108 protein-coding genes and 1 tRNA gene (2 of these 109 only partly in view) are annotated in these 110,249 nt (G+C 64.9%); 55 read left to right on the forward strand and 54 right to left on the reverse strand.

The genetic code is table 11. The features are described from left to right. Positions 1-287: the end of an NAD(P)/FAD-dependent oxidoreductase gene (locus tag ACIPG5_RS09570; protein ID WP_401374548.1), read on the forward strand. Its footprint begins 1,000 nt before the window's first position; only the last 287 of its 1,287 coding nucleotides appear in the window; its start codon lies off the left edge, out of view; it ends in the stop codon at positions 285-287. A gap of 88 nt (positions 288-375) precedes the next feature. On the opposite strand, the gene ACIPG5_RS09575 is transcribed toward ACIPG5_RS09570, so the two are convergent. The 5 genes from ACIPG5_RS09575 to ACIPG5_RS09595 all read right to left on the reverse strand — a co-directional run bounded on the left by ACIPG5_RS09575 (position 376) and on the right by ACIPG5_RS09595 (position 4,538). Beyond that, positions 376-1,806 carry a mechanosensitive ion channel family protein gene (locus tag ACIPG5_RS09575; RefSeq protein WP_401374551.1) on the reverse strand — a complete coding sequence of 477 codons (1,431 nt, stop codon included), beginning with the start codon at positions 1,804-1,806 and terminating at the stop codon, positions 376-378. Positions 1,807-1,938: 132 nt separating this feature from the next. Further along, complete coding sequence (locus tag ACIPG5_RS09580; protein ID WP_236236889.1) at positions 1,939-2,439, reverse strand: outer membrane beta-barrel protein; 501 nt, start codon at positions 2,437-2,439, stop codon at positions 1,939-1,941. A 40-nt stretch (positions 2,440-2,479) separates the two neighbouring features. Next, positions 2,480-3,106, reverse strand: a complete 627-nt coding sequence (locus ACIPG5_RS09585) for a DUF3313 family protein (protein WP_401374553.1) — start codon at positions 3,104-3,106, stop codon at positions 2,480-2,482. 171 nt (positions 3,107-3,277) lie between these two features. Further along, entirely contained in the window at positions 3,278-3,754 is a 477-nt protein-coding gene (locus tag ACIPG5_RS09590) for a hypothetical protein (RefSeq protein ID WP_236193420.1), read from the reverse strand. Then, positions 3,747-4,538 carry a winged helix-turn-helix domain-containing protein gene (locus ACIPG5_RS09595; protein WP_236236892.1) on the reverse strand — a complete coding sequence of 264 codons (792 nt, stop codon included), beginning with the start codon at positions 4,536-4,538 and terminating at the stop codon, positions 3,747-3,749. The genes ACIPG5_RS09590 and ACIPG5_RS09595 overlap by 8 nt, the downstream gene beginning before the upstream one ends. Before the next feature lie 346 nt (positions 4,539-4,884). Here ACIPG5_RS09595 and ycaC point away from each other — a divergent pair, with 346 nt between their 5' ends. From ycaC to ACIPG5_RS09610, 3 genes are all read left to right on the forward strand, one after another. After that, positions 4,885-5,514, forward strand: coding sequence for an isochorismate family cysteine hydrolase YcaC (gene ycaC, locus ACIPG5_RS09600; protein WP_176511362.1), 630 nt, complete (start codon positions 4,885-4,887; stop codon positions 5,512-5,514). Positions 5,515-5,595: 81 nt separating this feature from the next. Then, positions 5,596-6,162 (forward strand): antibiotic biosynthesis monooxygenase, encoded by a 567-nt coding sequence (locus ACIPG5_RS09605; protein WP_176511363.1) that lies wholly within the window; start codon positions 5,596-5,598, stop codon positions 6,160-6,162. Between the two features lie 75 nt (positions 6,163-6,237). Next, the gene (locus ACIPG5_RS09610; protein ID WP_401374557.1) at positions 6,238-8,079 is read left to right on the forward strand and encodes an amidohydrolase; all 1,842 of its coding nucleotides are present in this window, start codon (positions 6,238-6,240) and stop codon (positions 8,077-8,079) included. Between the two features lie 58 nt (positions 8,080-8,137). Here ACIPG5_RS09610 and ACIPG5_RS09615 read toward each other — a convergent pair whose 3' ends face one another. Next, positions 8,138-9,049, reverse strand: a complete 912-nt coding sequence (locus ACIPG5_RS09615) for a LysR substrate-binding domain-containing protein (protein WP_401374560.1) — start codon at positions 9,047-9,049, stop codon at positions 8,138-8,140. 284 nt (positions 9,050-9,333) lie between these two features. Here ACIPG5_RS09615 and ACIPG5_RS09620 point away from each other — a divergent pair, with 284 nt between their 5' ends. Together ACIPG5_RS09620 and ACIPG5_RS09625 are read left to right on the forward strand one after the other, a co-directional pair. Next, on the forward strand, positions 9,334-9,612 hold the full coding sequence (locus ACIPG5_RS09620; protein ID WP_401374563.1) for a type II toxin-antitoxin system RelE/ParE family toxin: 279 nt from the start codon (positions 9,334-9,336) through the stop codon (positions 9,610-9,612). Between the two features lie 13 nt (positions 9,613-9,625). After that, positions 9,626-9,910 carry a HigA family addiction module antitoxin gene (locus tag ACIPG5_RS09625; RefSeq protein WP_176511367.1) on the forward strand — a complete coding sequence of 95 codons (285 nt, stop codon included), beginning with the start codon at positions 9,626-9,628 and terminating at the stop codon, positions 9,908-9,910. Positions 9,911-9,913: 3 nt separating this feature from the next. On the opposite strand, the gene ACIPG5_RS09630 is transcribed toward ACIPG5_RS09625, so the two are convergent. Further along, positions 9,914-11,701: a monovalent cation:proton antiporter-2 (CPA2) family protein gene (locus tag ACIPG5_RS09630; protein WP_286912098.1), complete on the reverse strand. Its 1,788-nt coding sequence runs from the start codon at positions 11,699-11,701 to the stop codon at positions 9,914-9,916. 123 nt (positions 11,702-11,824) lie between these two features. Beyond that, complete coding sequence (locus ACIPG5_RS09635) at positions 11,825-13,315, reverse strand: YifB family Mg chelatase-like AAA ATPase (protein ID WP_286912097.1); 1,491 nt, start codon at positions 13,313-13,315, stop codon at positions 11,825-11,827. Between the two features lie 255 nt (positions 13,316-13,570). Here ACIPG5_RS09635 and ACIPG5_RS09640 point away from each other — a divergent pair, with 255 nt between their 5' ends. After that, positions 13,571-15,595, forward strand: a complete 2,025-nt coding sequence (locus ACIPG5_RS09640) for a DUF4034 domain-containing protein (RefSeq protein ID WP_401374567.1) — start codon at positions 13,571-13,573, stop codon at positions 15,593-15,595. A gap of 12 nt (positions 15,596-15,607) precedes the next feature. On the opposite strand, the gene ACIPG5_RS09645 is transcribed toward ACIPG5_RS09640, so the two are convergent. Together ACIPG5_RS09645 and ACIPG5_RS09650 are read right to left on the reverse strand one after the other, a co-directional pair. Beyond that, complete coding sequence (locus ACIPG5_RS09645; protein WP_176511392.1) at positions 15,608-16,036, reverse strand: molybdopterin-binding protein; 429 nt, start codon at positions 16,034-16,036, stop codon at positions 15,608-15,610. A gap of 24 nt (positions 16,037-16,060) precedes the next feature. Continuing rightward, positions 16,061-16,324, reverse strand: coding sequence for an accessory factor UbiK family protein (locus ACIPG5_RS09650; protein ID WP_176511393.1), 264 nt, complete (start codon positions 16,322-16,324; stop codon positions 16,061-16,063). Between the two features lie 365 nt (positions 16,325-16,689). Here ACIPG5_RS09650 and glnK point away from each other — a divergent pair, with 365 nt between their 5' ends. The 3 genes from glnK to sutA all read left to right on the forward strand — a co-directional run bounded on the left by glnK (position 16,690) and on the right by sutA (position 19,165). After that, a complete protein-coding gene (gene glnK / locus ACIPG5_RS09655; protein ID WP_002555808.1) occupies positions 16,690-17,028 on the forward strand; it encodes a P-II family nitrogen regulator in 339 nt (112 codons plus the stop codon). A 47-nt stretch (positions 17,029-17,075) separates the two neighbouring features. Next, on the forward strand, positions 17,076-18,407 hold the full coding sequence (locus ACIPG5_RS09660; protein WP_176511394.1) for an ammonium transporter: 1,332 nt from the start codon (positions 17,076-17,078) through the stop codon (positions 18,405-18,407). Positions 18,408-18,835: 428 nt separating this feature from the next. Next, positions 18,836-19,165, forward strand: coding sequence for a transcriptional regulator SutA (gene sutA / locus ACIPG5_RS09665; RefSeq protein WP_286912093.1), 330 nt, complete (start codon positions 18,836-18,838; stop codon positions 19,163-19,165). A gap of 126 nt (positions 19,166-19,291) precedes the next feature. Here the strand turns inward: sutA and ACIPG5_RS09670 are convergent, their stop codons facing one another. From ACIPG5_RS09670 to ACIPG5_RS09695, 6 genes are read right to left on the reverse strand one after another with little or no spacing between them, the layout of a single operon-like run. Further along, a complete protein-coding gene (locus ACIPG5_RS09670; RefSeq protein WP_176511396.1) occupies positions 19,292-19,987 on the reverse strand; it encodes an HAD family hydrolase in 696 nt (231 codons plus the stop codon). Beyond that, complete coding sequence (gene xerC, locus ACIPG5_RS09675) at positions 19,984-20,883, reverse strand: tyrosine recombinase XerC (protein ID WP_176511397.1); 900 nt, start codon at positions 20,881-20,883, stop codon at positions 19,984-19,986. The genes ACIPG5_RS09670 and xerC overlap by 4 nt, the downstream gene beginning before the upstream one ends. Continuing rightward, on the reverse strand, positions 20,883-21,593 hold the full coding sequence (locus ACIPG5_RS09680; protein WP_176511398.1) for a DUF484 family protein: 711 nt from the start codon (positions 21,591-21,593) through the stop codon (positions 20,883-20,885). Before ACIPG5_RS09680 ends, xerC begins: the two co-directional genes overlap by 1 nt. Positions 21,594-21,606: 13 nt before the next feature. Further along, positions 21,607-22,437, reverse strand: a complete 831-nt coding sequence (gene dapF / locus ACIPG5_RS09685; protein ID WP_236236900.1) for a diaminopimelate epimerase — start codon at positions 22,435-22,437, stop codon at positions 21,607-21,609. A gap of 4 nt (positions 22,438-22,441) precedes the next feature. Next, positions 22,442-23,689, reverse strand: a complete 1,248-nt coding sequence (gene lysA, locus ACIPG5_RS09690) for a diaminopimelate decarboxylase (RefSeq protein ID WP_176511400.1) — start codon at positions 23,687-23,689, stop codon at positions 22,442-22,444. Between the two features lie 9 nt (positions 23,690-23,698). Next, entirely contained in the window at positions 23,699-23,902 is a 204-nt protein-coding gene (locus ACIPG5_RS09695) for a lipoprotein (RefSeq protein ID WP_176511401.1), read from the reverse strand. A 188-nt stretch (positions 23,903-24,090) separates the two neighbouring features. Between ACIPG5_RS09695 and cyaY the strand changes: the two genes are divergently transcribed. The 3 genes from cyaY (at position 24,091) to rnk (ending at position 25,180) form a co-directional block, all read left to right on the forward strand. Continuing rightward, on the forward strand, positions 24,091-24,423 hold the full coding sequence (cyaY, locus tag ACIPG5_RS09700; RefSeq protein ID WP_012312194.1) for an iron donor protein CyaY: 333 nt from the start codon (positions 24,091-24,093) through the stop codon (positions 24,421-24,423). 1 nt (position 24,424) lies between these two features. Then, complete coding sequence (locus ACIPG5_RS09705) at positions 24,425-24,637, forward strand: DUF1289 domain-containing protein (RefSeq protein ID WP_176511402.1); 213 nt, start codon at positions 24,425-24,427, stop codon at positions 24,635-24,637. 132 nt (positions 24,638-24,769) lie between these two features. Then, positions 24,770-25,180, forward strand: coding sequence for a nucleoside diphosphate kinase regulator (gene rnk / locus ACIPG5_RS09710; RefSeq protein ID WP_176511403.1), 411 nt, complete (start codon positions 24,770-24,772; stop codon positions 25,178-25,180). A 3-nt stretch (positions 25,181-25,183) separates the two neighbouring features. Here rnk and ACIPG5_RS09715 read toward each other — a convergent pair whose 3' ends face one another. The 3 genes from ACIPG5_RS09715 to ACIPG5_RS09725 form a co-directional block, all read right to left on the reverse strand. After that, entirely contained in the window at positions 25,184-28,048 is a 2,865-nt protein-coding gene (locus tag ACIPG5_RS09715) for a class I adenylate cyclase (RefSeq protein ID WP_401374578.1), read from the reverse strand. A 148-nt stretch (positions 28,049-28,196) separates the two neighbouring features. Then, positions 28,197-28,442 (reverse strand): TIGR02647 family protein, encoded by a 246-nt coding sequence (locus ACIPG5_RS09720; RefSeq protein ID WP_176511405.1) that lies wholly within the window; start codon positions 28,440-28,442, stop codon positions 28,197-28,199. Positions 28,443-28,511: 69 nt separating this feature from the next. Next, on the reverse strand, positions 28,512-28,811 hold the full coding sequence (locus ACIPG5_RS09725) for a hypothetical protein (protein ID WP_176511406.1): 300 nt from the start codon (positions 28,809-28,811) through the stop codon (positions 28,512-28,514). Positions 28,812-28,922: 111 nt separating this feature from the next. Between ACIPG5_RS09725 and ACIPG5_RS09730 the strand changes: the two genes are divergently transcribed. Beyond that, positions 28,923-29,585, forward strand: a complete 663-nt coding sequence (locus ACIPG5_RS09730) for a glutathione S-transferase (protein WP_176511407.1) — start codon at positions 28,923-28,925, stop codon at positions 29,583-29,585. A 120-nt stretch (positions 29,586-29,705) separates the two neighbouring features. Here ACIPG5_RS09730 and argH read toward each other — a convergent pair whose 3' ends face one another. Beyond that, on the reverse strand, positions 29,706-31,100 hold the full coding sequence (gene argH, locus ACIPG5_RS09735) for an argininosuccinate lyase (protein WP_176511408.1): 1,395 nt from the start codon (positions 31,098-31,100) through the stop codon (positions 29,706-29,708). 309 nt (positions 31,101-31,409) lie between these two features. Here argH and ACIPG5_RS09740 point away from each other — a divergent pair, with 309 nt between their 5' ends. The 7 genes from ACIPG5_RS09740 (at position 31,410) to rsd (ending at position 37,852) form a co-directional block, all read left to right on the forward strand. Continuing rightward, positions 31,410-32,153 (forward strand): LytTR family DNA-binding domain-containing protein, encoded by a 744-nt coding sequence (locus tag ACIPG5_RS09740; RefSeq protein ID WP_176511409.1) that lies wholly within the window; start codon positions 31,410-31,412, stop codon positions 32,151-32,153. A 188-nt stretch (positions 32,154-32,341) separates the two neighbouring features. After that, positions 32,342-33,283, forward strand: a complete 942-nt coding sequence (gene hemC / locus ACIPG5_RS09745) for a hydroxymethylbilane synthase (RefSeq protein ID WP_401374584.1) — start codon at positions 32,342-32,344, stop codon at positions 33,281-33,283. Then, positions 33,280-34,047 (forward strand): uroporphyrinogen-III synthase, encoded by a 768-nt coding sequence (locus ACIPG5_RS09750; RefSeq protein ID WP_176511411.1) that lies wholly within the window; start codon positions 33,280-33,282, stop codon positions 34,045-34,047. Before hemC ends, ACIPG5_RS09750 begins: the two co-directional genes overlap by 4 nt. Before the next feature lie 45 nt (positions 34,048-34,092). Beyond that, a complete protein-coding gene (locus ACIPG5_RS09755) occupies positions 34,093-35,193 on the forward strand; it encodes a uroporphyrinogen-III C-methyltransferase (RefSeq protein ID WP_236236908.1) in 1,101 nt (366 codons plus the stop codon). Beyond that, complete coding sequence (locus ACIPG5_RS09760) at positions 35,190-36,428, forward strand: heme biosynthesis protein HemY (RefSeq protein ID WP_176511413.1); 1,239 nt, start codon at positions 35,190-35,192, stop codon at positions 36,426-36,428. Before ACIPG5_RS09755 ends, ACIPG5_RS09760 begins: the two co-directional genes overlap by 4 nt. Positions 36,429-36,646: 218 nt before the next feature. Further along, on the forward strand, positions 36,647-37,150 hold the full coding sequence (locus tag ACIPG5_RS09765; protein WP_176511414.1) for a disulfide bond formation protein B: 504 nt from the start codon (positions 36,647-36,649) through the stop codon (positions 37,148-37,150). 231 nt (positions 37,151-37,381) lie between these two features. Next, on the forward strand, positions 37,382-37,852 hold the full coding sequence (gene rsd, locus ACIPG5_RS09770) for a sigma D regulator (RefSeq protein WP_176511415.1): 471 nt from the start codon (positions 37,382-37,384) through the stop codon (positions 37,850-37,852). An 8-nt stretch (positions 37,853-37,860) separates the two neighbouring features. Here rsd and ACIPG5_RS09775 read toward each other — a convergent pair whose 3' ends face one another. Beyond that, complete coding sequence (locus ACIPG5_RS09775) at positions 37,861-38,526, reverse strand: FKBP-type peptidyl-prolyl cis-trans isomerase (protein WP_176511416.1); 666 nt, start codon at positions 38,524-38,526, stop codon at positions 37,861-37,863. Between the two features lie 214 nt (positions 38,527-38,740). Between ACIPG5_RS09775 and ACIPG5_RS09780 the strand changes: the two genes are divergently transcribed. Then, positions 38,741-39,769, forward strand: coding sequence for an AlgP family protein (locus ACIPG5_RS09780; protein WP_176511417.1), 1,029 nt, complete (start codon positions 38,741-38,743; stop codon positions 39,767-39,769). Here the strand turns inward: ACIPG5_RS09780 and ACIPG5_RS09785 are convergent. Next, entirely contained in the window at positions 39,745-40,227 is a 483-nt protein-coding gene (locus ACIPG5_RS09785; protein WP_401374591.1) for a TIGR02444 family protein, read from the reverse strand. The genes ACIPG5_RS09780 and ACIPG5_RS09785 overlap by 25 nt on opposite strands. 50 nt (positions 40,228-40,277) lie before the next feature. Here ACIPG5_RS09785 and ACIPG5_RS09790 point away from each other — a divergent pair, with 50 nt between their 5' ends. Together ACIPG5_RS09790 and ACIPG5_RS09795 are read left to right on the forward strand one after the other, a co-directional pair. Further along, positions 40,278-42,188 carry an ATP-binding cassette domain-containing protein gene (locus ACIPG5_RS09790; RefSeq protein ID WP_176511419.1) on the forward strand — a complete coding sequence of 637 codons (1,911 nt, stop codon included), beginning with the start codon at positions 40,278-40,280 and terminating at the stop codon, positions 42,186-42,188. A 154-nt stretch (positions 42,189-42,342) separates the two neighbouring features. Next, complete coding sequence (locus tag ACIPG5_RS09795) at positions 42,343-42,975, forward strand: LysE family transporter (protein WP_176511420.1); 633 nt, start codon at positions 42,343-42,345, stop codon at positions 42,973-42,975. A 32-nt stretch (positions 42,976-43,007) separates the two neighbouring features. Here ACIPG5_RS09795 and ACIPG5_RS09800 read toward each other — a convergent pair whose 3' ends face one another. Further along, positions 43,008-43,760 (reverse strand): slipin family protein, encoded by a 753-nt coding sequence (locus ACIPG5_RS09800; RefSeq protein ID WP_176511421.1) that lies wholly within the window; start codon positions 43,758-43,760, stop codon positions 43,008-43,010. A 2-nt stretch (positions 43,761-43,762) separates the two neighbouring features. Beyond that, positions 43,763-45,109, reverse strand: coding sequence for a nodulation protein NfeD (locus ACIPG5_RS09805; protein WP_401374596.1), 1,347 nt, complete (start codon positions 45,107-45,109; stop codon positions 43,763-43,765). A 97-nt stretch (positions 45,110-45,206) separates the two neighbouring features. On the opposite strand from ACIPG5_RS09805, the gene ACIPG5_RS09810 reads away from it, so the two are divergent. From ACIPG5_RS09810 to ACIPG5_RS09820, 3 genes are all read left to right on the forward strand, one after another. Further along, positions 45,207-45,665, forward strand: coding sequence for an aminoacyl-tRNA deacylase (locus ACIPG5_RS09810; RefSeq protein ID WP_176511423.1), 459 nt, complete (start codon positions 45,207-45,209; stop codon positions 45,663-45,665). A 62-nt stretch (positions 45,666-45,727) separates the two neighbouring features. Beyond that, on the forward strand, positions 45,728-45,970 hold the full coding sequence (locus tag ACIPG5_RS09815) for a DUF2789 domain-containing protein (protein ID WP_176511424.1): 243 nt from the start codon (positions 45,728-45,730) through the stop codon (positions 45,968-45,970). Between the two features lie 71 nt (positions 45,971-46,041). Next, positions 46,042-46,680: an NADH:ubiquinone oxidoreductase subunit N gene (locus tag ACIPG5_RS09820; protein WP_236236917.1), complete on the forward strand. Its 639-nt coding sequence runs from the start codon at positions 46,042-46,044 to the stop codon at positions 46,678-46,680. Positions 46,681-46,686: 6 nt separating this feature from the next. Here ACIPG5_RS09820 and ACIPG5_RS09825 read toward each other — a convergent pair whose 3' ends face one another. From ACIPG5_RS09825 to ACIPG5_RS09845, 5 genes are all read right to left on the reverse strand, one after another. Further along, the gene (locus tag ACIPG5_RS09825) at positions 46,687-47,124 is read right to left on the reverse strand and encodes a CBS domain-containing protein (RefSeq protein ID WP_176511426.1); all 438 of its coding nucleotides are present in this window, start codon (positions 47,122-47,124) and stop codon (positions 46,687-46,689) included. 152 nt (positions 47,125-47,276) lie between these two features. Next, positions 47,277-47,741, reverse strand: coding sequence for a DUF805 domain-containing protein (locus ACIPG5_RS09830; protein WP_401374776.1), 465 nt, complete (start codon positions 47,739-47,741; stop codon positions 47,277-47,279). A 26-nt stretch (positions 47,742-47,767) separates the two neighbouring features. Beyond that, positions 47,768-48,124 carry an RING finger protein gene (locus ACIPG5_RS09835; RefSeq protein WP_401374601.1) on the reverse strand — a complete coding sequence of 119 codons (357 nt, stop codon included), beginning with the start codon at positions 48,122-48,124 and terminating at the stop codon, positions 47,768-47,770. Positions 48,125-48,281: 157 nt separating this feature from the next. Further along, positions 48,282-50,009, reverse strand: coding sequence for a dipeptidase (locus ACIPG5_RS09840; RefSeq protein ID WP_401374604.1), 1,728 nt, complete (start codon positions 50,007-50,009; stop codon positions 48,282-48,284). Positions 50,010-50,148: 139 nt separating this feature from the next. Beyond that, a tRNA-Arg gene (locus ACIPG5_RS09845) sits at positions 50,149-50,225 on the reverse strand. A gap of 196 nt (positions 50,226-50,421) precedes the next feature. On the opposite strand from ACIPG5_RS09845, the gene ACIPG5_RS09850 reads away from it, so the two are divergent. From ACIPG5_RS09850 to ACIPG5_RS09870, 5 genes are all read left to right on the forward strand, one after another. Beyond that, positions 50,422-51,171: a GntR family transcriptional regulator gene (locus ACIPG5_RS09850; RefSeq protein ID WP_176511429.1), complete on the forward strand. Its 750-nt coding sequence runs from the start codon at positions 50,422-50,424 to the stop codon at positions 51,169-51,171. Next, on the forward strand, positions 51,168-52,892 hold the full coding sequence (locus ACIPG5_RS09855; protein ID WP_401374608.1) for a fumarate reductase/succinate dehydrogenase flavoprotein subunit: 1,725 nt from the start codon (positions 51,168-51,170) through the stop codon (positions 52,890-52,892). The genes ACIPG5_RS09850 and ACIPG5_RS09855 overlap by 4 nt, the downstream gene beginning before the upstream one ends. Before the next feature lie 105 nt (positions 52,893-52,997). Continuing rightward, positions 52,998-53,243: a ferredoxin family protein gene (locus ACIPG5_RS09860; protein WP_176511431.1), complete on the forward strand. Its 246-nt coding sequence runs from the start codon at positions 52,998-53,000 to the stop codon at positions 53,241-53,243. Positions 53,244-53,268: 25 nt separating this feature from the next. After that, positions 53,269-54,234 carry a HEAT repeat domain-containing protein gene (locus tag ACIPG5_RS09865; RefSeq protein WP_176511432.1) on the forward strand — a complete coding sequence of 322 codons (966 nt, stop codon included), beginning with the start codon at positions 53,269-53,271 and terminating at the stop codon, positions 54,232-54,234. Beyond that, the gene (locus ACIPG5_RS09870; RefSeq protein ID WP_236193414.1) at positions 54,234-54,509 is read left to right on the forward strand and encodes a gamma-butyrobetaine hydroxylase-like domain-containing protein; all 276 of its coding nucleotides are present in this window, start codon (positions 54,234-54,236) and stop codon (positions 54,507-54,509) included. Before ACIPG5_RS09865 ends, ACIPG5_RS09870 begins: the two co-directional genes overlap by 1 nt. A 109-nt stretch (positions 54,510-54,618) precedes the next feature. Here the strand turns inward: ACIPG5_RS09870 and ACIPG5_RS09875 are convergent, their stop codons facing one another. Continuing rightward, positions 54,619-55,482 carry an ABC transporter ATP-binding protein gene (locus tag ACIPG5_RS09875; protein WP_176512006.1) on the reverse strand — a complete coding sequence of 288 codons (864 nt, stop codon included), beginning with the start codon at positions 55,480-55,482 and terminating at the stop codon, positions 54,619-54,621. Then, complete coding sequence (locus tag ACIPG5_RS09880) at positions 55,479-57,065, reverse strand: ABC transporter permease (RefSeq protein WP_236193413.1); 1,587 nt, start codon at positions 57,063-57,065, stop codon at positions 55,479-55,481. The genes ACIPG5_RS09875 and ACIPG5_RS09880 overlap by 4 nt, the downstream gene beginning before the upstream one ends. 297 nt (positions 57,066-57,362) lie before the next feature. Between ACIPG5_RS09880 and ACIPG5_RS09885 the strand changes: the two genes are divergently transcribed. Together ACIPG5_RS09885 and ACIPG5_RS09890 are read left to right on the forward strand one after the other, a co-directional pair. Continuing rightward, positions 57,363-58,406, forward strand: a complete 1,044-nt coding sequence (locus ACIPG5_RS09885) for an ABC transporter substrate-binding protein (protein ID WP_401374614.1) — start codon at positions 57,363-57,365, stop codon at positions 58,404-58,406. A gap of 37 nt (positions 58,407-58,443) precedes the next feature. Continuing rightward, positions 58,444-59,349: a TauD/TfdA dioxygenase family protein gene (locus tag ACIPG5_RS09890; protein ID WP_401374617.1), complete on the forward strand. Its 906-nt coding sequence runs from the start codon at positions 58,444-58,446 to the stop codon at positions 59,347-59,349. A gap of 114 nt (positions 59,350-59,463) precedes the next feature. On the opposite strand, the gene ACIPG5_RS09895 is transcribed toward ACIPG5_RS09890, so the two are convergent. Then, the gene (locus ACIPG5_RS09895) at positions 59,464-60,372 is read right to left on the reverse strand and encodes a LysR family transcriptional regulator (RefSeq protein ID WP_176512003.1); all 909 of its coding nucleotides are present in this window, start codon (positions 60,370-60,372) and stop codon (positions 59,464-59,466) included. Between the two features lie 193 nt (positions 60,373-60,565). On the opposite strand from ACIPG5_RS09895, the gene ACIPG5_RS09900 reads away from it, so the two are divergent. The 5 genes from ACIPG5_RS09900 (at position 60,566) to ACIPG5_RS09920 (ending at position 69,250) form a co-directional block, all read left to right on the forward strand. Beyond that, positions 60,566-62,905 carry a TonB-dependent receptor gene (locus ACIPG5_RS09900; protein ID WP_401374620.1) on the forward strand — a complete coding sequence of 780 codons (2,340 nt, stop codon included), beginning with the start codon at positions 60,566-60,568 and terminating at the stop codon, positions 62,903-62,905. Between the two features lie 18 nt (positions 62,906-62,923). Further along, the gene (locus ACIPG5_RS09905; protein WP_401374623.1) at positions 62,924-64,600 is read left to right on the forward strand and encodes an aryl-sulfate sulfotransferase; all 1,677 of its coding nucleotides are present in this window, start codon (positions 62,924-62,926) and stop codon (positions 64,598-64,600) included. A gap of 338 nt (positions 64,601-64,938) precedes the next feature. Beyond that, the gene (gene gabD / locus ACIPG5_RS09910) at positions 64,939-66,381 is read left to right on the forward strand and encodes an NADP-dependent succinate-semialdehyde dehydrogenase (protein WP_176512000.1); all 1,443 of its coding nucleotides are present in this window, start codon (positions 64,939-64,941) and stop codon (positions 66,379-66,381) included. A 177-nt stretch (positions 66,382-66,558) separates the two neighbouring features. Then, positions 66,559-67,836, forward strand: a complete 1,278-nt coding sequence (gabT, locus tag ACIPG5_RS09915; RefSeq protein WP_176511999.1) for a 4-aminobutyrate--2-oxoglutarate transaminase — start codon at positions 66,559-66,561, stop codon at positions 67,834-67,836. 136 nt (positions 67,837-67,972) lie between these two features. Then, positions 67,973-69,250: an HDOD domain-containing protein gene (locus ACIPG5_RS09920; protein ID WP_401374627.1), complete on the forward strand. Its 1,278-nt coding sequence runs from the start codon at positions 67,973-67,975 to the stop codon at positions 69,248-69,250. A 102-nt stretch (positions 69,251-69,352) separates the two neighbouring features. Here ACIPG5_RS09920 and ACIPG5_RS09925 read toward each other — a convergent pair whose 3' ends face one another. Beyond that, positions 69,353-70,339, reverse strand: a complete 987-nt coding sequence (locus ACIPG5_RS09925; RefSeq protein WP_176512009.1) for a sensor domain-containing diguanylate cyclase — start codon at positions 70,337-70,339, stop codon at positions 69,353-69,355. 141 nt (positions 70,340-70,480) lie between these two features. Continuing rightward, a complete protein-coding gene (desA, locus tag ACIPG5_RS09930) occupies positions 70,481-71,665 on the reverse strand; it encodes a delta-9 fatty acid desaturase DesA (RefSeq protein ID WP_236238239.1) in 1,185 nt (394 codons plus the stop codon). Positions 71,666-71,812: 147 nt separating this feature from the next. On the opposite strand from desA, the gene dibA reads away from it, so the two are divergent. Beyond that, on the forward strand, positions 71,813-73,708 hold the full coding sequence (dibA, locus tag ACIPG5_RS09935) for a phosphodiesterase DibA (protein WP_401374630.1): 1,896 nt from the start codon (positions 71,813-71,815) through the stop codon (positions 73,706-73,708). 63 nt (positions 73,709-73,771) lie between these two features. On the opposite strand, the gene ACIPG5_RS09940 is transcribed toward dibA, so the two are convergent. The 9 genes from ACIPG5_RS09940 to tcyJ form a co-directional block, all read right to left on the reverse strand. Next, positions 73,772-74,416, reverse strand: coding sequence for a methionine ABC transporter permease (locus ACIPG5_RS09940; protein ID WP_236237937.1), 645 nt, complete (start codon positions 74,414-74,416; stop codon positions 73,772-73,774). After that, positions 74,406-75,515 carry a methionine ABC transporter ATP-binding protein gene (locus ACIPG5_RS09945; protein WP_401374633.1) on the reverse strand — a complete coding sequence of 370 codons (1,110 nt, stop codon included), beginning with the start codon at positions 75,513-75,515 and terminating at the stop codon, positions 74,406-74,408. Before ACIPG5_RS09945 ends, ACIPG5_RS09940 begins: the two co-directional genes overlap by 11 nt. A 1-nt stretch (position 75,516) precedes the next feature. Further along, positions 75,517-76,317, reverse strand: coding sequence for a MetQ/NlpA family ABC transporter substrate-binding protein (locus tag ACIPG5_RS09950; RefSeq protein ID WP_176511992.1), 801 nt, complete (start codon positions 76,315-76,317; stop codon positions 75,517-75,519). Then, entirely contained in the window at positions 76,310-77,692 is a 1,383-nt protein-coding gene (locus tag ACIPG5_RS09955; RefSeq protein WP_314618101.1) for an LLM class flavin-dependent oxidoreductase, read from the reverse strand. The genes ACIPG5_RS09950 and ACIPG5_RS09955 overlap by 8 nt, the downstream gene beginning before the upstream one ends. Beyond that, on the reverse strand, positions 77,692-78,873 hold the full coding sequence (locus tag ACIPG5_RS09960; RefSeq protein ID WP_401374638.1) for an SfnB family sulfur acquisition oxidoreductase: 1,182 nt from the start codon (positions 78,871-78,873) through the stop codon (positions 77,692-77,694). The genes ACIPG5_RS09955 and ACIPG5_RS09960 overlap by 1 nt, the downstream gene beginning before the upstream one ends. Before the next feature lie 135 nt (positions 78,874-79,008). Continuing rightward, positions 79,009-80,250, reverse strand: coding sequence for an SfnB family sulfur acquisition oxidoreductase (locus ACIPG5_RS09965; protein ID WP_176511989.1), 1,242 nt, complete (start codon positions 80,248-80,250; stop codon positions 79,009-79,011). A 232-nt stretch (positions 80,251-80,482) separates the two neighbouring features. Then, a complete protein-coding gene (tcyN, locus tag ACIPG5_RS09970) occupies positions 80,483-81,241 on the reverse strand; it encodes an L-cystine ABC transporter ATP-binding protein TcyN (RefSeq protein WP_401374642.1) in 759 nt (252 codons plus the stop codon). Between the two features lies 1 nt (position 81,242). Further along, positions 81,243-81,911: a cystine ABC transporter permease gene (gene tcyL / locus ACIPG5_RS09975; protein WP_176511987.1), complete on the reverse strand. Its 669-nt coding sequence runs from the start codon at positions 81,909-81,911 to the stop codon at positions 81,243-81,245. After that, positions 81,908-82,702 (reverse strand): cystine ABC transporter substrate-binding protein, encoded by a 795-nt coding sequence (gene tcyJ, locus ACIPG5_RS09980; protein ID WP_176511986.1) that lies wholly within the window; start codon positions 82,700-82,702, stop codon positions 81,908-81,910. The genes tcyL and tcyJ overlap by 4 nt, the downstream gene beginning before the upstream one ends. A gap of 271 nt (positions 82,703-82,973) precedes the next feature. Here tcyJ and epsC point away from each other — a divergent pair, with 271 nt between their 5' ends. Next, positions 82,974-83,906, forward strand: coding sequence for a serine O-acetyltransferase EpsC (gene epsC, locus ACIPG5_RS09985; protein ID WP_176511985.1), 933 nt, complete (start codon positions 82,974-82,976; stop codon positions 83,904-83,906). A gap of 266 nt (positions 83,907-84,172) precedes the next feature. Then, the gene (gene betT / locus ACIPG5_RS09990; protein ID WP_176512007.1) at positions 84,173-86,134 is read left to right on the forward strand and encodes a choline transporter BetT; all 1,962 of its coding nucleotides are present in this window, start codon (positions 84,173-84,175) and stop codon (positions 86,132-86,134) included. Positions 86,135-86,252: 118 nt separating this feature from the next. Here betT and tauD read toward each other — a convergent pair whose 3' ends face one another. From tauD to tauA, 4 genes are read right to left on the reverse strand one after another with little or no spacing between them, the layout of a single operon-like run. Further along, positions 86,253-87,086 carry a taurine dioxygenase gene (gene tauD / locus ACIPG5_RS09995; protein ID WP_401374646.1) on the reverse strand — a complete coding sequence of 278 codons (834 nt, stop codon included), beginning with the start codon at positions 87,084-87,086 and terminating at the stop codon, positions 86,253-86,255. Positions 87,087-87,133: 47 nt separating this feature from the next. After that, on the reverse strand, positions 87,134-87,973 hold the full coding sequence (gene tauC, locus ACIPG5_RS10000) for a taurine ABC transporter permease TauC (protein WP_176511983.1): 840 nt from the start codon (positions 87,971-87,973) through the stop codon (positions 87,134-87,136). Then, complete coding sequence (tauB, locus tag ACIPG5_RS10005; RefSeq protein ID WP_314618110.1) at positions 87,970-88,758, reverse strand: taurine ABC transporter ATP-binding subunit; 789 nt, start codon at positions 88,756-88,758, stop codon at positions 87,970-87,972. Before tauB ends, tauC begins: the two co-directional genes overlap by 4 nt. 19 nt (positions 88,759-88,777) lie before the next feature. After that, positions 88,778-89,749, reverse strand: coding sequence for a taurine ABC transporter substrate-binding protein (tauA, locus tag ACIPG5_RS10010; protein ID WP_401374650.1), 972 nt, complete (start codon positions 89,747-89,749; stop codon positions 88,778-88,780). 500 nt (positions 89,750-90,249) lie between these two features. On the opposite strand from tauA, the gene ACIPG5_RS10015 reads away from it, so the two are divergent. The 7 genes from ACIPG5_RS10015 (at position 90,250) to ACIPG5_RS10045 (ending at position 96,709) form a co-directional block, all read left to right on the forward strand. Next, positions 90,250-91,593, forward strand: a complete 1,344-nt coding sequence (locus ACIPG5_RS10015) for an OprD family outer membrane porin (protein WP_176511980.1) — start codon at positions 90,250-90,252, stop codon at positions 91,591-91,593. Between the two features lie 165 nt (positions 91,594-91,758). Further along, the gene (locus ACIPG5_RS10020; protein WP_176511979.1) at positions 91,759-92,397 is read left to right on the forward strand and encodes a peroxiredoxin; all 639 of its coding nucleotides are present in this window, start codon (positions 91,759-91,761) and stop codon (positions 92,395-92,397) included. Positions 92,398-92,658: 261 nt separating this feature from the next. Further along, on the forward strand, positions 92,659-93,624 hold the full coding sequence (locus tag ACIPG5_RS10025; protein ID WP_236237927.1) for a sulfonate ABC transporter substrate-binding protein: 966 nt from the start codon (positions 92,659-92,661) through the stop codon (positions 93,622-93,624). Between the two features lie 60 nt (positions 93,625-93,684). Next, complete coding sequence (ssuD, locus tag ACIPG5_RS10030) at positions 93,685-94,833, forward strand: FMNH2-dependent alkanesulfonate monooxygenase (RefSeq protein ID WP_176511977.1); 1,149 nt, start codon at positions 93,685-93,687, stop codon at positions 94,831-94,833. Positions 94,834-94,843: 10 nt separating this feature from the next. Beyond that, positions 94,844-95,641 (forward strand): aliphatic sulfonate ABC transporter permease SsuC, encoded by a 798-nt coding sequence (gene ssuC, locus ACIPG5_RS10035; RefSeq protein ID WP_176511976.1) that lies wholly within the window; start codon positions 94,844-94,846, stop codon positions 95,639-95,641. After that, positions 95,638-96,450, forward strand: coding sequence for an aliphatic sulfonates ABC transporter ATP-binding protein (gene ssuB / locus ACIPG5_RS10040; protein WP_176511975.1), 813 nt, complete (start codon positions 95,638-95,640; stop codon positions 96,448-96,450). The genes ssuC and ssuB overlap by 4 nt, the downstream gene beginning before the upstream one ends. Before the next feature lie 43 nt (positions 96,451-96,493). Then, entirely contained in the window at positions 96,494-96,709 is a 216-nt protein-coding gene (locus tag ACIPG5_RS10045; RefSeq protein ID WP_008095172.1) for a molybdopterin-binding protein, read from the forward strand. A 116-nt stretch (positions 96,710-96,825) separates the two neighbouring features. On the opposite strand, the gene ACIPG5_RS10050 is transcribed toward ACIPG5_RS10045, so the two are convergent. From ACIPG5_RS10050 to ACIPG5_RS10065, 4 genes are all read right to left on the reverse strand, one after another. Further along, positions 96,826-97,452 carry a TetR/AcrR family transcriptional regulator gene (locus tag ACIPG5_RS10050; RefSeq protein WP_176511974.1) on the reverse strand — a complete coding sequence of 209 codons (627 nt, stop codon included), beginning with the start codon at positions 97,450-97,452 and terminating at the stop codon, positions 96,826-96,828. Beyond that, the gene (gene gshA, locus ACIPG5_RS10055) at positions 97,452-99,029 is read right to left on the reverse strand and encodes a glutamate--cysteine ligase (protein ID WP_401374656.1); all 1,578 of its coding nucleotides are present in this window, start codon (positions 99,027-99,029) and stop codon (positions 97,452-97,454) included. The genes ACIPG5_RS10050 and gshA overlap by 1 nt, the downstream gene beginning before the upstream one ends. A gap of 154 nt (positions 99,030-99,183) precedes the next feature. Beyond that, on the reverse strand, positions 99,184-99,567 hold the full coding sequence (locus tag ACIPG5_RS10060; protein WP_176511972.1) for a PaaI family thioesterase: 384 nt from the start codon (positions 99,565-99,567) through the stop codon (positions 99,184-99,186). Then, positions 99,567-101,891: a Tex family protein gene (locus ACIPG5_RS10065; RefSeq protein WP_401374659.1), complete on the reverse strand. Its 2,325-nt coding sequence runs from the start codon at positions 101,889-101,891 to the stop codon at positions 99,567-99,569. Before ACIPG5_RS10065 ends, ACIPG5_RS10060 begins: the two co-directional genes overlap by 1 nt. Before the next feature lie 183 nt (positions 101,892-102,074). On the opposite strand from ACIPG5_RS10065, the gene ompR reads away from it, so the two are divergent. Together ompR and ACIPG5_RS10075 are read left to right on the forward strand one after the other, a co-directional pair. After that, positions 102,075-102,815, forward strand: a complete 741-nt coding sequence (gene ompR, locus ACIPG5_RS10070; RefSeq protein WP_008099008.1) for a two-component system response regulator OmpR — start codon at positions 102,075-102,077, stop codon at positions 102,813-102,815. 13 nt (positions 102,816-102,828) lie between these two features. Next, positions 102,829-104,142 carry an ATP-binding protein gene (locus ACIPG5_RS10075; protein ID WP_176511970.1) on the forward strand — a complete coding sequence of 438 codons (1,314 nt, stop codon included), beginning with the start codon at positions 102,829-102,831 and terminating at the stop codon, positions 104,140-104,142. A gap of 117 nt (positions 104,143-104,259) precedes the next feature. Here the strand turns inward: ACIPG5_RS10075 and rimK are convergent, their stop codons facing one another. Further along, positions 104,260-105,165: a 30S ribosomal protein S6--L-glutamate ligase gene (gene rimK, locus ACIPG5_RS10080; protein WP_012316721.1), complete on the reverse strand. Its 906-nt coding sequence runs from the start codon at positions 105,163-105,165 to the stop codon at positions 104,260-104,262. Then, a complete protein-coding gene (locus tag ACIPG5_RS10085; RefSeq protein WP_176511969.1) occupies positions 105,162-105,644 on the reverse strand; it encodes an ATP-dependent zinc protease in 483 nt (160 codons plus the stop codon). Before ACIPG5_RS10085 ends, rimK begins: the two co-directional genes overlap by 4 nt. 109 nt (positions 105,645-105,753) lie before the next feature. On the opposite strand from ACIPG5_RS10085, the gene ACIPG5_RS10090 reads away from it, so the two are divergent. Next, positions 105,754-106,155 (forward strand): RNA-binding S4 domain-containing protein, encoded by a 402-nt coding sequence (locus tag ACIPG5_RS10090; protein WP_176511968.1) that lies wholly within the window; start codon positions 105,754-105,756, stop codon positions 106,153-106,155. Positions 106,156-106,227: 72 nt separating this feature from the next. On the opposite strand, the gene ACIPG5_RS10095 is transcribed toward ACIPG5_RS10090, so the two are convergent. After that, positions 106,228-107,022 (reverse strand): phosphatase PAP2 family protein, encoded by a 795-nt coding sequence (locus tag ACIPG5_RS10095; RefSeq protein WP_401374663.1) that lies wholly within the window; start codon positions 107,020-107,022, stop codon positions 106,228-106,230. A 120-nt stretch (positions 107,023-107,142) separates the two neighbouring features. Here ACIPG5_RS10095 and hslO point away from each other — a divergent pair, with 120 nt between their 5' ends. The 3 genes from hslO to ACIPG5_RS10110 form a co-directional block, all read left to right on the forward strand. Beyond that, on the forward strand, positions 107,143-108,042 hold the full coding sequence (gene hslO / locus ACIPG5_RS10100; RefSeq protein ID WP_176511966.1) for an Hsp33 family molecular chaperone HslO: 900 nt from the start codon (positions 107,143-107,145) through the stop codon (positions 108,040-108,042). A gap of 179 nt (positions 108,043-108,221) precedes the next feature. Continuing rightward, positions 108,222-109,763 (forward strand): phosphoenolpyruvate carboxykinase, encoded by a 1,542-nt coding sequence (locus tag ACIPG5_RS10105; RefSeq protein ID WP_176511965.1) that lies wholly within the window; start codon positions 108,222-108,224, stop codon positions 109,761-109,763. 186 nt (positions 109,764-109,949) lie between these two features. Continuing rightward, positions 109,950-110,249: the 5' portion of a thioesterase family protein gene (locus ACIPG5_RS10110; RefSeq protein ID WP_286912971.1), read on the forward strand. 141 nt of this gene lie beyond the right edge of the window; 300 of the gene's 441 nt are visible here — the first part of the coding sequence; its start codon is at positions 109,950-109,952; the stop codon falls past the right edge of the window.

Genomic DNA, 110,249 nt, shown 5'->3' on the forward strand with positions numbered 1-110,249 from the left:
AGATGCACTGGACCGGTTGCATCGACTTCACCCCCGACCACCTGATGCGCCTGTTCGAACCGGCGCCGGGGCTGGTGGCGGTGACCGGCTACAATGGCCGCGGCAATACCACCGGCACGGTGATTGGCCGGGCCTTTGCCGAGTTCCTGCTCAAGGGGGAGGCGGGCAGCCTGCCGATTCCGTTCTCGCCGATGACCGGGGTCAGTGCGCCTTCGTTGCGCACGGCGTTCTATGAGTCCGGGTTCTCGCTGTATCACGCGGGGCAATGCTTGAGAGTTGTGTTGTAGGCGCAGGCCCCATCGCCGGCAAGGCGGCTCCCATAGGGATGGGTGGTGAACCATTGTGGGAGCCGGCTTGCCGGCGATGAGGCCAGTGCTATTTGTGCAACCAGCTCAGGAAACCACCTTTCTTGATGACCGCCGGCTTCTGCTCCAGCAATGACTGGCTCGATTGCTGCCGGGTTCGCTGCAGCCTGGTCAACGCAGTCTTCACCTCCTGGCGCTCCTCCAGGCAACTGCGCACCTGCTCCTTGTCGATGCGAAACAGCAGGCAACTGGTCAGGCTGCGAAACTCGGCATTGGACTGGTCAGCATCGAGCAAGCCCTCGACGCCCAGCACCTCGCCGGGGCCCATGCGCCCGGCCTCGATCAGTTTGTCGCCGTCGCGGATGGCCGCCGAAACCACGCCGGTGCCGATCACCAGCAGGTAGTCCGAGGTGTCGCCCACGCCCAGGATCACCTGGTCTGCCAGGTACTCCACCGAGGTCATGCGCTGGCTCAGGCTGTCCTTCTCGTCGCTGCTCAACGCACGGAAGATCCGCACATCCTCGAGCAGCGCGCGTTGCCGGTTCCAGGCGCGTGCCGGCTGGGTGTCGGCATTCCAGATCACGCCGCTGGCCTCCAGGTGGCGGTGGGCGAGGTCGAACATGTGGTTACGCACCTCGAGCTTCTGGCCCATGCTGGCCACGAAACCGCTGGCCTCGTACTCCACCGACTCAAGGCTGGCGCTCTTGATCGCCACCTTGGGCGGCGGGTTGCTCAGCAGCGCGCGGGTGCCCTGCAGGGTCTTTTCCAGGGCATCGATGACGCGCCGTGGCCGCACGCTGGCGGGCACCACGATGCTGATCGATACCCCGTGCACATCATTGGGCTGGCTGAAATTGAGCAGCTTGGCCTTGGCCGCCACCGAGTTGGGGATCACCGCCAGGCTGCCATTGCCGGTGAGCAGGCGAGTCGCGCGCCAGTCGATGTCGATGACCTTGCCCTCGGTGCCATCGATGCTGATCGAGTCGCCGATCTGGTAGGGGCGGGTGGTGTTCAGCACGATGCCCGAGAACACATCGCTGAGGGTGCTCTGCAATGCCAGGCCGATGACGATCGCCATCACCCCGGAGGTGGCCAGCAGGCCTTTGACCGGCAGGTTGAGCACGTAGGCGGCGGCCGCCACGATGGCGACCAGGAAGGTCACCGCCCCCAGCACATCCTGCAGCAGCCGGCCGGTGTGGCTGCTGCGCGCCACCAGCAGCACGCCGGTGACCACTGTCACCACGCGCGCGGCGAACAGCCACCAGGCGATGCCCAGCACCGTGGCCAGCAGGTTGCGCGCCACATCCTCTACCCAGGGCGCCGGTTGCAATGGGCTGACGCCGGCACTGATCAGCACCCCGGTGAACAGCAGGAACAGGCCCACCCGCAGGCCGATGCGCAGCGCCCGCCGGCCAGCTGCGATCAGGTGCCAGAGCAGCATGTCGAGCGCGATCAGCACAAAGCCGATCAGCAAGGGGTAGTGCTGGATGAGTGCGAGCATGCGGGTCTCGTCGCAGAGGGCTGTTGCTAGTAAAGAGCAGGTTGGCTGCAATTACTACTGGCCAGGCGCGCGACGCGCAGCGGTTGCATGGGGAGGGTGCGGCTCGCTGCAAGCGCAGGAGCCGCAGGGGCATCAGAACATGAAGTAGACGCTGGCGCTGGTCTGGTCCAGGTCGATGTCGCCGACCTTCAGTACTTCCTGCTCCAGGCGCACGCCCAGGTTGCGCAGCACGTCCACCTCGACACCCAGGCCGTAGGTCATGTCCAGGTCGTTGCTGTCGCCGGCGATGTCGTGGTCGGCGTCCCAGGCATGCACGCCGAGGCTGCCGAACAGGCGCACACGCTGCCCGATCGGCATGCCCAGGTGAGCAGTGGCCTGCACCGAGTGGCCATCGAAGTTGCCGTGGTCGCCATCGAAATGCCCCAGGTCGACCCAGGCACCTTCGAACGCCAGGTAAGGGTTCACGCGGTAGCCGACGAAGGCCTTGTAGGCGGTGTCGTCGTCGCTGATCTGGTGCTCGTCGATTTCAACGCGAGTCAGGCCACCGCCGACATAAAGGCCGCGGTCATCGGCCAAGGCGTTGAAGGTGCTGAGCATGAACAGGGCAGCAGCAAGCGGTTTTGCGAATTTCATCAGTCATCCAAGGGCTTGAGTAGGGAGGAGGATGGCCAGGTCAGGCCGGTTTGTTCGGCTGGAACTCCCGGTCCAGGCGTTCCCGAATCTGCTGGGCGGCGCTATCCAGGGCGGGATAGAAGTCCTCGACCACCGGGGTCTTGGACTGGCCGATGTTCTTGCCGCTCACGCGGTCCAGGGCGCGGGCGAGCATTTCGCCGGTCTGGCTGTCGCTGACTTCACTTTTCAGGAACAGGTACAGGGTTTCATCGCGAACCCCGGTGGCATGCAGGGAAAGGCCGACCAGCATGCCGATGGGGATGTATTCGGTGACATTGGGATCACGCGGGGCACGTTCGATATCGGCAATCGAAACGTTGAGCGACAGGGACTTTGCCGTGGGCTTGTCGACCAGGCGGTAGCCTGCGTCGGTCAGCTGTTTTTCCAGCTGGCCTCGGAAGCGCTGGCGCAGCTTTTCGGCGTCGCCGTCGAACTTGGCAACCCGCGGGTCGCGGCTGTCGAGCGAGAAGGTTTTTGGCAGGTTGATGAACACGACCTTCTCATGCTGGGCAGAGAGCGGCGCGGCAGAGCGCTTCCAGGCCAGTGTCTTGTCATCGTGCTCGATGACCTGCAGATCCGTGTTGGCTTGTTCCTTGGGCGTGACTTCGGTGTCGATGCTGGGCGCCATCGAACAACCGAACAAGGTGAGCGTGCATAGAAAAATCGAAAGTTGCTTGAGCGGCATAGTGACTCCTGTTGACCTCACATCGAGGCGGCAAACCTCGGCGCAATCTGCGCGTTGGCTGAGGAAAACAGGAATCAAAAATCGTCATTTGTACCCGCCGCTTGCCACAGGTCATCAGTCGTTCATGCAGCGCAGCCGGTCCAGTTCGAGGATGTAGTAGCACAGCGCGTTGCCGCGGCTGGGCAGCATTGCCAGGTTGAGCATCGAGCCCAGGCGGAAGTACTGGCGGGAGAACAGCAGTTCGGAATGGCGGCTGACGTTGAACAACTGCTGCTCGCTGCTGGCCTGGATATCTTCGACCTTGAGCTTGATTCGCCAGCGCGAGGTTTGCACCACGGCCGCGCCCACGGCGATATGCCGTTCCTTGTCACCCAGGCGCTCGAGCAGGCTGATCACCGCACTGGGTTCGCTGATGGTCAGCCGCTCCTTGAAGTCCAGGGTGTCGTCGCCCATGAAGTGATGGCCTTCGGAGCGATAGGGCTGGCTGTTTTCGTAGGGCACGGACCAGGCGAAGCACAGCGCAGCCAGGCAGGCCGCGAAAACCGCCGCGATGATCAGTGCATGCCGCCAGGGCGCAGCGTCGTTATTCATCTTTAACCCCCAGGCACTGGTTGATCATGCTGATGAGCCGCTCCTCGCGATAGGAAAATTCCAGGTTGTAGGCGTCCCCGGATTTTTGAATGCAGGAAAGATTGGTGCGCGAGCCGGTACGGCTGATAAACAGTTCGCCTAATAGCGGCTGGGTAGTAATACCCGAACTCAAGATATCGGCCTTGAGTGCGTCGACATCCTGTTTGCTTTTGCCGACGGCGGTGATTGAGAGTTCACCTTCGGTCAGAATGGTTATCACATGCAGATCATGGGTGGGCTTGTAACCGCTATACAGTTGCCACAGGGTAAACAGCGCAAACAGTGCCACTGCCAGATAACCCAGGCGCAGCGGCTTGCTCAGGCGCCGCCTTTGAGCCGGCGGGGGTGTGCTCGCAGGGCCCTGGGCAGGCGTTGGCTCGCAGGCCGGCTCGGCGGCAGCGTCGTCGGGGCACAGCAGGTGATCGCTGTTGAAGCGATAGCCACGGCGCGGCACGGTGACCAGCAGGTCGTGGTCCTTGCTGTCGCCAAGGATGTTGCGCAGGGTGAAGATGGACTGGTTGAGGCTGCCGGCCGAGACCACCCGATCATCCCAGGCGAAGGCCATGATGGCCTCGCGCGAGCAGATTTCCCCGGGTTCGAGCAGCAGCAGTTCGAGTATTCGAGCGTCTGCGCGGGCCAGGGTTATTTCTTCTGGCGGGGTGTGTAGAGGTTTTATCGATAGCGTGTATTGATCAGGATCAAACTCCACAAGGGCGCTATTTTTTAATCGAAAATAGTGGCTCATGTATCACATCGCGCGTTGTGAAAATTGCCGGCCATTATAGGGGCGATAATTAACGGTGCAAGTCGACAGGGTGCACTTGTGACGGAAGGTTTAGGTGAATAAGCTATAGATGGTTAATTATTTCAATGTGGAAACAAAGTTGCGGAAGTTAAATATTTAACTTCCCTTGATGGTGTGGGGGCCCAGGCGGCTGTCTTTGAAAAGGGGTGCGAGGCATCGTTCACAAAATAGAACGCTAAGGCCGATTTTCGCAGTCTACCGCTGCAAAGGTGATGATTTTAATGTGTGTCCATCAACGCGAAACACCCAACACACACACTGAATCACCACCTCAAGGAGCACCGCCATGACCTCGTTCAAATACAACCGCCTGAACAAAGATGACGCCGCCGTGCTGCTGGTCGACCACCAGGCCGGCCTGCTGTCCCTGGTTCGCGACATCGAGCCGGACGCGTTCAAGAACAACGTGCTGGCCCTGGCCGACCTGGCCAAGTTCTTCAACCTGCCGACCATCCTTACCACCAGCTTCGAGCAAGGCCCCAACGGCCCGCTGATGCCCGAGCTCAAAGCGCTGTTCCCGGATGCCCCGTACATCGCTCGCCCAGGCCAGATCAATGCCTGGGACAACGAAGACTTCGTCAAGGCCGTGAAGGCCACCGGCAAGAAGCAGCTGATCATCGCCGGTGTCGTGACCGAGGTGTGCGTGGCGTTCCCGGCGCTGGCCGCGCTGGAAGAAGAGTTCGAAGTGTTCGTGGTCGCCGATGCCTCCGGCACCTTCAACGCCATGACCCGCGATGCGGCCCACAACCGCATGACCCAGGCCGGTGCGCAGATGATGACCTGGTTCGGCGTCGCCTGTGAACTGCACCGCGACTGGCGCAACGACATCGAAGGCCTGGCCGCGCTGTGCTCCAACCACATCCCGGACTACCGCAACCTGATCACCAGCTACAACGCCTTCAACGCCGGCAAGTAAGCGGCCCTGCCGGGCACCCGCAACGGTGCCCGGCACGCGCGGCAGCGCCCGCCAACCCCTCGCTCATCCCAAGGAACGCCGATGAACACTTCAGGCCAAGACAACCGCAACGTGGTGACGCTGGTGATCCAGCACAAAGTCCGCGCCCCGGCGCTGGCGAGCTATGAAGCCTGGCTCAAGCGCACCGTCAGCACCGCGCGGCAACAGCCGGGGCACCTGGACGTCAACGTGATCCGCCCGGATGGCGATGGGCTGCACTTCACCACCGTGGTGCGCTTCGCCGATGCCAGCCTGCTGCAGGCCTGGCTCAACTCGGCCGAGCGCCAGGCGCTGGTCAGCGAAGTGCTGCCGCTGCTCGAAGGCGGTGACAACCCCCAGGTGCATGAAGACCCGGAGTTCTGGTTCACCCCGCCGAGCACTCGGGCCCCGCAGCCGCCGCGCTGGAAGCAGGCGCTGCTGACCTACCTGGTGATCTGCCCGATGACCCTGATCGTGCCGCAACTGCTGGCGCCGCTGTTCGCGCGCTTCCCGCAGCTGGGCTGGGGGATCCTCGGCAACCTGATCGTCAACCTGTTCATCATTCTGCCCGTGGTGTTCTACATCATGCCCTGGGTCACCCGCCGCTGCGCCAACTGGCTGCGCGGCTGAGCCAGCCAGCACCAGCGCTGGCGGTTGCTAGGCTTGAACAACCCCAACCATCCTGCATCGCTCCAAGGAGGTTCCATGATTGCCGACCTGATCCTGTTCAATGGCAAACTGCACACGGTGGACCGTGAGCAGCCCACCGCCAGCGCTGTCGCCATCAAGGATGGCCGCTTCATTGCCGTGGGCGACGACGCCGTGGCCATGGCCCACAAGGGCGCTGGCACGCAGGTCATCGACCTCAAGCAGCGCACGGTGATCCCGGGCCTGAACGACTCGCACCTGCACCTGATCCGCGGCGGCCTGAACTACAACCTGGAGCTGCGCTGGGAAGGCGTGCCCTCGGTGGCCGATGCCATGCGCATGCTCAAGGACCAGGCGGCGCGCACGCCCTCCCCGCAATGGGTGCGTGTGGTGGGTGGCTGGAACGAATTCCAGTTCGCCGAAAAACGCATGCCGACCCTGGAAGAAATCAACCAGGCCGCCCCTGATACCCCGGTGTTCCTGCTGCACCTGTACGACCGCGCGCTGCTCAACCGCGCCGCGCTCAAGGCGGTGGGCTACGACAAGGCCACGCCCAACCCGCCGGGCGGGGAAATCCAGCGTGACAAGTTCGGCAACCCGACCGGCATGCTCATCGCACGGCCCAACGCGGCGATTCTCTACGCCACGCTGGCCAAGGGGCCGAAGCTGCCGCTGGAGTACCAGGTCAACTCGACCCGCCAGTTCATGCGCGAGCTCAACCGCCTGGGCCTGACCAGCGCCATCGATGCCGGCGGCGGTTACCAGAACTTCCCCGATGACTACCAGGTGATCCAGGAATTGGCCGACAACGGCCAGCTGACCGTGCGCATCGCCTACAACCTGTTCACGCAAAAACCCAAGGAAGAGCTGGACGACTTCCGCAAGTGGACCTCCAGCGTCAAGCTGCACAGCGGCACCGACTTCCTGCGCCACAACGGCGCCGGTGAAATGCTGGTGTTCTCCGCCGCCGACTTCGAGGACTTCCTCGAACCGCGCCCGGACCTGCCGCAAACCATGGAAGAAGAACTGGAGCCGGTGGTCCGCCACCTGGTCGAGCAGCGCTGGCCGTTCCGCCTGCACGCCACCTACAACGAATCGATCTCGCGCATGCTCGACGTGTTCGAGAAGGTCAACCGCGACATCCCGTTCAATGGCCTGCCGTGGTTCTTCGACCACGCCGAAACCATCACCCCGCAGAACATCGAACGTGTGCGGGCGCTGGGCGGCGGCATCGCGATCCAGGACCGCATGGCATTCCAGGGTGAGTACTTCGTCGATCGCTATGGCGCCAAGGCCGCCGAGCACACCCCGCCGATCAAGCGCATGCTCGAGATGGGCGTGCCGGTTGGCGCCGGTACCGACGCCACGCGGGTTTCCAGCTACAACCCGTGGACGTCGCTGTACTGGATGGTCAGTGGCAAGACCGTCGGCGGCATGGAGCTGTATCCGGAGGGCCTGGGCCGTGACACCGCGCTGCAGCTGTTCACCCAGGGCAGTGCGTGGTTCTCCAGCGAGCAGGGCAAGAAAGGCCAGCTCAAGGTTGGCCAGCTGGCGGACCTGGCGGCGCTGTCGCTGGACTTCTTCAGTGTCGAGGAAGAGGCGATCAAGGGCATCGAGTCGGTGCTGACCATCGTCGATGGCAAGGTGGTGTATGGCGCCGCCGAATTCGACAAGCTTGGCCCGGCGCCGATGCCGGTGCTGCCGGAGTGGTCGCCGGTGGCCAAGGTGCCGGGGCACTGGCGTGCGGGTGCGCCGTCACTGGCGGCGGCCGTGCACCAGTGCAGCGGGCCTTGCGGGGTGCATGCGCACAGCCATGACAAGGCGCGGCAGTCGAGTGTGCCGGTGAATGACTTCCAGGGGTTCTGGGGGGCGCTGGGGTGTTCGTGCTTCGCGTTTTGAAGTGAGGTGATCCTGCTGGCCCCATCGCTGGCTTGCCAGCGATGGGGCCATGGTGCATTCACGCCATGTCGCTGACCGCGAACTCCTCGGCCAGGTGATCGATCAGCGCGCGCACCGACGGCAGCAACCCGCGCCGCGACGGGAAGATCGCATGCACGATGCCGCAGCGCGGATGCCACTGCGGCAACAACTCCACCAGCCTGCCTTCGGCCAGGTCCTCGCGCACCGCCACGCGCGGCAAGTGCGCAATGCCAACCCCGGCCACCACGAAATGGCGCAGCGCGAACAGGTCATCGGTGACCATGCGCGGCGTATGCGGGATCACGATGCTGCTGCCGCTTCCCTCGCCCTGGAACAACTCCCACTGGTATTCACGCTGGGCGCTGCCCCAATGCACGCTGGGCAAGGTGCCAAGCAGTTGCGGGTCGAAGCCTGCCGGCAGTTGCTCGAGGTACTGCGGGTGGCCCACCAGGCACTGGGTGCTGTTGCTCAGCACCTTCATCACCATGTCGGTGTTCTCCAGCGGCGGGAAGCGCACCCGCAGCGCCAGGTCGAAGCCCTCGTGCAGCAGGTCGACCCGGCGGTTGGTGCTCTCGATGAACAGTTCCACCTGCGGGTACTTGAGCATGTAGCGGGTCATCATCGGCCCGACCCAGGCATTGAGCAGGGTGGTGGGGCAACTGATGCGCACCAGGCCGCGGGGTTCGCTGCGGTTGCGCTCGATGATCTCCGCCGCGCCCTCGGCTTCCACGCGCATGGCCAGGCAGCGGTTGTAGTAGGCCTGGCCGATCTCGGTCAGCGAGCAGTGCCGGCTGGTGCGATGCAGCAGGCGCACGCCGAGGCGCTCCTCGAGGTCGGCGATACGCCGGCTGAGCTTTGACTTCGGCATGTCCAGCGCCCGCCCGGCGGGGGCGAAGCCGCCATGTTCGACGACTTGGGTGAAGTAGTAGAGGGAGTTCAAATCTTCCACTGATCGTTCTCCGGACGGAACGCGAAAGGCAATTTTCGCAGTCTACCGCAGCAAAGGTGGTGATTTTAGTCTTTGCTCGAGGTGGCCGATTCACGGATTTCAGTGTGGCCTTTGAGCTGCACGAACTTTGAGAAAAATCCCACGGAGTTAGCGGACGACGTCACCGCGCACAATCAAATTCCTGAGAACAGACTGGTCAACCCGGAAATTTTTCAGGAGCAAGGTATGCGGCATTCATTAGCCCAGTTGCAGTGTGTAAGGCATGACCTTACACTCAGTCATCGATGATCAAGACTTTCAGGCACGAGGGCCTGAGGCTTCTTCATCAGCGAGGAGATGCATCTGGAGTGCGCGCGGATCATGTTGCCCGTTTGCGAAGGCTGCTCGCATCGCTAGAGGTGGCGCAAACGCCTTCAAACCTTGATCGTCCCGGATATCGGCTGCATTTGCTGCGGGGCAGGCTGGATGGATTCTGGGCAGTGAATGTTTCGGGCAATTGGCGTCTGGTGTTCCGCTTCGTGGGTACTGACGTGGAGCTTGTCGACTATCTGGACTACCACTAGGAAACTGAAAACCATGCCTATGTACAACCCTCCTCATCCCGGCGAGTCTTTGCGCGAAGATGTCTTGCCTGCTATCGGCATGAGTGTCTCGGGGCTGGCGCGTCACTTAGGTTACTCGCGAGGGCAGCTGTCCACTGTACTCAATGGGCGTGCCGCGATATCCGCTGATCTGGCTTATCGCCTTGAGCTGGCGGGCCTCGGCGAAGCTCGGCAGTACCTTGCCGAGCAGGCGGCGTACGATCTCTGGCAGGCCGCCCACCGTGAACATCCTCAGATCGTGCGGCTGGTGTTTGCCTGACACTCAATCCGCATCCGAATCGAACAACCGCTCCAACTCCAGCCGCGCTTCCTTCGCCGTCTGCATCACCTTGGCCCGGTCATTGCGCACCTGCCCCTGGGCCACCAGTACTTCCTCGTCATGCTGGGTAAAGCGCTCGATCCGGTCTGCCGCCTGCTCGCGGCTCAATCCCAAGCCCACCAGTGCCCGGCGGGTCATCTCCAGGCTCGAATAGAACGTCTCGCGGATCGGCTCGGCGCCCACGTCCACCAGCTTGTGCACATGCTGGCGGTTGCGTGCGCGGGCCAGCACTTTCAGGTGCGGGTACAGGCGCTTGACCCGCTCCGCCGTGCGCGTGGTGACTTCCGGGTCGTCGGTGGTGATCACGAAATACTCCGCCTCGCCGACCTTGGCCGCATGCAGCACTTCGGCGCGCAGCGGGTCGCCGTAGAACACCGGCGCCTGTTCGAACATGCGGGTCATCTCGATGGCATCCACCGAGGTTTCCAGGGCAATGAACGGGATCTTCTGCGCCCGCAGGATGCGCGACACGATCTGCCCCATGCGGCCCATGCCGACGATGACCACGCGCGGGGTGCCGGCGTCGATGGCCTTGTACTGCTCGGGCACTTCACGCGGCGGTTGCGGGCGCTTGAGGGCGCGGGCGCAGCCGAGCATCAGCAGCGGGGTGATGGCCATCGACAGGGTGATGGTCATCAACAGCAGGTCGTAGGTCTGGGTGTCGAACAAGCCCTGGTCCTTGCCCAGCTTGAACACCACGAAGGCAAATTCGCCACCGGCCGCCAGCACCATGCCCAGGCGCAGCGCACTGGCGCTGTTCAGCCCGCCGGCCAGGCGCCCGATACCGATCAGCAGCACCAGCTTGACCGCCACCAGCAGCAGGGTCAGGCCCAGCAATACCAGGGGCATTTCCAGCAACAGGCGCAAGTTGGCGCCCATGCCGACGCTGATGAAGAACAGCCCCAGCAGCAGGCCCTTGAACGGTTCGATCTGCGACTCCAGCTCATGCCGGTATTCCGAGTCGGCCAGCAACAGGCCGGCGAGAAACGCCCCCAGCGCCATCGAGACCCCGGCTTCTTCCATCAGCCATGCAGTACCGATCACCACCAGCAGCGCGGTGGCGGTGGACACCTCGGGCAAGCCGGTGCGGGCGACGATACGGAACACCGGGCGCAGCAGGTAGCGGCCGCCGACAATGACCACGGCAATGCTGGCGAATACCTTCAGGCCGTGCTGCAGGCTGTCGCCGTGGCTGGTGTCCGGGCCGTTCGCCGCCAGCAAAGGCACCAGGGCGATCAGCGGGATCGCGGCGATGTCCTGGAACAGCAGGATGGCGAAGGCCAGGCGGCCGTGGGGCGCGTTCAGCTGCTTGCTCTCGGCCAGGCTCTGCAGGCCCAGGGCGGTGGACGACAACGCCAGGCCCAGGCCCAGCACCACGGCGGCCGGCAGTGACTGGCCGAAGCCGAACCAGGCGATGGCGCCGATCACCGCGCCGGTCAGCAGCACCTGCGCGGTGCCGACGCCGAACACCGATCTGCGCATCAGCCACAGGCGCTTGGGCGACAGCTCCAGGCCGATGATGAACAGCAGCAGGACCACGCCCAGTTCGGAGATGTGCGCCACGCTCTCGGTGTCGCGGATAAGGCCCAGGGCCTGGGGGCCGATGGCCACGCCGGCGAGCAGGTAGCCGATCACGGCACCCAGTTGCAGGCGTTTGGCCAGGGGCACGGCGAGGACAGCGGCGAGCAGGAAGATCACCGCGGTTTGCAGAAGGCTGCCTTCGTGTGGCATTGGCTCGTACTCCATGAGCTGCCGGGGCAGCGTTAGAACAGTGTGGAGCACAATTCTGGGGAATGCGGCCGGCCCAGACAATCTGCCAGCCGGGAGACACATCGTCCTGTCACGGGTGACAGTTCAGGGGCTTGCAGGGCGGTATTGCAGCGCTTCGGCCAGATGCGGCCTGGCAATCGCTGGCGCCCCCTCGAGATCCGCAAGTGTGCGCGCCACCTTCAACAGCCGGTGCGCTGCGCGCAAGGACAGGCTCAAGCGCTCGCAGGCATTTTCCAGCCAGGCCTGGTCGGCGGTTTGCAGGGGGCAGTGACAGCGCAGCCCTTCAAGGTCGAGAAACGCGTTGGCACAGCCTTGGCGGCGTTGCTGCACTTCGCGCGCCGTGGCCACGCGGGCGGCCACGGCGGCGCTGGTTTCGCCGCTGGGCTGATGGTTGAGCGTGGTGCTTTCACGGGCCACGGTCAGGTGCAGGTCGATGCGGTCGAGCAAGGGGCCGGACAGCTTGTTGCGATAGCGCTGGATCTGCTCGGTGCTGCAGCGGCAACGCCCGGTAGGGTCGCCGAGGTAACCGCACGGGCAGGGGTTCATCGCCGCCACCAGCTGGAAGCGGGCGGGGAAGCGCACCTTGTCCCGCGCCCGGGCGATCACGATCTCGCCGGACTCCAGCGGTTCGCGCAGCACTTCCAGTACGCGCCGTTCGAACTCCGGCAATTCGTCCAGAAACAGCACGCCATGGTGCGCCAGGGTGATTTCACCGGGTTGCGGCCTGCTGCTGCCGCCCACCAGCGCGGGGCCCGACGCCGAGTGGTGCGGGTGGCGAAAGGGCCGCTGCGGCCAGCTGTTGAGCGGTGCCCGCCCACTGACCGACTGGATGGCCGCCACCTCCAGCGCTTCATGCTCATCCAGCGGCGGCAGCAGGCCCGGCAGGCGGCTGGCGAGCAGGGTCTTGCCGGTGCCCGGAGGGCCGGTAAACAGCAGGTTGTGTGCCCCGGCCGCAGCCAGAAGCAAGGCGCGCTTGGCGGCGATCTGCCCTTGTACTTCGCTCAGGTCCGGGTAGGGCTGGCTTTGCAGTATCAAGCCATTGGCGGCAAAGGGCGGCAGTGGTACCTGCCCGTTCAGGTGCGCCACCAGCTCCAGCAGGTGCCCGACCGCATACACCACCAGCCCGCCGGCCAGGCTTGCTTCCTCGGCATTCTCCCGGGGCACCACCAGCGCCCGGCCGGCTTCGCGTGCTGCCAACGCGGCGGGCAGCACACCTTGTACCGGGCGCAGCTTGCCGGACAGCGCCAGTTCGCCCAGGCATTCGAGGTCGACCAGTGCCGCCACCGGCACCTGTGCGTCGGCGGCAAGGATGCCCAGGGCGATGGCAAGGTCGTAGCGCCCGCCATCCTTGGGCAGGTCGGCGGGGGCGAGGTTCTGCGTTATGCGCCTTTGCGGGTAGTTCAGCCCGGAGTTGACGATGGCGCTGCGCACCCGGTCCTTGCTTTCCTTGACGGTGGTTTCCGGCAAGCCGACCAGGGTGAGGTGGGGCAGGCCGTTGGCCAGGTGGGTTTCGACGCTGACCGCCGGCGCCTGCACGCCTACCTGGGCGCGGCTGTGAACGAGGGCAAGGGACATGGACGCTCCGTTGTCGCGGATGAGGGCGCCGCTTCCTGCGGCCCTGGCAAGCATAGTGAGGCGCGGGGGCGGCAACGCAACAAGAATGCGTCGGGGTTTTTCAGGTCAGGGATTTTCCCTGCGCATTCATACAATCTGACAAATAATGGATCCAATTTCTTTGCGCAGCGCCGAACTATGGCTTAGTGTTCAAAGGTTATTGCCGTTGCCACCGGACGACAACGCGATCCAGAAAATGGACTTAAGGTACTGCCCGTGCAAACCCTCAATCACACCCGCCAGCAGATTCGCGAACGGGTGCAAGCCAATGAATTCGCCGAACTCAGCCGCTTCTTCGATAGCCTTCAGGTGCATTGGCAGCAGGCGCCGCCCGGTGCCTGCCCTGCCTACATGGAAGCGGTGCAGGGGCATATGCTGCTCGACTGGGACAGCCACGGCAGCAAGGCGCTGACCCAACTGCTCAGGGCGTGGATCGACGCCTGCCCCAAGGCTTATCACCCGCAAGTCGCGATGGGCTTCCATTGCCTCAACCGCGCCTGCCACATCCGTGGCAGCGCTGGCGCCAATGCCATTTCCCAAGCGCGCAGGCTGGCGGCCGAGCAGGCCTGCGAGATGGCTGCGGCGCACTTCCTGCGGGCCATGGAGCGCAACCCGCAACCGCTGGCGGCGGCCATCGGGATGCTGCAGATCAGCGGGCATTTCCATGAGCCGGGCTGGCTGGTCGAACTGTTTCTGGGCCAGGTGGCACGCTTTCGACCCAGCGCCCACGCCGATGTGGAAGTGCAAGAGGCGGCAGCGCCGCTGCTGGTCAAATATGGCCTGGCACCGCTGGTGGAGCTGCCGCAGTCATTGCCTGGCTGCCTTGAGGCGCGCCTGCCTGAAGGAGAGGGTGCCAAGGATTACTGGCTGCGCCATGCGCTGGCCTGGCAGCCCGGTTGCTTCGAGGCGATAGAAGCGTTTGCACGCTACCTGACGCCGCAATGGGGCGGCAGCTACCAAGCCATCGATGATCTTGCCAACGGCCCACTGTGCCAGCGCTGGGATGAGCGGCTGCGCAATGGCATCCGCTGGTTGGCCGTGGAAGACGCGTTCTGGCTTCCGGGCGCGGAGCAGTCGCCACACATCGAGGCCTGGCAGCACACCTTCGAGGCCTGGGCGAAGCGGGACCTCAGGGCCAAGGAGCGCGCCACCTTGCTGGCCTTGCGCGGGGCCCTGCGCTACGCATCGCTGCAGGATTACCCGGGTGCGCAGCAGGACTTCATCGACAGCGTCGAGCTTTACCCAGACCAGGGTTTCGTATCGACCATCGGCCAGCCGTTCTACAGCTTCGTCTGCCTGGTGCTGTTCCAGGGAAAGCCAGAGATCATCCCCGCTTTTCGTACCGCCATCGAGCGCCTCTGTGAAAGCCGCAGGCAGGCCGCAGCCTGCGCACTGCGGGCGGTGGGGCACCAGTTCGGCCTGTGGGGGTTTAAGCCATGCACCGAGCAGGCAAGCGCCTGGTTGCAGGCTGCGGTCAATCGCCAGTGCGGGCGCGAGGGCCTGGGTTTCGATGTGCTGGAAGTGCCTCGCCTGCTCTGGGCCGCCAGGCAGCACGAGGCGGCGTATTTCCTTTTCCAGCAGTGCGCCGAGCGCAAGCTGCCAGACGCCGCCGCCGCGCTGTATGCGTTGCACTGCGGGCACATGGCCGATACGCCCGAGCACTACCAGGATGCGGCGTCAGCGCAGCATTGGTTGTTGTGCGCGGCGCAGTCGGGCAGCCAGTTGGCCAAGTACGACCTGGCCTGCCAGCGCATGCGCGACAGCCAGGCGCTGCGCGAGCGTGGTGCGATGCTGGCGGTCAGGCGCTTGCTGCTCGACTGCCTGGGCAACGAGCAGCTCGATGCCCGGGCACGCTTGCAACTGGGCGTGCTGCAGCGATCATTCGGCGATGAGCGCGAGCATGCGGAAGGGGTCGCCTACCTGCTGGGGCTGGTCGAGTTTCCCGATGCGGCAGTCGCCGGGCGTGCCTGCGCGGAACTGGCGCTGGCGTGGATGCATGGCCAGGGCACCCGCAAGCAGAGCCGCTTTGCCGCCATCGAGTGGGCCAACCGGGCGCTGGCGCTGCAACCTGAAGATGTGGCCATCGAGCAGATACACGCGCAGATACTCAATTCGCACAGTGTGGTGAAGACGCTGATCACGGTGTGCGGCGCCACCTTGTTTCGTGGCGATCTGCATGCCCGGGAGCTGCCGCCGAAAGCCGGCGGCCCTGCAACGGACCGCCAGCGGGCGTCTGCTTGAGGCGCCGCCGCCTTACGGCTTGGCGCCAAGAATGATGTGCGACGCCTTGATCAGCGCGGTGGCCTTCACGCCAGGCGCCAGGCCCAGCTCCTGCACGGCCTCGCGGGTGACGATGGCGAACACTTCGGTACCACCGGCCAGCTTCAGCACCACTTCGGCGTTGACCGCGCCGTCGCCCACGCGCACCACTTCGCCTTCCAGGGCGTTGCGGGCGGAGAGCCGGTAGCCGGCGGCATCGGTCATCAGCACCACCCATGGCGCCTTGACCAGCGCCACCGCCTGCTTGCCGACGTTGATGTTGAGGTTGTGCAGGCTGGCCATGGTCACCACGGCCACCAGCTTCTCACCGCCGCCCAGGGTCAGTTCGACCTCGGCGTTGACCGCGCCGGGCTGAACGGCGCTGACGGTCCCTTCAAAGACATTGCGGGCACTGACTTTCATGGTGAGGCACTCCTTTAGCGGGTTTTATTCCTGCGGGGCTGGCGCCAGCCGGGCTTCCAGCTCGGCAACCTGCTTTTCCAGGGCTTCCAGGCGTGCGCGGGTGCGCGCCAGGACCACCATCTGGCTGTCGAATTCGTCGCGGCTGACCAGGTCCAGCTTGCTGAAGGCACCTTGCATCAGCACTTTGAACTGGCTTTCGAGTTCGGCGCGGGGCTGGGCGGTGTCGCTGCTGAAAAGGCGCGAGGCCTGGTCGCTCAGGGCGTCGAGAAGGGCTTTGGGCGCGAGCATGTGCGGCTGTCCACTGAATCTGAGAAATGGCCCGCAGTGTAGCACGGTGCAAATGGCCCTTCTGATTGCACGTTTTTCGAGCAGCCTGCCGCGCCTGCGCGCACCGAAGTTGTGCATCTTTTTCGTACTGGCGACTGGCCAATGCCCGCTGCTACATGCAAGGCACTGTTTTCCCGTGCATTAACGGAACTGGCAAGGATTCTGCAAAGACCTGACTGAGCCATGCACTGATGCAGTTCCTTGTGACCAGGCAGTGCGCACGCGGAGCCGGATGCCGACGACGCGTTACAAAGCCAAGCGCTGCGCTTAGACTTGAGACGGGTTTGTTTTCCTGGGGCAAGTCCACCAAATCGGGAGAGAGTTTCATGAAGCTAGTCACAGCCATCATCAAGCCGTTCAAGTTGGACGACGTGCGCGAGTCGCTGTCGGAAATCGGCGTGCAGGGCATTACCGTCACCGAAGTCAAAGGCTTCGGCCGGCAGAAGGGCCACACCGAGCTGTATCGCGGTGCGGAGTACGTGGTCGATTTCCTGCCCAAGGTGAAGATCGACGTGGCCATCGACGACAAGGACCTCGATCGCGTGATCGAAGCCATCACCAAGGCAGCCAACACCGGCAAGATCGGTGACGGCAAGATCTTCGTGGTGAATCTGGAGCAGGCGATCCGCATCCGTACCGGCGAAACCGATACCGACGCGATCTAAGCGCCGAACAACGCCTCACCAAACCCAACGCCCCAGGAGAAAACAACATGACTCTGCGTAAGATCGCAGGGCTAGGAGCCCTATTGTCCCTCGTAATGCCGGGCCTTGCCCTGGCAGAGGATGCTGCCCCGGTGCTGAACTCCGGCGACACCGCCTGGATGCTCACCTCCACGGCGCTGGTGCTGTTCATGACCATCCCGGGCCTGGCCCTGTTCTATGGCGGCATGGTGCGTTCCAAGAACGTGCTGTCGGTGATGATGCAGTGCTTCGCCATCACGGGCCTGATCAGCATTCTCTGGGTCGTGTACGGCTACAGCATGGCCTTCGATACCACCGGTATGGAAAAGGGCGTGCTCAACTTCAATTCCTTCGTCGGCGGCTTCTCCAAGGCGTTTCTCAGCGGCGTCACGCCGTCTGGGCTGACTTCCGCCACCGCGCTGTTCCCCGAAGCCGTCTTCATCACCTTCCAGATGACCTTCGCCATCATCACCCCGGCGCTGATCGTCGGTGCCTTCGCCGAACGCATGAAGTTCTCGGCGATGCTGGTGTTCATGGGCATCTGGTTCACCCTGGTCTACGCACCGATCGCGCACATGGTCTGGAGCGGTGACGGCGCGCTGCTGTGGGACTGGGGCGTGCTCGACTTCGCCGGCGGCACCGTGGTGCACATCAACGCCGGTATCGCCGGCCTGGTCTGCTGTTTGGTGCTGGGCAAGCGCAAAGGCTACCCGACCACGCCGATGGCCCCGCACAACCTGGGCTACACCCTGATGGGCGCAGCCATGCTGTGGGTCGGCTGGTTCGGCTTCAACGCAGGCTCCGCCGCCGCGGCCAACGGCACCGCCGGCATGGCCATGCTGGTGACCCAGATCGCCACTGCTGCTGCGGCATTGGGCTGGATGTTCGCCGAGTGGATCTTCCACGGCAAACCCAGCGCCCTGGGCATCGCCTCCGGCGTGGTGGCCGGCCTGGTGGCCATCACCCCGGCAGCGGGCACCGTGGGCCCGATGGGCGCCCTGGTGATCGGCCTGGCCTCTGGCGTGATCTGCTACTTCTGCGCCACCAGCCTCAAGCGCAAGCTGGGCTATGACGACTCGCTCGACGCCTTTGGCGTGCACGGCATCGGCGGCATCGTGGGGGCCATCCTCACCGGTGTGTTCGCGGCACCGGCCCTGGGCGGCTTCGGCGCGGTCACCGATATCGGGGCTCAGGTCTGGGTTCAGGCCAAGGGCGTGATCTTCACCGTGGCCTACACCGCCATCGTCACCTACGTGATCCTCAAGGTGCTGGATGTGGTGATGGGCCTGCGGGTCAACGAAGAAGAAGAGTCGGTCGGCCTCGACCTGGCTCAACACAACGAACGCGGCTACAACCTGTAACCGCGACGCTGGAAAACTTGCCCGGCTTGCCGGGCATTTTTTTGCCTGTTTTTTGTCATTTCCCGCAGGGCAAACGGTTTATCACTCACGTTCGCGACGTAGGGCGAAAACTTACAACGGGCAGGGCGTTTATGGAGCTTTGCTTTTTCCACGGGCGCGCTAGAATGCGCGCCGAGGGGTGTAAGACGAGATGTCCGCGCACCCGCTCAGCCTTTGCTAGGCTTGCCAATAGCGTGTGGCCAGCAGGGGCTCAAGGTTTTGTCAGGCCCTGCCAGGAGCAGGGTCTGCTGGGTGCCGACTCCCATCAGGAGCGCCGACCCAAGGGCAGTGGCCTAACCCACGGCCAGTTGAATTTTCACTGGTGGCTGCCGGTCTACGGCTGCACTGGTCTATAACTAACCTGCTTTTCGCAAGTCATGAGGTAGAACATGAGCGACGACGATCTGGAAAATGATGACCTCGAAGTAGGCGACGAAGACGAGGCGGATGACGGCCTCGAAGCGGCGGCCGACGATGGCGCTGAAGATGCTGGCGATGACGACAGCAGCCCGGCACCCACTGCCAAGGGCAAGTCCAAGGCGGCTGTCTCGGTAGACGAGATGCCGAGCATGGAAGCCAAGCAGAAGGAGCGTGATGCCCTGGCCAAGGCGATGGAAGAGTTCCTTTCTCGCGGTGGCAAGGTGCAGGAAGTCGAGGCCAACGTGGTCGCCGACCCGCCCAAGAAGCCGGACAACAAGTACGGCAGCCGCCCTATCTGAGTGGCTGAACACAAAAAAGCCCGCCGTCGCTGCGGGCTTTTTTGTGCCTGGTGGTTTCCCCACAAAGGTCGCTAATGCCCTCTGTGGGAGCCGGTTTGCCGGCGATGGGCTGCAAAGCAGCCCCTGTCAGCGCCAGCGCGCAATCACTTCAGGCAGCTGGGATAACCGCTGAATTTCTGCATCGGGCGCTTTATCGCCACTCCAGGCCTTGCCTTGCGGGTTGAACCACACCGCCCGCAGCCCGGCCCGCTGCGCCCCGCCAATGTCATCGCCAGGGTGGTCGCCCACATGCACCGCGGCGCCAGCCTCGACCTCGCCGCGCTTGAGCGCCTCCATGAATGGCGCCGGGTCCGGCTTGCCGATCCCCAGGTCTTCGGCACACAGGGCGAACGCGAAGTAATCCGAAAGCCCCAGGCGGCGCACATCGGCATTGCCGTTGGTGACCACGCCCAGGGTGTAGTGATGGCGCAGAATTTCCAGCACCGGCTGCACCTCGGGGAACACCTCGACCTGGTGCCGGGCATGCAAAAACACTTCGAACCCTTCGTTGGCCAACGCCTGTGCCTGCTTTTCGCTGTAACCGACCTCTTCCAGCGCGTGGCACAGCACGCGCCGGCGCAGGGCGCTGATGCGGTGCTTGAGGCCCGGTTCGGCCTGCACCAGGCGTTCACGGATGGCGAACAGGTGTTCAACCGGCACGCCGCCGAGCACCGGGGCGTTGGCCTGCAGCCAGTCGCGCAGCACGACTTCCGCGCTGGCGATCACGGGCGCGGTGTCCCACAGGGTGTCGTCGAGGTCGAAGGTGATCAGCTTGATGCTCATGAGTCTGTGCCTTTGCTGCGTTTGGCCCGAGGGTGGGCGCTGTCGTACACCGCGGCCAGGTGCTGGAAGTCCAGGTGGGTGTAGATCTGCGTGGTGCTGATGTCGGCGTGGCCGAGCATTTCCTGCACCGCGCGCAGGTCCTGGGACGATTCCAGCACATGGCTGGCGAAGGAATGGCGAAGCATGTGCGGGTGCAGGTGCTGGCCCAGTTCGCGCTCGCCGGCCGCCTTGACCCGCATCTGGATGGCCCGTGGGCTGAGCCGGTTGCCCTGGCGGGTGATGAACACGGCGCTGTCGCGTGGGCCGCCGATGCCGCGCAGCCTGAACCAGGCCTGCAACGCCTCGCGGGCCTTGCGCCCCACCGGCAGCACGCGCGCCTTGCCGCCCTTGCCGAGCACCTGGACCAGGCCGGCGCTGAGGTCGAGGTGTTCGAGGTCGAGCTGGGTCAGTTCGGACAGGCGCAGGCCAGAGGAGTAGAACAGCTCGAGGATGGCCTGGTCGCGGCGGGCGATGAAGTCGTCGTCGACGCCGCCATCGAGCAGCTGCAGCGCGCGGTCGGTGTCCAGCACCTTGGGCAGCCGGCGCTCGCCCTTGGGCGCGCTCAGGCCGCTGGCCGGGTCGTGATTGCACAGGCCTTCGCGGTTGAGGTAGCGATACAGGCCGCGCACGGCCGACAACAACCGCGCCAGGCTGCGCGAGGACTGGCCCTGGTGATGCTGGCGGGCGATGAGCTGGCGCAGTTGCTGGATCTGCAGGGCGCCCCAGCCGGCGATGCCCTGGGCGTTGCAGTATTCGATGACCTTGTCGAGGTCGCGCCGGTAGGCCAGCAGGGTGTGGTCCGACACCTGGCGCTCGTTGCGCAGGTGTGCGCAATAAGCCTCCAGCTGGCGTTCCATCAGCGCACCGGACGCAGGGTCTGGGTCACGCGGGGCACCACACGGCCGAGCACTTCGGCGATGTAACCGAGGAACAGCGTGCCGACGCTGCTCTTGTAGTGCTGCGGGTCACGGCTGCCGATCGCCAGCACGCCATGCAGCCCTTGATATTCCAGTGCGGCGACGGCGCTGGAGCCCACTTCCAGGCGCTGCTCCTCGCCGAACAGGAAGGCCAGCTCCTTCTCGCGCAGGTTGCCGCTGACCGTCTTGCCGCCACCGAGCAAGCCGCCGATAGCCTGCTGGGCCTCGGTGTTGCTGACCCAGCGCCCGACTGGCGCGGCGTTGTCGCCGAACAGGATCAGGCTGACGAAGGGCACCTGGAACTCCTGGCGCAGGCTGTCTTCGACGGCCATCACCACTTCTTCCAGGCTGCCCGCGTCGAGCAGGTCGAGGATCAGCCGGCGGGTCTTGTCGAACAGCCGGTCGTTGTCCCGGGCCACGTCCATCAATTGCGACAGGCGATGGCGCATTTCGATGTTGCGATCGCGCAGCAGCGTGAGCTGGCGCTCCACCAGCGACACGCTGTCGCCGCGCTGGTGGGGGATACGCTGTTCGACCAGCAGTTCGTCGTGCTCGGCGAAGAAGGTTGGGTGGGCGCGCAGGTAGGCGACCACCGCTTCGGCATCGAGCTCGTTGGACTGCTGGGGTACAACCTTGGGCTGATCGGTCATGGCGGTTACTCGCTTAGAGACGAACCTGTCCTTCGTAGACGCGCACGGCCGGGCCGGTCATCAGCACGGGCTTGCCGGGGCCGGCCCATTCGATGTGCAGGCGGCCACCGGGCAGGTCGAGAGATACCGGGGAGTCCATCCAGCCTTGGCTGATGGCGGCTACCGCAGCGGCGCAGGCGCCGGTGCCGCAGGCCTGGGTTTCACCCGCGCCGCGTTCCCAGACGCGCAGGTTGGCGCGATGGCGGTCGATGACCTGGATGAAACCGGCATTCACCCGCTGCGGGAAGCGTGGGTGGTGTTCGATTTTCGGGCCCAGGGTGTGTACCGGTGCGCTGCGCACGTCATCGACGCGCAGCACGGCATGCGGGTTGCCCATGGACACGGCGGCAATCGAATGGACCTGGCCGTCGACTTCCAGCGGGTAGCTCAGCGCCTGCTCGTCGGCCACGAACGGGATCTCGGCCGGCACGAAGCGCGGCGGGCCCATGTCGACACTGACCTGGCCATCGTTCTGCACGTCCAGCACGATGATGCCGCTCTTGGTTTCCACGCGGATGCGCTTCTTCGCGGTCAGGCGCTTGTCCAGCACGAAACGGGCGAAGCAGCGCGCGCCGTTGCCGCACTGCTCGACCTCGGAGCCGTCGGCGTTGAAGATGCGGTAGCGAAAGTCCACTTCCGGGTTGCTCGGCGCCTCGACGATCAGCAGCTGGTCGAAGCCGATGCCGGTGTGGCGGTCACCCCATTGCTTGGCGTGCTTGGGCTGGATGTGAGCGTGCTGGCTGACCAGGTCGAGGACCATGAAGTCGTTGCCCAGCCCATGCATCTTGGTAAAGCGCAGCAGCATGGGGTCACTCCGGCAGCAGGCTTTCGCCAGCGTACAGTTCGGCGATGGTCTCGCGACGGCGTACTTCGAAAGCCTGGTCGCCGTCGACCAGGATTTCCGCGCAACGGCCACGGGTGTTGTAGTTGGAGCTCATGACAAAACCATAGGCGCCTGCCGACTGCACGGCCAGCAGGTCACCTTCGGCCAGGTTCAGCTGGCGGTCCTTGGCCAGGAAGTCGCCGGTTTCGCAGATCGGCCCGACCAGGTCGTAGGCACGGCCTTCGCCTTCGCGTGGGGTGACCGCGCTGACGCCCATCCAGGCCTGGTACAGGGCCGGGCGGATCAGGTCGTTCATCGCCGCATCGATGATGGCGAAGTCCTTGTGTTCGGTGTGCTTGAGGTATTCCACGCGGGTCAGCAGGACGCCGGCGTTGGCCACGATGTAGCGGCCCGGCTCGAACACCAGGGCCAGGTCACGGTCGCCGACGCGCTCGCGGATGGCCTTGATGTAGTCGGCCAGCAGCGGCGGCTGCTCGTCGCGATAACGCACGCCGACACCGCCACCGAGGTCCAGGTGGCGCAGGTGGATGCCGCATTCGGCGAGGCGGTCGACCAGCACCAGCAGGCGGTCGAGGGCATCGAGGAACGGGTCGACGGTGGTCAGCTGCGAGCCGATGTGGCAGTCGACACCGACCACTTCCAGGTTCGGCAGCTGCGCGGCACGCACGTAGATGGCCTCGGCGTCGGCGATGGCGACGCCGAACTTGTTCTCTTTGAGGCCGGTGGAGATGTACGGGTGGGTGCCGGCGTCGACGTCCGGGTTGACCCGCAGCGAGATCGGCGCAACCTTGCCCATCTCGGCCGCCACGACCTGCAGGCGCTCGAGCTCGTCGGTGGACTCGACGTTGAAGCAGTGCACGCCGACTTCCAGGGCGCGGCGCATGTCTTCGCGGGTTTTGCCGACGCCGGAGAACACCACGCGATCGGCACGGCCGCCAGCGGCCAGCACACGCTCCAGCTCACCGCCGGAAACGATGTCGAAACCTGCACCCATGCGCGCCAGGATGTTCAGCACGCCGAGGTTGGAGTTGGCCTTGACCGCGAAGCAGACCAGGTGCTCGACGCCTTGCAGGGCATCGGTATAGCTGCGGTACTGGGCTTCGATGTGGGCGCGCGAGTAGACGTAGGTCGGGGTGCCGAAACGTTCGGCGATGGCCTGCAGGGCCACGCCTTCCGCGAACAGTTCACCGTCGCGGTAGTTGAAAGCGTTCATGAGATTTCCTTACTGCGCAGGCGACTGCTCGGGCTCGATGGGCTGCTCGTCCTGCGGCTGTACCGCCGGTGCGTGCTTGTGCTGATGCGACTTCTGGCTGCCTTTGCCATCCTTGCCGTCTTCGGGCAGGTACAGGGGGCCTTTCTGACCGCAGGCCGAAACGAGGCAGGCAACCGCGACCAGCGCCGCAAGTGAGGAAATCAGGCGCTTCATGGGTGAAATCCTTTGAAATATGCAGTATTGCGCCCGAGTATACCGAGCGACCGGCGGATTGCCTATGCAAGAGCCGGTCCGTCGGGCGGGCTATGCTTGTGGGCCAGCGGCTAACCTTTGCATTCGGCGCCAAGCGCCCGTATCTTGCCCGGCTTGCCTGTAATGCAGCCAATTTCGAGGTTCCTGCAATGAGTTTGAGCGAAGCGCGTTTCCATGATCTGGTCGACGCCACCCAACAGGCCCTGGAAGACCTGTTCGACGAGAGCGGCCTGGACCTGGACATGGAGAATTCCGCCGGCGTCCTCACCATCAAGTTCGACAACGGCAGCCAGCTGATCTTCAGCCGCCAGGAGCCGCTGCGCCAGCTGTGGCTGGCCGACCGCTCCGGTGGCTTCCACTTCGACTACGACGAAGAGAGCGGCAAGTGGGTGTGCGAGAAGAGCGAAGAGCTGCTTGGCGAAATGCTCGAGCGCATTGTCTGGGAGCGGGCCGGCGAGAAGCTGGACTTCGACGAGATCTGACATGACTGCCCAGGCGCGGCCAGCCAAGCCGCTGTACAGCAACGTCAGCCCCGCAGTGCCTTCGCCGTGCATCAGCGTGTGCCGGCTGGATGAGCACAAGGTGTGTACCGGTTGCCATCGCCACGTCGAGCATATTCGCGAATGGCGTGCGGCCGACGATGAACGGCGCCGGCAGATCTGCCGTGAAGCCGAGGCCCTGCGCGCACGGGCTTGAGTATTTGCCCGGCTGTGGTAGTGTCGAGGCATGCGTCGCTGACGCCGGAGCATTCACAAACCCCGCCCTTGGGCGGGGTTTTGCTTTATCTGCCCATCGAAAACCACCTGTTCAAAGGAGCCTGACTGGACCATGAGCACCAAGCCTTCCCTCATCCTCACCCGCTTGGACGTACAGCGTCTGGAGCGCCTGCTCGACAGCCTCGACGAAAGTACCCCGGGTGTGCTCGCCTTGCAGGACGAGCTGGACCGTGCCGACCAGGTGGTCGGCCATGAGGACGTGCCCGCCGGCGTGGTGACCATGAACTCGCGCGTGCACTGCCGCGAAGAGGCCAGTGGCAAGGACTATCACCTGACCCTGGTGTACCCGAAGGACGCAGGCCCCGAGGGCAACGTCTCGATCCTGGCACCTATCGGCTGCGCCTTGCTGGGCTTGTCGGTCGGCGACCAGATCGACTGGCCCGCCCCCGGCGGCAAGACCCTGAAGCTCAAGCTGCTGGCGGTCGAGTACCAGCCGGAAGCGGCGGGCGATTTCGACCTCTGAGCCTCAGGGCTCCAGGGTCGCCTGAAGCTGCGCCAGGCCATCGTTGAGCGCCTGCTCGAGCTCGCGCTTGTAGCGCAGGTACAGCAGGGTCGAACCCTGCTCATCCTCGAGCAGCTCCGACAAGTCCAGGTCAGTGATGTAGCAACGGTAGTGCCCGGCACTGCGGCGCTGGCCGAGGATCTGCCGGGCAACCACGGCATACAGCTCGTCGCCATGCTCCAGCTCGGAGAACTCCTGCTGGTCGCAGTACAACGTCACATGCACCTCATCCCCCGCGCCCGCCTGCACGATGGCCTGCACCTCGTAATACGGCAGGCCGTCGCCATCGACTGGCGCCGGGCGCGCCTCGCTGCTGCGCGCCTTGCCTGGCCCTGAGGGCAGCAGCTGCGCGTAGTGGATCTGCAGCGAGGCCTGTTGCACATAGTCCAACGGCAGCCGCGCATCGCGGCGCATCACCACCGAGCGCAGAAAACGCTGCAGCGGCAGCAACAGGTGGCTTTCATCGTGCAGCGGCAGGCGCTGCTGCCACAGGGCGTTGTATTCATCCAGCACATACAGGTCGGCCCAGCCGTCGAACAGGCGGTAGAACACCTGGATGCAGTCGGCGCGGCCTTGCTCCAGCACCAGCGGCAGGTCGTGGTCCTGCAGGGCGTTGGCATCCAGGTGCAGGGGGCTGTAGACGCTGCGCTCTTCGGCCAGGTAGTCGAGCACGGCGGCATGCCCGCTCAGCGTCGCCAGGCTGACCTGGCCAGGCAACAGCTCCAGCACATGGGTGTACTGCGCCACTTGCAGCAGGTAGCGGTGGTTGCGGCCCTGGTCGAGCAGCAGTTGCACGGTATCGAAAATGTCCTCGACCCGCTGGCTGATGGCTTGCGCGCGGTTGTGGCAGAAGCAGCGCACTCGCACGCGCGGCCGGTGGCTGCGCTGGCCGAGGCTGTTGAGAAAATCGCGCAGGCAGCGCAGCAGGGCGTGTTCGCCGTCGTAGCGCTGCACCAGCACTTCGTTCCAGCTGTTGAGGGTGACCTGGTCGAAGGTCAGCACCAGGTTTTCGCGCACCCCGGCGTAGCTCAGCGAGTCGGTGCGCTCGGTGGTCATCAGGATGTTCAGGTCGCGGTGCTGGCGCAGCGGGTCGATGCCGACGTTGACCAGCAACAGGATCTCGTCGGCCACGCTGGGTTGCAGCAGGCGCACTTCGCTGACCGGCTCCAGCGGCAATGGGATGCTCTGCTGCAGGCTGCCGAGCAGGTTGAACAGCTCGAATTCGCTGAGGTCGCTTACCCCGGGGTGCAGCGCCAGGCGCGTGCTGCTGTCGATCACGCCGTTGCGGTGGGCCCAGGTCAGCAGCTCGAGCAGCTCGCGGCAGCGCTTGATCGGGCTGAAATGCTCCCATTCGTGCACGCCCAGGTTGCCGTTGTACAGGCCCCAGTGGTGGCTGCCGGGCTCCTTGCGGTTGGGTGAGTGGACCAGGGTCAGGGTGTCTTCGGCAAGGTCGGGGGCGATGCCGGGGTTGATCACTTCGATCTTGCCGGCGCGGCGCTCGAACGCCGCGTACAGGCGCCGGCCGAGCACATTCATGTCGCGCTGGTCGGCGCGGTTGCTGGCGTTCTGGTTCTGTGCGAACTGGCCGAGAAAGCGGTAGCTGTGGTTGAGCTCGGCCACCAGTTCGCGCCGCTCCAGCGCAACCTGGCGCACCTTCCACTGGCTGCGGCTGTCGAGCAGGGCCAGCTGGCGCTCATCCCAGCCCCATTCGTCTGCCAGGCGCTGCAGCAACTGGCGCTGCCAGCCATTGCTGCGGCTGCGCTCCAGGCCGCTGAGTTTCTTGTTGACCTTCAGGTACAGGCTGCGCCGCACCAGTTCAAGGCGCGTGGTCTCGCCGCGCTGCTGCAGGTAGCGCTCGATGCGGCGGTAGACCATCACGTAGGGGTCCAGCTCATCGAGGTTCAGGCGGTTGGCGAACACCGCCTCCTTGTAGTCCAGGCTCAGGCAGCGCACGGCGGGATATTCGCTGGCGTAGACCTCGGTCAGCAGCAACTTGAGCAGCGACTTGTAGGGTGAGTCGATGCCCTTGAACAGCTGCCACAGGCCGGCGCCGACGAACTCGCCGGCCGGGATGTGGGCCAGGTGGCCGAGGTCGAGGGCGTCGGTGCTGCGGATGAAGCGCTTGCTCAGCAAGGTTTCGCTGTAGCGCTGATAGTGCTGCTCTTCATACACCGGCACCAGCCACCACAGCGGCGTGCGCCCGGCCAGCCAGATGGCGGTGCGGTAGAACTCATCGAGCAGCAGGTAGTGCTGGGTGGTGCCGCAATCGTCGGAACTGAGCTGGCCGTCACGCAGGCCTTGGGCGAAGCCCTGCGGGTCGATGAGGAAAAAGTGCGCCTCGGCGCCCAGGCTGGCGGCCCAGGTCTCGAGCAACTGGCACTTGCGCTGCAGTTCTTCGCGCTGGCTGTCGTCCAGGCCGGGGGCATGGCACACCCATAGGTCCATGTCGCTCTGTTCGGCCTGGGCCAGGGAGCCGAGGCTGCCCATCAGGAACAGCCCGTGGATCGGGCGGTGAGGGTTGCCCAGGCGCGTCTTGTAGGTGAACGAGCGGGCCAGCCGCTGGCCTTCGGCGACCAGCCCGGCAGCCGGCTCGAAGCCCGATATGCCGGCCGGGGTGCTGCCGCAGACATAGCCTGGCAGCAGCGGATGGTTGACGTGGAATAGCAGCGGCAGCAGGGTCAGCACTTGCTGCTGGCGGGTCGAAAGCCCTTCCATGGCACGCTCGAGGCGGCCCTGGTTGAGTTGCAGAAAGCGCGCACGCAGTTTCGCCAGCACCTTGCGGTCGATGCCGTCGTCCAGGTCCGGGCGGATTTCGTGGGGGTGGTTCATTGCGCACTCAGGGGCAGGCCGGGGAAGCTTTGGCGAGTTTAGCCTGAGTGGAGCACTCGGATAAGCTGCGATTGGGTTTTTGGCGCCATTTTTCTAGCGCCCGTTTGGCCCTTGTCGCCGGCACGCCGGCGACGAGGCCGGTACAGGTTCAGGCAGGCTGCGGGGCCTTGAGGATGTTCAGCAGCAGTTGCACGCTTTCGGCCGCGTCGTGGCCAAGGCTGGTGAGGTACCCGCCATCAGGCTCATCGGTCAATTGCTTTTCGTGCAGGCGTTTGGCCGCAGCGACCAGGGCGGGGGAGGCGTTCGCGTGAATCTTGATGCCTTCCTGGCTGCTGTCCAGGTTGAACAGCGCGAGCACTTCCAGTTCGGCGATCAAATCGGGGGTGAAGGACATGGCGACTCCTGACTTCCAGACGAGGATGGCGGCACCGCCAGCGGTGCCTGACCCTGGAGTGTAGCCGGGTTATTCGTCCTCGCCTTGATCTGCCTCAGGTGGCAGCTCGGGCAGGGCGCGCAGGGCGTTTTCGTACCACTGGGCGTCGAACGGGCGATCTTCGGCGAGCATGTTGTCGATCTCGATGGCCAGTACATGGGCCATGAGGTTGAGGATGTCCTCGCGCTCGTAGCCGACCAGGGTCAGCTTGTTGAAGGTGGCCTTGGCAGCCGCTGGCTCGCCGCTTTCGATCTGGTTCTCGATGGCCTGGGTCAGCGTTGCCTCGGCGAAGGCTTCGTCGTCGTTGTCGATGTCGGTGGGCTCGCTCATGGCGCTACTCCTGATAGGGGGCGTACAGTTTGCCACGCCCGCGCTGGTCATGGCTTGCCGATCGGTCTATAAAAGCCGGGCCATCCCCACACGGCCTGGAGGCTGTTACCCATGCTCAAGCTTCACGGATTCGCGGTCAGCAACTACTACAACATGGTCAAGCTGGCGCTGCTGGAAAAAGGCCTGCCGTTCGAGGAGGTCACCTTCTATGGCGGCCAGGCGCCCCAGGCCCTGGCGGTCAGCCCGCGGGGCAAGGTGCCGGTGCTGGAGACCGAACATGGCTTTCTCAGCGAGACCAGCGTGATCCTCGACTACATCGAGCAGACCCGGGGTGGCAAGGCGCTGCTGCCGGCCGACCCGTTCGAGCAGGCCAAGGTGCGCGAGCTGCTCAAGGAGATCGAGCTGTACATCGAGTTGCCGGCGCGGACCTGCTATGCCGAGGCATTCTTCGGCACGGCGGTGGAGCCGGTGGTCAAGGAGCGTGCACGTGCCGAGCTGCTGGCGGGGTTCGCCACGCTCAAGCGCAATGGCCGCTTCGCACCTTATGTGGCAGGTGAAGAGCTGACGGTGGCCGACCTGATGTTCTGCTTCTCGGTGGACCTTGCGTATGCGGTGGGCAAGAAGGTGCTGAACATCGACTTCCTGGCGGACTTCCCGCAGGCGGCGGCGTTGCTCGAAAAAATGCGCGAGAACCCGCACATGGCGCGGATCGTGGCAGACAAGGACGCGGCGATGCCGGCGTTTCAGGAGATGATTCGCAGCGGCAAGCGCTGATCGTTGGGGGCTGCCTTGCAGCCCTTTCGCGACACAAGGCCGCTCCTACCGGGTTACGCGATTCCCTGTAGGAGCGGCCTTGTGTCGCGAAAGGGCCGCGCAGCGGCCCCAACTTCCAGATCAGCGCGAAGCCAGCAACGCCTTGCCACGCACAACGGCAGTACGCACCTGAGCCGGTGCAGTGCCGCCAATGTGGTCACGCGCATTCACCGAGCCTTCCAGGGTCAGCACGGCGAACACGTCCTGCTCGATCTGGTCGCTGAACTGGCGCAGTTCGTCCAGGCTCATTTCGGCCAGGTCCTTGCCGGTATCGACGCCATATTTCACTGCATGGCCAACGATCTCGTGGCAATCGCGGAACGGCAGGCCACGGCGCACCAGGTAGTCGGCCAGGTCAGTGGCGGTGGAGAAGCCGCGCAGGGCCGCCTCGCGCATGATGGCATGGCGTGGCTTGATCGCCGGGATCATGTCGGCAAAGGCACGCAGCGAATCACGCAGGGTGTCGGCGGCGTCGAACAGCGGTTCCTTGTCTTCCTGGTTGTCCTTGTTGTAGGCCAGCGGCTGGCCCTTCATCAAGGTCAGGAGGCCGGTCAGGGCGCCGAACACGCGGCCACTCTTGCCACGCACCAGCTCCGGCACGTCCGGGTTCTTCTTCTGCGGCATGATCGAGCTGCCGGTGCAGAAGCGATCGGGCAGGTCGACGAACTGGAACTGCGCGCTGGTCCATAGCACCAGCTCTTCGGAGAAGCGCGACAGGTGCATCATCGCCACGCTGGCCGCGGCGCAGAATTCGATGGCGAAGTCACGGTCCGAAACGCCGTCCAGCGAGTTGCCGGCCACGGCTTCGAAGCCCAGCAGCTTGCAGGTCAGCTCGCGGTCGATCGGGTAGGTGGTGCCAGCCAGCGCGGCGCTGCCCAGGGGCATGCGGTTGGTGCGCTTGCGGCAGTCGACCAGGCGCTCGTAGTCGCGGCTGAGCATCTCGAACCAGGCCAGCAGGTGGTGGCCGAAGGTGACGGGCTGGGCGGTCTGCAGGTGGGTGAAGCCCGGCATGATGGTGTCGGCTTCACGCTCGGCCTGTTCCAGCAGGCCTTCCTGCAGGCGGGTGATTTCGGCCAGGATCAGGTCGATCTCGTCACGCAGCCACAGGCGGATGTCGGTGGCTACCTGGTCGTTGCGGCTACGGCCGGTGTGCAGCTTCTTGCCGGTGATGCCGATGCGGTCGGTCAGGCGCGCTTCGATGTTCATGTGCACATCTTCGAGGTCCACGCGCCAGTCGAAGTTGCCGGCCTCGATCTCGCCCTGGATGGTCTTCAGGCCGTCGATGATGGTGTCGCGCTCGGCATCGCTGAGCACGCCGACCTGCGCCAGCATGGTGGCGTGGGCGATCGAACCCATGATGTCGTGGCGGTACAGGCGCTTGTCGAAGTCGACCGAAGCGGTGAAGCGGGCGACGAAGGCGTCGACGGGTTCACTGAAGCGGCCGCCCCAGGACTGATTGGTCTTGTCGGTGCTCATGGATTCACTCGTTGAAGGCGTGAACGAAAAAGTGGCGCCGATAATAGCAGGGTTGGGCGCGCCGCCGAAGGACACCGGTCGACAGAAATCTGCGGCAAACCGTAGCAATGGCGGGGGATGAGGATATTCACCGATTGAACGGCAGTGTTCCACGGACCGTCTACAGTTGGACAAAGGACTGGCAGTGAATCTGCCGGCTCAGTGAATCTTTGGCCTTCGTATCGGTCTAGAGCGTGACCGCAGTGTCGCTCGACCTGCATCTGTCTACGCTATACCTGTGCGAGACTCACTCAGGAATCCAGAGCAATTATGAATGTCCTGATCGTTGATGATGAACCCCAAGCCCGTGAACGCCTGACGCGGTTGTTCGGGGAACTGGAGGGGTACACCGTGCTGGAGCCCAGCGCCACCAACGGCGAGGAGGCCCTGGCACTGATCGAAAGCCACAAGCCCGATGTAGTTCTGCTGGACATCGGCATGCCAGGCCTGGATGGCCTGCAGGTCGCGGCTCGCCTGTGCGAGCGCGAGGCGCCGCCGTCGGTGGTGTTCTGCACCGGTGACGACGAATACGGTGCCGAGGCTTTCAAGGACAGTACCCTCAGCCATGTAACCAAGCCGATCCAGCCCCAGGCGCTGCGCGATGCGCTGCGCAAAGCGGAAAAACCCAACCGTGGCCAGCTTGCCGCGCTGACCCGGCCAGGCAGCGAAGGCGGCGGCCCGCGCAGCCATATCAGTGCGCGCACGCGCAAGGGCATCGAACTGATCCCGTTGCCGCAGGTGATCTATTTCATCGCCGACCACAAATACGTGACCTTGCGCCACGAAGCCGGCGAGGTGCTGCTCGATGAGCCGCTCAAGGCCCTGGAGGACGAGTTCGGCGATCGTTTCGTGCGCATCCACCGCAACGCCTTGGTCGCCCGCGAACGGATCGAACGCCTGCAGCGCACGCCGCTCGGGCATTTCCAGCTCTATCTCAAGGGCCTGGACGGTGACGCCCTGACCGTCAGCCGCCGGCACGTGGCGGGCGTGCGCAAGATGATGCAGACCCTCTGAACAGGGTCTGCGCAGCTTTGGCAGGCGCGGCCTTGCGTCGCCAAAGGGGCGCGCAGCAGCTCCAGAATTGATGCTTCATCTCATAGGCCCCGGGGCTGCTGCGCAGCCCTTTCGCGACGCAAGGCCGCTCCTACAGGCGCCGACGGAGCTGTTATCATCGGCGGCATTCCTAAGCATTGGGGCGCTCCATGTCCACTCGCGAAATCCGCATTGCCACCCGTAAAAGTGCCTTGGCCCTGTGGCAGGCCGAATACGTCAAAGCCCGCCTCGAGCAGGCGCACCCTGGCCTGCTGGTCACCCTGGTACCCATGGTCAGCCGTGGCGACAAGCTGCTCGATGCGCCGCTGGCGAAAATCGGCGGCAAGGGCCTGTTCGTCAAGGAACTGGAAACCGCCCTGCTGGACAACGAAGCCGACATCGCCGTGCATTCGATGAAGGACGTGCCCATGGACTTCCCCGAAGGCCTGGGCCTGTACTGCATCTGCGAGCGCGAAGACCCGCGCGATGCCTTTGTCTCCAACCACTTCGCCAGCCTCGATGCCCTGCCGGCAGGCAGCATCGTCGGCACTTCCAGCCTGCGCCGCCAGGCCCAGCTGCTGGCGCGCCGGCCGGACCTGAAAATCCACTTCCTGCGGGGCAACGTCAACACGCGCCTGGCCAAGCTCGATGCCGGCGAGTACGACGCGATCATCCTCGCGGCGGCCGGGCTGATCCGCCTGGGCTTCGAGCAGCGCATCACCGACAGCATCAGCGTCGACGACAGCCTGCCGGCGGGCGGGCAGGGCGCGGTGGGCATTGAATGCCGCAGCGCCGACAGCGAGATCCACGCCCTGCTGGCGCCGCTGCACCACCTCGATACCGCCGACCGGGTCGTGGCCGAACGTGCCTTGAACAAGCGCCTGAATGGCGGCTGCCAGGTGCCGATCGCCTGCTACGCCGTGCTCGAAGGCGAGCAGCTGTGGCTGCGTGGCCTGGTCGGCCAGCCGAACGGCGGCACTTTGCTGGTGGCTGACGCCCGTGCCCCGCGCAGCAACGCCGAAGCCTTGGGTGTGCAGGTTGCCGAAGACCTGCTGGGGCAGGGCGCCGAGGCCATCCTCAAGGAAGTCTACGGCGAGGCCGGGCATCCGTGAGCCAGTGGCGGCTGTTGCTGACGCGCCCCGCCGATGATTGCGCGGCACTGGCCCAGAGCCTTGCCGCCGCCGGGGTCGCCAGCAGCAGCTTGCCGTTGCTGGCCATCGAGCCGGTCGAGCTGGATGCGCCGCAGCGCCAGACGCTGGCCGCGCTGGGGCAGTACCAGGCGCGGATCGTGGTCAGCAAGCCTGCCGCCAGGCTGCTTCTCGAGCACCTGGCGCAAAACGCGCTGCAGCCCCCGGCAAAGGGCTGGTTCACCGTAGGCGAAGCGACGGCGGCGGTGCTGCAGGAGGCGGGCCTGCAAGTGGCCTGCCCTGCCCAGGGGGATGACAGTGAAGCCTTGCTGGCCCTGCCGGCGCTGCGAGCAGCCATGGCCGTTGCCGCACCGCGGGCGCTGATCGTTCGCGGTGTCGGAGGTCGTGAACTGCTGGCCGAGCGTCTTGCAGAGCAAGGTGCTAGTGTCGATTATCTGGAACTGTATCGCCGCTGCCTGCCGAACTACCCGCAGGGCACGTTGCTGCGCCGCATCGAAGCGGAACGCCTCAATGGCCTGGTGGTCAGCAGTGGGCAGGGTCTTGAACACTTGCAGCAGCTGGCGGGTGCCGATTGGCCGCGCTTGGCGCAGCTTGCGTTGTTCGTGCCCAGCCCGCGGGTGGCCGAACAGGCCCGGGCCGCAGGGGCCCAACAGGTTGTGGATTGCCGTGGTGCCAGTGCCACGGCCTTGCTGGCAGCCGTGCAGCGCAGCGCTGCACCTGCCTCTTAAGGCGCTAAGCTCAGAGCGGTGCGCCCCCATGCAAAGGATGGATACGTGAGCGAAACTGTCTTGTCGAACAATGATCAGCCGTCGGCCCAGGAGCCGGCGCAACCGGTTACCACCCCGCCCGCCAAACGCTCCGGCAGCGGCCTGGCCTTGCTGGCGCTGCTGGTGGGCGCCGCTGGGGTGGCGGTGGGCGGCTGGGGTGTCTGGCAGGTGCGGCAGCTGCAGGGCAGTGAAGTGAACCAGGGCCAGCACCTGGAGGCGCTGAGCCAGCGCGCTGCGGCGCTGCAGCAGCGCGAACAGCAGATCAGCGCCCAGCTGGCCAGCCTGCCGGCCGCCAGCGAGCTGGAAGACCGCCGCCGCCTGGTGACGCAACTGCAAGGCGACCAGCAGCGGCTCAGCCAGCGCCTGGAAACCGTGCTTGGCGAGAGCCGCAAGGAGTGGCGCCTGGCCGAGGCCGAGCACCTGCTGCGCCTGGCGACCCTGCGCCTCTCGGCGTTGCAGGACATCACCAGTGCCAAGGCGCTGGTCGAAGGCGCCGACGAGATCCTGCGCGAACAGAGCGACCCCGGCGCCTACGCCGCCCGCGAGCAGCTTGCGCGCAGCCTGGCAACGCTCAACAGCACCCAGCAACCAGACCGCACCGGGTTGTTCCTCAAGCTGGCAGCCCAGCGTGACCTGGTGCAGCAGCTCAGTGCCCAGTCGCCTGAATTCGACAGCAACGCCGATGCGCTCGGTGCCCTGACCGCCGATGGCGATGGCGCCAGCCGCCTGTCGCAGTGGTGGGCCGAGATCTCCAAGTACTTCCAGATCGACTTCGACGCCGACGACAATGTGCGCCCGCTGCTGGCCGGGCAGTCGCTCAACCAGTTGCGCCTGGCCCTGAGCCTGACCATCGAGCAGGCCCAGTGGGCGGCGCTCAACGGCGAGGCCAAGGTCTACACCCAGGCCCTGGACGATGCGCGCAGCGTGCTGCTGGCCAACTTCAACGCCGACAACGCCCAGAGCAAGGCCATGCTCGACAGCCTCAATGCGCTGGCCGAGCAGCCGGTCTCGGTGGTCACCCCTGACCTGAGCGAGAGCCTGGCCGCGGTGCAGGCCTACATCCAGCGTCGCCACCTGCCGGCCGACAGCGAAGGGGGCAAGCCATGAAGCGTGTCTACCTGCTGGCGGTGCTGGCGATCGTGATCGCCGCGGCGCTGGGCATCGCGGTGGCCAAGCACAGTGGCTACGTGCTGCTGTCGTATGGCAGCTTCCGCTACCAGTCCGGGCTGTGGGCCGCGCTCGCCGCGCTGGTCGCCATCGTCGCGGTGCTGTGGCTGCTGCGCTACCTGGTCGGCCTGGTGCTGACCTCCAGCGGCGTGGTCAACCCCTGGTCGCGGCGCAACCGCAGCCGGCGCGTGCGCATCGCCATCGAGCAGGGCCAGCTGGACCTTGCCGAAGGTCGCTGGGCCAGCGCCGAGCGCCACCTGCGCCGCGCCGCCGAGGCCGAACGCCAGCCGCTGCTGTATTACCTGGGTGCGGCCCGCGCCGCCAACGAGCAAGGCCGCACGCAGGAGAGCAACGACCTGCTCGAGCGCGCCCTGGAGCGCCAACCCCAGGCCGAACTGGCCATCGCCTTGACCCATGCGCAGTTGCAGATGGACCGCGGCGAAAGCGATGGCGCGCTGGAAACCCTGCTCGCCATGCAGGAGCGCCACCCGCACAACACCCAGGTGCTGCGCTTGCTGCAGCGCCTGTACCTGGAGCGCGGCGACTGGTCGGCACTGATTCGCCTGCTGCCCGACCTGCGCAAGAGCAAGGTGCTCCCGGCCAGCGAGCTTGCTGCGCTGGAGCAGCGTGCCTGGGGCCAGAACCTGAGCCTGGCGGCCACCCGTGGCGAGGATTCGCAAAGCGCTCGCCAGTCGCTGGAACGCGCCTGGCAGCAGCTGACCGCGGCGCAGCGCCAGGAGCCACAGCTGGTGCTGGCCTATGCCGAGCAGCTGCGCCAGGTCGGTGCCCAGGGTGAAGCCGAGCAGGTGCTGCGCAGCGCCCTCAAGCGCGACTACGAAAGCCACCTCGCTCGCCTGTACGGCCTGGTGCGCGGCGATGACCCGGCGCGCCAGCTGCAGGCTGCCGAAGGCTGGCTCAAAGACCACCCGCAAGACCCGAGCCTGCTGCTCACGCTCGGTCGCCTGAGCTTGCAGAACCGCCTGTGGGGCAAGGCGCGCGACTACCTCGAAAGCAGCCTGCGCATGGAACGCAACCCGGAAACCTGTGCCGAGCTTGCACGCCTGCTGGCCGGGCTGGGCGAGACCGAGCGTAGCAACCAGCTGTTCCAGGAAGGCCTGGGCCTGCTCGATGAGCGCCTGCTGGCCTTGCCGTTGCCTGAAGGCGTGCGCGCCTGACCGACCCTGGGCCCGCGCCGAGGCGCGGGCTCCGGGGGCTGGTTACTTCTCCAGCGCAGCACGTTAAAGGTGCGCCATCGTTCTTAGGAAAAGCCCTACAACCCAGTTTGAGATTTCCTCTGCTGCTCAGCGACTTCTCGCGCCTGTCTTGCCTTGAAACAAAGCGCGCCTTTCCTCTACCGTTTCAAACCACTTCACTCTCCGGACCTTCTACGCCCATGCCGGCCCGTCTGCGCACGTTCTTTCTTCCTGCCTGCCTGGCCTCGTTGGCAGTGCTGATTGCGTCCTTCTACCTGCAGGCAACCCTGGGCCTCACGCCATGCCCGCTGTGTTTCAGCCAGCGTGTGCTGCTGGGCGTGTATGCGCTGATCTGCCTGTGCGGGGCGGTGCATGTGCCAGGCCCGCGCGGCATTCGGCGCTATGCCTGGGCAGCGCTGGCCAGCTCGGCATTTGGCGCGTTGCTGGCGGCGCGGCATGTGTGGTTGCAGGGCGCCGACGACAAAGGCCATGTGTGCCCGCCATCGCTCTGGCAGCTGTTCGACCAGCCCTTTGGCGAAGCGGCCTGGCAGTTGCTGCTGGGCGGACCGGGCTGCAGCTCGCTGACCTGGAGCTTTCTGGACCTGACCTTGCCCGAATGGAGCCTGCTGGCGTTCCTGCTGCTGGCGCTGCTGCCCATGGCCTGCCTGCTGGCGTATCGTTTGCGCAGCCTGGGTGAAAGTTGACCCAGCGCAAGCCTTGAGCGCCAGCGCGACCAATGGTGCTGCGCCAGGGTATTAAACACTTGTATGAACTTTGTCTGCTGCGTACCTTGATGGGCAGCACGTGCGGGAATAATCTCCCAGCACGCATACCGAAAACACAACTGCTCGATGCCGTCCTGCTGATGTCACCTTTGTGCTGCGCGGTCGTAGTGCGAGGTGCAGCGGCATCTACCCAGAAGGGAAGAGATCGCCATGCTCGATAGTTGTCAGAACGCCCAGGAACGCTGGGGCGGGGTCCATAAGCTGATCGACCGCTGGCTCGAGGAGCGCCAGGAACTGGTGGAGGCTTTCCGCGCCTTGCGCGCCGTGAAGCCGGCCTTCGCCGACAAGGACACCAACGGGGATTTTTGCGCGCTGCTGGTCGACTACGTCTCGGCGTGGCATTTCGAGGTCAGCGAGCAACTGGTCAGCGAAGCCAAGGCGTTTGGTGATACGCGGGGGCTGGAACTGGCCACGCAGATCAACCCGCGCATCGATGACAGCACGCAATTTGCACTGGCCTTCAATGACCATTGCGAAAAAGGCGAGTGCAAGGACCCTGAGCGTTTCGCCGACAAACTCACCAAGTTGGGTGGCTTGCTGCACGAGCGCTTCGAGCTCGAAGACTGCCTGATCGAAGTGCTGCACAACGCCCACAAGGAAGAAGGCGCGGTGCAAGCCTGAAGGTGGCGTCAGTCGCCGACAGCCAGCAGTTCGATCTCGAATACCAGGGGTGTGTAGGGTGCAATCAAGTCACCCGCCCCCTCGGCGCCATAGGCTTGCGCTGATGGGATCACCAGGCGCCATTTCGCACCGACTTTCATCTGCGGCAACGCCACCTGCCAGCCTTCGATCACCGAGCCCAGGCTGAACCACTGCGGCTGTTGGTTCTGGTCGAATACCGAGCCATCCGGCAGCCTGCCGACATAGCGCACCTGCACCTTGCCATTGGCTTTTGGCTGCGCGCCATTGCCGCTGCTCAGCTCGCTGTACAGCACGCCTTCGGGCAGTTCGTGCACGCCGGCGCGGGCGCGTTCATTGGCCATGAAGCGTGTTTCGATGGCCAGCAGTTTCGCCACCTCGGCCTGTTCGGCAGTGTTGCTCGCCTGTTCTTCATGCTGCTGCAATATGGCCTGCATGCGCGCCTTGTCGAGTTTCAGCGGCTGGTTCTGATAGGACTGGCGCAGCCCTTCTACCAGCGCATCCAGCTGCAGCCCCGGTACTTCCTCGCGCAGCCGCTCACCCAGGCTGGCGCCCAGGCTGTAGGCCAGGTCGGCGTCGTTGCCTGGGGCGGTATCGGGGGCGGCCAGAGCGAAGGGCGCCAACAGGCTCAGACCGAATACAAGATAACGAGGCATGCGCAACTCCAGCTCAATGAGCGATGAAGTATGCCAGCGCACCTGCGTAAATATCAGCAGCGATTTGTTAAGCAACTACACTTGCACGCAGCTGCAAGACAACAACTTTGCCCAGGCATGCAACGCGGCGCTAGCGATACTGTCCACATGCCCTAGCGGCAGTAGCAGCAGAAGCATAGTATGAGCCGCAATCTCGTCAGCCAGGAGGTAAACCATGTCGGCCAAAAAGAAGCCAGTAAGCACGCCGTTACACCTGCTCCAGCAACTTTCGGGCAGCCTGCTCGATCACTTGGAAGATGCCTGCACGCAAGCGCTGGCTGATGCGGAGAAACTGCTGGCCAAGTTGGAAAAGCAACGCGTCAAGGCGCAGGAAAAACTGCATAACGGCCGCCTGAAGTTGCAGGACGCGGCCAAGGCAGGCAAAGCCAAGGCCCAGGGCAAAGCGCAGAAAGCCATTGGCGAACTTGAAGGGTTGCTCGACTCGCTCAAAGAGCGCCAGACGCAAACCCGTACTTATATTCAGCAACTCAAGCGCGATGCCCAGGAAAGCCTGAAACTGGCCCAGGGTGTTGGCAAGGTACGCGAGTCGGCTGGCAAGGCACTGGAGCAGCGCGCGGTAGCGGCGAAGTCGGCCAAGGCTGCGGCCAAACCAGCGGCCAAGGCACCTGCAAAAGCGGCCGCCAAGCCTGCGGCCAAAGCGGCTGCTAAACCTGCAGCCAAGGCGCCAGCCCGCGCAGCAACCACCAAGGCCCCAGCGCGTACCGCAGCTGCCAAGCCGGCCGCAGCCAAGGCACCGTCCAAAGCGGCTGCAGCCAAACCCGCCGCTGCCAAAGCTACCCCGGCAAGAACCGCTGCCGCTAAACCCGCTGCCAAGCCTGCTGCAGCCAAAACCGCTGCTGCCAAGCCTGCTGCGAAAGCGGCGCCGGCCAAAGCTGCAGCCGCCAAGCCTGCTGCAAAACCGGTAGCGGCCAAAGCTGCAGCTGCCAAGCCTGCAGCAAAACCTGCGGCCAAGCCTGCCGCTGCCAAAGCTCCAGCCAAGCCGGCCGCCAAGCCAGCCGCAGCCAAGCCAGCAGCCAGGTCCGCAGGCAAACCTGCTGCCAAGCCAGCCGCCAAGCCAGTTGCCAGCAAGCCAGCCGAAACCAAACCGGCCACTGCGGCTACCCCAGCGACCAACTCGGCTACCCCGGCAGCACCTTCGGCCCCGGCCAGCACCCCAGCTCAGGCGCCGTCTTCGGCCTCCTGAAGCCCTGCGGCCGCGACGCGCAACTGCTCCAGCGCGTCGTGGCCACGGGCCTGGTCTGGCGCAAGCCAGGCCAGCCAATCTTGCGAGCCCGCCTGCTCACCTGCAGGCCACTGCTGCGCACACGCCTGCAGGCGCTCCAGCAACGTCCTTTCCGCTTGCAGTTCCAACCCTTTCACTTGCTCCCTCAGCGCCGCCAGGTGCGGCTCGTGCTGCGCGGCTGCCCGCCACGCCTGGCGCAGGCTGCGCAGGGGCGTCACCACTTCCTGCTGCCAAGGTTCGGCAAGCGCACGCAAGGCCTGCACGCGCGCAGGGTCCGGCGTGACGCCACGCGCCTGCAACCAGGTTGCGCACAGCAGCAGGCAGACATCGCCGCCCAATGCCTGCACGTGCAAGCAGGCCGCTTCGACACCCGGCCGTGCATACAGGGCCAGGGCGTGATTCCACAGGTCGGTGTACATGATTCCACTCACGCTACGGGCCGAGGAAGCTGGTAGACTCCGCGACCATCATGATCAGACTATCCAACCTCACTTTACAGCGTGGTCCGCAGCGCTTGCTAGACGGCGCCGAGATGACCCTGCACACCGGTCACAAGGCCGGCCTGATCGGCGCCAACGGCGCCGGCAAATCCAGCCTGTTCGCCTTGCTGCGCGGCGAGCTTTCGCCCGATGGCGGCGACTGCCAGTTGCCCGGTGACTGGCGCATCGCGCACATGCGCCAGGAGGTCGACACCCTCGATCGCCTGGCCGTGGACTATGTGCTCGACGGCGATGTGCGCCTGCGCAAGGTCCAGGCCGAGCTTGCCCTGGCCGAGCAGGCCCACGACGGCACTGCCCTGGCGCGCCTGCACAGTGAGCTGGAAAGTGCCGACGGCTACACCGCCGATGCGCGAGCGCGCAAGCTGCTGGCCGGCCTTGGCTTCACCAACGAGCAGATGGACCGCCGGGTAGGCGACTTCTCCGGTGGCTGGCGGATGCGCCTGAACCTGGCCCAGGCCTTGATGTGTCCGTCCGACCTGCTGCTGCTGGACGAACCGACCAACCACCTGGACCTCGACGCCATCCTGTGGCTGGAAGACTGGCTCAAGGGCTACCCCGGCACGCTGTTGCTGATCTCCCACGACCGCGACTTCCTCGATGCCGTGGTCGACCACGTGCTGCACGTCGAGCAGCGCAAGCTCAACCTGTACAAGGGCGGCTACAGCGCCTTCGAACGCACCCGTGCCGAGCGCCTGGCGCAGCAGCAGCAAGCCTACGAGAAGCAGCAGGCCCAGCGCGCGCACATGGAAAAGTACATTGCCCGCTTCAAGGCCCAGGCCACCAAGGCCCGCCAGGCGCAGAGCCGGATCAAGGCCCTGGAGCGCATGGAAGAGCTGTCGGCGGCGCATGTCGACTCGCCGTTCGACTTCGTCTTCCGTGAGTCGCAGAAAATCTCCAGCCCGCTGCTGAGCCTGTCCGAAGGCCGCCTGGGCTATGGCGACAAGGCGATTCTGGACAAGGTCAAACTGCAGCTGGTACCGGGTGCGCGGATCGGCCTGCTCGGCCCCAACGGCGCGGGCAAGTCGACCCTGATCAAGAACCTCGCCGGCGAGCTCGAGCCGCTGTCGGGCCGCCTGGTGCGTGGCGAGAACCTTGCCGTGGGCTACTTCGCCCAGCACCAGCTCGACTCGCTGGACGACAAGGCCAGCCCGCTGCTGCACCTGCAGCGCATCGCCCCGGCCGAACGCGAGCAGACCCTGCGTGACTTCCTTGGCGGGTTCGACTTCCATGGCGACCGCGTCGACGAGCCGGTGGTGAATTTCTCCGGCGGCGAAAAGGCCCGCCTGGCCCTGGCGCTGATCGCCTGGGAACGGCCAAACCTGCTGCTGCTCGACGAACCGACCAACCACCTCGACCTGGAAATGCGCCTGGCGCTGACCATGGCCTTGCAGGAATTTTCCGGCGCCGTGGTGGTGGTTTCCCACGACCGTCACCTGCTCAAGAGCACCACCGACGAGTTCCTGCTGGTGGCTGACGGCAAGGTCGACACCTTCGATGGTGACCTCGACGACTACAGCCGCTGGCTGGTCGAGTACCGCCAGCGCAGCGCGCCGGCGAGCACGGGTTCGGCCAACCCGGACAAGACCGACAAGAAGGCCCAGCGCCAGGCTGCTGCCGCCTTGCGCCAGCAACTGGCGCCGCACAAGAAGGCCGCCGACAAGCTGGAAGCCGAGCTCAACCAGGTGCATGCGCAGCTGGCCGAGATCGAGGCGGCGTTGGCTGATAGTGGGCTGTACGAGGCGGCGCGCAAGGATGAGCTGCGTGACCTGCTGGCTCGCCAGACCAAGCTCAAGCAGCGCGAAGGCGAGCTTGAGGAAGGGTGGATGGAAGCGCTGGAAACCCTTGAGAGCATGCAGGCTGAGCTCGAGGCGTTGTCCTGATCGCTTGGTGTCGAGAGTGCGGGCCCTATCGCCGGCAAGCCGGCTCCCACAAGTAGCCGGCGATAGGCGAAAGGATTTCTGTAGAAATCACTGGTCATTTTTTCACCAACCCCTTAGCTTAACGTTTTGAAACATACGTTGAGCGAGGTGTGTGATGTCGATGGAAGTGTGGTTGGGCTTCTTTGCCGCGTGTTGGGTGATCAGCCTTTCACCGGGCGCCGGGGCGATTGCCTCGATGTCCAGCGGCCTGCAGTACGGTTTCTGGCGCGGTTACTGGAACGCCCTGGGCCTGCAGCTGGGCCTGATCGTGCAGATCGCCATCATTGCCGCCGGCGTGGGCGCCATCCTCGCCGCTTCCGCCACCGCGTTCCAGGTCATCAAATGGTTCGGCGTCGCCTACCTGATCTACCTGGCCTACAAGCAATGGCGCGCCCTGCCGATGGACATGACCGAGGAATCCGGCGTGCGCCCGATCGGCAAACCGCTGAGCCTGGTGTTCCGCGGCTTCCTGGTCAACGTCAGCAACCCCAAGGCGCTGGTGTTCATGCTCGCGGTGCTGCCGCAGTTCCTCAACCCGCATGCGCCGCTGTTGCCACAGTACATCGCGATCACGGTCACCATGATCAGCGTCGACATGCTGGTGATGGCGGGCTACACCGGCCTTGCCTCGCGGGTGCTGCGCCTGTTGCGCACGCCCAAGCAGCAGAAGCGCTTGAACCGTACCTTTGCCGGGTTGTTCATTGGCGCTGCCACCTTCCTCGCGACCTTGCGCCGCGCGCCGATCTGACCGCTTGCCAGGGGCCTTGTGAAGGCCCCTTTTCATTTCTGCCGGTCCACCATTCCCTTGAGCAAGTCCAGCGGCATCGGAAACACGATGGTCGAGCTCTTGTCGCCGGCAATCGACCCCAACGTCTGCATGTAGCGCAGCTGCATGGCCCCGGGCTCCTTGCTCAACATCTGCGCCGCCTGCATCAGCTTCTCGGAAGCCTGCAACTCGCCTTCGGCATGGATCACCTTGGCCCGCCGCTCGCGCTCCGCCTCGGCCTGGCGGGCAATGGCACGGACCATCGATTCGTTGAGGTCGACGTGCTTGATCTCGACGTTGGCCACCTTGATGCCCCAGGCGTCGGTCTGCGCATCGAGCACATGGCGGATGTCCAGGTTGAGCTGCTCGCGCTCGGCCAGCAGCTCGTCCAGCTCGTGCTTGCCCAGCACCGCGCGCAGGGTGGTCTGCGCCAGCTGGCTGGTGGCGACCAGGAAGTCCTCGACCTGGATGATCGCCTTCTGCGGGTCGAGCACGCGAAAGTACAGCACGGCGTTGACCTTGACCGAGACGTTGTCGCGGGTGATCACATCCTGCGGCGGCACATCCAGCACCACGGTGCGCAGGTCGACCCGGACCATCTGCTGGATCACCGGGATCAGCAGGATCAACCCCGGCCCCTTGACCTGCCAGAAGCGCCCGAGCTGGAACACCACGCCACGCTCGTACTCGCGCAGGATGCGAAAGGCCGAGAGCAACAGCATCGCCAGCACGACCAGCACGGCGCCAAAACCCACTTGCATGAACATCGTCATTCCCCTTGCGCCGCTGCGGCGGCGCTCACTTCCAGCATGACCCCTCGGCGTGCCGTGACGCGCACGTGCTGGCCGGTTTGCAGGGGTGTGGCGCAATGCACCTGCCACTGTTCCCCCTGGGCCAGCACGCAGCCGCAGAAGGGGTCGTTCGCGGTTACCTGGGTCACGGTGACCAGGCTGCCGACCAGGCCGGCATCGCCGCTGACCAGCGCCCGCCGGCGCGCTTTCAGGGCCATGCCCAGCACGCCGCCGATCAGCAGTGCAGAAAGCACCGCCAGGGTGGCGATCAGCGTCAGCGGGATGCCGAAGCCGGGGGCGTCGGTGTCGACCAGGATCAATGCGCCGACCACGAAGGCCACGATGCCGCCGAAGCCGACCACGCCGAAACTGGGCAGGAATGCTTCGGCGATCATGAAGGCGATGCCGAGCAGCACCAGCGCCACGCCGGCAAAGCTCACCGGCAGCAGCTGCAGGGCGTATAGCGCCAGCAGCAGGCAGATGCCACCAACCACGCCACCGACCGCGGAACCTGGGTTGATGAATTCGAACAGTAGGCCGTACACCCCGATCATGATCAGGATCAGCGCCACGCTGGGGTTGGTGATCACCGCCAGCAGGCGCGTGCGCCAGTCGGGCAGGTGTTCCACCAGGCTCGCGTCGCGGGTGTGTAGCTGGCGCGGCTGGTCGGCGGCGGTCACGCTCTTGCCGTCGAGCTGGCGCATGAGCTCGGGCAGGTCGCTGGCCAGCTGGTCGATCACCTTCAGGCGCAGGGCTTCGCTGGCGGGCAGGCTCACCGCGTCGCGCACTGCCTGCTCGGCCCAGTCGGCGTTGCGCCCGCGCAACTGCGCCAGGCCACGGATGTAGGCGGCGGCGTCGTTGACCTGCTTGCGCGCCAAGGTGGCTTCATCGCCTGAAGGGCTGGCCTTGTCGTCCTTGGGCAGCCCGGGCGCGCCACCGATCTGCACGGGCGTCGCCGCGCCGAGGTTGGTGCCGGGGGCCATGGCCGCCACGTGGCTGGCATAGAGGATGTAGGTGCCGGCGCTGGCGGCACGGGCGCCGCTGGGGGCGACGTAGGTGGCCACCGGCACGGGGCTGGCGAGGATCGCCTTGATCATCTGGCGCATGGCGCTGTCCAGCCCGCCCGGGGTGTCCAGGCGGATGACCACCAGTTGCGCGCCCTGGTCCTTGGCCTGCTCCAGGCTGCGCACCAGGTAGTCGGCGCTGGCCGGGCCAATGGCGTCATCGATGCTCAGCACCCACACCGCGCCGGGCGCGGCGCTGCCACTCGGGGCGAAGCCAAGTACCAGCATCAGCATCAACCAGCGGCAACATCGAGCGAGCACCTGTCGTCACCTCGCGGGCCTGTGTTCTAGAAGTTTAGCTGTGGCTGCCGGGGTACGGCCTAAACTTGAAGATTGGGGGCGAAACCGGAGGTGCATCATGCGTATGGCCAAGACCTTGCAGCAGCGCCTGGACCAGGCCAACTGCGATTACGACATCATTCCCCACCCACACTCGGCCACCAGCCTTGAGTCGGCGCGCACGGCCGGGGTGCCCGCCGAACGGGTGGCCAAGTCGGTCATGCTCGATGACCGCCATGGCAACTACCTGATGGCCGTGCTCCCGGCCAACCGGCACCTGGACATGAGCAAGGTGCGCGTGTCCGGCGCCTGGCAGCTGACCCGCGAAAGCGGCCTGCCGAGCCTGTTCGGTGATTGCGAGCGCGGCGCCATCCCGGCCATGGGCGACGCCTACCAGATAAAAATGCTGCTCGATTCGAGCCTTACCCGCCAAGGTGATGTCTACCTGGAGGCGGGTGACCACGATCACCTGATCCACATGAGCATGGAGCAGTACCTGAAACTGGTACCGCAAGCCGAAGTACGCGAGCTGTGCTGATGTACACACACCAATGCCGGGTGGGCGTCGTGGACGGCCTGCCTGGCACATGAGGAGGAAACATGGACGCACCGATTCATCCATTCGCCGAACTGTTCAAGCAGCTGGGGCTGGCGGACGATCCGCAGAGCATCGACCAGTTCATCACCAGCCATTCCCCTTTGAAAAACGAAATCAAGCTGGTGGACGCGCCGTTCTGGAACGACGCCCAGCGCGCGTTCCTGAAAGACAGCATCATTGAAGATTCCGATTGGGCAGTGCCCTTCGATCAACTCAACGAGGCTTTGCGCCGCCCGCGAAAATAAAGCGCCGAGCGGCACCTGATGAGTGATTTGGCCGTTGCTATGCTCAGGAAAACAATAAGGGGATAGGCGCAATGAAAGATCCCTACGCACCAGGTTTCTGGTGCTCCGTGACGATCCTGGGCACCCTGACGGCCAGTTACTTCTACGGCATCCGCCAGACCCAGCAGATGAACCAGGCCGTGCAGTTTCTCTACGCTGCAGCCGCAATCACCGCGGCGGTGGCGTTGCTGGCATTGACGTGGATCGCCTGGCAGCAGTTGCACCTGAACCGGCGCGAAGTGGCCCAGGGGCGAACGTTGCTGACCATCTGGAACACCAAGGTTGCGCTACGCCGCGTCGAGACGGTGTTCGACCGCTATTTCTGGGGTAGCTACTGGCATTCGGGGCGCACCTTCGAGGAGGTGATGGGCGAGCTCAAGGGCACGCCGCTGGAGCAGAGCCTGGATGCCCTCAAGCGCCAGTGCCGGGCGCTCGACCGCGAAATCCACGACCATCATCACCACTGGCTGGCCAATGCCCGCGACCTTTCCAGCGTGGCTACGGCCATGGCGCGCGAGCGCTACCAGCTCGACCTGTGCGAGCCGTCGAGCACCGGCCATGGCAACACGGCAGTGCTCAATCGTGACCTGGAAGTGCTGGTGTACACCTGGTCGGCGCGCCTGCGCAGCTTCGACCATCAGCTGGACGAGCTGGAGCGCGCCTATCACTGAGTGGGCTCATTCGCCGCGGATGTACTGCTCCAGCTGCTTGATCAGGCTGGCCTGCTCGGCGATGGTTTCCTTGACCAGGTCGCCGATCGACAGCAGCCCGAGCAGCTCGCCATTGCTGACCACCGGCAGGTGGCGCAAGTGGCGGTCGGTCATCAGGTTCATGCAGTACTCAAGGTTCTGTTTCGGCTCGACCGTGACCACCGGCGCGCTCATGATGTCGCGCACAGGCGTTGCCGCCGACGAGCGGCCCTTGAGCACCAGCTTGCGCGCGTAGTCACGCTCGCTGACGATGCCCACCACCTGGTTGTTCTCCACCACCGGCAGCGCGCCGACGTTTTTCTCCGCCAGCATTTTCAGGGCGTCGAGTACCGAGTCATCCGGGCCGATGGTGTAGACGGTCTGGTGCTGGGACTTGGTCTTGAGGATTTGTTCGACGTTCTTCATACAGGCCTCTGCGGGTGGTAAACCGAGCTCTTGGAGTAAATAAAGCATCCAGCACGCCGGCCTGCACGGCAATGCAGGAAACGGCATGGAGTCGATTGAAAAACGTCATTGCCCTGCTTGAGTACCCGGTACCCGCACGTGGGCGAAATTACCTATACGGAAGTGGCCTTCGGGTTGGGGCCGAAGCGGTTGTCGCCAGGAGTGCCGTCCTGGATCAGGAAAATCAGGTTCACGATCGGCAGCAGCAGCCACCAGCCGCTTCGGTCGCTGTCATGCAGGCGACGTACACCGACAGCGATGGTGGGAAGCAAGAGCCCCCAGTTGTAAATGTTGGTGAGGATCTGTGAATCACCCGCCAAGGCTTCGACGACAGCGATGGCAAGGGAGATCAGCGTACTGACCAGAAGAAACAACCAGTATTCCTTGCGGCGGGCGCGCCCTTGGAACGTGGCGTATTTCTTCAGCACCCTAGGGAATACATTGCCGAAAGTAATCGGCGTGTTGTCGGCTACAGCTGTAGCTGCCACACCACCGTTGGCAACCTGGGGCGCGCCACACCCCGGGCAGCTCAAGGCGGTTTCATCAATCTGTTTGGCGCAGCCGCGGCAGAACACCATGCTCATTTGTTTTCCCTCACCGTTGATTAGCTTCTTGAAAGACCGATGTAGAAGAACAGCGATATGCCAGACAAGATCAAGCCGGCGATGGCGAGGCCATTGCCGGGTTTCTTCTGGGTGATGCTGATGATGCCCATGATCAGGCCCATGCCGGCGAACAAACTCAGGCCCAGCAGGGTGTCGTTGTCCCATTCACCGTCATCGAACAGCGTGCTCAGGCCGTTGACGCCGAGGATCAGGGATATGGCTCCCAGCCACGGTGTTTGGCCACCGCTGGCCTGGGTGTTTGCAGGCACTGCAAATTGAGGGGCGCCACATTGTGGGCAGGTGGGTGCCGATTCGTGCAGCTGACGAGCGCAGCCGCGGCAAAAAACCATTGCCATTTGTGAGTCCTTTCAAACGGTCGGCGAACATGTTCGTGGGAACAGGCTCAGGAGGTTAGCAAATATCTCGTTAGTGGCGAAACAATGGCGCCGATGGATCGATTGGGAATGCTGTCGAAAAAAGGCGCCTTAGGCGCCTTTTTTTCATGGAAAACGATCAAAGCTTGGGCATCTGCCCGATCCGCGCCACCATCTCGCTCACCACCTGCAGGTCGAGCATGAACTGCTCCACGGTCTTGAACTCGTTGTCGTTGTGCCCGGTGTACTTCACGTCCGGCATGGCCAGGCCGAACTGCACGCCGTTGGGCAGGTCATGCACCGAGGTGGCGCCGGCCGATGTGCCGAACGCGTGCTGCATGCCCAGGTTCTCGCTGGCGACATCGAGCAGGGCCTTGACCCATTCACCCTCGGGGTTGCGGTACATCGGCTCGTCGAGGCTGTAGTTGAAGGCCACCGAAGTGTGGCTCTGGCGGGCCCAGTCGCCCAGCTTGTCGGCCAGTTCGTCCTTGATCGTGGCCAGTGGCTTGCCCTTGGGGATGCGCAGGTTCACCGCCAGCTTCAGGCCTTTCTTGTCCACGCCAACGAAGGTCAGCGAGGCGGTCAGCGGGCCCATGAAGTCGTCCTTGAACGCCACGCCGAGCTTGTTGCCCAGGTAGTCCAGGCCCCAGTTGTCGGCGGCATAGCGGGCGGCGTCGGTGAACTGGTTGTGCTTGAGCGGCACCTGCTCGCCCAGGCCGTTGATGAAGCCGAGCATGCGCGCCACCGGGTTGACCCCGGATTCCGGCTCGGAGGAGTGGGCCGAAACACCGGTCACCGTGAGCAGCACCTTGTCACCTTCGGCCTTGGCGGTGATCTTGAAGTCGTTGCCGTTGCGCTGCACGTAGTCGGCGCCGGCTTTTTCCAGTTGCGCGGCCAGTTGCGCCGGCTTGTCGCTTTTCAGCGTGGCCACCGAAGTGGTGGGAATCTGGTTGGTGGCCAGGCCGCCGGTCAGGTTGACGATTTCCGCGCCCTTGCCGCTGGCCGGGCGTTTGCTGAAGCTGGCCATGATGGTGCCGTAGCCTTTTTCGGCGATCACCACCGGGTAGCCGCCATCGAGCGCCAGGTTGTAGTCGGGCGTCGGGTTGCGGGCGAAGTAGTAGGGGATGGCCTCACCGCTGGTTTCTTCGGTGGTGTCGATCAGCAGCTTGAACTGCCGGGCCAGAGGCAGTTTCTCGTCCTTGGCCACCTTCAGCGCGTACAGCGCCACGACGATGCCGTTCTTGTCGTCCTCGGTGCCGCGCCCGTACATGCGGTCGCCGACCAGGGTGACCTTGAACGGGTCCAGGCGGGTGCCGTCGTCCAGCTTCCAGTTGTCCGGGTTGACCGGCACCACGTCGGCATGGGCATGGATACCCACCACTTCCTTGCCCTCGCCGAGGGAAATCTCGTACACGCGGTTGTCGATGTTGCGGAAGGCCAGGCCAAAGCCTTCGGCCAGGGCCTTGATCTTGTCGGCGATCTTGAGGAACTCGGGGTTCTCGTGCTGCGGCACGCCTTCGACGCTGAAGGTGGGGATGGCCACCAGCTCGCGCAGGGTTTCGGTGGCAGCCTTGCCGTACTTGATGCGGGTGTACAGGCCCAGCAGGCGGTTGATCTCGTTCTGCTGCTCGGCGCTTAGCGGCTTGTTGGCGAGGAAGGCCTCGAGGGTTGCGCCGAGGTTGTCGGCCTTGGCCAGGTCACTGCCGTTGAGCTTGCCGATGAACGCCTTGAAGTCGGCAGGGTCGGCGCCGTCGTAGGCCTTGATGATGGCCGCGGACTGTTGCTGCGAGAGGTTGGCGTGGGCGGGGAGCGTGAGCAGGCCGGCACTGGCCAGCACGAGCGTTGCAGTCAGTTTTTTCAGGAGCATGAGCGTGCGCATTCCTTCGCGAGACGGGAAAAAGGATGCTCACGCTATCACCAATGCGCAGTGGCACGGGAGTGCCTGGAGTGCGACATGTCGCACAAATGAAAAAGCCCCGGGCTCAGGCCCAGGGCTTCTCGTGATATGGCGCACTCGGCGGGATTCGAACCCACGACCCCTGCCTTCGGAGGGCAGTACTCTATCCAGCTGAGCTACGAGTGCAACGCGCACGCATGATACCCATCTGATTCGGCGTCGTCCATCGCCTTGATCTTTGGCCATTTTTCCCGATTGCCCGGGCCGGCCACGACAAACCCATCTATCCATATGCATTAACAGTATTTCCAGCGCGTTTCTTATGCCCGCTACTATCTGGTCACAACTTGTTATAACAAGTCACCGAACAGCGAAGAGACCCATGGCCGAACTGCTCCCCCTGTCCCCCGTACCGCTCTACACCCAGCTCAAGGCATTGCTGCGCGAGCGCATCCTCGACGGCACCTACCCCCCGCACAGCCGCATGCCCTCGGAAAACGAGCTGGGCAAGGCGTTCGATGTCAGCCGCATCACCGTGCGCCAGGCGCTGGGTGACCTGCAAAAAGAGGGGCTGATCTTCAAGATCCACGGCAAGGGCACCTTCGTCGCCAAGCCCAAGGCGTTCCAGAACGTCAGCACCTTGCAGGGCCTGGCCGAGTCGATGACGCAAATGGGCTACGAAGTGATCAACCGCCTGCGCAGCTTCCGCCACGTGCCGGCCAGCGCCCTGGTGGCGGCGCGGCTGCAGGTCGAGGAGGGGAGCCTGGTGACCGAGATCCGCAGGGTGCGGCTGATCAACCGCGAGCCGGTCTCGCTGGAGCTGACCTGGCTGCCCAAGGCCGTGGGCGAGAAGCTGGAAAAGGCCGACCTGGTCACCCGCGACATCTTCCTGCTGCTGGAAAACGACTGCGGCATCGCACTCGGCCACGCAGACCTGGCCATCGACGCCGTGCTGGCCGACAGCGACCTGACCCAGGCGCTGGAGGTGCAGGAGGGCGCGCCGATCATGCGTATCGAGCGCCTCACCCACACCGCCGACGGCGCGCCGCTGGACTTCGAACACCTCTACTATCGCGGCGATGCCTTCCAGTACCGCCTGCGCATCGACCGCCAGAAAGGGAGCACGGCATGAGCATCCAGACCCAGGACTACGACATCATCGTCATCGGCGGCGGCACCGCCGGCCCGATGGCCGCGATCAAGGCCAAGGAGCAAGACAAAGCGCTGCGCGTGCTGTTGCTGGACAAGGCCAACGTCAAGCGCAGCGGCGCCATCAGCATGGGCATGGACGGCCTGAACAACGCCATCATCCCCGGCCACGCCACGCCCGAGCAGTACACCAAGGAAATCACCGTGGCCAATGACGGCATCGTCAACCAGGCCACCGTGCATGCCTATGCCACCCACAGCTTCGAGACCATCGAGCAGCTCGACCGCTGGGGCGTGAAGTTCGAGAAGGACGAAACCGGCGACTACGCGGTGAAGAAGGTGCACCACATGGGCGCCTACGTGCTGCCCATGCCCGAAGGGCACGATATCAAGAAGGTGCTCTACCGCCAGCTCAAGCGCGCCCGCGTCGAGATCAGCAACCGCATGGTCTGCACCCGCGTGCTGCTCGATGGCGAGGGCGCCGCTGCTGGCGTGCTCGGGTTCGACTGCCGCAGCGGCGAGTTCCGCGTGGTGCGTGCCAAGGCGGTGATCCTTGCCTGTGGCGCCGCCGGGCGCCTGGGCCTGCCGTCCTCGGGCTACCTGATGGGCACCTACGAGAACCCGACCAATGCCGGCGACGGCTACGCCATGGCCTACCACGCAGGCGCGGAGCTGGCGAATTTGGAGTGCTTCCAGATCAACCCGCTGATCAAGGACTACAACGGCCCGGCCTGCGCCTACGTGACCGGCCCGCTGGGCGGCTACACCGCCAACAGCAAGGGCGAGCGCTTCATCGAGTGCGACTACTGGAGCGGGCAGATGATGTGGGAGTTCCACCAGGAACTCGAAGGCGGCAACGGCCCGGTGTTCCTCAAGCTCGACCACCTGGCCGAGGAAACCATCCAGAACATCGAAGAGATCCTGCACAGCAACGAACGCCCCAGCCGTGGTCAGTTCCATGCCGGGCGCGGCACCGACTACCGCCAGCACATGGTGGAGATGCACATCTCCGAGATCGGCTTCTGTTCCGGGCATTCGGCCTCGGGGGTGTGGGTCAACGAGAAGGCCGAGACCAGCGTCAAGGGCTTGTACGCCGCCGGTGACATGGCGGCAGTGCCGCACAACTACATGCTCGGTGCCTTCACCTATGGCTGGTTCGCCGGTGTCAACGCCGCGCAGTACGTGGCCGGGCGCGCGCTTGCCGAGGTCGATGCGGCCCAGGTCGAACGCGAACGCGAGCGGGTGTTCGCGCCGCTGCAGCGCGAGCACGGCCTGCCGCCCGCGCAGGTCGAGTACAAGCTGCGGCGCATGGTCAACGACTACCTGCAGCCGCCCAAGGTGACCAAGAAGATGGAAATCGGCCTGGCGCGGTTTGCCGACATCGAGCGCGACCTGGCCCAGATGAAGGCCAGCAACCCCCACGAACTGATGCGCGCGATGGAGGTGACGGTGATTCGCGACTGCGCCGAAATGGCCGCCCGCGCCTCGCTGTTTCGCCAGGAAAGCCGCTGGGGGCTGTACCACCACCGGGTCGACTTCCCCGAGCGCAACGATGGCGAGTGGTTTTGCCATTGCCACCTGAAGAAGGGCGATGACGGCCAGATGACCAGCTTCAAGAAGGCTGTCGAACCCTACCTGATCGCCCTGGATGCCGAGGAACAGACCGCCTACGACCGGCTGCGGGTCAAGGCCGATGCCGCATGAGCCGGGGCCGCGCCCACACGGTCAGCGGTGATCGGTGTGGGAGCCGGCTTGCCGGCGAAAGGGCCATCAGCCTCACCGAATAACCAGAACAAAGGACCCCGTGACATGCCCTACCAACCCCAGGAAATCTTCTTTCGCAGCAGCGCCCCGGTCACCATCGACGAAGACAAATGCATTGCCGAAAAGGGCTGCACCGTGTGCGTCGAGGTCTGCCCCATGGACCTGCTGGCGATCAACCCGGCCACGCAGAAGGCCTACATGGCGTTCGACGAATGCTGGTACTGCATGCCCTGCGAGAAGGACTGCCCCACCGGTGCGGTGAAGGTCGACATCCCTTACCTGCTGCGCTGAACCACCCGCCACTACGGACCGCGCCATGACTGAACGAAACACCGACAACCCCGAGATCCTTGCCCTGCTGCCGCGCCTTGAGGCCAGCGACGCTGGCGTGCGGCGCATCGCCCTGATCGAGCTGGCCGACCTGGAAGACCCGGATGCCTTGCCTTGGCTGACCGATGCGCTGCTGGTCGATGCCGCCGCCGAGGTTCGCAGCGAGGCCGCCCGGCTGCTCGAAGCCTGGGAGGAGCCCGAAGTGGTGCAGGCCTTGTGCGCCGCGCTGGCCGATGGCGCCGAACCGGTGCGCCTGGCAGCAGCCCAGAGCCTCAGCGAACTCAAGAGCCTCGAAGCCGGCCAGCTGATTTTGCCCTGGGCCAGCCACGCCGATGCCTTCGTGCGCGCCAGCGCCCTGCGTGCCTTGCGCGAGCTGCGCCTGGAAGAGGCCGCAGCGCCGGCGCTGCTGGCGCTGGCCGATGACGATGCGGCCGTGCGCCGCGAGGCGGTGGGAATTCTCGGTTGGCTCAAGCATCAGCCCGCGTTGCCGGCCCTGGCCCGGCTGGCCGAGGCCGAGCCGGACACCGAAGTACGCCGGGCGGCCATTGGCGCGCTGGGCCTTGCCCGCGACAGCGCCGTGCTGCCGGCGTTGATCGCCGCGCTGCATGACGAGGCCTGGCAAGTGCGTGAAGAAGCCGCCACCACCCTGGGCAAGGTAGGCCAGGAGCAGGCCGGCCCGGCACTGGTCGCGGCGCTTGCCGATGGCTTCTGGCAGGTTCGCCTGCGCGCTGCGCGCTCATTGGGGCGGCTGCGCCATGCCGCGGCGCTGGACGCGCTTGGCGAGCTGCTCGGCCATGGCATTGCCAACCTGCGCAAGGAGGCTGCCCTGGCGCTGGGTGAGCTGGGCCAGGCGCGTGCCTTGCCGGTGCTGCAGGCTGCCGAGGCAGACAGCGACCCGGAGGTGCGCAAGGCCGTGCGCATTGCCTTGGCGCAACTGCGCGGGGCAGCGTGATGAACGCGCCGGCGGCCATTCGCAACCTGCGTGGGCCTGGGGCGTTGGTGTTGCAGTGGGCCGATGGCGAGCGCAGCATCAGCCACGCTCGCCTGCGCGGCGCCTGCCCGTGCTCGCAATGCCGTGCGGCGCGGCTTGCCGGGCGCATCGCGGTGGTCCGCGAGGATGTGCGCGTGGAGCGGGTCGAGGTGCAGGGGTATGGGGTACAGCTGGTGTTCAGCGATGGGCATGAGCGGGGGATCTATCCCTGGGCCTACCTGCACGATCTGGGTTGAAGCGACCGGCCTCATCGCCGGCAAGCCGGCTCCCACAGGGACAGCACAGGGCTTGAGAGCTGCGCGGTCCCTGTGGGAGCCGGCTTGCCGGCGATAGGGCCAGTAGCTTTCACAAGGCAATCAGCTCCGGCCTCAACCCCTCGACGCGCCTTGCTGGCGCCGGCAGATACCCACCATCCCCCGTGATCTGGTGCAGCACCTTCTCGCGCAACCCATGCAGCGCCACCCCCGTGCGCAGCCGCGGGTGCGGCAGGTCGATCTCGACCACCGCCTTGATCCGCCCCGGGCGCGGCTCCAGCACCACCACCCGGTCCGCCAGGTAGGTGGCTTCCTCGGCGTCGTGGGTCACCAGCAAGGTGGTGATCCCGGCCCGTTCGCGGATGGCCAGCAGCTCATCCTGCAGCTGCTGGCGGGTCAGCGCATCCAGGGCACCGAACGGCTCGTCCAGCAACAGGATGCGCGGGCTGGCCACCAGCCCGCGGGCGATCGCCACGCGCTGGGCCATGCCGCCGGAGAGCTGGTGCGGGTAGGCCGACTCGAAGCCGACCAGGCCCACCAGCAGCACGAATTCATGCACGCGGCGGGCGCGTTCGCCCTGGGTCAGCGGCTCGTTGACCAGGCCCAGGGCGATGTTCTGCTCCACCGTCAACCAGGGGAACAACCGATGCTCCTGGAACACGATCCCGCGCTCGCCGCCAATGCCGCGAACGGCCTGGCCATCGACGCGGATGTTGCCGCTGTAGTCGGTGTCCAGCCCCACCAGCAGGCGCAGCAGGGTCGACTTGCCACAGCCGGACGCGCCGACGATGGCGATGAACTCGCCTTCGTTGATCGACAGGTTGAAATTGCGGATGGCCTCGAAGGGCTGGCCATCGACGCTGAACACCTTGCCGACGTTGTCGAAGCTGACCAGCGCCGGCGTGCTGTCGGGTTGGTTGGCGGCCAGCAAGTGCGATGTGTTGAAAGCGTTCATGCGGTTCTCCAGCGCGTGGCGCGCGATTCGAGGCGTTGTCCAAGGGTGCCGAGCAGGGCGCCGACCAGGCCGATCAGGACCATCGCCGCCATCACCTGGTCCATGCGAAACAGCTGCTGCGCGCCGATCATCAGGCTGGCGATGCCGCCGTCCGAGGGCATGAAGTATTCGGCGCCGATGGTGCCCAGCCAGGCATAGATCAGCGACAGGCGCAGGCCGGCGAAAATCGCCGGGGCAGCGCCAGGCAGCACCAGCAGGCGCAGGCGTTGCCACAGGTTCAGGCGCAGCGTGCGGGCGGCTTCGCCCAGTTGCGGCGAGAGGCTGGCGATGCCGCGCTGGGTGGCGATCAGCAGCGGGAAGAACGCGGCCAGGGCGACGAACACCTGCTTGGCGCCTTCACCCAGGCCGAACCAGGCCGTGAGCAGCGGCACCCAGGCGAACAGCGCAACCTGGCGCAATGCCGACAAGCTCGGCCCGAACAGCCGCTCGGCGGTGTGCGAAAGGCCCAGCAGCAGGCCCATCAGCAAGCCCGCGCCGCCGCCGAGCAGCAAACCGCCCAGGGTGCGCTGCAGGCTCAGCAACATGGCTTGCGGCAGCGAACCGTCGGCCAGGCCAGTGAACAGCGTGTGCAGTACTTCAAGTGGCGAGGTCAGGATGTTCGCGTCGACCCAGCCCAAGCTGCTGCTGGCCTGCCACAGCGCCAGCAGCGCTGCCGGCAGCAGCAGGCTTTGCCAGCCCTTGGGCACTGGCCCGCGCTGCTGTTCGCCGGTAGCCGGTTGCGGCCAGTACAGCAGGCGCTTTTCCAGGGACGAAAAGCTGCGCTCCAGCAGTGCGCCGACCAGGCCGATCACCAGGATGCACAGCAGCACCAGGTCGAGCATGAACAGCTGCCGGCCCCACACCATCAGGTAACCGATGCCTTCGCTGGAGGCCAGCAGTTCCACGGCCAGCAGCGAGGTCCAGCCTGTGGCCAGGGCCAGGCGCACGCCGGTGAGGAAGGCGGGCAGGGCAGCCGGCAGCAACAGCCGCAGGAACAGCAAATGCCGCGGCAGGCGCAGCGCGGCAGCGGCTTCGCGCAGCTTGGGCTGGGCATCGCGCACACCGACCAGGGTGTGCAGGGTGACCGGCACTACCACGGCCTTCACCAACACCACCAGCTTGAGCAGTTCGCCGATGCCGAAGCACAGCATGAACAGCGGGATCCACGCCAGGGTGGGGATCTGCGCCAGCGCCACGAAGGTCGGCAGCACCAGCGTTTGCGCACGCCGCGAAGTGCCCAGCCAGGTCCCCAGCAACAGGCCGCTGGCGATACCGGCGAGCAGCCCCCAGAACAGCCGCTGCAAACTTATCCACAAGTGCCCCCAGAGCTCGCCGGAGCCAAACTCCAGCGCGCTCTGCCACACCAGCGAAGGCGCCGGCAGAATCTGCTCGCTCATCCAGTGCTGCCGGCTCGCCACCACCCACAGCAGCGCAATCAGCAGCGGCAGCACCCACGGCAGGGTGTGGGAGCGGCCCAGTGCCGCGAATGGGCCAAGCAGCGGCCCCCGAATGCCCTCTCGCCCCTTGCTCAGAACTCCATTCATCAGGCATCTCTCGAAGCGTTTCTAGGTTATGCACTTATGGAATTAAAAATTCACATATGTGCCTTTCAAGAGATAAGAGCATGCGCCTCTTGTAGGCGGAAGCCTCCTGCCATTGCGTTTTCCTCATATTTTCCATGCGTTTTCCGCAACCTGCCCGGCGGGCCGCATACCGCTTGGTTTATGTCTTCTGGTTACTAAAAAATGAAGTTTTGATCTTTGTAGGTTCTAACCAGACCTGCCTAGCTTCTGGCCAAAGCGCCGGCCCTCGCCGGTGGCAGCCTGCCAAGGAGCCTTGCCATGAAAACCCCATTGCGCCACCTGATCCACGCCCTCGGGCTGGTCGGCCTGTTCACCCTCAATGCCCAGGCCGCCGAGCCGGCCAAGCCCGAAACCATCCGCATCGCCGTGCCCGACCTGAGCGCAGGCAGCAAGCACAGTGCCGGTGGCGTGGTCGATGTGCTGCGCGATCAGCAACTGCTGGAGAAGGAATTCGCCAAGGACGGCATCCGCATCGACTGGCACTTCTTCAAAGGTGCGGGGCCGGTGGTCAACGAGGCGCTGGCCAACGGCCAGGCCGACTTCGCCTACCTGGGCGACCTGGCGGCGATCGTCGGCAAGGCCAATGGCCTCGACACCCGCGTGCTGACGGCCGGCGTGCGTGGGGTGAAAAGCTACCTGGGCGTGGTGCCGGGCTCCGGCATCAAGACCCTGCACGACCTCAAGGGCAAGCGCGTCGCGGTGTTCCGCGGCACCGCCAACCAACTGTCGTTCGCCAGTGCGCTGGCCAGCCAAGGCTTGTCCGAGCGCGACCTGAAAGTGATCAACCTGGACTTCAATGCGGCCAACGCCGCCATTGCCGCCCGGCAGATCGACGCCACCTGGGGCCTTTCCAGCCTGCTGTCGCTGCGTGAGCGCGGCCTGGTCGAGCTGCCGGTCAGCTCCCGCGACCTGCAAGGCGCCGGCAGCACCCAGGCGGTACTGCTGGGCACCGGCGAATTCATCGGCAAGTACCCCGAGCTGGTGCAGCGCCTGGTCAATGCCCAGGAGCGTGCCGCCAGCTGGCTGCGCGACGAACACAACCGCGACGCTTACGTCGACCTGGTGGCCAGCAATGCGAACTGGCCGCGCAGCATCCTCGCCGACGACCTGGCCCAGGAAGACCTCGCCCACTACTTCGATCCACGCCTGGATGCAGGCTTCGTCGCCCAACTGCAGCAAGGCGTCGACCTGGCCGCCAAGGAACGCCTGATCCGCCGCAGCTTCCAGGTGGCCGACTGGATCGATACCCGCTTCCTCGATGCTGCCTTGCAACAGGAACAGGCCGTGCAGGCCGCCCGTTGAACCCACACCCGACCATGACTGAGAAAGGACCACGACCATGAGCAATGCCGCACTGGCCACCGCGCCGCAAGCCCTCGAACTCGATATCCACCCGGTCGCCGGCCGCATCGGCGCCGAAATCCGCGGGGTGAAGCTGTCCGCCGACCTCGATGCCGACACGGTCGCGGCCATCCAGGCCGCGCTGGTCAAGCACAAGGTGATCTTCTTCCGCCAGCAGGCGCACCTGGACGACCTGAGCCAGGAAGGCTTCGCCAAGCTGCTCGGCGAGCCGGTGGCGCACCCCACCGTGCCGGTGGTCGACGGCACCAAGTACCTGCTCCAGCTCGATGGCGCCGAAGGCCAGCGAGCCAACTCCTGGCACACCGACGTGACCTTCGTCGATGCCTACCCCAAAGCCTCGATCCTGCGCAGCGTGGTGGCCCCGGCTTCCGGTGGCGACACCGTGTGGGCGAACACGGCTGCGGCCTACCAGGAGCTGCCCGAGCCGCTGCGCGAGCTGGCGGACAAACTGTGGGCGGTGCACAGCAACGAATACGACTACGCCAGCATCAAGCCTGACGTCGACCCGGCCAAGCTCGAACGCTACCGCCAGGTGTTCACCTCGACCGTATACGAGACCGAGCACCCGGTGGTGCGGGTGCACCCGGTCAGCGGCGAGCGGGCGCTGCAGCTGGGGCATTTCGTGAAACGCATCAAGGGCTATTCGCTGGCGGATTCACAGCATTTGTTCGCGTTGCTGCAGGGGCATGTGACGCGCCTGGAGAACACCGTGCGTTGGCGCTGGCAGGCGGGCGACGTGGCGATCTGGGATAACCGGGCGACGCAGCATTATGCGGTGGATGACTACGGCACCCAGGCGCGCATCGTGCGCCGGGTGACCTTGGCGGGCGAGGTGCCGGTGGGGGTCGATGGGCAACTGAGCCGGACTACGCGTAAGGGCTGATATTGCTGGGGCCGCTTTGCGGCCCTTTCGCGACACAAGGCCGCTCCTACAGGGGATCGCGTATTCCTGTAGGAGCGGCCTTGTGTCGCGAAACGGGGGCAAAGCCCCCGCCCATCACCCCTCGCCATCACAGGCAATCAGTTGCCTGACCAGCCCCTGCGCCAACGGCGACAAGCCATACCCCACCCGGCTCACCACCCCGTAACGGGTGTAGAACGACTCCTCCTGCTCCGGCGCCAGGTCCGCCAGCTCAAGCGCCACCAGCCCTGTCTGGTAGGGCCGCAGGTTGGCACTGCAGGCGATGCCGATGGTGTCCGAGTGCATCACCACATTCAGCAGTGCATAGCCATGCTCGCATTCCACCGTCGGCAGAAAGTCCTGCCGGCCGCTGAGGTCGCTGAGCACCTTGCGGATGTTCGGCGGGCGGAAGGTGGTGGCCAGCGGGTAATCGAACAGGTCCCGGGCATTGACCTGGCTGCGCGTGGTCAGCGGGTGGCCGGCGCGGCAGCAGAAGTGCCAGCGCTGGGCTGTCAGCTTGTGCACGCGGTAGTCCGGGTCGGACTCGAACTGGCGCGTGTCGGCGACGAAGAACTCGATCTCTTCGGCCATCAGCTTGCGGTTCAAGGCCTGCCAGTTATCCACCTGGAAGCAGGTGCGCGCCGCCGGGTATTCGGCGACGAAACGCGCCACGGCCCGCGGCACCAGGCCGCCGGCTGGCGCAGGGCCGGAGCCGAAGCGCACCACGCCGGTGGTGGCGCCGTTGAACTGGTGGATCTCGTTGACCAGGTTGTGCGCCCCGTGCACCAGGCGCCGCGAATGCTCCAGTACCAGCAAGCCCTGGCGGGTGGGCGACAGCTCCTTGCTGGCGCGGTCGACCAGGCGGCAGCCAACGTTGTGCTCCAGGGTCTGGATGCTGCGGCTGAAAGCCGATTGCGACAGGTTCACCGCAGCCGCCGCAGCGACAAAACTGCGGTGCTCGACAAGGGCGATGAAGTGGCGGAGCTGGCGGAGGTCGATATGCATTTTCTACATGGAAACTTTCGGTCGAATGCAATTGATGAACAGGGTGAGCCCCCTTATAAAGGGTGTTACTTATTCCACAAAATATGAATTACAAATATTTATATCACTTAAAAGAATATAAGCCCGACTGACCGCGATTCGGTTCCGCCAACGGAAATGCTCGCCCAGGGCCCATGCCTCAAGGAGCATTTGCATGACCCGAGTTTCTCGTTGGCCAACGCGCGTGTCGCGGGCCGCCTTGCACCCCCTGGCCGCTGGCGTGTTGCTGGCGGCTTCGGGCAGCAGCTTCGCCGAAGCGCTGCCCAGCACTGCCACCCCCGCCGTGGAACAGGACGCCAAGCTTGGCACCGTCACGGTCAATGCCCGGCGCCGCGAGGAAACCGCGCAGGACGTGCCCACGCCGATCAGCGTGCTCGACAGCGAAACCCTGGAAACCCAGCGCATCTACCGTGTGCAGGATCTGCAACAGCTGGTGCCCAGCACCAACGTGGCCTATGTGCATGCGCGCCAGTCGAGCATCTCGATTCGCGGCCTGGGCAACAACCCGGCCAGCGACGGCCTGGAAGGCAGCGTCGGCATCTACCTCGACAACGTCTACCTGGGGCGCCCGGGCATGGCGGTGTTCGACCTGCTCGACGTCGAGCAGCTCGAGGTGCTGCGCGGCCCGCAGGGCACGCTGTTCGGCAAGAACACCACGGCGGGGGTGCTCAACATCACCACGCGCAAGCCGACCTTCCACCGCGAAGGCAGCATCCAGCAGTCGATCGGCGAAGATGGCTACCTGCAGACCCAGGGCAGCTTCTCCGGGCCGATCAGCGACACCCTGGCCGGGCGCATCAGCGCCTACCACACCGAAGATGACGGCTACGTGAAGAACATCCACGACGGCCACGACCTCAACGGCGGCAAGCGCCAGGGCTTTCGTACCCAACTGCTGTTCAAGCCCAGCGAAACCTTCAACCTGCGCTGGATCGGCGAGTACAACGAAGAGGACTCCGACAACGGCATCCTCAGCCTGTACAGCACCGGGCCGACCATCAATGGCGTCAACCGCTACGAAAGCCTGGCGGCCCAGGCGGGCGCGACGCTGGTATCGGGCAAGCACCGCAAGGTCAATTTCGACGCCGACCAGCAAGTGACGGTGTTCCAGGGCGGCACTTCGGTCGAGGCCAACTGGACCCTGCCCAACGACTTCACCCTGACCTCGATCACCGCCTACCGCTGGTGGGACTTCACCCCGCGCAACGACGACGGCCTCAACGTGCCGGTGTTCTACAGCGCCGGGGTCTCGGTGCGCGACAAGCAGTACTCGCAGGAAATCCGCCTGGCCTCGCCCACTGGCGGTGCCTTCGACTACGTGCTCGGCGCCTACTACTTCAAGCAGGACCTGGACAACACCTCCTTCACCTATTACGGCCCCCAGGCCGACGTCTGGAACCTCACCCCGGCCGGCGCGCTGAACAACGTCAACACCATTGGCGACGGGCACATCGACACCGACAGCTACGCCCTGTTCGCCCAAGGCACCTGGCACCTCACCGAGCGCCTGGACTTCACCGCCGGCGTGCGCGGCACCTATGAAGAAAAAAGCGCCTGGGTAACCCGCGATGCGCCGGCAGGTGGCGCTGCAGTAACCGGTGCCGCCGCAGCGGCGCGCCAGGGCCGGGTGGGTGCCTACGATTCGGGCGACCTCAACCAGTACAGCTTCAGCCCCTCGGGCCTGCTCGGTTTGAGCTACCGCTTCAACGAGCAACTGCTCGGCTACGCCACCCTGACCCATGGCGAGAAGTCCGGCGGCGTCAACCTCACCGTGGGTGCGGCGCCGCGCCTGGGTACCGATTCGTTGCTGGTCGGCAGCGAGCGGGTCAACAACGCCGAGCTGGGCCTCAAGAGCACGCTGTTCGACGAGCGCCTGCTGCTCAACGCCAACCTGTTCTGGGCCGAAGTACATGGCTACCAGGCCAACGTCTACGACGAGACCAACCGCGTGCAGTACCTGGCCAACGCCGGCAGCGTGCGCTCGCGGGGCCTGGAATTCGAAGCCACGGCGCTGCCGATTCGCGGCCTGACGGTGAACTTCAACGGCTCGTGGAACGACGTGCGCTACACCGACTACAAAGATGCCCCGTGCCCGCCGGAAGTGAGCCTGGCCAACGCCGCCGCCACCTGCGACCTGTCCGGCCACCAGGTGGTCGGCGCCTCCAAGTACATCGCCAACCTCAACGGCCAGTACAAGTGGCAGCTGGCCGAGCACGTCGAGCCCTACGTCACCGCCAGCTATGCGTTCCGCTCCAAGGCGGTGGGCACCATCGACGATTTCGACTACGGCCAGATCCCCAGCTACGCGCTGGTCAACCTCTCCACCGGCGTGCGCCTGGACCAGGGCGACGGCGTGCTCGACCTGTCGCTGTGGGTGAAGAACGCCGGCGACAAGACTTACTTCACCAGCCTGTGGAACTCCGCCAACGGTGGTTATGCCGGTGTGCTCGGCACCCCGCGCACCTTCGGCGCCACCGCCCGTTACGACTTCTGAGTAAAAAGGAGCTTTGCCATGAATGCCAAAACCGAAAACCCCGTATTGCCTGAAGGCGCCTGCCTCACGGCCAAGGTGCCCGAGCATGACGACGCGCTGCTCGGCGATGTGCTGGTCAACCCTTACCGCCTGGCGCCGCTGACCGCGATCATCCGCGACGGCGGGCGCGCCCTGAGCTCGGCCCACGTGCGCGTGCTGGGCCGTGGCGAGCGCGGTGTCGACATCGCCTACGAGGTGTCCGACCGTTCGCTGTGGACCTATGGCGGCATCCCGGTATTCGGCCTGTACCCGGACTACGTCAACCAGGTGGAAGTGACCTACAAGCTCGACGGCGAGCGCATCCGCCAGCGTTACCAGATCTACGCCCCTGCCGTGCGCCTGCCGGTGGTGGCCAAGCAGACGGCCGCGTTGCCGGAGGTGGAGCCGGTCAAGGTCGCCCCTGGCTTTGAAAACCGCCTGTACCTGTTTAACCACCTGCAAGGCGACATCCCCGGCGCGCGCGCCTTCAAGTGGAACGGCCTGGGCGGCGCCGCCGAGTGGGACCAGGTGGGCAACAACTGGATCGCCGACAGCAATGGCGACGTGCGCTGGTACCTGGACATCGAGCAGATCCACGACTCCAACCGCCGCGACGGCCTGGGCGGCACCATGGGCTTCCAGCAGACCCGCGATGGCAAGCTGATCTGGGGCCAGGGCCAGACCTATTCCAAGTTCGACCTGCTCGGCCGGCGCATCTGGCAGCGGACCCTGCCCGACAAGTTCGCCGACTTCTCCCACGAAATCCGCGAGACCGCCAACGGCACCTACCTGCTGCGCGTCGGCACCAGCGACTACCGCCGCCCGGACGGCAAGCGCGTGCGCTCGATCCGCGACCACATCATCGAGGTCGATGAAGCGGGTGATGTGCTGGACTTCTGGGACCTGAACCAGATCCTCGACCCCTACCGCGGCGACCTGCTGGAAACCCTTGGCAAGGCGGCGTTGCAACTGCCTGAGGGGGTACGCAAGCAGGACGACCGCCTGGCCAACGAACTGGCCGAAGGCGACCTGCCGTTCGGCGACACCCCGGGCGTGGGCACCGGGCGCAACTGGGCGCACGTCAATGCCATCGACTACGACGCCGATGACGACAGCATTATCGTTTCAGCTCGCCACCAGGGCGTGGCGAAGATCGGCCGCGACAAGCAGGTGAAGTGGATCCTGGCCTCGCCGCAAGGCTGGCCGCAGCGCTTGCAGGACAAGGTGCTCAAGCCGATTGCCAGCGAAGGCTTCGACTGGTCCTGGACCCAGCACACCGCCTGGTTGACCGGCAAAGGCACGCTGACCGTGTTCGACAATGGCTGGGGGCGCGACTTTGCCCCGACCAAGCTCAGCGGCAACTACAGCCGGGCGGTGGAATACAAGATCGACGAGGCCAAGGGCACGGTCGAGCAGCTGTGGGAGTACGGCAAGGAGCGTGGCGACGAGTGGTACAGCCCGGTGACCTCGGTGGTGGCTTACCGGCCGGAAACCGATACCCAGTTCATCTATTCGGCTTCGGTGAATTTCCTCACGCCAGAGAAGCTCACCACCACGGTGCTCAACGAAGTGCGCCGCGGCACCCAGGAGGTGCTGGTGGAGCTGAAGGTGCATAGCCGCCAGCCGGGGAGTGTGGGTTACCGGGCTTTGGTGATCGACTTGACCAAGGCGTTCTGAGTCATTCTGTTCGGGAGGGCCGTCGGTCCTCCTTTCACATTTTCTTCAGTTCATTCGTCTAACCTGTACTGGCCCTATCGCCGGCAAGCCGGCTCCCACAGGTACTCCACTGAGCCTGAGAATCGTGGGGTCTTTGTGGGAGCCGGCTTGCCGGCGATAGGGCCAGTTGCTGCTACAAAAAACATGAAATTCCCACCGGGTGTTCAACCATTCGTTCTTTTTTTCGAACAGCCTATTGTCCTACACCCCAGCATCCCCTTAGCATTCGTTTGAGATTTCAAACGCTCGATGCCCTGTATTGGGCGCTTTTCAATAATTCAACAATTCGGGAAGCCGACATGCAGCTCAAAGACGCTCAGTTGTTCCGCCAGCAAGCCTTCATCAACGGTGAGTGGCTGGATGCGGACAGCGGCCAGACCATCAAGGTGACCAACCCGGCCACCGGTGAAGTCATCGGTACCGTGCCGAAGATGGGCACCGCGGAAACTCGCCGCGCCATCGAAGCCGCCGACAAGGCCCTGCCGGCCTGGCGTGCACTGACCGCCAAGGAGCGTTCGGCCAAGCTGCGTCGCTGGTTCGAACTGATGATCGAGAACCAGGAAGACCTGGCCCGCCTGATGACCACCGAGCAGGGCAAGCCACTGGCCGAAGCCAAGGGCGAAATCGCCTACGCTGCCTCGTTCATCGAGTGGTTCGCCGAAGAAGCCAAGCGCATCTACGGCGACACCATCCCGGGCCACCAGGCCGACAAGCGCCTGATCGTCATCAAGCAGCCGATCGGCGTTACCGCCGCCATCACCCCGTGGAACTTCCCGGCCGCGATGATCACCCGTAAAGCCGGCCCGGCCCTGGCCGCCGGTTGCACCATGGTGCTCAAGCCTGCCTCGCAGACCCCGTACTCCGCCCTGGCCCTGGTCGAGCTGGCCAACCGTGCCGGCATCCCGGCTGGCGTGCTGAGCGTGGTAACCGGCAGCGCTGGCGAAGTCGGCGGCGAGCTGACCGGCAACTCCCTGGTACGCAAGCTGTCCTTCACCGGCTCGACCGAAATCGGTCGCCAGCTGATGGAAGAATGCGCCAAGGACATCAAGAAGGTTTCCCTGGAGCTGGGTGGCAACGCCCCGTTCATCGTGTTCGACGACGCCGACCTGGACAAGGCGGTCGAGGGCGCGATCATCTCCAAGTACCGCAACAACGGCCAGACCTGCGTCTGCGCCAACCGTATCTACGTGCAGGACGGTGTCTACGACGCCTTCGCCCAGAAGCTGGCCGCTGCTGTTGGCAAGCTGAAGATCGGTAACGGCCTGGAAGAAGGCACCACCACTGGCCCGCTGATCGACGGCAAGGCTGTCGCCAAGGTCCAGGAACACATCGACGACGCCGTATCCAAAGGCGCCAAGGTACTGGCCGGCGGCAAGATCATCGAAGGCAACTTCTTCGAGCCGACCATCCTGGTCGACGTGCCGAAGTCGGCTGCTGTGGCCAAGGAAGAAACCTTCGGCCCACTGGCGCCGCTGTTCCGCTTCAAGGACGAGGCCGAAGTCATCGCCATGTCCAACGACACCGAGTTCGGCCTGGCCTCGTACTTCTACGCCCGCGACATGAGCCGTGTGTTCCGTGTTGCCGAGGCCCTGGAATACGGCATGGTCGGCATCAACACCGGCCTGATTTCCAACGAAGTCGCGCCGTTCGGCGGCATCAAGGCTTCGGGCCTGGGCCGTGAAGGTTCCAAGTACGGCATCGAGGACTACCTCGAGATCAAGTACCTGTGCATCAGCATCTGATGTACTGAAGGTTTTACCTCTGCCAGCGGGGCGCGAGAGCGACGTCTCGCTGGCCTTTTTGACATGCAGTACCTGGTGGCCAGGGCACCTGTGACAGTCGATCAACGAATACTGATCACAGGCACACCCAGCCACCCCCGAGTAAAAGCGCCGCTGACCGGCGCAAATGAGGGCATTATGAGCAAGACCAACGAATCCTTGATGCAACGTCGTGTAGCCGCCGTCCCACGTGGCGTTGGCCAGATCCACCCGATCTTCGTCGACACCGCGAAGAACGCGACCGTGATCGACGTTGAAGGCCGCGAACTGATCGACTTCGCCGGCGGCATCGCAGTACTGAACACCGGCCACCTGCACCCGAAAGTGGTTGCAGCCGTGCAAGAGCAGCTGACCAAAGTCAGCCACACCTGCTTCCAGGTGCTGGCCTACGAACCCTACGTAGAGCTGTGCGAGAAGATCAACAAGCTGGTTCCAGGCGACTTCGACAAGAAGACCCTGCTGGTGACTTCCGGCTCCGAAGCCGTTGAAAACGCCGTCAAGATCGCCCGTGCCGCCACTGGCCGCGCTGGCGTGATCGCCTTCACCGGCGGCTACCACGGCCGTACCATGATGACCCTGGGCCTGACCGGCAAGGTCGTGCCGTACTCCGCTGGCATGGGCCTGATGCCAGGCGGCATCTTCCGCGCCCTGTTCCCGAGCGAACTGCACGGTATCAGCGTTGACGACGCCATCGCTTCGGTCGAGCGCATCTTCAAGAACGACGCCGAGCCACGCGACATCGCCGCCATCATCCTCGAGCCAGTACAAGGCGAAGGCGGCTTCCTGCCAGCGCCGAAAGAGCTGATGAAGCGCCTGCGCGAGCTGTGCGACAAGCACGGCATCCTGCTGATCGCCGACGAAGTGCAAACTGGCGCCGGCCGTACCGGTACCTTCTTCGCCATGGAACAGATGGGCGTCGCGCCTGACCTGACCACCTTCGCCAAATCCATCGCTGGCGGCTTCCCGCTGGCCGGTGTGTGCGGCAAGGCCGAATACATGGACGCCATCGCGCCAGGCGGCCTGGGTGGCACCTACGCCGGTTCGCCGATCGCCTGCGCCGCGGCCCTGGCCGTCATCCAGGTGTTCGAGGAAGAGAAACTGCTGGACCGCAGCAAGGCTGTTGGCGAGCGCCTGACCGCTGGCCTGCGCCAGATCCAGGAAAAGCACCCGATCATCGGTGACGTGCGTGGCATGGGCTCGATGATCGCTGTGGAAGTCTTCGAAAAAGGCACCCACACCCCGAACGCTGCTGCCGTCGCCCAAGTGGTTGCCAAGGCACGTGACAAGGGTCTGATCCTGCTGTCCTGCGGCACCTACGGCAACGTCCTGCGTATCCTGGTTCCGCTGACCGCCGAAGACGCGCTGCTGGACAAAGGCCTGGCCATCATCGAAGAGTGCTTCGCTGAACTTGCCTGATGTGACGCGCTTCATAAAAAAACCCGCCTAGGCGGGTTTTTTTTGTGCCCAAGGAAGGCCCGTGAGGCTAAGGTGATGGCAGGACTTGCCTTGGAAGCTGCGACGGATTGCGTGTCAGGGATATCAGGAGTTGGCCATGAACGCTGCAGACCCCACACCACCTAGCGTACTGATCGCCGAGGGCGACCCCTGGGTACGCGACATGCTGCGTGAAATGCTGCTGAGCGTGCGCTGCGACGCCCGCCTGCAGGTGTGTGCCGACGGCGCCCAGGCGCTGACGGCGCTGGCCAGCAAACCCGACCTGATCATTGCCGCCCGCGAGCTGGCCGGTGTCGATGGCCTCGACCTTTTGCGCAAGGTGCGCGCCAAGGGGCCGGGCCTGCCGTTCATCCTCATGAGCAGCCGCAGCGACAGTGCCAGCGTGCGCGAGGCGTTGCCCCTGCACCCCACGGCCTACCTGAGCAAGCCGCTGAACATGGACAACCTGCGCAAGCGCCTGGAGGAGCTGCTGCTGGCCGTGGGCCAGGAAATCGCCTGCCCGGTGCCGCCGCTGCAGCCCGGTGCCAGCTTGCCGGCCTTTCTCGAGCAGCGCCGCGCCAGCGCCGACGGCGGCCCGCTGTTCGCCGATGTGCAGCAGGCGATCAAGCGCGCGCTCAACCCCCAGGGCCTGAACCTCAAGGTGCTGGAAGAAGAGGTGCGCAGCGACCCGCAAGTGACCGCCGTGCTGATCGCCGCCGCCAACAGCGCGGCCTTGCACCGCGACGCACCGGTGCAAACCCTGATGCAGGCGCTGAACAAGCTGGGCAGCACCCAGAGCATGAACCTCATCCTGGGCCTGACCCTCAAGCGCAGCGCGCGCCTGAGCGACCCCTTGCTGGCGCAGCAGGCTGCGCATTTCTGGAACTTGTCGCTGCACACCGCCGAGTACGCCCGTTCGCTGGCGCGCATGCTCGAACTGGACGAAGAGCGCTGCTACTGCGCCGGGCTGTTGCATTGCCTGGGCGACCTGGCGGTGTTGCGCTGCCTGCAGGAGTGGCAATTGGCCGGTGGCGAGCTGGACGAGGCGCGGGTCAAGGCCTCGCTGGATGACTTCGGCGCGGCGTTTGGCTCGGCCTTGCGCACCCGCTGGCGCTTGCCGCTGAGCCTGCGTGAGCTGATTGCGGCGATCTACCAGCTGGGCGGTGGGGTGTATTCGCGGGAGATTTTGGCGATGAACCTGGCCGGACAGTTGGCGCGGTTGCCGGCGGCGCAGGGGCTGGAGAAGGTGGCCAGCAACAAGACGGCGCGCTTGCTCAAGGTGGGGTTGCCGGAGTTGAGCCGGTTGCGCAAGGTGCAGGCGCCTGTGGATGAACGGCAGGGAGATGAAATCAGGGATGAGCAACCGCCTGCGCCTGACGAAACTGTTTCGACTTGAGATCCTGGGGCCGCTTCGCGGCCCTTTCGCGACACAAGGCCGCTCCTACGGTCTCCTGTAGGAGCGGCCTTGTGTCGCGAAAGGGGCGCATAGCGCCCCCCGCTAACCCCGAACGATCTGGTTCTTGCCCTGCCGCTTGGCCCGGTACATCGCCGCGTCGGCCCGGGCAAACAGGCTGTCCAGCGCTTCGTCCTCATGGCTGAGCCCCGTCAACCCCTGGCTCACCGTCACCCCATACGTCTGCTCGCCATGGCTGAAGCTCAGCCGCTGAATCTCCCGCTGCAGCCGCTCGGCAATCTGCTCGGCAACCTGCGCACTGCAGCCTGGGAACACCGCCGCGAACTCCTCGCCGCCAATGCGCCCGAACAGGTCGCCGCGGCGCAGCACGGCCTTGCCGCTGTCGGCGATGCGCTGCAGCACCTGGTCGCCTTCCTGGTGGCCGTAGTTGTCGTTGATCTGCTTGAAGTCATCGATGTCCAGCAGCAAGAACGCCAACGGCGTACCGTCCTCGCGGGCGCTGTCGAAGGCCTGGCGGGCGCAGTCGAAGAAGTGCCGGCGGTTGCTGCTCTGGGTCAGCACATCGGTGGTGGCCAGGCGCTGCAGCTCGCCTTCGAGCTGCTTCTTTTCGGTGATGTCCTCGGCGATGCCGACGATGATCACCCGGTCACCCTCGCGCTGCTGGTTGATGTAGCACTTGTCGCTCAGCCAGCGCAGTTCGCCGCTGGCGTTGAGGATGCGGTACTCGCGGTCCTCCACGGCGCCCTTTATCAGCACCTGGGCCAGGCTGCGCTCGGCGTACTCGAGGTCGTCGGGGTAGATGCTGTCGCGCCATTCGTTGTAGTCGGCCAGCACCAGGCTGGCCGGGCGGCCGAAGATGCGTTCATAGGCGGGGCTGACGTAGAGCACCTGGCGGGTTTCCCAGTCGAACGCCCAGAGCACGGCGTTGACGCTGTCCAGCAGGGCGCTGTAGAGCTGCTCGCGCTCGCTCAGGCGGGCGACTTCGCCCTGGGCGTGGAGCAGGGCGAGCAGGGTTTGCGCCGCTGCGGGCGGGGCGTTGCCGGGCAGGGATGAATTGATGTTCTTGGCCATGTGCACGGAGCGGTTCTCGACGGGAAGGCGTGCGGCCACGAACCGGCCCGCCACGCGGGCGATGTGCCGGATTCGAGTGTGTCGGAGGGGGTGAAGTTCCGGGCCGGCACGCCCCGCAGCAGGGCGTGCCGATCAACGGCATCAGGCGCCGTTGGGGCGCAAGGAGTAGGTTTTCAGCTGTGCGGCGAAGTCGTGCAGGGCATGGATGCCGCTGGCTTCGGCCTCGTGTACCCAGTCCTTCATGGCCGCCAGCATGTCGTGGCCGTTGGCACTGGTACGGGCCCAGATCTGCTGCAGCGCCAGGCGTTTTTCGTAGATGGTCTTGAGCGCCTGGCTGTGGGCGAGCATCGACTCGATGCGCACGTGGTGGCGGTCCTGCAGCAGGCTGGTTTCCCGCGACAGCAGGCGCTTGGCGCGGCGGAAGCGGTGGCGCATCGAGGTGTCGACCTTGGCCAGCTCCTGCTTGACCAGCGGGCCGATCACCAGCTTGCGGTACTGGGCCATGATCTGGAAGCGGTTGTTGAGGATGGCCATGGCGGTGTCCATGTCCAGGCTGGCCTTGCCTTCGACGCGGTGGGCGATGGGCGCCACGCGCTGCACCTTGGCCAGGCGCAGCAGGCACAGCACGCGGATCCACATCCAGCCCATGTCGAACTCCCAGCGCTTGACCGACAGCTTGGCCGAGTTGGGGTAGGTGTGGTGGTTGTTGTGCAGCTCTTCGCCGCCAATGATGATGCCCCACGGCACCAGGTTGGTGGCGGCGTCGCGGCACTCGAAGTTGCGATAGCCCACCGCGTGGCCCAGGCCGTTGACCACGCCGGCGGCCCAGAACGGAATCCACATCATCTGGATGGCCCACACGGTGATGCCCAGAGTGCCGAACAGCAGTAGGTCGAGCACCGCCATCAGGGCGATGCCGCCGAGCTTGTAGCGCGAGTAGACGTTGCGCTCGACCCAGTCGTCGGGGCAGTTCTTGCCGTAGATGCGCAGCGTCTCGGGGTTGCGCGCCTCTTCGCGGTAGAGCTCGGCGCCCTTGCGCAGCACGGTGCTCAAACCCTTGTACACCGGGCTGTGCGGGTCATCCGGGGTTTCGCACTTGGCGTGGTGCTTGCGGTGCACGGCCGTCCATTCACGGGTGTTCTGCGCCGTGGTCAGCCAAAGCCAGAAGCGGAAGAAATGCTTGAGCGCGCCGTTGAGTTCCAGGGCGCGGTGTGCGGAGTAGCGGTGCAGGTAGATGGTGACGCTGACGATGGTCACATGGGTCATCAGCAGCGTGACGCCGACCAGTTGCCAGACCGACAAGTCGAGTAGACCGTTGTACCACATAAGGATGAAAACCCTCGGGAATGCAGGGGAAAGGTCTGATTATCCCTTGGTAGGGAAATAAAACCAGTCACCCTTTCAGATAGGACGTCACGGCATGTTTCTCCCTTTATAATGCCCCATTATTTTTCATGGGCTTTTTCCCCCGACATGTCTGTTTCCGTTCGCGACGCCTTGCGCATGGCCGCGCTGTACGTGGTGTTGTCGTTCCTGTGGCTGGTGCTGGCCGAACTGGTGCTGCACAGCATGACCGACGACCCCCTGGCGCTGACCGTAGGCCGGCAGATCAACGTGGTGGTGTGGGTGCTGGTCAGTGCCTTGCTGATCTTTTTCTCCCGCGCACGGCTGCTCAATTTCATCGGTGTCGGCGCGCGCCTGCGCCGTGAGGACCGCGAACGCCTGCGCATGGCCGCAGCGGTGTTCGACAGCACCCTGGAAGGCGTGCTGGTGACCGACCGCGACGGCTTGATCGTGCACGTGAACCGGGCCTTCATGCGCATCACCGGCTACCAGCAGGACGAAGTGCTCGGCCAGCGCCCGAGCAAGTTCAAGTCGGGCCGCCATGGCGTGCCGTTCTACCAGCAGATCTACGCCACCCTGGCCGAGAAGGGCGAGTGGAGCGGCGAGATCTGGAACCGGCGCAAGAACGGCGAAATCTACCCGCAATGGCAGACGATCTGCGCCATTCGCGACGACAGCGGCGAGCTGACCCACTATGTGGCCGTGTTCAGCGACATCAGCGCGATCAAGCATTCCGAGCAGGAGCTGGCCTACCTGGCCAACCACGACCCGCTCACCGGTCTGCCCAACCGCCTGCTGTTCAACGACCGCGTCGAGCACGCGCTGGCCGCCGCCGAGGCCAACAAGCGCGGCTGCGCCTTGCTGCTGCTGGACCTGGACCACTTCCAGAGCATCAACGACGGCCTGGGCCACACCATCGGCGACCAACTGCTCAAGCTGGTGGGCGAGCGCCTGCGCGAGCTGCTGGGCAACGGCGTGACCCTGGCGCGCCTGGGCGGTGACGAGTTTGCCGTGCTGGCCGAGAACTGCCAGGAAGTCGGCCAGGCGGGCAAGCTGGCGCAGAGCATCATCGAGCGCCTGCGCGAGCCGTTCGCCTTCGATGGGCATCGGCTGTTCATCGGCGCCAGTGTCGGCATCAGCCTGTTCCCCAGCGATGCGCTGGGTGCCGAGCAGCTGCTGCGCAATGCCGACTCGGCGCTGTTCAAGGCCAAGAACAATGGCCGCGGCTGCTACGCGCTGTACACCGAAGAGCTGACCGCCCACGCCCAGCACCGGGTGGAAACCGCAGGCGAGCTGCGCCGAGCGCTGGAGCAGGATGAGCTGCGGGTGTTCTACCAGCCGGTGTTCGACCTGTTCACTGCGCGCATGGTCGGTGTCGAGGCGCTGGTGCGCTGGCAGCACCCGCTGCGCGGCCTGGTGCCGCCGGGTGAATTCATCCCGATCGCCGAGCGTACCGGGCTGATTGCCGACATCGATGCCTGGGTGCTGCGCCGGGCGTGCCGGCAGATGGTCCAGTGGCAGGAGAATGGGCGCAAGCTGGAGTTTGTCGCGGTCAACCTGTCCAGCCGCCTGTTTGGCCAGCGCGACCTGTACCAGCAGGTGGCCGAAGTGCTGCACGACACCGGTCTGGACCCGGCGTTGCTGGAGCTGGAGGTGACCGAAAGCGCGGTAATGGAAGACCCGGAGGTGGCGCTGGAGCAGCTGCACCGCCTGCGTGAGCTGGGCCTGAACCTGGCGATCGACGACTTCGGCACGGGCTACTCGTCGTTGCTGCGGCTCAAGCGCTTGCCGGTGCAGAAGCTGAAGATCGACCAGGGCTTCGTGGCCGGGCTGCCACTGGATGATGACGACATCGCCATTGTGCGTGTGATCATTGCCCTGGCGCGGAGCATGGGCATGCAGGTGCATGCCGAGGGCATCGAGCAGGCGGAGCAGGCGTGGTTCCTGCTGGAGCAGCAGTGCCAGCTGGGACAGGGGTACTGGTTTGGGCGGCCGGTGCCGGCGCAGGATCTGCGTTGGGGTTGAGGGCCAATCGCCGGCAAGCCGGCTCCCACAGGTTCACCACCGCCCTCCCTGTGGGGCCCAGCCCTAGCGCTTGTTCAGGCCTTTGGCCAAGCGATCCCCGCCCAGCTGGATCAGCGCCACCAACGCCACCAGCATGGCGATCACGGTCAGCATGATCTGGCTGTCGAAGCGCTGGTACCCATACCGGTAGGCAATATCCCCCAGCCCACCCGCACCAATCGCCCCGGCCATGGCCGAGGAGTTGATCAAGGTCACCAGGGTAATGGTGAACCCGCCGACGATCCCCGGCAGCGCCTCGGGCAGCAGCACATGCCAGACAATGTGCCAGCGCCGGCAACCCATGGCCTGTGCGGCCTCCACCAAGCCATGGTCGACCTCGCGCAGGCTCACCTCGGCAATGCGTGCGAAGAACGGCGTGGCAGCGATGGTCAGCGGTACCACCGCAGCCCACACCCCATAGGTGGTGCCCACCACCAGGCGGGTGAAGGGGATCAGCGCGACCATCAGGATCAGGAACGGGATCGAGCGGAACAGGTTGACGAAGGCGCCCAGCACCCGGTTCAGCAGCGGCGCCTGGTAGATGCCGCCCTTGTCGCTGGTGACCAGCAGCACCGCCATCGGCACCCCCACCAGCAAGGCGATCGTCGAGGACACGCCCACCATCAGCAAGGTGTCGAGCAGGCCTTGGAGCAGGCGATCAAACCACATGGCCCAGCACCTCCACGTCTTGCGCCCAGCGGCGGGCGCGTTCAAGCAATTGATGGGTGTCGTGGGGCGAGCCCTGGACTGCCAGGATCAGCTGCCCGAGAGCATGCTCGCCGATGGTTTCGACCCCGCCCTGGAGCAGGCGAACCCGCCCGCCGAGGTCGTGGAACAGCTCCGACAGCGATGGCTCGCCGAGCACGCTGAGCTTGAGCACCAGCGCACTGTCCCGCCCAGCGGGGTTGGCCCGCAGGCGCGCTTGCAGCGCAGCCGGCAGCTTGGTCTGCAGTGGCGCGAGCAAGGTGCGGGTGACCTCATGCCGGGGTGTGCCGAACACTTCCCAGACTTCGCCTTGTTCCACCACCTGCCCGCGCTCGAGCATCACCACCCGATGGCAGATGTCGCGGATCACCGCCATTTCGTGGGTGATCAACACCACCGTCAGGCCCAGGCGCTGGTTGATGGTGCGCAGCAGTTCGAGGATCGACGCGGTGGTTTCCGGGTCCAGTGCCGAGGTGGCCTCGTCGCACAGCAGGATCTCGGGGTCGTGCACCAGAGCGCGGGCGATGCCCACGCGCTGTTTCTGCCCACCCGACAGCTGCGCCGGATAGACGTGGTGCTTGTCCTGCAGGCCGACCAGCTCCAGCAGCTCGCGCACCTTGCGCTGGCGCTCCGGCTTGGCCACGCCTGCCACTTTCAGCGGCAGCTCGACGTTCTGCCACACGGTCTTGGCCGACATCAGGTTGAAGTGCTGGAAGATCATGCCGATGCGCCTGCGCAGCGCCACCAGGCGGTCTTCGTCGAATGGCGCGATGTCCACCTGGTCGATCAGCACCCGGCCCTGGCTCGGCTGCTCCAGGCGATTGATGGTGCGCAGCAGCGACGACTTGCCCGCCCCACTGCGGCCGATGATGCCGAAGATCTCGCCCCGGCGGATGTTCAGGTCGATGCCTTGCAAGGCCGGCTGTTCCTGGCCCGGGTAGGTCTTGCCAAGGCCGATGAAGCGCACATGGGCTTCATTGACCTCGGGGCGCAAGGCCTGCTCCCGAGCCGGTGGCGGCGCGGTTCGAGCGGTGGGCGCCGCAAGGGCGCTGGCGTGGCTCATGTCAGCCTTCCCAGCCGGCTTGGTAGAGGTTGCCGTGGGCTTTGTTCAGCGCCGCGCGCACGGCCGGCGAGTGCTGGTAGATGTCGACGAACTTGGCCAGGCGCGGGTCGCCCTTGCTCTGCGGGCGGATGACGAACTGGATCACGTATTCCTTGTTCTCCAGGCCGTCGAACAGCAGCGCCGAGGTGGCGTCAAAGCTGTTGGCCAGGCGGATGTAGGCCGGGTAGCCCTGCACCAGGTCGGCATCGTCATAGGCGCGCACCAGCTGCACGGCCTCCACCTGGAGGATCTTGAGCTTCTTCGGGTTGGCGATGATGTCGTCCTCGGTGGCCTTGTAGCCAACCCCCGGCTTGAGCGTGATCAGCCCGGCCTTGGCCAGCAGTTGCAGGCCGCGGCCACTGTTGATCGGGTCGTTGGCGATAGCCACGCTGGCGCCTTCGGGCAGTTCGGCGAAGCTTTTGTACTGTTTCGAGTAGAGGCCGACGTTGTTGATGATGCCGGGGGCGAAGGGCACCAGGTTGAAGCCTGCGGCGGCCTTGGCGTTTTCCAGGAAGGGGATGTGCTGGAAGTAGTTCACGTCGATGTCGCCGCTGTTGAGGCTGACGTTCGGCGCGATCCAGTCGCTGAACTCGATCAGCTTCACCTCCAGGCCCTGTTTGTGGGCTTCTTCCACCGCCGCTTCCAGCGGGATGGCGAAGGCTGCGGTGGTGCCGACCTTCAGCGGCTCGGCAGCGGATGCGGCGCCGGCAAGGCCGAGGGTGAGGGCGATGGCCGCGACGGGCCGGAACAATTTCTCAAGCATGTTGTGCGACTCCAGTCGGGGTGGGGGTGTGGCGGTAGGTCGAGCCGACATGGTCGGCGGGCAGGTGCGGCTGGCTGGCGAACAGTTTTTCGCGCAGGGTGCCTGCGGCGTAGGCGGTCTTGTAGCGGCCACGCTGTTGCAGTTGCGGCACCACCAGGTCGATGAAGTCTTCGAAGCTTTCCGGGGTGACGGTGCGGGTCAGGTTGAAGCCGTCCAGGCCGGTTTCATCGATCCAGGCGATCAGTTGCTCGGCGACCTGCGCCGGCGCGCCGACCAAGGTCACGTAGCGCCCGCCCAAGGCGTGCTGCTCCAGCAGGCGGCGGCGGGTCCAGGCGTTTTCCTGCAGCTGGCGGGTCGCCGACTGGATGGCGTTGCCTTTGCTGGCGCCGATCGGCTCGTCCAGCTCATAGGCGGCAAAATCGATGCCGGTGGAGGCGGCGAAGTGCGCCACGCCCGCTTCCGGGCTGGCATGGCGCAGGTACTCGGCGTACTTGGCCTGGGCCTCGCCCTCGCTGGGCGCGACGATCACCGTGATGCCCATGAACACCTTGACCGCCTGTGGATCGCGCCCGGCCGCCTGGGCGGCGGCGCGCACCTTGTCGACCTGGGCACGGGTGGCGGCCTTGTCCTGGCCGCTGATGAACACGCACTCGGCATGGTTGCCGGCGAACGCCAGGCCACGCGGCGAGCTGCCGGCCTGGAACAGCACCGGGGTGCGCTGCGGCGAGGGCTCGCACAGGTGGTAGCCCTCGACCTTGTAGAACTCGCCGTGGTGGCGGACCTTGCGCACTTTCCCTGGCTCGGCATACACCCGCCGCGCGCGATCCTCGACCACCGCATCGTCGGCCCAGCTGCCTTCGAGCAGCTTGTACAGCACCTGCAGGTATTCATCGGCCTGGTCGTAGCGGCGGTCGTGCTCCGGCTGCTGCTCCAGGCCCATGGCGCGGGCGGCGCTGTCGAGGTAGCCGGTGACGATGTTCCAGCCGACCCGGCCATTGCTCAGGTGGTCGAGCGTGGACAGGCGCCGGGCGAACAGGTACGGCGCCTCGTAGGTGAGGTTGGCGGTGAGGCCGAAGCCCAGGTGGCGGGTGACCGCGGCCATGGCCGAGACCAGCAGCAGCGGGTCGTTGACCGGCAGCTGGATCGACTCTTTGAGGGTCACGTCCAGCGACTTGCCGTAGATGTCGTAGGTGCCGACGATGTCGGCGATGAACAGCCCGTCGAACAGCCCGCGTTCGAGCAGGCGCGCCAGGTCGGTCCAGTAGCTCAGCGACTTGTACTGGGTCGAGGTGTCCCGTGGGTGGGTCCACAGGCCGTGGTTGATGTGCCCGATGCAGTTCATGTTGAAGGCATTGAGCAGGATCTCTTTGGCCATCAGATCGTCCCCCGGCGTGGTGGGTTTTCGTCGTTGAGGTAGTAGTTGCCGATGGCGTGGTACTTCCAGCGCACGGGGTCGTGCAGGGTATGCACGCGGGCGTTGCGCCAGTGGCGGTCGAGGTTGTGCTCGGCCAGGGTGGCCTGGCTGCCGGCCAGTTCGAACAACGTGGTGCCGGCGGCAAGGGCGATTTCGGTGCTGATCGCGCGGGCCTCGGCCACGGCGATGGAGGCGGCGGCGACGGTGCCTGCGTTGCTGTCGACCTGGGCGCGGTCGAGGTATTCGCCGGCGCGTTCGAGCAGGGCTTCGGCGGCGTGCAGGCGGATGCTCAGGTGGCCGAAGCTTTTCAGGGTCAGCGGGTCTTCGCTGGCCTTGTCGAGGCCGGAGTCGACCCATGGCCGGCTGCGGGTGCGCACGAAGTGCAGGGCGTCTTCGTAGGCGGCGCGGGCGATGCCGGTGTCGATGGCGGCGTGGAGGATCTGCGCCAGCGGGCCGACCGGGGTAGGGCGCTCGAAGGCCGACTGGAACGGCAGCACGTCTTCGCTGCGCACGAACACGTTGTCGAACACCACCGAGCCGCTGCCGGTGGTGCGCTGGCCAAAGCCGCTCCAGTCGTCGATCACCTGCAGGCCCTGGCTGTCGGCCGGCACGAAGGCCAGGTGCTGCACGCCATGCTCGTCGATCACCGAGGTGGGGATGCGCTGGGCGTAGAGCGCGCCGGTGGCGTAGAACTTGCGGCCGTTGATGCGGTAGCCGTCGACGTCGCGGGCCAGGCGGGTGGTGCGGTCGTGGGCGGTGCGGGTGCCCAGCTCGGCCAGGGCATTGCCCAAGCGCTGGCCGGCCAGCACTTCGGCGTAGAGGCGCTGCTGCTGGGCGGGGGTGCCGTTTACCCGCAGCACTTCCAGGGCGTAGAAATGGTTTTGCGGGATCTGCCCGAGCGAGGCGTCGGCCTGGGCAATGCGCGCGATGACCTTGGCCAGGGTGACGTTGGACACGCCGGCGCCGCCGAAGGCCTTGGGCACGCTGATGGCCCACAGGCCGCTTTGGCTGAACAGGTCCAGTTCGGCATGGGGCAGGCGGCGTTCGCGGTCGCGCAGGGCGCTGTCGCGGCGCAGGTGCTGGGCGAGTTCTTCGGCGACTTCCAGGGCTTGGGTGTCGCTGGTGATGATTGATGTGGTCATGGTGTTCCTCCGGGGGCTTGGGGCCGCTTTGCGGCCCTTTCGCGACACAAGGCCGCTCCTACAGGGGGCTGCGGTTGTCTGTAGGAGCGGCCTTGTGTCGCGAAAGGGCTGCACAGCAGCCCCAAGGCGCAAAAATCAGATCCAGGAATGCCGCGCCGGCAAGGTCCCGTTGAGGTAGTAGGCGCCCACCGCGTGGTACTTCCAGCGCACCGGGTCATGCAGCGTGTGCACCCGGGCATTGCGCCAATGGCGGTCGAGGTTGAACTCGGCGAGCGTGGCGCGGCTGCCGGCCAGCTCGAACAGCTTCTCGCTGGCCTGCAGGGAAACCTCGGTGGTCAGCACCTTGGCCTCGGCCACGGCAATCGAGGCCCGCGCTGCCGCTTGCGCATCGATGGGCGCTGCGTTGACCTCGTCGAGCACCCGCGCCGCCTTGCGCAGCAGCGCCTGGGCGGCATGCAGCTCAAGCTTCAGGCGGCCGATGTCGGCGATCACGTAAGGGTCGTCGCTGGCCCGCTCGACCTTGGCTTCGATCCACGGCCGCGACTTGTCCCGCACGAAGTGGATGGCGTCGTCGATCGCCGCTTCGGCAATGCCGGCATCGATCGCCGCCTGGATCAACTGCGAGCCGGCGCCCTGGATGTTGGGCAGGTCGCGCTGGCGCCAGTTGTCGATCACCAGTTCCGCGTCCACCGGTACCTGGTCGAGCAATACGGTGCCGCTGGCGGTGGTGCGCTGGCCGAAGCCCGACCAGTCATCGACGATACGCAGCCCCGGCGCGCCGCGGCGCACGAAGGCCAGGCGCTGGCGGCCTTCGTCGTCCAGGGCCTTGACCGCGACCCAGTGGGCGAACAGGGCGCCGGTGGAATAGAACTTCTCGCCGCTGATGCGATAGCCATCACCGCTGCGGGTGATGCGCGCCTTCAGGGTCAGGGTGTCCTTGGTGCCGCGCTCCGGCCCGGCATTGCCGATGCGCCAGCCGTCGAGCACGCTGCGAAAGATCTGCGCCTGTTGCGCCTCGGTGGCGGTCACGCGCAGCAGTTGCAGCATGCCGAACTGGTTCTGCGGGATCTGCCCCAGGGCCGGGTCGGCGGCGCTGATGAGGCGGAACACTTCGGCGATGGTCTCGAACGACACGTCGGGGCCGCCATGGGCCTTGGGCACGCTGATGCTGCCCAGGCCGCTGCGGGTGAATTGTTCGATTTCGGCCCAGGGCAGCTTGCGCTGCTGGTCGCGGCGAGCGGCTTGCTCGCGGGCGGCGTCGGCCAGTTCGCGGGCGGCTTGCAGGGCTTCGGCGTCGTTGCGCAATACCTTGGCCGGCAGCAGCAGGGGCGAGCTGTCGAGGTCGCTGTGGAATTGGGTTTCTGGCAGGGTGGACATCAGTACCGAACCTCACAAAGTGGATGCGTCGCTTCAGCTGATGGCGACAAACGTTTGCTGGTCCGGTGGTCCGGTGTATATACCCTAAAGGCTTATCAAAAGTTTATGAACTAACCTTTTGGAATATATATAGAAGTGGTGAATTGCTCGGGGCGTGAGGGCCTCATCGCGGATAAATCCGCTCCTACATGGCCCTTGTAGGAGCGGATTCATCCGCGATGAGGCCGGTAAGTCATTCCGAAGCCGCAGTACCGAGGAATTTGCGCAAGAACTGCCGGGTCCGCTCTTCCCTGGGGTTGGCGAACAGCGCCTTGGCCTCGCCCTGTTCGACGATCACCCCCTTGTCGAAGAAGATCACCCGGTTCGCCACGTCGCGCGCAAAGCTCATTTCGTGGGTGACGATGATCATCGTGCGCTTTTCCTCGGCCAGCCCACGAATGGTCTCCAGCACCTCGCCGACCAGTTCCGGGTCGAGCGCCGAGGTAGGTTCGTCGAACAGGATCACCTCCGGCTCCATGGCCAGGGCGCGGGCGATGGCCACCCGCTGCTGCTGGCCGCCCGAGAGGCGCCGGGGGTAGGCGTCTTCCTTGCCGGCCAGGCCGACCTTGGCGAGCAAGCGCTTGCCCAGCTCGATGGCCTGGGCGCGGGGCGTCTTCTTGACGATCACCGGCCCCTCGATGACGTTTTCCAGGGCGGTGCGGTGGGGGAACAGGTTGAAGTTCTGGAACACGAAGCCGGCCTGCTGGCGCAAGCGGCGGATCGCACTTTGCTGGCCACCCAGCGGGCGGTTGGCGTCGATGCTGATGTCGCCGATCTGGATGCGCCCGGCATCGGGGGTTTCCAGCAGGTTCAGGCAGCGCAGGAAGGTGGTCTTGCCCGAGCCGCTGGGGCCGATGATGGCCACCACCTCGCCGGGGTGCACGGTCACGTCGATGCCGTTGAGCACGGTCTGGCCCTTGAACCGCTTGGTCAGGCCTTCTACGACAATCATTTCAAGGCTCCCGGTCGTGCTGGTTGACCCGCGCTTCCATGCGGTTCTGGAAGTGCGCGAGGATGCTGCACAGCACCCAGTAGATCACCGCCACCGCCAGGTACATGGTGAACACTTCGAAGGTGCGCGCGGTAATCAGCTGCGCCTGGCGGAACAGCTCGGGCACCTGGATGGTCGCCGCCAGGGCGGTGTCCTTGACCAGCGAGATGAAGCTGTTGCCCAGCGGCGGCAGTGCGGTGCGCAGCGCCTGGGGCAGGATCGCCCGGCGCATGGCCTGGGTGCGGGTCATGCCGATGCTGGCAGCGGCCTCCCACTGGCCCCGGTCGATGGAGGAGATGGCTGCACGCAGGATCTCGCAGATGTAGGCGGCCATGTTCAGCGACAGGCCGATCAGCGAGGCCGGGATCGGGTCGAGCTCGATGCCGATCTGCGGCATGCCGAAGTAGATGACGAACAGCTGCACCAGCAGTGGCGTGCCGCGAAAGAACGACACGTAGATCCGCGCCAGCCAGTCCAGCGGCAGGATCTTCGACAGCCGCATCAGTGCCAGGGCAAAGCCCAGCAGCAGGCCGAAGAACATGCCGCCGACGCTCAGCAGCACCGTATAACCCGCGCCCTTCAACAGGAAGGGCGTGGAGTCGGCAACCAGTTGCAGGCTTTCAGCGATCATTGGGTGACATCGGCACCGAAGTATTTCTCGGACAGCTTGGCCAGGGTGCCATCAGCCTTGAGCTTGTCGATGGCCTTGTTGATGGCAGCCAGCAGTTCCGGTTCGCCCTTGCGCAGGGCCACGCCGCTTTCCAGGCGCGAGAAGGCATCGCCGGCAAGCTCGGTGTCCTTGGCTTTCTGGGCGTATTCCAGGGCGGCCAGGCGGTCGATCAGGATGGCGTCGATGCGGCCGTTGCGCAGGTCGGCGAACTTGCTCGGGTCATCCTCGTAGGTGCGCACTTCGGCTTTCGGCACGTCCTGCTTGACCCACTGCTCGTAGTTGGTGCCCAGGCCCACGCCGACTTTCTTGCCGGCCAGGTCCTGCGCTGTCTTGATGTTCAGCTGCTCGGCTTTCTTCTTCAGCACCAGGGCCTGGATGCCGGAAACGGTGTAGGGCTCGGAGAAGTCGTATTTCTTCTTGCGCTCATCGGAGATGGTCACCTGGTTGACCACCACGTCCAGGCGCTTGGACTCCAGCGCAGCGAGGATGCCGTCCCACTTGGTCGGCTGGATCTTGGCCTTGACCCCCAGCTCCTTGGCCAGCAGCTCCGACAGCTCGACTTCGAAGCCGGCCAGCTTGCCGTTTTCATCCTGGAAGCTGAACGGTGGGTAGGTGCCTTCCAGGCCGACGTTGATCACGCCCTTTTCCTGGATGGTCTTCAACTGCTCGCCGGCGAATGCCTGGCCGAGCAGGCCGGCACCGAGGAGGATGGCCAGGCTGGCGTTGAGAAGCGGTTTGGCGAATTTCGACATGTCAGGCCCCGCGCTTGTTGTGGAAGTAGTGGGTGGCGACTATAGAGTTGGCCTGATAGGCCAGGAAATAATAAAAACTTATTTTCTTATGCTTTTTCTATAAAAAGGCTCAGGCACACGCTGAGTTGAGGGTAGGCGAGGTTGCCCGGTTCGTCATCGCCGCTTATGCCTGACTTAGCGCAGGATGGAATAAAGCGTTGTTTTTTCCAAGGGACGGATTTGCCGTAGAGTGGATTGCAAAATATTGCATGCCACCCGGCAGGAGAATACCGTGAGCGACCAACCTTCATCCGCGCATTGGCAGTTGCACAGCATCGTCAGCGGCCTGCGCAGCGCCCGTGAGCAGTGGCGCAGCCGCAATGGCCGCAGCATCGGCGAGCAGGGCGGGCGCGAGCTGCCCTCGCGCGAGGCCATGCGCCAGATCCTCGAGCAGCTGTGCGGGGCGCTGTTCCCGATGCGCCTGGGCCCTGTGGACCTGCGCGAGGAGAGCGAGGACTTCTACGTCGGCCATACCCTGGACGCCGCACTTACCTCCCTGCTGGCCCAGGCACGCCTGGAGCTGCGCTATGCCGCGCGCCAGAGCAACGGCGAACTGGCAACCGTGGATGCCCAGGCCCTGCGCCTGATCCAGGATTTCGCTGCGGCGCTGCCTGGGCTGCGGGTGATGCTCGATACCGATGTGCTGGCGGCCTACCACGGCGACCCGGCGGCGCGCAGCGTCGATGAAGTGCTGCTGTGCTACCCGGGGATCCTGGCGATCATCCACCACCGCCTGGCCCACCACCTGTACCGCGCCGGCTTGCCGTTGCTGGCGCGGATCAGCTCGGAGCTGGCGCATTCGGCGACGGGTATCGACATCCACCCGGGCGCGCAGATCGGGCCGAGCTTCTTCATCGACCATGGCACCGGCGTGGTGATTGGCGAGACGGCGATCATCGGCGAGCGGGTGCGCATCTACCAGGCGGTCACGCTGGGCGCCAAGCGCTTCCCCAGCGACGAGTCGGGGACGCTGCACAAGGGCCTGGCGCGCCACCCGATCGTCGAGGATGACGTGGTGATCTATGCGGGGGCGACCATCCTGGGGCGCATCACCATCGGCAAAGGCTCGACCATTGGCGGCAATGTGTGGCTGACCCGCAGCGTGCCGGCTGAAAGCAACATTACCCAGGCGAACTTGCAGCTCGATTGCCAGGACAAGAACTGAGGCTGTTGGCTCCCACGGTACTTGTGGGAGCCAGCTTGCCGGCGATAGGGCCGGTACAGGCATGCACCGATCAGCACCCCGGTTCGCATTGAAATCCGATCCATGTTTAACTTGAACGCTTGTTCAACGAAAAACGCTGGTCCGCTGCCGGTGTTCAACAGGAGGATTCCTTTGCTGAACCCGTTCATTCCGAACCTCACGTCAATCGACGAGGTGCATGCCCCATGAGTGCACCGACCCCTTCACTTGCCGCTGGCAAGATCCGCATGAACCCGCCGGTGTTCTACTTTGCGGCAAGCTTCATCCTCATCTTCGGCCTGGTGGTCATTGCCTTCCCGCAAGCTGCCGGTGAATGGCTGCTGGCCGCGCAGAACTGGGCGGCCAACACGGTCGGCTGGTACTACATGCTGGCCATGACCCTGTACCTGGTCTTCGTGGTGGTCACCGCGTTGTCCGGCTACGGCAAGATCAAGCTTGGTGCCGATCACGACGAGCCCGAGTTCAGCTACTTGTCCTGGGCCGGCATGCTGTTCGCCGCCGGCATCAGCATCACCCTGTTCTTCTTCTGCGTCTCCGAGCCGCTGACCCACATGCTGCAGCCGCCGCAAGGCGAGGCGGGCACGGCCGAGGCCGGGCGCCAGGCGATGCAGATCCTGTTCCTGCACTGGGGCCTGCATGGCTGGGGCGTGTTCGCCTTCGTCGGCATGGCGCTGGCCTATTTCGCCTACCGCCACAACCTGCCGCTGGCGCTGCGCTCGGCGCTGTACCCGCTGATCGGCAAGCGCATCAACGGGCCGATCGGCTATGCGGTGGATGGCTTCGGCATCATCGCCACGGTGTTCGGCCTGGGCGCCGACATGGGCTTTGGCGTGCTGCACCTCAATGCCGGCCTCGACTACCTGTTCGGCATCAGCCACAGCCAGTGGGTGCAGGTGATGCTGATCGCCCTGATGATGGGCGCGGCGGTGGCCGTGGCGGTCGCCGGGGTGGAGAAGGGCGTGCGGGTGATGAGCGACATCAACCTGTTCCTGGCCTGCGCGCTGCTGCTGTTCGTGCTGTTCGCCGGCCCTACCCAGCACCTGTTCAACACCTTGATCCAGAACTTGGGCGATTACCTGGGGGCCTTGCCGCGCAAGAGCTTCGACGTGTACGCCTATGGCGAGAACCGCGACTGGCTGGGTGGCTGGACAGTGTTCTACTGGGCCTGGTGGATTGCCTGGGCGCCGTTCGTGGGGCTGTTCATCGCGCGCATTTCGCGTGGCCGCACCATCCGTGAATTCGTCTTCGGCGTGCTGCTGATTCCGCTGGGCTTCACCTTGGCGTGGATGTCGATCTTCGGCAACAGCGCCCTGGACCAGGTGATCAACCACGGCATGACCGCCCTGGGCCAGTCGGCCCTGGACAACCCGTCGATGAGCCTGTACCTGCTGCTGGAAACCTACCCGTGGAGCAAGACGGTCATCGCGGTGACGGTGTTCATCAGCTTCGTGTTCTTCGTCACCTCGGCCGACTCCGGCACGGTGGTGCTGTCGACCTTGTCGGCCAAGGGCGGCGACGCCGACGAAGATGGCCCGAACTGGCTGCGCATCTTCTGGGGCGTGATGACCGCGCTGATCACCAGCGGCCTGCTGTTCGCCGGCAGCATCGACTCGCTGAAATCGGCGGTGGTGCTGACGTCGCTGCCGTTCTCGCTGATCCTGCTGTGCATGATGTGGGGGCTGCACAAGGCCTTCTACCTGGAGAGCCAGCGGCAGATCGCGCAGATGCATTCGCTGGCGCCGTTCGCCCAGTCGCGACGTGGCCGTGGCGGCTGGCGCCAGCGCTTGAGCCAGGCCGTGCACTTCCCGTCACGCGATGAGGTGTACCGCTTCATGGACGACGTAGTGCGCCCGGCGATTGCCGATGTGCGCGAAGTGTTCGAGCAGAAGGGGCTGACCCTGATCACCCAGGACGACCCGAGCCATGACAACGTCAGCCTGAAGGTTGGCCATGGCGAGGAACAGCCGTTCATCTACCAGGTGCAGATGCGTGGCTACTTCACGCCGTCGTTTGCGCTGGGTGGGTTGGGCACCCAGGAGTTGAAGAACCGCCGCTATTACCGGGCGGAGGTGCACCTGAGCGAGGGCAGCCAGAATTACGACCTGGTGGGCTACAGCAAGGAGCAGATCATCAACGACATCCTCGACCAGTACGAGCGGCACATGCAGTTCCTGCATCTGGTCAGGTAGATCGCCGGGGCCGCTTTGCGGCCCTTTCGCGACACAAGGCCGCTCCTACAGAACAAAGCGATCCCCTGTAGGAGCGGCCTTGTGTCGCGAAAGGAGGCCAAAGGCCTCCCAAAAATCATCAAAACGGCGCATCCCCAAGAATGGTCGCCCGATGCATCACCCGCCGATTCGGCCGGTAATCATCCACAGCAAAATGCTGTGTCACCCGGTTATCCCAGAACGCCACGTCATTCTCCTGCCAACGCCAGCGAATGCTGAACTCAGGCCTGGTCGCATGGGCGAACAGCAGCTTGAGCAGCGCCTCGCTCTCCAGCTCGCTCAGTTCGTTGATCCGCGTGGTGAACCCTTCATTGACGAACAACGCCTTGCGCCCGCTCACCGGGTGGGTGCGCACCACCGGGTGCGACAGCGGCGGGTTCTTGCGCCGGGTTTCTTCCCAGCGCGCCAGGTCCTCTGGCGTGGTACCAAAGCGCTCCAGCGGGAACGACTTGGTGAAATCGTGGGTGGCACTGAGCCCGTCGAGCATCTCGCGCAGCGGCGCCGACAGCGCCTCCAGCGCGGCGATGCCGCTGGCCCACAAGGTGTCGCCGCCAAAGGCCGGCAGCTGCTTGGCACTGAGCACCGCGCCCAGCGCCGGGGTCGGCAGGAAGGTCACGTCGGTGTGCCACACGGCATTGTCGCGCACGTCGGTGACGGCGGTATCGAGCACCAGCACCTGCGGGGTTTCCGGCACGTTGGGGTAGATCGGGTGGATGTGCAGGTCACCGAAACGCGCGGCGAAGCGCGCCTGCTGCTCGGGGTTGATCGGCTGGTCGCGGAAGAACAGCACCTGGTGCTCGAGCAGCGCCTGCTCGATGGCGTCGCGCTGCTCGATGCTGATGTCGCGGCTGATGTCGACGCCGCTGATCTGGGCGCCGAGCGCCGGGCTGAGTGGGGTGATGGTCAGGCTCATGGCTTTTCTCGTGCTAGGCGCCGGGTTGCCGGCGTGGTCAGTCCAGTTCAGTGGCTTTGCCCGTGCCAGGGCACCAGCTTGCGTTGCAGGGCGCGCAGGCCCATCTCCAGGGCGAAGGCGATCAGGGCGATCAGCAGGATGCCCAGCACCACCACATCGGTGACCAGGAACTGCGCCGCCGACTGCACCATGAAGCCCAGGCCGCTGGTGGCGGCGATCAGCTCGGCGGCGACCAGGGTCGACCAGCCGACGCCCAGGCCGATGCGGATGCCGGTGAGGATGTCGGGCAGCGCGCTGGGCAGGATCACATGGCGAATCAGCTGCGCCCGGGTGGCCCCCAGCGACTGCGCGGCGCGCAGCTTGGCCGGGTCGACGGTACGCACGCCGGTGGCCGTGGCGATGGCGATCGGGGCGAAGATCGCCAGGTAGATCAGCAGCACCTTGGACAGCTCGCCGATGCCGCACCAGATGACGATCAGCGGCAGGTAGGCCAGCGGCGGAATCGGCCGGTAGAACTCGATCAGTGGGTCGAGGATGCCGCGGGCCACGCGGTTGTAGCCGATGGCGATGCCGACTGGGATGGCCGTCAGGGTGGCGGCGGCCAGGGCCAGGCCGATGCGGCCGAGGCTGGCACCCAGGTGCTGCCACAGGCTGGCGTCCATGTAGCCCTGGGTGAGCAGCGCCCAGCCCTTGGCCAGGATGTCGCCAGGCGAGGGCAGGAACAGCGGCTCGATCCAGCCGGCGGCGGTCACCAGCCACCAGGCCAGCAGCAGGCTGGCCAGGGTCAGGGTGCTGATCCAGCGGGTTGAAAGGGGGCGGCGGGCGTTCACGGCTGGCCGGGATTGGGCGTCGCGCTTGCCGGCGACCGGCAGATCGAGGCTGCTCATGCGGGCTCCTGCAGGCTTTGGCGTTGGGAGAACACCCGCGCCAGCACATGCTCGCGGGTTTCGATGAAGCGGGGGTCGGACTTGATCGCCCGGGCCGACTCGCCGGCGGCGTAGCGCTGGCCGAAGTCCAGCTGCAGGCGCTCGACCACACGCCCCGGGTTGGGTGCCAGCAGCACCAGCTCGCTGGCCAGGAACACGGCTTCCTCGATGTCATGGGTAATCAGGAACACCGGCTTGGCGGTGCGCTGCCACACCTGCAGCAGCAACTCCTGCATCTGCTCGCGGGTGAAGGCGTCGAGCGCACCGAACGGCTCGTCCATCAGCAGCACCCGTGGGTCGGCTGCCAGCGCGCGGGCCAGGCCCACGCGCTGTTTCTGGCCACCGGACAGCTGCCAGATACGCCGATCGCCGAAGCCGGCCAGGTCGACCAGCGCGAGCATTTCGCGGGCCTTGGCTTCACGTTCGCTGCGCGCCACGCCAGCCAGCTCGAGGCCGAAGGCGACGTTGCCCAGCACGTTCTGCCAGGGCAGCAGGGCGTCGTCCTGGAACACCACGCCACGCTCGGCGCCGGGGCCTTGCACCGGCACGCCATCGAGGCTGATGCGCCCGCCGCTGGGGGCGACGAAGCCGGCGATCAGGTTCAGCAGCGAGGTCTTGCCGCTGCCCGATGGCCCGAGGGCCACCAGCAGTTGGCGAGGCCCCAGGCTCAGGTTGATGTCGGCCAGCACCGGGGTGGTGGCGCCGGGGTACTGTGCGCTGATGCGCTCCAGCTCGAGCAAGGCCATGACGGGCTCCGGGTCAGGTTCAGTTGGGCAGGTATTTGGCGCTGACGTAAGGCGAGTAGTCCGGCAGCACCGCGTCGACCTTGCCCTGTTGCTTGAGGAAGTTGGCGGTATCGGTCAGCGCCTTGGTGGTCGGTGCGCCCAGGGCGTTGGCCTGGTCGGCGGCCAGTGGGTAGACGTTGCCTTCCAGCAGCACCGGGATGTCGCTGGCCTTGGCGCCGGACAGCTTGACCAGCTTGGCCACGTTGTCCTGGTTGGCGAGCCAGGCTTTTGGGTCCTTGCGGTAGTCGGCGTAGGCGTCGAGGGTGACCTTGGCGAAGGCCTTGACCACGTCGGGGTGCTTGTCGGCGAAGTCCTTGCGCACGATCCAGGCGTCGAAGGTCGGCGCGCCTTGTTCGGCCAGTTGGCCCGAGGTGATCAGCACCTTGCCGTTTTCCTTGGCCACGCCCAGGGCCGGGTCCCAGACGTAGGTGGCGTCGATGTCGCCGCGCTTCCAGGCGGCGATGATCGCCGGTGGCGCGAGGTTGAGGATCTGCACCTTGGAGGGGTCGATGTTCCAGCCCTTGAGCGCCGCCAGCAGGCTGTAGTGGCCGGTGGAAACGAACGGCACGGCGACTTTCTTGCCGACCAGGTCTTGCGGCGTCTTGATGCTGTCACGCGCGACCAGCGCTTCGCCTGCACCGATCTGGGTGGCGATGAGGAAGGTTTGCACCGGCAGCTTGCGGGTGGCGGCGGCTGCCAGCGGGCTGGAACCGAGGTAGCCGATCTGCACGTCGCCGCTGGCGACGGCGGTGATCACATCGGCGCCGTTGTCGAACTTGCGCCAGGCGATGTCGGCCTTGCTGGCCTTTTCGTAGGCGCCATCGACCTGGGCCACCTTGGCTGGGTCGACGGTGGTCTGGTAGGCGACCGTGAGGTCGGCGGCCTGGGCCAACCAGCTGGTGCTGGCGAGAGTCAGGGCGGCGAACAGGCGCAGCGGGGCATACGGGATCATGGTGAACCTCTCGTCAGGCAATCGATGTGATGGATGGCGAGAAGACTAGATGATCTAAGAAATCGAAAATAAATAACTTTTTCGCATTAGCTTAGGAGCCAAATGCTTTAACGCGGCTTGCCTGGGAAATGCCCACTGGCGGAACACCCGTGCGCTGCTAGTCTTTGTCCCCTCGTCAGGGGTGGTTGACGGGTAACCGGTCGGCAAACGTTTGCAAATAACCTAAAGGTATGATTGACGGGGTCGATACAACTTTTTGCAGTAAAGGTTTCACCTATATTCCGTAAAAATCTTACTAATTCATAAAACGGTCATTTTGGATTTATAGGATTGTCATTATCCTGTAGCGCAGGTTGCGTCCTTAGACCAAAGTCGCGAAACGTTCAGAAACGATTGACTTATTGGTCACGCTTTGGGACTAAATCGCCCATCCACGGTGAGCGGGGCAGAAGACTCCGCCGCCAGAGATACACAAGAATTAGAACGTAGAGGAGCAAAACATGTACAAGTCCAGCCTGGCCGTGGCCGTGGCACTGGGGGTCATCGCCCAAACTGCAGGCGCTGCCGGTTTCGTTGAAGACAGCAAACTGGCGCTGAGCTCGCGCACCATGTACTTCAACAACGACACCCGCGAAGGTGGCGTCAACGACAACCGTGAATCGGGTCAGGGCTTCAAGCTCGACTACATTTCCGGCTTCACCCAAGGTACCGTTGGCTTCGGCGTCGACGCTCAAGCGCTATGGGGCATCCACCTCGACGGCGGCAAGGGCAAGCACCCTGATAACAGCAGCTTCTTCCCGAGCGCACACGACAAGTCGGCAGAAAGCCAATGGGCTCGCCTGGGCGCCAACGCCAAGGCACGCTTCTCCAAGACCGAAGCGCACTTCGGTAGCGCCCTGGCACCGAACCTGCCAATCCTGGTTTCCAACGATGGTCGTCTGCTGCCGCAGACCTTCGAGGGTGGCACCATCCAGTCGAAGGAAATCGACAACCTGACCATCAACGCCGGTCAGCTGACCCACGCCATGGGTCGCGCCTCGAGCAACCGTACCGGTCTGTCCGTGGCTGGCGCTACTGCAGAAAGCAACAAGTTCCGCTACGGCGGCCTGGACTACAAGCTCACTCCAGACCTGACCCTGCAGTACTACTACTCGAACCTGGAAGACTTCTACAAGCAGCACTTCCTGGGTGCGACCCACGTCTTCAAGATTTCTGACAACCAGTCGTTCAAGACCGACCTGCGCTACTTCGACAGCAGCAGCGACGGCAAGAACGGCAACGACAGCACCTACAACTTCAACAACAACGGCGGCTACGCCAAGCACCTTGGCGAGATCGACAACAAGACCTGGTCGGCGATGTTCACCTATACCCTGGGTGGTCACTCGTTCCTGGTCGGTCGCCAGCAAGTCGGTGACGACGGTGGCTTCGTGTGGCTGGGCCAGGGCAGCCTGGTCAATGACAACGGCAGCTCCGAAGGCGCAGGTGGCTCCAGCTTCTACCTGTTCACCGACAGCATGATCAACCAGTTCGCCCGTGCGGGTGAGAACACCAACTTCGGCCAGTACGCCTATGACTTCGCTGCCCTGGGTGTCCCAGGTCTGAAAGCATCGGTTGCCTACCTGCGTGGTGACGACATTCGCTACCGCAGCGGCCACGGTACCTACAACGAGTGGGAGCGTGACGCGCGTATCGACTACACCATCCAGGACGGCACCCTCAAAGGCCTGGGCTTCAGCCTGCGTCAAGGTGTCTACCGTGGTAGCGGTGGCTCGAGCAGCGAGTTCACCAAAGACCAGGATCAGGCTCGCTTCATCGTGAACTACACTTACGCCTTCATGTAAGTCGTAGCCACACAGAAAGCCTCGCCTAGTGCGAGGCTTTTTTGTGCCTGCCATTCGGTATGCAATAAGGTTATAAATAAATCAGTATTTATTCTTTTTGTTTTTATTCGGATGCAGGCACATTGAACCCCACAAGGCCAGAACACAGCACAGGAGCCGCACCCCATGAGCCTCAAACTCGGCGACATCGCCCCTGATTTCGAACAGGATTCCAGCGAAGGCAAGATCCGTTTCCACGAATGGCTGGGCAATAGCTGGGGTGTGCTGTTCTCCCACCCGGCCGACTTCACCCCGGTGTGCACCACCGAGCTGGGCCTGACCGCCAAGCTCAAGGGCGACTTCGCCAAGCGCGGCGTCAAGGCCATCGCGCTCTCGGTCGACCCGGTCGACTCGCACCACAAGTGGATCGAGGACATCAACGAGACCCAGAACACCGTGGTCAACTTCCCGATCATCGCCGACGCCGACCGCAAGGTGTCCGACCTGTACGACCTGATTCACCCCAACGCCAGCGACACCCTGACCGTGCGCTCGCTGTTCGTCATCGACCCGAACAAGAAGGTGCGCCTGACCATCACCTATCCGGCCAGTACCGGGCGCAACTTCAACGAGATCCTGCGGGTGATCGACTCGCTGCAACTGACCGACACCCACAAGGTCGCCACGCCAGGCAACTGGCAGGACGGCGACGAGGTGGTGATCGTGCCTTCGCTCAAGGACGAGGACGAGATCAAGCAGCGCTTCCCCAAAGGTTATCGGGCGGTCAAGCCGTACCTGCGGCTGACCCCGCAACCCAATCGCTGAAGAATTCCTCGTTGCATTGCTCTTAGCCATAGCAGGGATATTCGGGCCGTTTCGACGGCCCTTTTTTATCCTGCAACAAGCGCGAGCGATAAATGCAAAATGGAATAAACAAATGAAAAAATATGATTTCTAGATATATAAAAACATTGGTACTGTCTTTTCCACAGATCCTCTGATCCCCGTCCTACCGCTGTATCACCTTACTCGCCCGCCAACGAGGCAAGCAGGTGCAACCCGAACCCAATCGCACAGGAGAGCGCCATGCGCACAGTCTTCTTGCGTCGTGGTCTGGTCGCCCTGTTTGCGGCGGCTGTGTCCTTCGGCGCCATTACCCAAGCCCAGGCCGAGAGCCTGCGCATCGGTTACCAGAAATACGGCACCCTGGTGCTGCTCAAGGCCAAGGGCACGCTGGAGAAGCGCCTGGCCGAGCAGGGCGTGCAGGTGCAGTGGACCGAATTCCCAGGTGGCCCGCAGCTGCTCGAAGGCCTGAACGTCGGCTCCATCGACTTCGGCGTCACCGGCGAAACCCCACCCGTGTTCGCCCAGGCCGCCGGTGCCGACCTGCTCTATGTGGCCTACGAGCCGCCTGCGCCGCACAGCGAAGCCATCCTCGTGCCCAAGGGCTCGCCGATCCAGTCGGTGAAAGAGCTCAAGGGCAAGAAAGTCGCCCTCAACAAAGGCTCCAACGTCCATTACCTGCTGGTCCGCGCCCTGCAGGACGCCGGCCTTCAGTACAGCGATATCCAGCCGGTGTACCTGCCGCCCGCCGATGCCCGCGCCGCCTTCGAGCGTGGCAGCGTCGATGCCTGGGTGATCTGGGACCCGTACCAGGCCGCCGCCGAGCAGCAGCTGCAGGCCCGGACCCTGCGTGATGGCAAGGGCCTGGTCGACAACCACCAGTTCTACCTGGCCACCCGCAACTACGCGACCCAGCACCCGGCCGTGATCAACACCTTGATCGAAGAAGTGCGCGCCGTGGGCCAATGGTCCCAGGCCAACCCGCAGCAGGTCACCGACCAGGTTGCGCCGCTGCTCGGCCTGCCCGCCGAGATCACCCTGACCTCGGTCAAGCGCCAAGGCTACGGTGCCAGCCCGCTGACCCCCGAGGTGGTGGCTTCGCAACAGAAAATCGCCGACACCTTCACGGCGCTCAAGCTGATTCCCAAGGCGCTGAGCATCAAGGACGTGATCTGGACACCCCCGGCCAAGGTCGCCAGCGCGCCTTGATCGATCAGCCTGCGCCGGGGCGCCGCCCCGGCTTGAGCCACCCCTGAGGAGACAACTCCAATGAGCCTTAACATTTTCTGGTTCCTCCCAACCCACGGTGACGGCAAGTACCTGGGCACTTCCGACGGCGCTCGCGCGGTCGACCACGGTTACCTGCAGCAGATCGCCCAGGCCGCCGACCGCCTGGGCTTCGGCGGGGTGCTGATCCCCACCGGGCGCTCCTGCGAGGATTCCTGGCTGGTGGCCGCATCGCTGATCCCGGTGACCCAGCGCCTGAAGTTCCTGGTCGCCCTGCGCCCGGGCATCATTTCGCCGACCGTGGCCGCGCGCCAGGCGGCAACCCTGGACCGCCTGTCCAACGGCCGTGCACTGTTCAACCTGGTGACCGGGGGCGACCCGGACGAGCTGGCCGGTGACGGCCTGCACCTGAACCACCAGGAACGCTACGAAGCCTCGGTCGAGTTCACCCGCATCTGGCGCAAGGTGCTGGAAGGCGAGAACGTCGACTACGACGGCAAGCACATCCAGGTGAAGGGCGCCAAGCTGCTCTACCCACCGATCCAACAGCCGCGCCCGCCGCTGTACTTCGGTGGCTCGTCCGAAGCCGCCCAGGACCTGGCTGCCGAGCAGGTCGAGCTGTACCTGACCTGGGGCGAGCCGCCTGCCGCCGTTGCCGAAAAAATCGCCCAGGTGCGTGAGAAAGCCGCTGCCCAGGGCCGTGAAGTGCGCTTTGGCATCCGCCTGCACGTGATCGTGCGGGAAACCAACGAAGAGGCCTGGGCCGCAGCCGACCGCCTGATCTCGCACCTGGACGACGACACCATCGCCCGCGCCCAGGCTTCGCTGGCGCGCTTCGACTCGGTGGGCCAGCAGCGCATGGCCGCCCTGCACGGTGGCAACCGCGACAACCTGGAAGTCAGCCCCAACCTGTGGGCCGGTGTCGGCCTGGTACGCGGTGGCGCCGGTACTGCACTGGTCGGCGATGGCCCGACCGTGGCGGCGCGGGTCAAGGAATATGCCGAGCTGGGCATCGATACCTTCATCTTCTCCGGCTACCCGCACCTGGAAGAGTCCTACCGCGTTGCCGAGCTGCTGTTCCCGCACCTCGACGTGCAGCGCCCGGAGCAGCCGAAAAGCGGCGGCTACGTGAGCCCGTTCGGCGAGATGGTGGCCAACGACATCCTGCCCAAGTCCGTGTCGCAGAGCTGAGGACCGGGCCATGAGTCGTGCAACGTCCTCCACCCTGACCCAGCGCCTGGCGCCGTGGGCACTGCCGCTGGCGCTGCTGGCGGTGTGGCAGCTGGCGGTCAGCGCGGGCTGGCTGTCGACGCGCATCCTGCCAGCGCCCAGCGCGGTGGTCAGCGCCGGTGTCGAGCTGGTGCGCAGCGGTGAAATCTGGACCCACCTGGCCATCAGCGGCTGGCGTGCCGGCCTGGGCTTTCTGATCGGTGGCAGCATCGGCCTGGTGCTGGGCTTCATCACCGGCCTGTCGAACTGGGGCGAACGCCTGCTCGACAGCTCGGTGCAGATGATCCGCAACGTGCCGCACCTGGCGCTGATCCCGCTGGTGATCCTGTGGTTCGGTATCGACGAGTCGGCGAAGATCTTCCTGGTCGCGCTGGGCACGCTGTTCCCGATCTACCTGAACACCTACCACGGCATCCGCAACGTCGACCCGGCGCTGGTTGAGATGGCGCGCAGCTATGGCCTGTCGGGCTTCGGCCTGTTCCGCCAGGTGATCCTGCCGGGCGCGCTGCCGTCGATCCTGGTCGGGGTGCGCTTCGCCCTGGGCTTCATGTGGCTGACCCTGATCGTGGCCGAGACCATTTCGGCCAACTCCGGCATCGGCTACCTGGCGATGAATGCCCGTGAATTCCTGCAGACCGACGTGGTGGTGCTGGCGATCGTCCTCTATGCCGTGCTCGGCAAGCTCGCCGACCTCGCCGCTCGCGGCCTGGAGCGTGTGTGGCTGCGCTGGCACCCGGCCTACCAAGTGGCCAAGAAGGAGGGCGCATGACCGTGCTCAAGGAACAACCGCCACGCTTGCTGCGGGGCATCCCGCTGGCCGCCAACGGCCTGCGCAAGACCTTCGGCCAGCGTGAAGTGCTGCGCGGCATCGACCTGCACATCCCGGCCGGCCAGTTCGTTGCCATCGTCGGGCGCAGCGGCTGCGGCAAGAGCACCTTGCTGCGCCTCTTGGCCGGGCTCGACCAGCCCAGCGCCGGCGAGCTGCTGGCAGGCCCGGCACCGCTGGCCGATGCCCGCGAGGACACCCGTCTGATGTTCCAGGATGCACGCCTGCTGCCCTGGAAGAAGGTGATCGACAACGTCGGCCTGGGCCTGCGTGGCGACTGGCGCCAACGCGCGCTGGATGCCCTGGAGGCGGTCGGCCTGGCTGACCGTGCCAATGAATGGCCAGCGGCGTTGTCCGGTGGCCAGAAACAGCGTGTGGCCCTGGCCCGCGCACTGATCCACCAGCCGCGCCTGCTGCTGCTGGACGAGCCACTGGGCGCGCTGGATGCGCTGACCCGTATCGAGATGCAGCAACTGATCGAACGCCTGTGGCGGCAGCACGGCTTCACCGTGCTGCTGGTGACCCACGACGTCAATGAAGCCGTCGCGGTGGCCGATCGGGTGATCCTGATCGAGGACGGCGAAGTCGGCCTGGACCTCACTGTCGAGCTGGCAAGGCCCAGGGCGCGTGGTTCGCACCGCCTGGCCGCGCTGGAAAGCGAAGTGCTCAACCGCGTTCTGTCGGCCCCGGGCACACCGCCCGAGCCGGACCCTGTAGCCCCTTTGCCCACGCAACTGCGTTGGGCGCACTGACGACTCACTTACCAGACTGAAGCCAAAGAGAAGGAATCAAGCCATGACTATCAAAGCGATCAACGTCCGTAACCAGTTCAAAGGCACCGTGAAAGAAATCCTCGAAGGCCCGGTGCTGTCGGAAATCGACGTGCAGACGGCCTCGGGCATCGTGACGTCGGTGATTACCACGCGTTCGGTGAAAGAGCTGGAGCTGCAGGTGGGCAGTGAAGTGATTGCCTTCGTGAAATCGACCGAGGTCTCCATCGCCAAGCTGTGAGGCCGTGGCAGCGACCGCTATCGCCGGCAAGCCGGCTCCCACAGGTTCTCTGCAGGCTTTGGCCTTGCACGGTACCTGTGGGAGCCGGCTTGCCGGCGATAGGGCCGGTGAAATCCTTAGCGTTTCGCCAGAAACGGCGGCAGATACAACCCCAGGTACGCCTCGAACACCCGCTTGCCTTCCTCGGCCATGCGCGGGGTGATCTGCTCATGCAGCTGCACCGAGCGCGCATACACGCGGTCGCTCAGCTCCATGGCCAAGGCAAACACATCCACATCGCCAGGCATCACCGGCAGCTTGAAGTGCTGGTCGAACAGCTTGTGCATCAAGTCGCCCAGTTCCATGTCGTGCTGCCGGTCGGCCTGCACCACCTCGCTCAGCCCGTGCTGCGCCAGAATCAGCTGCCGCGCCGCAGCGTCCTCGTTGTAGATGGCCAGCATGCGCTGCTCGATCAGGCGGGACAGCTCATGCCAGGTATCGAATGCACTGCTGTCGATCGGCGCGCGCAGCGCTTCGCGAAAGGCCCGGTGCACATCGGCGGTCAGCGCTTCGAGCAAGGCCGGCACGCTGGCGAAGAAGTGGTACACCGACGAAGGCGGGATCTGCGCCCGCTCGGCCACGCTGTAGATCGACAACGCCGCCACCCCTTGCCCGGCCAGCAGCTCGCGCGCGGCCGCCAGGATCGCTTCGATCCTGGCCTGGCTGCTGGCGCGTGGCTTGCGTGGGGTGGGGCTGCGGGTCATCAGTTGCTGATCGCCAGGATACTGGCCTGGTACGCACCGACGAACAGGTCGAAGTCGCCGACCTCCTGTTGCTCCAGGCGCGACTGCTCGGCCAGCGAGTCGCGGGCCAGGGTCTCGTAGGCCTGCTGGCGCTCGACGGGCAGCGGCTGCTCGCGGAAGGTTTCGGCATGGATGCGGCTTTGGCGCAGGGAGAACTGCACGAAGTTTTCGTCATGCTCGGTCATGCGCGCCAGGACCTGCGCCGACGGCGTCAGCGAGGCGTCGTCGACCTTGGCCTGCTGCTCTTCCAATGCCTTGGCGTGTTCATCGCCGCCGTGGGTGCGGTCGAGCAGGTCGGCCAGCTGGCCGATGCGCCCGATCAGCTCGGTGGCCCAGGCCTTGAGTGTGATCGGCTGGCCATCGCGGTGCAGCTCCAGGCCTGGGCGACGGCCTTCCTTGACCACGGTGAGGAAGTTGCTGGTGCACTGGCTGCATTCGCCGTTGTCCAGCTGCGGGCTTTCTTCCAGTGCGCAGAACAGCAGGAACGCATCGAGGAAGCGGGCCTCGGTCAGGTCGATGCCCACCGGCAGGAACGGGTTGATGTCCAGGCAGCGCACTTCCACATATTGCACGCCGCGCGAGGTCAGGGCCTGGACCGGCCGCTCGCCGGTGTAGGTGACGCGCTTGGGGCGGATGTTCGAGTAGTACTCGTTCTCGATCTGCAGGATGTTGGTGTTCAACTGCACCCATTCGCCATCCACATGGGTGCCGATCTCGACATAGGGCGGGTAGGGCGTGCCGACGGCCTTGCGCAGGCTGTCGGTGTAGCTGTCGAGGTTGTTGTAGCAAGGCGTGAGGCCGGCCTGGGCGTTGCTCTGGTAACCCAGGTCGCTCATGCGCAGGCTGGTGGCGTAAGGCAGGAACAGGGTTTCGCCATCGAGCTCTTCGAGCTGGTGCGGGCGGCCACGCAGGAAGCCTTTGTCCAGTGCCGGCGAGGCGCCGAACAGGTACATCAGCAGCCAGCTGTAGCGGCGGAAGTTGCGGATCAGCGCAATGTAGGCCGAGGACTGGTAGTCGCGGTCGCTTTCGCTGCTGCCTTCGGCGTCGCGCAGCAGGGGCCACAGCGCTTCGGGCAGCGAGAAGTTGTAGTGGATACCGGCGATGCACTGCATGGTGCGGCCGTAACGCAGGGCCAGGCCCTTGCGGTAGACGTGCTTGAGCTTGCCGATATTGGAGGTGCCGTATTCGGCGATCGGGATGTCCTCCTCGGCCGGCAGCGTGCACGGCATTGACGGGCTCCACAGGTATTCGTCGGCGAGCTTGCTGTAGACGAAGCGGTGGGTCTGTTCGAGGCTCTCGAGCACCTTGGCCGGGTCTGCCAGGGCTGGGGTGATGAACTCCAGCAGCGACTCGGAATAATCGGTGGTGATCTGCTCGTTGGTCAGCGCCGAACCCAGCGCTTCGGGGTGTGGGGTCTGGGCCAGGCGACCTTCATCGGTCACACGCAGGCATTCGCGCTCAATACCGTGCAGGCACTGCTCGAGCAGGGGGAGATTGGCGCCGAGCAGGCTCAGGCGGCGGTTGAGGAGGTCGCTCAAGATGGATTCCTTCACGCGTCAGTCGCCCCAATATGGGGGTAGAGATAACGGTCTACAAGGGTAGGAACAAAGGAACTGGCGTTGTCGCCTGGTTTACGCGGTTCCGGCAGTGCCAGCGCACTGCCGGAAAATACCGCAGATACCCCTTGGTGAGCTAGAGAACCGCGAAGGTTCCTTGCGCTTTTGCCACCAGTTTGTCGCCTTGGACTACGTCGGCGTCGACCACCAGGGTGCGGCGCCCGGCGTGCAGCACGCGGGCGGTGCACAGCACTTCACCGTCGCTGACGGCGCGCAGGTAGTTGATCTTGCACTCGATGGTCACGCTCTGCTGGTCGAAGCCATGGCTGGCCGAGCAGGCCAGGCCCATGGCGATGTCCACCAGGCTGAAGATCGCCCCGCCGTGCAGCTTCTGGCCGCGGTTGCGCAAGTGCGGCTCGAGCGCCAGGGCCACCTCGGCAACGCCTGTGTCCAGGCGTTGCACGCGGCAGCCAAGCAGCTGGCTGTAGGCGCTTTCGACCAGTTCCTTGGGGATTTCCATCATTTCTTCTTCAGCTGCTTGGCGTTGGCGAACAGCGCCGCCATGGCGTTGTTGGCCGGGGCTGCGGTGGCCGTTTCACGCTGGCGCGGGGCCTGCTGCGGGCGGTTGCCGGCATTGCCACGGTTGCCGCCGCGGTTGCCTTCGACCTTCTCGCCCGGCGTGTCGCTCATGCGCATGGACAGGCCGACGCGCTTGCGCGGGATGTCCACTTCCATGACCTTGACCTTCACCACGTCGCCGGCCTTGACCGCTTCGCGCGGGTCCTTGACGAACTTCTCCGACAGCGCCGAGATGTGCACCAGGCCGTCCTGGTGCACGCCGATGTCGACGAAGGCACCGAAGTTGGTGACGTTGGTGACCACGCCTTCGAGGATCATGCCCGGCTCCAGGTCCTTGAGGTCCTCGACGCCGTCCTGGAAGGTGGCGGTCTTGAACTCGGGGCGTGGGTCGCGGCCGGGTTTGTCCAGTTCCTGGAGGATGTCGGTGACCGTCGGCAGGCCGAAGGTTTCGTCGGTGAAGCGCTTGGGGTCGAGGCGCTTGAGGAAGCCGCTGTCGCCGATCAGCGAGCGGATGTCGCGGTCGGTATCGGCAGCGATGCGCTTGACCAGCGGGTAGGCCTCAGGGTGCACGGCCGAGGCATCGAGCGGGTTGTCGCCGTTCATGACGCGCAGGAAGCCTGCGGCCTGCTCGTAGGTTTTTTCGCCCAGGCGGCTGACTTTCTTGAGCGCGGCGCGGGTGGCGAACGGGCCGTTGGCATCGCGGTGGGCGACGATGTTCTGCGCCAGGGTCGCGTTGAGGCCGGAAATGCGGGTCAGCAGCGCCACCGAGGCGGTGTTGACGTCCACGCCCACGGCGTTCACGCAGTCCTCGACCACGGCGTCCAGGCCGCGGGCCAGCTTCAGCTGGGACAGGTCGTGCTGGTACTGGCCGACACCGATGGATTTCGGGTCGATCTTCACCAGTTCGGCGAGCGGGTCCTGCAGGCGACGGGCGATCGACACCGCGCCGCGGATCGACACGTCCAGGTCCGGGAACTCGCGGGCGGCCAGCTCCGAGGCCGAATACACCGAGGCGCCGGCTTCCGAGACCATGACCTTGGTGATCTTCAGGGCTGGGTATTTTTTCACCAGCTCGCCCACCAGCTTGTCGCTTTCACGGCTGGCAGTGCCGTTGCCGATGGCGATCAGCTCCACCGAGTGCTTGGCGCACAGGGCAGCGAGGATGGAGAGGGTGCGGTCCCAGTCGTTCTTCGGTGCATGCGGGTAGACCGTGGTGTGGTCCAGCAGCTTGCCGGTGGCATCGACCACGGCGACCTTGCAGCCGGTACGCAGGCCCGGGTCGAAGCCCAGGGTGGCGCGCGGGCCGGCCGGGGCGGCCAGCAGCAGGTCGTGCAGGTTGTGGGCGAAGACGTTGATCGCCTCGCCTTCGGCGTTGTCGCGCAGCTCGCCGAACAGGTCGGTCTCCAGGTGGGTGTAGAGCTTGACCTTCCAGGTCCAGCGCACCACTTCGCCCAGCCATTTGTCGGCCGGGCGGTTGTGGTTTGCCAGGCCGAAGTGGCTGGCGATCATCACTTCGCACGGGTGCAGGGTGCCTGGCAGCTCTTCGCCGACCTTCAGCGATGCGCTCAGCACGCCTTCGTTGCGCCCGCGGAAAATCGCCAGGGCGCGGTGCGACGGGGCGTTGCGCAGCAGTTCGTCATGGGCGAAGTAGTCGCGGAACTTGGCGCCTTCCTCTTCCTTGCCGGCCACCACGCGGGCGCTGAGCACGGCTTCGTGCTTGAGGAAGTTGCGCAGCTTGTCGAGCAGCGCGGCGTCTTCGGCGAAGCGCTCCATGAGGATGTACTTGGCGCCTTCCAGCGCGGCCTTCACGTCGGCCACGCCCTTGTCGGCGTCGACGAAGCGCGCGGCTTCAGTTTCCGGGGCCAGCTGCGGGTCGTTGAACAGGCCGTCGGCCAGCTCGCCGAGGCCGGCTTCCAGGGCGATCTGGCCCTTGGTGCGGCGCTTTTGCTTGTACGGCAGGTAAAGGTCTTCGAGGCGGGTCTTGGTGTCGGCCAGCTTGATCTCGCGGGCCAGCTCCGGGGTCAGCTTGCCCTGCTCCTCGATGCTGGACAGGATGCTGGCGCGGCGCTCATCGAGTTCGCGCAGGTAGCGCAGGCGCTCTTCCAGGTGGCGCAGCTGGGTGTCGTCCAGGCTGCCGGTCACTTCCTTGCGGTAGCGGGCGATGAAGGGCACGGTCGAGCCTTCGTCCAACAAGCCCACGGCCGCTTCGACCTGCTGCGGGCGAACGCCCAGTTCCTCGGCGATACGGCTGTTGATGCTGTCCATGTAAACCACCTGGCAAGGATTGAAAGCCGCGCATTATACCCATCGAAAAGGCCTTGCGGTGATGGCGCCCGGCCAGTGTCGATGGCCAGGAACTGGCGCCAGGGGAAAAATCTGCTAACAATGCTCACGGCACGCAGGGTAATGGCTACGCCATAATGCGCGGCGATATCAGAGGAGTTATTCATGACTGGCACCCCCAACACCGCTGAAGGTGACAAGATTCTCATCGTCGACGACGATCCGGGGCTCAGCAGCCTGCTGGAACGTTTCTTCACCAGCAAGGGCTATCGCGCCCGCGCGGTGCCCAACACCGAACAGATGGACCGCCTGCTGCAGCGCGAGGTGTTCAACCTGGTGGTGCTCGACCTGATGCTCCCGGGTGAAGACGGCCTGTCCGCGTGCAAGCGCCTGCGCCAGTCGAACAACCAGATCCCGATCATCATGCTCACCGCCAAGGGCGACGAGCTCAGCCGCATCAAGGGGCTGGAGCTGGGCGCCGACGATTACCTGGGCAAGCCGTTCAACCCGGACGAGCTGATGGCCCGGGTCAAGGCCGTGCTGCGTCGCCAGGCCCCGAGCGTGCCGGGCGCCCCGGGTAGCGAGGACGAGTCGGTCACCTTCGGCGACTACGAGCTGTCGCTGGCCACCCGCGAGCTCAAGCGCGGTGACGAAGTGCACATGCTCACCACCGGCGAATTCGCCGTGCTCAAGGCGCTGGTCATGCATGCCCGCGAGCCGCTGACCCGCGACAAGCTGATGAACCTGGCCCGTGGCCGCGAGTGGGACGCCCTGGAGCGCTCCATCGACGTGCAGATTTCGCGCCTGCGCCGCATGATCGAGCCAGACCCGTCCAAGCCACGCTACATCCAGACGGTCTGGGGCGTGGGCTACGTGTTCGTTCCAGACGGAAACGCTGGTAAATGATGCTGCGCCGTCAATGAAAACACCGCTTTGGTTCCCGCAGAGTTTCTTTGCTCGCACCCTGTGGCTGGTACTGATCGTCGTCCTGTTCTCCAAGGCGTTGACCCTGGTCTACCTGCTGATGAACGAGGACGTGCTGGTCGATCGCCAGTACAGCCACGGCGTGGCGCTGACCTTGCGCGCCTACTGGGCCGCCGATGAAGAAAACCGCGACAAGATCGCCGAGGCGGCCGGCCTTATTCGGGTAACCGGCTCGGGTGTGCCCGAAGGTGAGCAGCACTGGCCGTACAGCGAAATCTACCAGCGCCAGATGCAGGCCGAACTGGGTGAGGACACCGAAGTGCGCCTGCGCATCCACGCGCCGCCGGCGCTGTGGGTCAATGCACCGAGCCTGGGCCCGGGCTGGCTGAAAGTACCGCTGTATCCTCATCCGCTGCGCGGGCAGAAGATCTGGAACGTGCTGGGCTGGTTCCTGGCCATCGGCCTGTTGTCCACCGCCTCGGCATGGATCTTCGTGCGCCAGCTCAACCAGCCGCTCAAGCGCCTGGTGTTCGCCGCTCGCCAGTTGGGCCAGGGGCGCAGCGTGCGCCTGCCGATCAGCGATACGCCCAGCGAAATGACCGAGGTGTACCGGGCGTTCAACCAGATGGCCGAAGATGTCGAGCAGGCCGGGCGCGAGCGTGAGCTGATGCTGGCGGGGGTTTCCCACGATTTGCGCACGCCGCTGACACGCTTGCGCCTGTCGTTGTCGTTGCTGGACAGCGACAACGAGCTGAGCGATGACATGGTGCGCGACATCGAGGACATGGACGCCATCCTCGACCAGTTCCTGGCGTTCATCCGCGATGGCCGTGACGAACCGGTGGAAGAAGTCGACCTTGCCGACCTGGTGCGTGAAGTGGTGGCGCCCTACAACCAGCCCCACGAGCGCGTGCGCTTGTGCCTGGAGCCGATCCCGCCATTCCCGCTGCGCCGGGTGTCGCTCAAGCGCATGCTGGGCAACCTGATCGGCAACGCCCTGCACCATGCGGGCAAGGGCGTGGAGGTGGCTGCCTATGTGTCGGGTGACGAGAGTGCGCCGTATGTGGTGCTGAGCGTGCTTGACCGGGGTGCCGGGATCGACGAGTCGGAGCTGGAGACCATCTTCAACCCGTTCATTCGTGGGGACCGTGCCCGGGGCGGCAAAGGCACCGGGCTGGGCTTGGCGATCGTCAAGCGGATCGCGGCGCAGCATGGCGGCAATGTCGAGTTGCGCAACCGCTCCGGCGGCGGGATCGAGGCGCGGGTGCGGTTGCCGTTGGGGCTGTTGCTGCCGCGCAATGCTGTGTGATTCTCGCTGGCCCTATCGCCGGCAAGCCGGCTCCCACAGGTACACCACAATGCTCTGAATCTGTGGCGAACCTGTGGGAGCCGGCTTGCTGGCGATTAGGGCCGGTACAGGCTTGAATCAACCTTTGCCCTTGGTCCGGGTCTGATTCGGCCCGCCATTCTTCTCCAGATGCTCGATGATCATCCCGGCAACGTTCTTGCCGGTGGTCACTTCGATGCCTTCGAGGCCTGGCGAAGAGTTCACCTCCATCACCAGCGGCCCGTGGTTGGAGCGCAGGATATCCACACCCGCCACACTCAAGCCCATCACCTTGGCCGCACGAATGGCCGTGATCCGCTCTTCAGGCGTGATCTTGATCAGGCTGGCAACGCCACCACGATGCAAGTTGGAGCGGAATTCGCCTGGCTTGGCCTGGCGCTTCATCGAGGCAATCACCTTGTCGCCCACCACGAAGCAGCGAATGTCGGCGCCGCCGGCCTCCTTGATGTACTCCTGAACCATGATGTTCTGCTTCAGGCCCATGAACGCCTCGATCACCGATTCTGCCGCCTGTGTGGTTTCGCACAGCACCACACCGATGCCTTGGGTGCCTTCGAGCACCTTGATCACCAGGGGCGCGCCATTGACCATCTGGATCAGGTCGGGGATGTCGTCCGGCGAGTGGGCGAAACCGGTAATCGGCAGGCCGATGCCGCGGCGCGACAGCAGCTGCAGCGAGCGCAGCTTGTCACGGGAGCGGGCGATGGCCACCGACTCGTTGAGCGGGTATACACCCATCATCTCGAACTGGCGCAAGACCGCGCAGCCGTAGAAGGTCACCGAGGCGCCAATGCGCGGGATCACTGCATCGAACCCCTCCAGTGGCTTGCCACGGTAGTGGATCTGCGGCTTGTGGCTGGCGATGTTCATGTAGGCACGCAGGGTATCGATCACTACCATTTCGTGGCCACGCTGGGTACCGGCTTCGACCAGGCGGCGGGTGGAATACAGACGCGGATTGCGCGACAGCACAGCGATCTTCATGCAGCACCTGTGACAGGGGAAAGGGTGGCCGCGAGGGCCGGTTTGTCTTGAACGTACTTCAGGCCCGGGTTGACCACCAGCTGGCCATGGATCAGCGCCTTGGAGCCGAGCAGCAGGCGGTAGCGCATGTTCTTGCGGCAGGCCAGGGTGAATTCGACCTCCCACACCCGGTCGCCGAGCGCCAGCGGCGTGCGGATGACGTAGCGGGTCTGGGCATGGCCGTTGGAGCTCTTGATGGTCTTCATGGTGACCAGCGGCGCCTCGCAGCGGCGGTGGCGCAGCTGCACCATCGAACCCAGGTGAGCGGTGAAACGCACCCAGGCCTGGCCGTCGCGTTCGAATGTCTCGACCTCGGTGGCATGCAGGCTGGAGGTACTGGCGCCGGTGTCGATCTTGGCGCGCAGGCCCGCCACGCCGAGGCCGGGCAGCGCGACCCACTCGCGCAGGCCGATCACAGTCAGATGGTCAAATGTCTTCACGAAGCACACCCTGCGAATGAGGTGGTGAACTGTAAGCACGCCGGGGACTTTTTGCATCTGATCGTTACGGTAGTACAGTTCGATGAAAGACAGAATTCGAGGAAACGCTATGGCACAAAAAGCCGAGGACGACGACAAGGTCCGCCTGGACAAATGGCTGTGGGCGGCCCGCTTCTACAAGACGCGCGCGCTGGCCAAGGCGGCGATCGAAAGTGGCAAGGTGCATTGCCGGGGCGAGCGTTGCAAGCCGGGCAAGGAGCCGCGCGTAGGCGACGAGTTCGTGCTTCGCACGGGCTTCGATGAGCGCACGGTGGTGGTCAAGGCGCTGTCGGTGGTGCGCCGGGGCGCGCCCGAGGCGCAGGCGTTGTATGAAGAAACCGAAGAGAGCCTGCGCCGGCGTGAGCAGGCGGCCGAGATGCGCAAGGCTGGCGCCATGGGCATGACCACCGATGGCCGGCCTAACAAGAAGCAGCGGCGGCAGATCCACCAGCTGCATGGCAGCTTTGATTGAGTGGGGCCGCGTGGCGGCCCAATCACAGGGTCTGTAGCTGGGGGTAGGGCTGCTGAGCAGCCCTTTGACGATCTAGCGAACCACCGCCAGCCGGCCGACCAACGGCAACTTGGCTGCCAGGGCAAACAGCGGCGCTGTCCAGCGCATCAGCAGGGCACTGCCCTTGGCCGCCAAGGGCGTATGGCAACTCCAGCCCAAGGCCAGCAGTGCCATCAGCAAGCCCCCGATGTAGTCGTCCTGCCCCCAATGGGCACCGGCCACCAGGCGCGGCAGCATGAACAGCACGGCCAGGCCCCAGATCACCAGGTACTGCCCCAGGCGCCGGCTGAACAGGCTCATGAACAGTGCCCAGATCAGCAGCACCGAGGCGTGGTCGCCAGGGAAGCTCTTGCCGGAGCGGTCCTTCAGTTCCCAGGCCTTTTCCAGGTTCGGGTAGTAATCGCTCAGGTGCACGACGTTGTCGAACACCATCGAAGGGCTCACATGTTGCCAGCCGGCAGCATCCACCCACTTGGAAAACAGCGCGCGAATCACCACTAATAGGATCAGCGTGACGAGGAAGCCGAAAAACGCTTCGCGCACCTGGCTGGCCTTGAACACCCAATTGCCACGGATCAGCACGGTGAGCAGGATCAGGCCGACGACGATGTCGAACGGTCGCAGGCTGCCAAGGGTCCAGATGTAACGCCACAGGGTGTTATCGGCTAACGGCGCATTGAGGCTGTGGAACAGCCATTCGTCGAAAGTCAGGCACAGTATCTGGCCAATGGGCCATAACCAGAAACACAGTAGAGCGATGGGTAGCAGGGTACAGGCTGCCAATGGGCCCCAGGACCACCTTGCTTGGAACAGTGGTCGATTGTCCATAAAATACCTCTATTGCCAACAGGATTCGGAGCGCCTTGTGAGCGCTCTGCCACGGGCTTTCGCAACGTGTCGAAAGCCCGTGTAACCATTTTGTCATCATTTTTTAGATAGCCAAAACCTATGAGCGAATTGCCGGATACCGATTTCACCCAGCGTTTCATCTTCGACGACCGCGATATCCGCGGTGAGTGGGTGGCGCTGGACGACAGCTACGCCGCCGTGCTGGCGCGTCACCAGTACCCGCAGCCAGTGGCGGCGGTGCTCGGTGAGCTGATGGCCGCCACGGCATTGCTGGTGGGCGCGATGAAGTTCGACGGGCTGCTGATCCTTCAGGCGCGTTCGGCAGGGCCGATCCCGCTGCTGATGGTCGAGTGCTCCAGCGAGCGCGAAATCCGCGGCATGGCGCGCTACGAAGCCGAGCAGATCCCGGACGGCGCGACGCTGTCGCAGCTGATGCCCGACGGCCACCTGACCCTGACCATCGACCCGATCAAGGGCCAGCGCTACCAGGGCACCGTCGAACTCGACGGCGCCAACCTGTCGGAGTGCTTCACCAACTACTTCGTTCAGTCGCAGCAGACCAACACCCGCTTCTGGCTCAATGCCGAAGGCGGCAAGGCCCGCGGCCTGCTGCTGCAGCAGCTGCCGGTGGACCGTGAGCGCGACGAGGAAGACCGCGAGAACAGCTGGCAGCACGTGGTGGCCCTGGCCAGCACGCTCAAGGCCCAGGAGTGGTCCGAAGACAACGAGACCCTGCTGCACCGCCTGTACCACGAAGACGCCGTGCGCCTGTTCGATATCCAGTCGCTGCGCTTCCAGTGCAGCTGCTCGCGCGAACGTTCCGGCAATGCGCTGGTCAGTCTTGGCGAGCACGACGCCAAGCAGCTGGTCGAGGAATGTGGCGGCAAGGTGGAGATCGATTGCCAGTTCTGCAACGAGCGCTATTTCTTCGATGCCAGCGATGTTGCGCAACTGTTTGCAGGTGGCGGCACCGACACGGCCTCAGAAACTCGCCACTGAAACGGTTAATCACAGGTAAATCTCTTGTCTAATTGCGCAAAAGCGCAGTTACGACAGGAGGGGCCTACTTTTTTTGGGCGTTTCTGGCATAATCCGGCCACTTTTTTCGCTGTAGTAGTTTTTTCGAGACAACTACAAAACGTTTGGAGCACTCGGCCTCGGGCCGGATGGGGTATCTCATGACGCAAGCCAACAACACCGTGTACACCGACCTGAGCGTCGATGAGCTGGTTAAAGAAGCGCTGTCCCGCGGTGAAGGCGTGCTGGCCGATACTGGCGCACTGGTCGTCGAAACTGGCCACCGTACTGGCCGTTCGCCGGCTGACCGTTTCATCGTCGAAGAACCTTCCACCCAGGCCGCCATCGCCTGGGGCCCGATCAACCGCAAGTTCCCGGCCGACAAGTTCGATGCTCTGTGGGACCGCGTCGAGGCGTTCAACAACGCCCAGGATCACTTCGTTTCCTACGTTCACGTAGGTGCGGCCGCCGAGCACTACCTGCCGGTGAAGATGACCACCCAGACTGCCTGGCAGAACCTGTTCGGCCGTTGCCTGTTCATCAACCCGGAGCAGTTCAACCCGGCTGGCCGCGACCAGTGGCAGATCCTCAACGTCGCCAACTTCGTCTGCGAGCCTGAGCGTGACGGCACCAACTCCGATGGTTGCGTGATCATCAACTTCGCCGCCAAGAAAGTGCTGATCGCTGGCATGCGCTACGCCGGTGAAATGAAAAAAGCCATGTTCTCGGTGCAGAACTTCCTGCTGCCGGCCGCTGACGTGCTGCCAATGCACTGCGCTGCCAACATCGGCGAAGAAGGCGACGTAACCCTGTTCTTCGGCCTGTCCGGCACTGGCAAGACCACCCTGTCGGCCGACGAAAGCCGTTACTTGATCGGTGACGACGAGCACGGCTGGGGCGAGGGCGTTGTCTTCAACATGGAAGGCGGCTGCTACGCCAAGTGCATCGACCTGTCCGAGAAGAACGAGCCGGTCATCTGGAAAGCCATCAAGCATGGCGCCGTGCTGGAAAACGTCGTGCTCGACGCCAACAAGCACGCCGACTACGCCGACGTCAGCCTGACCCAGAACAGCCGCGCCGCCTACCCACTGGAGCACGTCGCCAAGCGCGCCGAAGCCAACCTGGGTGGCGAGCCGAACGCAGTCATCTTCCTGACCTGCGACCTGACCGGTGTTCTGCCTCCGGTTTCGATCCTGAACAACGAGCAGGCGGCCTACCACTTCCTGTCCGGCTACACCGCGCTGGTCGGTTCCACCGAAATGGGTTCGGGCGGCGGCATCAAGTCGACCTTCTCCACCTGCTTCGGCGCACCGTTCTTCCCGCGCCCGGCCGGCGAATACGCCGAGCTGCTGATCAAGCGCATCAACGCCTTCGGCTCCAAGGTCTACCTGGTCAACACCGGTTGGACCGGCGGTGGCTACGGCGTCGGCAAGCGCTTCAGCATTCCGACCACCCGTGGCGTGATCGCTGCGATCCAGAGCGGTGCTCTGGTCGGTGCCGAAACCGAACACCTGGACATCATCAACCTGGACGTGCCAAAAGCCGTTCCAGGCGTCGAGACCGAACTGCTCAACCCACGCAACACCTGGGCTGACAAAGCGGCCTACGACGAAGCGGCCAAAGGCCTGGCCGGCCTGTTCACCGAGAACTTCAAGAAGTTCGACGTGTCCGACGCCATCAAGGCCGCTGGCCCACAGCTGTAAGCTGACGCCAGCTGCAACGAGAAAGCCGCCCCAAAGGGCGGCTTTTTTGTGCCTGGTATCTTTACTGCTAGCGCCCTCAACCTTGTGAAAGCCGGCTCGCCGGCGATACGGCCCGACCAGGCAGCCACAAACCCAGGAAATTCTGTTTCACTGACAGTATCCATTGCGACGATACGAGTCAGCCCGATGATCGAATCCCCCAACCGCACAGCCTTTTCCCACTTTCACCCGATCCTCACCCGCCCCCAGGACAACGACCACAACGGCCACATCGGCGGCGCCACCGTACATGGTTTCTTCGAGACCGCCGTGCAGGCGTTTCTGGTGGAGCAGGCCGAGTTCGACCTGCGCGAGGGCGAGCTGGCAGCCTTCGTGGTCAGTTCCGCGGCAGACTTCTACGCGCTGCCCGGCTTCCCCGACGTGCTGGAGGTGGGCCTGGGCGTGACGCGCCTGGCGGGGAGCACGGTGGAGTACCGGCTGGCGCTG

The organism is Pseudomonas sp. NPDC087029 (assembly GCF_044745345.1).
Taxonomy (GTDB): Bacteria; Pseudomonadota; Gammaproteobacteria; order Pseudomonadales; family Pseudomonadaceae; genus Aquipseudomonas; species Aquipseudomonas faucium.

Excerpts from the sequence above, each read along its gene's own strand:
- ACIPG5_RS09575 (WP_401374551.1), bottom strand. The coding sequence starts at position 1,806 with ATGCTCGCACTCATCCAGCACTACCCCTTGCTGATCGGCTTTGTGCTG.
- ACIPG5_RS09580 (WP_236236889.1), bottom strand. The coding sequence starts at position 2,439 with ATGAAATTCGCAAAACCGCTTGCTGCTGCCCTGTTCATGCTCAGCACC.
- ACIPG5_RS09585 (WP_401374553.1), bottom strand. The coding sequence starts at position 3,106 with ATGGCGCCCAGCATCGACACCGAAGTCACGCCCAAGGAACAAGCCAAC.
- ACIPG5_RS09590 (WP_236193420.1), bottom strand. The coding sequence starts at position 3,754 with ATGAATAACGACGCTGCGCCCTGGCGGCATGCACTGATCATCGCGGCG.
- ACIPG5_RS09595 (WP_236236892.1), bottom strand. The coding sequence starts at position 4,538 with ATGAGCCACTATTTTCGATTAAAAAATAGCGCCCTTGTGGAGTTTGAT.
- ycaC (WP_176511362.1), top strand. The coding sequence starts at position 4,885 with ATGACCTCGTTCAAATACAACCGCCTGAACAAAGATGACGCCGCCGTG.
- ACIPG5_RS09605 (WP_176511363.1), top strand. The coding sequence starts at position 5,596 with ATGAACACTTCAGGCCAAGACAACCGCAACGTGGTGACGCTGGTGATC.
- ACIPG5_RS09610 (WP_401374557.1), top strand. The coding sequence starts at position 6,238 with ATGATTGCCGACCTGATCCTGTTCAATGGCAAACTGCACACGGTGGAC.
- ACIPG5_RS09620 (WP_401374563.1), top strand. The coding sequence starts at position 9,334 with ATGATCAAGACTTTCAGGCACGAGGGCCTGAGGCTTCTTCATCAGCGA.
- ACIPG5_RS09625 (WP_176511367.1), top strand. The coding sequence starts at position 9,626 with ATGCCTATGTACAACCCTCCTCATCCCGGCGAGTCTTTGCGCGAAGAT.
- ACIPG5_RS09630 (WP_286912098.1), bottom strand. The coding sequence starts at position 11,701 with ATGCCACACGAAGGCAGCCTTCTGCAAACCGCGGTGATCTTCCTGCTC.
- ACIPG5_RS09635 (WP_286912097.1), bottom strand. The coding sequence starts at position 13,315 with ATGTCCCTTGCCCTCGTTCACAGCCGCGCCCAGGTAGGCGTGCAGGCG.
- ACIPG5_RS09645 (WP_176511392.1), bottom strand. The coding sequence starts at position 16,036 with ATGAAAGTCAGTGCCCGCAATGTCTTTGAAGGGACCGTCAGCGCCGTT.
- ACIPG5_RS09650 (WP_176511393.1), bottom strand. The coding sequence starts at position 16,324 with ATGCTCGCGCCCAAAGCCCTTCTCGACGCCCTGAGCGACCAGGCCTCG.
- glnK (WP_002555808.1), top strand. The coding sequence starts at position 16,690 with ATGAAGCTAGTCACAGCCATCATCAAGCCGTTCAAGTTGGACGACGTG.
- ACIPG5_RS09660 (WP_176511394.1), top strand. The coding sequence starts at position 17,076 with ATGACTCTGCGTAAGATCGCAGGGCTAGGAGCCCTATTGTCCCTCGTA.
- sutA (WP_286912093.1), top strand. The coding sequence starts at position 18,836 with ATGAGCGACGACGATCTGGAAAATGATGACCTCGAAGTAGGCGACGAA.
- ACIPG5_RS09670 (WP_176511396.1), bottom strand. The coding sequence starts at position 19,987 with ATGAGCATCAAGCTGATCACCTTCGACCTCGACGACACCCTGTGGGAC.
- xerC (WP_176511397.1), bottom strand. The coding sequence starts at position 20,883 with ATGGAACGCCAGCTGGAGGCTTATTGCGCACACCTGCGCAACGAGCGC.
- ACIPG5_RS09680 (WP_176511398.1), bottom strand. The coding sequence starts at position 21,593 with ATGACCGATCAGCCCAAGGTTGTACCCCAGCAGTCCAACGAGCTCGAT.
- dapF (WP_236236900.1), bottom strand. The coding sequence starts at position 22,437 with ATGCTGCTGCGCTTTACCAAGATGCATGGGCTGGGCAACGACTTCATG.
- lysA (WP_176511400.1), bottom strand. The coding sequence starts at position 23,689 with ATGAACGCTTTCAACTACCGCGACGGTGAACTGTTCGCGGAAGGCGTG.
- ACIPG5_RS09695 (WP_176511401.1), bottom strand. The coding sequence starts at position 23,902 with ATGAAGCGCCTGATTTCCTCACTTGCGGCGCTGGTCGCGGTTGCCTGC.
- cyaY (WP_012312194.1), top strand. The coding sequence starts at position 24,091 with ATGAGTTTGAGCGAAGCGCGTTTCCATGATCTGGTCGACGCCACCCAA.
- ACIPG5_RS09705 (WP_176511402.1), top strand. The coding sequence starts at position 24,425 with ATGACTGCCCAGGCGCGGCCAGCCAAGCCGCTGTACAGCAACGTCAGC.
- rnk (WP_176511403.1), top strand. The coding sequence starts at position 24,770 with ATGAGCACCAAGCCTTCCCTCATCCTCACCCGCTTGGACGTACAGCGT.
- ACIPG5_RS09715 (WP_401374578.1), bottom strand. The coding sequence starts at position 28,048 with ATGAACCACCCCCACGAAATCCGCCCGGACCTGGACGACGGCATCGAC.
- ACIPG5_RS09720 (WP_176511405.1), bottom strand. The coding sequence starts at position 28,442 with ATGTCCTTCACCCCCGATTTGATCGCCGAACTGGAAGTGCTCGCGCTG.
- ACIPG5_RS09725 (WP_176511406.1), bottom strand. The coding sequence starts at position 28,811 with ATGAGCGAGCCCACCGACATCGACAACGACGACGAAGCCTTCGCCGAG.
- ACIPG5_RS09730 (WP_176511407.1), top strand. The coding sequence starts at position 28,923 with ATGCTCAAGCTTCACGGATTCGCGGTCAGCAACTACTACAACATGGTC.
- argH (WP_176511408.1), bottom strand. The coding sequence starts at position 31,100 with ATGAGCACCGACAAGACCAATCAGTCCTGGGGCGGCCGCTTCAGTGAA.
- ACIPG5_RS09740 (WP_176511409.1), top strand. The coding sequence starts at position 31,410 with ATGAATGTCCTGATCGTTGATGATGAACCCCAAGCCCGTGAACGCCTG.
- hemC (WP_401374584.1), top strand. The coding sequence starts at position 32,342 with ATGTCCACTCGCGAAATCCGCATTGCCACCCGTAAAAGTGCCTTGGCC.
- ACIPG5_RS09760 (WP_176511413.1), top strand. The coding sequence starts at position 35,190 with ATGAAGCGTGTCTACCTGCTGGCGGTGCTGGCGATCGTGATCGCCGCG.
- ACIPG5_RS09765 (WP_176511414.1), top strand. The coding sequence starts at position 36,647 with ATGCCGGCCCGTCTGCGCACGTTCTTTCTTCCTGCCTGCCTGGCCTCG.
- rsd (WP_176511415.1), top strand. The coding sequence starts at position 37,382 with ATGCTCGATAGTTGTCAGAACGCCCAGGAACGCTGGGGCGGGGTCCAT.
- ACIPG5_RS09775 (WP_176511416.1), bottom strand. The coding sequence starts at position 38,526 with ATGCCTCGTTATCTTGTATTCGGTCTGAGCCTGTTGGCGCCCTTCGCT.
- ACIPG5_RS09780 (WP_176511417.1), top strand. The coding sequence starts at position 38,741 with ATGTCGGCCAAAAAGAAGCCAGTAAGCACGCCGTTACACCTGCTCCAG.
- ACIPG5_RS09785 (WP_401374591.1), bottom strand. The coding sequence starts at position 40,227 with ATGTACACCGACCTGTGGAATCACGCCCTGGCCCTGTATGCACGGCCG.
- ACIPG5_RS09790 (WP_176511419.1), top strand. The coding sequence starts at position 40,278 with ATGATCAGACTATCCAACCTCACTTTACAGCGTGGTCCGCAGCGCTTG.
- ACIPG5_RS09795 (WP_176511420.1), top strand. The coding sequence starts at position 42,343 with ATGTCGATGGAAGTGTGGTTGGGCTTCTTTGCCGCGTGTTGGGTGATC.
- ACIPG5_RS09800 (WP_176511421.1), bottom strand. The coding sequence starts at position 43,760 with ATGTTCATGCAAGTGGGTTTTGGCGCCGTGCTGGTCGTGCTGGCGATG.
- ACIPG5_RS09810 (WP_176511423.1), top strand. The coding sequence starts at position 45,207 with ATGCGTATGGCCAAGACCTTGCAGCAGCGCCTGGACCAGGCCAACTGC.
- ACIPG5_RS09815 (WP_176511424.1), top strand. The coding sequence starts at position 45,728 with ATGGACGCACCGATTCATCCATTCGCCGAACTGTTCAAGCAGCTGGGG.
- ACIPG5_RS09820 (WP_236236917.1), top strand. The coding sequence starts at position 46,042 with ATGAAAGATCCCTACGCACCAGGTTTCTGGTGCTCCGTGACGATCCTG.
- ACIPG5_RS09825 (WP_176511426.1), bottom strand. The coding sequence starts at position 47,124 with ATGAAGAACGTCGAACAAATCCTCAAGACCAAGTCCCAGCACCAGACC.
- ACIPG5_RS09830 (WP_401374776.1), bottom strand. The coding sequence starts at position 47,741 with ATGGTGTTCTGCCGCGGCTGCGCCAAACAGATTGATGAAACCGCCTTG.
- ACIPG5_RS09835 (WP_401374601.1), bottom strand. The coding sequence starts at position 48,124 with ATGGCAATGGTTTTTTGCCGCGGCTGCGCTCGTCAGCTGCACGAATCG.
- ACIPG5_RS09840 (WP_401374604.1), bottom strand. The coding sequence starts at position 50,009 with ATGCTCCTGAAAAAACTGACTGCAACGCTCGTGCTGGCCAGTGCCGGC.
- ACIPG5_RS09850 (WP_176511429.1), top strand. The coding sequence starts at position 50,422 with ATGGCCGAACTGCTCCCCCTGTCCCCCGTACCGCTCTACACCCAGCTC.
- ACIPG5_RS09855 (WP_401374608.1), top strand. The coding sequence starts at position 51,168 with ATGAGCATCCAGACCCAGGACTACGACATCATCGTCATCGGCGGCGGC.
- ACIPG5_RS09860 (WP_176511431.1), top strand. The coding sequence starts at position 52,998 with ATGCCCTACCAACCCCAGGAAATCTTCTTTCGCAGCAGCGCCCCGGTC.
- ACIPG5_RS09865 (WP_176511432.1), top strand. The coding sequence starts at position 53,269 with ATGACTGAACGAAACACCGACAACCCCGAGATCCTTGCCCTGCTGCCG.
- ACIPG5_RS09870 (WP_236193414.1), top strand. The coding sequence starts at position 54,234 with ATGAACGCGCCGGCGGCCATTCGCAACCTGCGTGGGCCTGGGGCGTTG.
- ACIPG5_RS09875 (WP_176512006.1), bottom strand. The coding sequence starts at position 55,482 with ATGAACGCTTTCAACACATCGCACTTGCTGGCCGCCAACCAACCCGAC.
- ACIPG5_RS09880 (WP_236193413.1), bottom strand. The coding sequence starts at position 57,065 with ATGAATGGAGTTCTGAGCAAGGGGCGAGAGGGCATTCGGGGGCCGCTG.
- ACIPG5_RS09885 (WP_401374614.1), top strand. The coding sequence starts at position 57,363 with ATGAAAACCCCATTGCGCCACCTGATCCACGCCCTCGGGCTGGTCGGC.
- ACIPG5_RS09890 (WP_401374617.1), top strand. The coding sequence starts at position 58,444 with ATGAGCAATGCCGCACTGGCCACCGCGCCGCAAGCCCTCGAACTCGAT.
- ACIPG5_RS09895 (WP_176512003.1), bottom strand. The coding sequence starts at position 60,372 with ATGCATATCGACCTCCGCCAGCTCCGCCACTTCATCGCCCTTGTCGAG.
- ACIPG5_RS09900 (WP_401374620.1), top strand. The coding sequence starts at position 60,566 with ATGACCCGAGTTTCTCGTTGGCCAACGCGCGTGTCGCGGGCCGCCTTG.
- ACIPG5_RS09905 (WP_401374623.1), top strand. The coding sequence starts at position 62,924 with ATGAATGCCAAAACCGAAAACCCCGTATTGCCTGAAGGCGCCTGCCTC.
- gabD (WP_176512000.1), top strand. The coding sequence starts at position 64,939 with ATGCAGCTCAAAGACGCTCAGTTGTTCCGCCAGCAAGCCTTCATCAAC.
- gabT (WP_176511999.1), top strand. The coding sequence starts at position 66,559 with ATGAGCAAGACCAACGAATCCTTGATGCAACGTCGTGTAGCCGCCGTC.
- ACIPG5_RS09920 (WP_401374627.1), top strand. The coding sequence starts at position 67,973 with ATGAACGCTGCAGACCCCACACCACCTAGCGTACTGATCGCCGAGGGC.
- ACIPG5_RS09925 (WP_176512009.1), bottom strand. The coding sequence starts at position 70,339 with ATGGCCAAGAACATCAATTCATCCCTGCCCGGCAACGCCCCGCCCGCA.
- desA (WP_236238239.1), bottom strand. The coding sequence starts at position 71,665 with ATGTGGTACAACGGTCTACTCGACTTGTCGGTCTGGCAACTGGTCGGC.
- dibA (WP_401374630.1), top strand. The coding sequence starts at position 71,813 with ATGTCTGTTTCCGTTCGCGACGCCTTGCGCATGGCCGCGCTGTACGTG.
- ACIPG5_RS09940 (WP_236237937.1), bottom strand. The coding sequence starts at position 74,416 with ATGTGGTTTGATCGCCTGCTCCAAGGCCTGCTCGACACCTTGCTGATG.
- ACIPG5_RS09945 (WP_401374633.1), bottom strand. The coding sequence starts at position 75,515 with ATGAGCCACGCCAGCGCCCTTGCGGCGCCCACCGCTCGAACCGCGCCG.
- ACIPG5_RS09950 (WP_176511992.1), bottom strand. The coding sequence starts at position 76,317 with ATGCTTGAGAAATTGTTCCGGCCCGTCGCGGCCATCGCCCTCACCCTC.
- ACIPG5_RS09955 (WP_314618101.1), bottom strand. The coding sequence starts at position 77,692 with ATGGCCAAAGAGATCCTGCTCAATGCCTTCAACATGAACTGCATCGGG.
- ACIPG5_RS09960 (WP_401374638.1), bottom strand. The coding sequence starts at position 78,873 with ATGACCACATCAATCATCACCAGCGACACCCAAGCCCTGGAAGTCGCC.
- ACIPG5_RS09965 (WP_176511989.1), bottom strand. The coding sequence starts at position 80,250 with ATGTCCACCCTGCCAGAAACCCAATTCCACAGCGACCTCGACAGCTCG.
- tcyN (WP_401374642.1), bottom strand. The coding sequence starts at position 81,241 with ATGATTGTCGTAGAAGGCCTGACCAAGCGGTTCAAGGGCCAGACCGTG.
- tcyL (WP_176511987.1), bottom strand. The coding sequence starts at position 81,911 with ATGATCGCTGAAAGCCTGCAACTGGTTGCCGACTCCACGCCCTTCCTG.
- tcyJ (WP_176511986.1), bottom strand. The coding sequence starts at position 82,702 with ATGTCGAAATTCGCCAAACCGCTTCTCAACGCCAGCCTGGCCATCCTC.
- betT (WP_176512007.1), top strand. The coding sequence starts at position 84,173 with ATGAACCCGCCGGTGTTCTACTTTGCGGCAAGCTTCATCCTCATCTTC.
- tauD (WP_401374646.1), bottom strand. The coding sequence starts at position 87,086 with ATGAGCCTGACCATCACCCCACTCAGCCCGGCGCTCGGCGCCCAGATC.
- tauC (WP_176511983.1), bottom strand. The coding sequence starts at position 87,973 with ATGAGCAGCCTCGATCTGCCGGTCGCCGGCAAGCGCGACGCCCAATCC.
- tauB (WP_314618110.1), bottom strand. The coding sequence starts at position 88,758 with ATGGCCTTGCTCGAGCTGGAGCGCATCAGCGCACAGTACCCCGGCGCC.
- tauA (WP_401374650.1), bottom strand. The coding sequence starts at position 89,749 with ATGATCCCGTATGCCCCGCTGCGCCTGTTCGCCGCCCTGACTCTCGCC.
- ACIPG5_RS10015 (WP_176511980.1), top strand. The coding sequence starts at position 90,250 with ATGTACAAGTCCAGCCTGGCCGTGGCCGTGGCACTGGGGGTCATCGCC.
- ACIPG5_RS10020 (WP_176511979.1), top strand. The coding sequence starts at position 91,759 with ATGAGCCTCAAACTCGGCGACATCGCCCCTGATTTCGAACAGGATTCC.
- ACIPG5_RS10025 (WP_236237927.1), top strand. The coding sequence starts at position 92,659 with ATGCGCACAGTCTTCTTGCGTCGTGGTCTGGTCGCCCTGTTTGCGGCG.
- ssuD (WP_176511977.1), top strand. The coding sequence starts at position 93,685 with ATGAGCCTTAACATTTTCTGGTTCCTCCCAACCCACGGTGACGGCAAG.
- ssuC (WP_176511976.1), top strand. The coding sequence starts at position 94,844 with ATGAGTCGTGCAACGTCCTCCACCCTGACCCAGCGCCTGGCGCCGTGG.
- ssuB (WP_176511975.1), top strand. The coding sequence starts at position 95,638 with ATGACCGTGCTCAAGGAACAACCGCCACGCTTGCTGCGGGGCATCCCG.
- ACIPG5_RS10045 (WP_008095172.1), top strand. The coding sequence starts at position 96,494 with ATGACTATCAAAGCGATCAACGTCCGTAACCAGTTCAAAGGCACCGTG.
- ACIPG5_RS10050 (WP_176511974.1), bottom strand. The coding sequence starts at position 97,452 with ATGACCCGCAGCCCCACCCCACGCAAGCCACGCGCCAGCAGCCAGGCC.
- ACIPG5_RS10060 (WP_176511972.1), bottom strand. The coding sequence starts at position 99,567 with ATGGAAATCCCCAAGGAACTGGTCGAAAGCGCCTACAGCCAGCTGCTT.
- ACIPG5_RS10065 (WP_401374659.1), bottom strand. The coding sequence starts at position 101,891 with ATGGACAGCATCAACAGCCGTATCGCCGAGGAACTGGGCGTTCGCCCG.
- ompR (WP_008099008.1), top strand. The coding sequence starts at position 102,075 with ATGACTGGCACCCCCAACACCGCTGAAGGTGACAAGATTCTCATCGTC.
- ACIPG5_RS10075 (WP_176511970.1), top strand. The coding sequence starts at position 102,829 with ATGAAAACACCGCTTTGGTTCCCGCAGAGTTTCTTTGCTCGCACCCTG.
- rimK (WP_012316721.1), bottom strand. The coding sequence starts at position 105,165 with ATGAAGATCGCTGTGCTGTCGCGCAATCCGCGTCTGTATTCCACCCGC.
- ACIPG5_RS10090 (WP_176511968.1), top strand. The coding sequence starts at position 105,754 with ATGGCACAAAAAGCCGAGGACGACGACAAGGTCCGCCTGGACAAATGG.
- ACIPG5_RS10095 (WP_401374663.1), bottom strand. The coding sequence starts at position 107,022 with ATGGACAATCGACCACTGTTCCAAGCAAGGTGGTCCTGGGGCCCATTG.
- hslO (WP_176511966.1), top strand. The coding sequence starts at position 107,143 with ATGAGCGAATTGCCGGATACCGATTTCACCCAGCGTTTCATCTTCGAC.
- ACIPG5_RS10105 (WP_176511965.1), top strand. The coding sequence starts at position 108,222 with ATGACGCAAGCCAACAACACCGTGTACACCGACCTGAGCGTCGATGAG.